This window comes from Nitrosopumilus cobalaminigenes (genome assembly GCF_013407145.1).
GTDB lineage: Archaea > Thermoproteota > Nitrososphaeria > Nitrososphaerales > Nitrosopumilaceae > Nitrosopumilus > Nitrosopumilus cobalaminigenes.
On the sequence record NZ_CP026993.1, the window covers coordinates 1,128,144 to 1,242,166 of the forward strand.

Sequence of the window (114,023 nt, forward strand, 5' to 3'; positions counted from 1 at the left end):
ATCTACAGTTATTGAATCAGATAATGAACAACCAGCTTCTAAATCTGGTAGAAGTACTTTTTTCTCAGGACTGATAATTGCGGCAGTTTCTGCCATAAAATTTACACCACAAAAGAGAATTGTTTTTTGTGGAACCGTTGCTGCTTGTCTAGATAATCCTAATGAATCACCAGTAAAATCAGCTATATCTTGTACATCTGGAATCTGATAATTGTGTGCTAAAATTACCACGTCTTTTTCTTTTTTGAGTTTCAAAATCTCTTCTTTGAGTTCCGAGGATTGTTGTACGAGCATAAACTATAGAAAATTGATATGGTGGGGATTTAAAGAATGGGAAATAGTCTATAATTCTCTGAAAAGTTAGCAAATGTGGCAATTATTGCCATATTACGTGCCAATCTGAATATCATTTGAGCAGTATTTTTTCAAGGTCTCAATTGCAGATAAAATTGCCAATCTACTTGTTTTGGGATTATTTTCATCAGGATAATTTTCAATAGTATATGTCATCTTTCCAAATTTTCCTTCAGCTTCAATATGATGCGTATTTTTGTCAGTGTTTGGATCTGCAACTATTTTGACATGAGTTTTTTCACTTCCAATTCCAGTTAAAGAAAGTAATGCTGCTACATTGATGTTTGCAGGGAATAAAGAAACAGCTTCTTTTGCAATTCCTTCAAAGATCACAGTTGATGAATTAATTTCATCTAAGTTGATTTCAGAGTTTTCAAAAAACTTGGCGCCTTTTAATGAACGAGGGTGTTTTGTAGTAGTTATAGAAATGGATTCTAATTCACCCTTGACTGATTTAATTCCATCAAGACCTGCAATTGCACCGGAGGGGAGATAGATTGTTTTTTTAAAATCCTTACAAGCATCAGATAAAATGTCATAAATTGATTCATCTAACAATGCTCCAACACTCATTATCATCAGATCTTTTTTGTTTTGCAAAACACTTAATCCTGCATCCCTTACAGCATCTTGAGATGCAGCTTCTACAACAATATCAATAGGATTAGAGGATAGTAAGTGGGAATTTTCAACAATTTCAGGTTTGTGTGTTAATTTTTCAACTAATAATTTGGATTTTTCTTTTGAATCATCAAACACGTGTGTGAGGGTTGCAGGAACTTTTCCAGAATCAATTGCAAGTGCAATTTGAGTTCCCATAGCACCACATCCTAACAAACCTATTCTTTTCAACTAGACATTCTAGAAGTTATCACTTAATTAATTCTAGGCAAAGAGTTTCCAAATGAGAATTTATGAGTAAAGTAAACCAAGCCTAGAATTGTAATACCTAAAATCAAAACAGAGTAGGCTCCAAATTCAGGAATTACTCTAGTTCCAATGATTTCAATATTTTTTGTATCTTCAGAAATAACAAAACCTACGACATAGTCATTAGGAAACTTCATCAGATCATATCTTGTATCAACTCCATCAACCAACACTTTGAATTTCTCACCATCAGCATACAGAACATCTTCAGGAGTTCTCACCCAAAAATCAGTTTTTTCAGGAACATCTTCCATTACAATTTCAATAGATTTTCTTTCCTCATTGATATTCATCGAAGACAAAATTGGATATTGTTCATCAGAGCCCATAGAGTCCAAACTACCACGATATCCATAATAGATATCATATGATTTCTCATCAAATGTGAAAGTGACTTTTTTAGATTCTATTTGAGAAATATCAAGATATTGTGCATATGCTTCAGAGTTAAAGATGTGTTCAGCAAAAACAAAACTAGATGTTGGAATTATTAAAAGTAAAAATATTGCAAGTGAGATTTTGATCATCAATAACATAGTTAATTTCTCAAATATAACCAAGTATCAGATTCTCAAGATTGGTTATCCAGAGATATCAGAATTTTTACGATTAATTCATCCTCAATACTTTTAAGAAAAAAATTCAAAGAATATCAATGAGACGAGATCAAAAAAACATTATTTTCATGGTATTATTTTCAATTTTAGTTTTAGCTACAACATCACCAGCAAGTGCAGAAACAGAATCACCAAAAAAGCAGATGGCCCGAGGAATTTCTGCCGAAAATATAATTTGTAAGGCAGAATTAGAACTAGTAATCAGAACGAACGGGGCTCCTGCTTGCGTAAAACCAGAAACTGCCGAAAAGATGCAAAAAATAGGCATATTATTTACTCCAATAAAATTTACAGATTTGAGTGACGTAACAAGATCTTTTCAAGCTAGTGAAAAAGAAATTGTAACAGTTCCTGCATCATCAATGTCTGTTGTGAATTTTTACATAACTGATCATGACTTGAATATTGCACACAGTGGTGTAGAAGTTATTCCTACGGAAGGATTGTTTGAATTTACAATTAATGGAATTTTGATTGAAGGTCCAAAAAACATGATTGAGACCGGACCTAATACAGGGCAATTTTACATTAAACTAGAATTGCCTGAAACAATAAATGGAAATCCACTAAGTCAAGATGACATTGTCTTGATAAAATATCTGGATGAATCAGATTACTCTGGAGAAGAAAGAATACTTGTGAAATCAGTTCCACTTACCAAAACATTTGCAAAAGTGCAAACAGTTGGTGGAGGTTCAAGAATCGGTCATGATTTTACAGTTAGAATTTACGAACCTGATGCAAACAGAGATTCTAAAAATGAAGACAAGATTCCATTGAGAGAATTAGAATACAGAGGGGATGGCGGGATTAGAATCACTTTAGATAATCCAAGTTTTGATGCAAATTCAGGATACCTTGTAGAAACAGGACCAAATTCAAATATTTTTGAAGTTATAATTAAAATTCCACGTCAATTAGACGGAAAAACAATCCATATTGGTGATGAGTATGAAATCAGATACATTGACAAATCAACACCATCAAACACAAATGAAAAAATTATTCTCAAAGGCAGAATAGGATAAGGGATTACATGGATCAGTTTTGTCAAAGTTTAACATAACCTAAAGATTTTATTCGAACCTACAAAGTATTGTTGTGCTCAATACAGTCTACAAAGATGCCATAATTAACAGAGATAAGATGCTCTCCATTCTAAAAGGGCCTAAATTTGACCAAATTCTGCAAAAAGCACGGGATAACTGGATAGAATTTATGCCTACAAAAGAAGAAGTAGTTACAGCAGGAATCGATAGTAGTTTTAACAATACAAAATTTCAAGGAATTGAATTATGGGCTACAACTGCAGTCTCAGTCAAATCCAACGGGGAAATTTTAGTTGATCTTCATAAATCAGGATTAGGTTCGGCAGATGACATATCAAGTGTTGCCAGTAAAATGGAGATTGAAGCATGTGAAAAAACAGTAGATGAAGTAGACATGGTTTTGATGGATGGTTCACTACATTCTCAATTAATGACTAGACAGGCAAATTTAGGATCAACAATTGTTAGAATAATGAAAAAAAAAGATAACGTAGTTTTCATTGCCAAGACATCAAACACAAAAAAACAATTTGAAAAATTAGGATCCCTTGCAGGAGATATTTTCTATTATAATCATGTAACAAACAATCCAGGATTTAGTAAAATTTTTGTAGAAAAAAAATATGGTTCAGATAAAATTATCTCATCTACATTTGTAAGATTAAGTGATTCTACTCCAATTATAAAATTAGAATTTTTAGGAGATCATCATGATGAATCGGAAATTAAATCAATCATGAATAAATTATACAAAACCAGTGTTGGCGGATATCCGTATGCCTTAAAGCTAGCACATAATAACTGTAAAATATCTGATAAAGAACTTGCAAAGATGGTAAGTTTGTTAGGTTTGAGTAATGAAATAGGTTCACGGGAGGTTCTAGGATGAGTTTAGGGTTTGTAATTGGAGAATCAAAACCGACATTTGTTACAGCAATTACTTCAAGAGCATTATCTGTAGGAGAATATATCAAAATCAGTTCAGATGAAGGAGAAATTCTAGGATTAGTAGAAAGGTCTGCAGTGTCAAGTGCAGCATTTACAGATGTAAAGAATTTTGACGAAGCATCTGAAAGTACAGAAATTGCAGAATTAAACAAAAGAGATAAAACATTTACTGCACATATTGGAATTTTGGGATTCTTAGAAAACCTAAGAAGAGGACAATCAATAATACCTGCAATACCACCTATTCCAGGCACGGAAATCACTTTACCCACCAAGCAAGATCTAGAGGAAATTTTTAGTCCTAAAAAAGAAGGATGGGTTAGCATCGGAAATCTATTACGAAATAAATCAATTGATGCCAAAGTGAATTTAGATAAAATAGTTTCCAGACATTTAGGAATTTTAGCGATGACAGGAATGGGGAAAAGTAATCTAGTATCGTTAGTTACAAAACAAATTTCAAAACTAAAAGGCACTGTGATAATTTTTGATTACCATAATGATTACACTAGTCTAAACATTCCACGAATTAATGTAATCGATGCAAAAATAAATCCAAGATTGTTAGATTCTGAACAACTCTCAGATGTATTAGAAATTAGAGAAAGTGCAACTGTTCAACAAAGAGTATTGAGAATGGCATTTACAGAAAATGTAAAAAAATCAAGTGAATTTTGGAAGAAATTAGAAAGTGAAGTGGATTTTATTATTAATTCAGATGACAATAAACTAAAGGAAATTAGATCATCAGCATATAGAGTTCAAGACATAGTAGAAGATGCTCAAAGAAGATTTGAGGATATTCTAGATCCAGACATGGGAGATCCAATTAGCTTTATCAAAGAAGGATGTGCCAATGTACTAAACATTTCAGAGTTGTCTGAAAAACAAGCAAACGTGGCTTTGGCATTCTATTTACAACAGTTACTCAAAGATAGAAAAGATGCAAGTATTGCACAACATGGAAAAACAAAGAGGGAGAGAAATTTCAAATTTAATTCGCCAGTATTTGTCATTATTGAAGAAGCTCATGTCTTTATTCCAAAAGATCACGACACCAGTGCAAAGTATTGGGCTGCAAAAATTGCCAGAGAAGGAAGAAAGTTCGGGTTGGGTCTAGGAATTGTTTCACAAAGACCACGCAGTGTAGACCTGAACGTATTAAGTCAAATGGGCTCATTTGCAATTATGAAAATTATTCAAGAAGATGATCAAAGGCAAATTGCCTCAGCTACAGAGTCAACTAGTCGTGAATTAATCTCTCAATTGACATCTCTAAACGTTGGAGATGCCGTACTTGTAGGGCAATGGAGCAATCTACCATCACTGGTTCACGTTGAAGAAGTCAAAGAAAAGATAATGGGAGCAGATCAAAGTGCAATTAATGCCTGGGCCAAGGCAGATAAAATGAAAGGAATTGCAGTGGAATCAACACAAGGATTGGTACAGAAAGATTTGTTATTAGACTAATGTTATTTTCACATATTTCAGACACGCATTTGGGATTAGTACAATATGGTTCAGAGGAACGTGAACAAGATGTCTATGATGTTTTCAATCAGGCAATAGATACATCAATTGCAGATAAAGTAGATTTTGTTATTTTTGCAGGGGATATTTTTCATGTGCCAAACCCTAATGGTACTGCAATAATTCAAATGGCAAATGGATTAAAACGACTAAAACAAAATAATATTGATTCATTTTTTATTTTAGGAGAACACGACATTAGTAGGATTAGAACGACACCAATCCCATATGTTTATCATAATTTAGAATTTTCAAAATATATTGGTCAAGGAAAACCAATTGAATACAAAGGAATACTTCTTGCAGGATTTGACAAAATAAGAAAAACAGAAATTCCACAATATGAAGAAAAATTTGCAGAAATAGATAAAGTTGCAGAAAAATTTTCAGGACATAAAATTTTAGTATTACATCAAGGAATAACTGAATTCAATAAATTTGCAGGAGAAATACAATCAACAGATCTTCCAAAAAATTTCACTTACTATGCAATGGGACATCTTCATGATACAGAAGTTAAACAATTTAATCATCTAAATGGACCAATTGCATATCCAGGTTCTATTGAACTAACAACTAGTGAAGGAATTAAAGAAACAAAAAAAGGATTCTTCGAAGTAGATATTTCAGATAAAGAAGCAAAACCAAAATGGATAGAGCTTGGTACAAGACCTCAATTTTCATTTAAGACAAAATATGAAGAATTATCAAAAACAATAGATGAGATTTCTGAAAAAATTACTGGATTGGCAAAAAAACCAATGGTAGAGATTAACATCCAGGGCGAAAATGTTGAAACAGATCAAATTCAGGCACAGATTGCTAGACTTAATTCACTGGTGTTAAGGTGCTTTTGGAGAATTAGTACAAAAAAAATCTCAGATTCATCAGTATTCTTAGACAGACCAAACATCATAGATGATGAGATGTTTAGGTTGTCAATAGATGCATTAGGTTCAGAACAAGCTGCCAGTTTTGCAATCAAAGAATTGCTCCCAGTATTAGCATCAGGGGAAATCAAAGAAGCTTCTGAAATAATAATTGAAAATTTTGAGAAATTTAAAAAGGAGAAAAAACAATGATCACATCAATTGAATTAGGGGATTTTTTAGCACATTCAGATACTAAACTAAATTTTGACAATGGGGTTACAGTTTTTGTAGGACATAATGGTGCTGGAAAATCAAGCATTATTGATGCAATCACATTTGCATTATTTGGGCATCATACAAGAAAGTCAAACAAGGGCCTTATCAAACGTGGAGCAAACCAAGGATATGCAAAAGTAAATTTTTCAGTAAATGAAAAAAAATACGAGGCAGTAAGAAAAATTGATAGTAAAGGAACTCTTTCAGCAAAATTCTCAGAAGTAACAGGAAACGAAATAGTGGAAATAGCTGCAGGAGAAAGAAAGCAATTTGGGGAATCAATGACTCAAGAAGTTGAAAAGAAAATAGGTCTTGATTTTGAAAAATTAAAAGTTGCATCAATTGTCCAACAAGGAGAATTAAATGCAATAATCAATGCAAAACCAAAAGAATTCAAAGAATTGCTCAATGCAATAATAGGAATTGATAAGCTGGATGTTGCTTCTGAATCAATGAAAATTGTGAATAAAGAATTTCGTGAAAACATTAGAGAGAAAATTGGATATGATGATACACACATTGAAATCCTATCAAGAGATTTAGAAAAATATCAGAAAGAGATTAACGAATCCACACCTCAAAAAAACCAGTTACAAACAAAACAAGAAAAATTACAAAAGGAAGTTGAAGAGTTAAGGAAAAAAGTTGAAACAGAGGCTCCAAAAATTGATAAAATTAATCAATTAGAATTAAGGAAAAAAGAACTCATAGAATATGCAAAAGAAGCAATTCGTGAAATTCAACGTGAAATCAATGAAAATGAGCGAAAAATACGTGATTGTGAAGGATGTTTTGAGCCTGCGAGTCTAAAAGAAGATTTTGAATCTAAAATTCAAAAAGTAGAGCAGGCAGTAGATGAAACACTAAACACAATACAGGAGATGAAAAGTAAGACAGCATCTCTAAATGAGAAACAATTACTTGCATCAAAACTCCAACTAAAAGATAACAAATGTCCCGTTTGTGATTCAAGTGTAGAAAAACTAAATCCGTTATTCCAAGAAGAACATCTAAATCAAGAGTTAAGATCATTACATGAACAAATCGCATCAAAAGAAAAAGAGCATCAGATGTATAATCAAAAAAGAAAAGAGTTTTCTGAAAAGTTACAATCTTCAAGAGATGCAGAAGCCACACTTAGAGCATATTCTATTAATTCAAAAGAAGAATTAGTTAAAATTCAAGAAGATGTTGAAATAAAAAAACAAAATATACAAAAAATTCCAGGAATTAGTAATACAAATCTTGTTGAAATATCACAGATAGATTCTCATGCAAAAATGGTTTTTGAAAATATTTCAAAATTAGAAGCAGAAACTAAAGGATTTGATGAACAAGAATTTTTGAATCTAAAAAAATCTGTTAATGAAAAGCAGATGGAACTTTCAGGTATTGATCAACAGATAGGAGCTATTTTAGAAAAAATATCCAAAGGTAGTGAACAAATCAAAATAATTGAAAATGCAATTTCAGAATTGCGGGTTGTTAAAGAATACGTAACAAATCTTGATGAGATTCAAAATAATATTTTTAGCAGAGATGGTCCTGTTGCTACAAGCTTGAGATCATGGGCACTCAATGCAATTTCTGCTAAAGCATCAGAGTATCTTTCACTATTAAATACAAAAATTCAGAGAATTCAATTGACAGAAAAAGCCAGAGATATTTCTATAATTTGTAATTCAAAAACAGAGGAATTGGATTTGGAATCACTTAGTGGAGGTGAAAAAGTTAGTGTAGCATTAGCCTTAAGATTAGGCATGGCAAGTCTTCTAGGAGCATCAAATCTCAATTTGATGATACTTGATGAACCTACAACACATCTTGATGCTGAGAGAAAAAAATCCCTCGTAGGAGTTTTATCTCAATTATCAAACATTTCAAATTCAGATACACCAATGCAATTTCTAATTATTACTCATGATGCAGAAATTTTTGAGGATTCTACAGTAGAGCAAATTTACAAATTTGAATCATCAGAGCAAGGAAGTAAAGTTACTACACTCTAGTTAACATTAACAATACCAGTCATCCAAGGATGAACCATACAGAAATAATCATAAGTTCCTGCTTCATCAAAAGTAAATTCGTAAACATCTCCAGCCATAAATAAACTAGAATCAAATACACCAGTTGTTCCCGCAGTTACACTTCCACTTGTAACAGTATGAGCTGCGGAATCATCATTACTCCAAGAAACAGTTGCACCTATTGCAACGTTAATTTCATATGGTAAATAACATTCATTGGTATCTTCACATCCTGGAACTGCAGATCCTGGGGGTAGTGAAACAATAGCAGTCATTGGAGATGATTCTGGTGTTGGTTCAGGTTCTGGTGTTGGTTCAGGTTCTGGTGTTGGTTCAGGTTCTGGTGTTGGTTCAGGTTCTGGTGTTGGTTCAGGTTCTGGTGTTGGTTCAGGTTCTGGTGTTGGTTCAGGTTCTGGAATAATACATTCACCTTCATAATCTAATTTAGCATTGGCAGCATCTAACTGACACATATTTCCATAAGTTTCTCCATCAACACCACACATAGGATCCCATTGCATTGTACATGCAACCATGTTTTCTTCACTTTCAACTATTCTAGGTTCAATAATCGCATTAGGTTCCATAGATATAAAACCAATAGAAATTGCTGCTAGAATTCCAACTGCTGCTATAACACCATAAGAAAAATTCATCTCATCCACCTGTTAACTTTGCAAACTTCTCGTTCTTACTTAACTTTTCCATAAATTCAATATTAGATAATGCAACTACAGCAGATTCCACAACTGGTTTTTCAGAATCGTTTAATGCTTTTTGAAGGGATTCTTTAGCTTCTTTTGAACCAACTACACCTAAAGCGATAGCAGCTTCATGACGGACAAACATACTAGGATCATTTAGTGTTGCATCAGTTAATGGAGGAATTGCACTTGAATAGGACATTTGTCCTAATGCAAATGCTGCTTCATGTCGAACTAATTCATTGTCATCATTTTTCAAAACTTTAGCAATATGAGGAACCTTATCTTCTCCTCCAAAATCAACCAAGATACATGCAACTCTGGTTCTTACCACATAATCAGGATGATCTAAAAGAGAAACAAAGTATTCAGTATCTTTTTGTTCATATTTTGATTCCATCTCAGCAAAAAGTGCCATTCTATCTTCAGTAATTACCTGCATTTTGTTTTAGAACTTTCTGAGTCATATATTAGGTTACTTGAGAAAAATCAAAAATCAGAGTAGTTATGTATTTAATGGAAAAAATTAGTTAATCAACTATGAGTGCAAAAATAGGCGAAAAAGCACCAAATTTTGGAGTATCAGAATGGGTACAAGGTGCTCCAACAAATTTTGATCAGGAAAAAGATCACATTGTATTGTTAGAAGTTTTTCAAGTAAATTGCCCAGGATGTTTCATGCATGCAATCCCTGAAGCAATTAACATCTATAGCAAATACAAAGATGAAGGTGTATGTGTTTTAGGTCTAGCAACAGCTTTTGAAGATTTTGATAAAAATACATTAGATAATTTGAAAATGCTTGCAGAAACAGGAGAGGTCATTGGTGAAACAAAAGATGCGCTTTCATCATATGGTCAATTACAAGAAGGAAACAAACTATCTTTTAAAATTCCGTTTCCATTAGGAATGGATAATTTAACAAAAACATCCGGAGAAATCAGTCAAGAGAAAATTATGGAGTTTATCTATCCACAAATTCCAGAATTTGATTCACAGCCAGAAGAATACAAAAATCAGATCATTGAACGAGTAAAAAGTTACATGAAATCAAAAGAGTATTCTGCGGAAACATTTGAGAAATTTGCTCTACAGGGAACACCTTCCACGATATTAGTAGATAGAAAAGGAATACTCAGAGATGTTTCATTTGGTCAAACAGGTCACGTTGATGCCATGATCCAAAAATTATTAAATGAAAATTAGTTTATTTAGCCAAAACTAGTACTACTGACAATACCACAACTATTACAAATCCAGTTACAAGAGCAATTTTTGCATTATCCATATTGCTTCCAATAATTCAAAAAATCAACAGTTCTATTATGTTCTTCTTCTCTTAATTGTAAAAATAATTATCCCGATAATACCACCAACAATCAAAACTATGATGAGTATCAACACATAGATCATACTATAATCATAATCAAGGGAAGGAGAAACATCAGGCTTAGGAAGTTCAGTGGAGATTTCAGTCAAGCCTGAAAGATACGTAGTCCCAACAATTTCTAATTTATTTTCACCAGAACCTGTAAAATTCAAGGTTACAAAAGAAATTTTATCATTAGAGTTTATCTCTGGAAAATATTCTTTATCATTGAGATAAAATGTAAGGTTTCCACCTAGAAGATTTTGAGGTATTATAATTTCACTCAAATTATTTTCCAATCCACTACTAATGAAGAGAGTTAGTTGTTTCTCATCTTTATCAAATTTGAAATCAGATATAGCAAAATTAGAAACAGTCTTTATTTCAAAAGAATGGCCACCAGTTTGTATATCCAATCTATTTACCAATCCAGTTGCATCTGAAAGTAGACCACCATAAGCAGGAGTGATAACAAATAGTAACGCTATAGAGAATAGAAATATAATTTTCAATTTATGCAGTTCGAGGAATTCTTTTTGTTAATTCTTTATCCTGAGCAATTCTAGGATGGTCTGGATCTGCCAAAATGACTTCAAACCAATAATGTTTTCCGTCCTTGTAGACAAAATAAGAACCTAAAACTTTCATGTTTGGATATCTTTGTTGAACTCTTCTATCTGCAACAGTTTTCATATCATCATCAGCTTTGATTCTAGTGACACCAAGATGTTTTGGTCTTCTACCACCAGTTGGTCTTTGTTTTCTCATACCACCAGTACCAACTCTCATTCTAACAACAACAATTCCTTGTTTTGCTTTGTAGCCTAATCTTCTTGCCCTTTGTAATCTACTAGGTTTATCAATTCGAGTAACTGCATTTTGTTTACGCCATCCAACTACACGTTCACGGATCTCAGGTGAGTTTTCTTTCCAGAGTCTGATCCATGTTTGGTCTTGATAACTAGGCATATCGAGATTAGAAAAATCCCCTTTAATAACTGTAAATCGAAAAACAAACCTAAGCAACGCTAATCAGTTAAAATTTCCTTGAGTGGGGTTTCACAAGCCACGCACCCAAAGAGTTTGCTCCCGCAGAAAACTCGATAAATCAAGTAGGCCAAAGTTATTAAAAAAGATTCCTCAGTATTGCTTTGAGATTTTTATTGAACGTTAAGAATTTGAAGGAAAGATGAAAGTTTCAATTTTTTCAATTATTTTTGTAATTGGAATTACATTGTTTTTGCCCCAAGTTCAAGCTCAGCCAACAATCTCAATAATTATGGAAAAAACCACATACAGTTATTGTGAAAAATTATTCTATACTATCGAAGTTTCCGAAGTAACAGGAGATCCAGCCATAATTCACATCAGTGATGAATCTGGAAAAGGAAGCAGTGCAATTCCAATAGCAATAACAGAATTACAAAATCCCATTCCATCATTAATTCCATTTGATGCAGAGATTTTTCCACTAGGGAAATATTTCATTGATGTTCAATATTCAGGAGCAGAAGCGAATGCAGAATTTGAATTAATAGACTCAGATTCAATTTGTATTCCTGAATTAATCAAACCAATTATGGCCAACTGGCTTTCAGGAAACATATCAGATGGATTTCTTTTGGATGCATTTCAAAAATATGTAGACAGTAAATTAGTTAACGTTCCATTTGAAATTAATGAAAAAAATGTTTACGATGTAGAAGTGCCTGAATGGGTAAAAAATATCGGATACTGGTGGTTAGAAGGAGTAATTTCAGATGATGATTTATCAAATGCAATGAATAACTTGTTAGAAAGAAACATCATTGGATTTCCAATAACTGTGGATAATGAAATATGAATAAACATTCAATCATCACCATAATTGCAATCATTGTAATCATTACACCGTTTGCATATTCAGGATTGAGCATTTTTGGAATGCAACAACTTGAATACAGATGGAATAATCCAGGGCAATTTACTTTTTTTACAATGTCTAATCACGGAGATGTAGAATTATGTAATCCGATGCCATTTTGGATAAGTTTTGAGAATTTACAAATCATTACATTTTATGACACAAATCAAAGAGGAGTGTTTACGATAAATCCTACAACCATCAACCCACTATCCTCAACAGTACAAGAAGGAACATTTTCATCAGAAGATTTGTCTGCATCTCAGCATATTTTCATGACATTGGATTTTGAGTTTGATGGAGGAGATATCAGACTTGATCCAAACAAGCTCATAGTTGTAGTACAAGCAGATATACCAATTTTAGGAATAATTCCTTATTCTACTACAACACAAATTTCAGGATTCGACTTTGATCAAGAAATGAATTCATTAGATTTGTCTTGTGATTAGTTACTCTTGCTGGCTTTGGAGATTAGAGCGAAAACAATCCCCACAATTCCTGCACCAACAAATGCAACTATTACTCCCATCAACATGTCCTTACCCATTCCTTTGATAGAGGAACTTGATGGTTGAGGAGTCGAATCAAGAACACATGCTCCATCTTTGAGAACAGTTCCAGGTCCACATCTTTCATCTAAAACACATGCTCCATCTTGGAGAATAGTTCCAGGTCCACATTGAGTTAATGGAGTATTATCTACAGGGGTTTCTTCAACTGGTGTTTCCTCTACAGGGGTTTCTTCAACTGGTGTTTCCTCTACAGGGGTTTCTTCAACTGGTGTTTCCTCTACAGGAGTTTCTTCAACTGGTGTTTCCTCTACAGATTGTCCAAATACAGATCCGATAATTTCAATTTCCTCAGTACCTACAGGTAACTCAATACTCAAAGTTCTATTTTGATCAGAGGTATCAATTTCTGAGAAATTTGGTTCATCACCATCTGCTAAAATAATAAAGTCATCATCTAATCCTTCAAAGGTTGAATCAAAAAAAGAACGTTCCAATGTTATATCTAATGTACCATTAGATTCAGTCACATCTACTGTCAAAATTAAGGAAATGAAATCAGTATCAGCTTCAATTCCTAAAACAGTCATTCCAGTGACATCATATTCAACATCATATGAAGTTCCATCAACATCAACAGACATGGTTTCTGCATATACTAGTGCAGTTGAAATCATGGTAAACAAGATTAATCCAAGTGAGATTTTCAATAAGGAATTCACACTAGGTAGTGGAGAATGTCTTTCTGAGTATAATTCCTTTACAGCTAAATTATTCATTTGTATATTTTGACCTCCGAATTGACGTTAAAAATGAAGAGACGATAATAAATCACGTAAAAGTCAAGCTTTTTTACTTATTTTTAAAGTTCAGGCAGAAATTGTACTAAATTACGCCACGCAATATCTGGATAATCTTTTCAGCAATCACATTTGCTGCTAGAGATTGAGCCTCTTTAGTTTGTGCACCTATATGAGGTGTTAAAATCACATTGTCTAGTTCTGCAAGTTTAGTTCCGATTGCAGGTTCTTTTTCAAATACATCCAAAGCAGCGCCACCTAAAGTACCATTTTTGAGTGCATTGTACAATGCATCCTCGTCAACAACTCCACCTCTAGATGTATTGATAATTTTTGCAGTCTTTTTCATTGTAGACATTTTTTCCGCATCTAAAAGATGATATGTAGAATCCAAAAGGGGTACGTGTATGGAGATATAATCAGAACTTTGTAACAAAGTATTCAGATCAGCTTTCATCAAACCAACTTCTTTTGCAAACTCTTCATCAATTGGTATTACATCATATCCAATAATGTTCATGTTTAATGCACGAGCAAGTCGTCCTAATCTTTTTCCGATATTACCTAAACCAATAATTCCTAAATATTTCCCACGAAGTTCAGTACCCTTTAGTTCTTTTTTGAGCCATTGTTCATTTCTAATTGCTCTATCACCTCTTGCAGTTTGTCTTGCAAGGGACAACATCAATCCAAGAACCAATTCAGCTACAGCATTCATTGCTCCTTCAACGGCATTAATTACACGGATATCTTTTGCTTTAGCAGCATCTTGATCAACATTATCCAATCCAACTCCAACACGAGCGATGATTTTACAATTATCAGCTTTCTCAATCATTTCTTTTGTAATAGTAGTTCTACTTCGAACAATTACGATGTTAAAATTGGAAATCTTTTCAATAATTTGCTCTTTAGTAATTTCAGGTTCATATGAAACCTTTAAGCCATTATCAACTAAAATTTTATTCAAAATAGGATCGACTTCATCACAAATTAGTACAGAATCTTCAAATCCCATATCTGAAGAAAATGACATGCGGAATATAATTCAATAAGAAAATAAAAAGAAAAAAAGATGTTAAAAGATCAAGAAGTAAGGATTTCTGCTACTACAGGAATTACTTCCCATAATGCGACATAATCGCCACTTGCTTGCATTTCAGAAGCTACTTCATCAGTCATTAAACCGTGAATGTTTAGTGCAGGATGGGCAATACTGTTCATTCCCATTGGTGGGACAGCATCACTTGGATTGCCTAAAGCATATGCATAAGATGCTACTGGTGCTGGGATAACTCCTTTCTCAACTAGAACTGGGTTCAAGCCGAATGGGTCACCTGCTACAAAGACTGTAGCTGCGCCAGTGTAAATTGCTGCATAATCATGGTTTACTGCTGCATATGCACCTGGTTCATCAAAGACCAAGTCAACAATCATGTTTTGTGAACCTCCGAGTAACCATGTTTCAGTTGCTGCGGATTGTACTCTGTTACCTTGGGTAACTCTGTCCAAAATTTCTCCAACAATGTGGAAATATAGTGGTTCATTACCGTGGTTTTCAACAAAGAGTCTCACGTGTTGATCATTTTCAACAAACAAGAGTTGTGATTGGTATTGCTTGTGTTCAAGTCCGTTCCAAGGTTGTGCAACAAAGATGTTCTTGTTTACATCGCCATTGACGAGTAAGTTATGAGCCATGTTTGGTACATAACCAAATTGCATTCCGTTAACAACTGATGCGGTATTATGATGTTTGAACATTGCTCCTGCATCATAGTTACCTTCAGGTGTTAGGTACATTTGGTTGTATTGGAGTTGGAACTCTAATGCATCTGCATCGTAGAATTGTCTATCTAATGAAACTTCGCTACCACTAACTGAGGTTTTCTCTACCATTAGTTTCTTGTATCCATTGATTGGATCAACGATTGCAATTCCGTACATGCCGGAAAGTACGTGTTGGTCCATACCAATTAGTTTGACACCAGAACAGTGGTATTTGAAAACACCAGCAGATTCAGCAATGTAGCAGTATTGACTTGTTTCACCCGGATTAACGGATTCAAAGTTTCCTGCTGACATTTGTGATGCATGCATGTCGTTACCGTGTCCAGTAACTTCATCATCTGGAATTGTTAGAGTCATTTTTACAACGTCACCTTGTGTAACTCTTAATGTTGGTCCTGGGACCTGTCCATCAAAAGTCATGGCGTTGAAAGTTTTACCACCCATAATTGGGAGTTCAACACTATAACCTTCCAAATTAAACTCAACGACAGTGCGTCCAGTTTGTTCCAGTGCACCACAATCAGTTTCTGCGAATGCTTGAGGCATTACAAGCTGTAAACCGCCCATTTGATGGATTTGTTCAATTACATCGACATCCATTTTGTTGATATCAAGTGATTGTCCAGCAATCTGGGTTTGTGTGTATGTGCTTCCGAATAAGGTTGCTCCCATTACAGCTACTGCTGCAATTGTGAAGAGCATACTAACACGCTTATTCATAAAGCAACGACCTTACAATTCCTATATAATAATTCCCATTATTGGCACGTGATTTTTGGCTCATTTCTGAAAAAGAATGAATAATGGGGAAATTTCAGTAAAGTCATCATGAAATTCAGATTAGATCAAGATTCACTTGGAAAAGTTAAGATCCCAGCCGACGCATACTATGGGGCATTTACTGGTAGAGCTATCAAACAGTATCACGTAACTGGAAACAAAAGCCATGAGAATTTGATAAAGTCATTTGTGATGATAAAACGCTCTGCTGCAGTTGCAAATATGAAGACTAAAGCAATTGACACAAAGCGAGGAAAAGCAATAGTTTCAGCATGTGATAAAATTCTGTCAGGAAAACATGTTGACCAATTTGTAGTAGATATGATAAATTCCGGAGCAGGAACTGCATTCAACATGAATTCCAATGAAGTCATTTCAAATGTTGCATTAGAAGTACTTCATAAAAAGAAAGGACAGTACGAATTCTTACATCCAAACGACCACGTTAACATGTCACAATCAAGTAATGACACATATCCGACTGCAATGCATGTTGCAATTTTGATGAATCTTAAAGAAACAATCCCTGCAATTGATATTTTAATAAAATCACTTTCCAAAAAAGCAAAACAATTTTCATCATTTAAGAAAATCGGAAGAACTCATCTAATGGATGCATTACCAGTAACATTAGGTAGTGAATTTGAAGCATATGTTACATCAATTACTAAAGCAAAAAAAGAAATCATAGATGCTCAAAAAGAATTACAAAATGTTGCACTGGGTGGAACCGCGGTAGGTTCTGGTGCAAACACACCAAAAGGTTATAGAAAAATTGCCATAACAGAACTTGGAAAAATTTCAAAGTTATCATTGAAACCAGAAAAAGATATGCAACATAGTTTACAAAGTAAATTTGCAGTTGCAAATCTATCTAGTGCCTTACGAAACTTGGCATTGGAAATTGGAAAAATTGCTAATGACATCAGATTAATGGCATCAGGTCCAATTGCAGGATTAGCAGAATTAGGAATTCCTGCAGTACATGCAGGCTCTTCAATTATGCCTGGAAAAGTAAACCCATCTTTAGCTGAATGTATGAACATGATTTGTTTCAACATCATTGGAAATGATACATCTGTTTCTTATGCAGCACAAGGCGGGCAGTTTGAGCTAAATGTAATGCTTCCAGGAATGCTAAAGTGTATGTTAGAATCAACAGACATGCTGAAAAACTTCTTACCAATATTTTCTGCAAATCTAATTGATGGGCTAACAGCTAACAAAGACAAATTACGTGCAGACATTGAAAATAGTCCAGTAATTGTGACATTGTTAACTCCAAAAATTGGATATCTAAAATCTGCAGAACTTTTCAAAGAATCTCTAAAGACAGGAAAGACTATCAGAGAACTTGTAGTTTCAAAGAAACTAATGAGTAACAAAGAGATCGATTCTCTGTTCGGATAAGTCATGGCAAAGATTTTCGTAGAAGCTTACGGATGCTCTGCGAGCTTTGCAGATTCAGAAATGATTTCGGGATTAATTCTAAACGGAGGCCATACTTTGGCTGAAAATTCTTCAGAATCAGATCTAAATATTGTAGTAACGTGTTCTGTCAAAGATTCTACTGCAAACAAAATGATGTATAGGATAAATTCTCTGAAAACAAAACCCCTAATCGTAGCAGGTTGTCTTCCAAAAGCAGAAAAAGAAAATGTGGAAAAATTCTCTGAAAATGCTAGTCTGTTAGGACCAAATTCATTAGGAAAGACACTCCAAGTGATTAATTCCACATTAGGAGGACAAAAACAAATTGCATTAGAAGATTCAGACTTGTCAAAAGTTGGATTGCCCAAAGTCAGATTAAATCCAACTGTAGGAATCGTAGAAATTGCAAGTGGTTGTATGAGTGAATGTACCTTTTGTCAGACTAAACTATCCAAAGGAGATCTATCTAGTTACAGATTAGGAGACATTGTAAGACAAGTTCAAACTGAAATCAAAGAAGGGTGTAAGGAAGTATGGTTAACATCTACGGATAATGGATGTTATGGATTTGACATTGGAACTGACTTACCAACGTTAGTAAACACAGTTTCAGAAATTCCAGAGGACTTTATGATAAGAGTTGGCATGATGAACCCAATGTACATGCCAAGAATTAAGGAAAAACTAATCGATTCTTTTGATAATGACAAAGTGTTCAAATTTTTACATATTCCAGTTCAGAGTGGAAGTGATAAAGTTCTAAACGATATGAAACGTGGACACACCTCTGGAACATATAGAGAAATTGCCAACAAGGTCAAAGAAAGATTTAGAGACTTTACAATATCTACAGATATCATCGTAGGTTTCCCCACAGAAACTGAAGAAGAGTTTCAAAAAACAATCACATTACTTGAGGAAACAAAACCAGATACGGTGAATCTATCAAAGTATAGTGCAAGACCTGGAACAGATGCTGCAGAGTGGGAACAAATTGATGCTGCAGAAGTAAAACGAAGAAGTAAGATAATTTTTGAACAGATCAGTAAATTATCTATTGAAAGCAACCAAAAATGGATCGGTTGGAAAGGTAAAGTCCTTTTTGATGAAATGACAGATGAGGGAATAAAGGGCAGAAACTTTGCCTACAAGCCTATAGCTGTTGAAGATGATGTAAAATTGGGACAATCACATATTGTTGAAATCACAGATGCTACTGTAAAAAGACTGATTGGTAAGATCGCAAGCTAATTTTTTTCGATCTAAAATTTGATTAAAAAAACGTAAGAAGGTTTTTTATGTAAATCAGGAAATAGGATTAGAAATGAGTTTTCAAGTCAAAGAACCAATTTTAGTCATAGGTCTAGGAGGTGTAGGCTCAAAATTGGCAATAGAGGCAAAAAAGTCCCTAAACTCAGATTGCCTAGTAATTAGTAATGACAAAAATGATTTCTCATCAGATAATCCATCGGTACATGTAACAACTGATTCAGTAGTTAATCCATCTGTGCAATTAATCAGAGGTTCAACTTACAATGTTGCAGAAGAAGTAAAATCAAAGGTTTCAGGCTATTCAACAGTTATCTTAATGAGTAATTTAGCAGGTAAAGCAGGCTCAGCCATGGCACCTGTAATATCAGAAATATGCAAAGAAGCAGATACAGGATTACTTTCCTTTGCCATTATGCCCTTCAAGTATGAAAAAGATAGAATTTTCAATTCAGGTGTATCTCTCAAAAGAGTAAGAAAAAATTCTGAATGTACAGTAGTTCTCGATAACGATTCATTATTAGAAAGTAATCCAGATTTGAGTCCTAAAGCATGCTATGACATTGCAAATTCTGCAATGATGCATGTTGTAGAATCACTAGGCACATCAGATATTACATCTGAGACAAATATTCTATCTACAAGTAAAGATGGTCAAGACATTGAAGATTCTCTAAGAGATTCTCTAAAGATGCTATATGGCAATGCACCACCAAATTCAGTTAAACGTTCAATGTTGTATGTTGTTGGAGGAAGTAATATTCCAGTAGGAGTAATTAATTCAATCACAAATCTTTCAGCAGGAATTGTTAATGAGAGTAATTCACAAATTGATATGACTTCAAATGCTGAAGATTCCAAAGTTGTAATGCTATCATCAATTCAAGGAATGACAAAATTTGATAATTATGATCCTTTAGGAATGATTCCACAAGAAGATACACTTGACTGGTCAACACCTGATTGCAGTATTGATTGTGAATTAGATTTGTATCAATTAGAATAAATCGATTTTTTAAAATTATAATTTTTTGAAAAGAATTAATCTTTCTTTGGTGCTTCTTTAGCTGGTTCTTCTTTCTTTGGTGCTTCTTTAGCTGGTTCTTCTTTCTTTGGTGCTTCTTTAGCTGGTTCTTCTTTCTTTGGTGCTTCTTTAGATGGTTCTTCTTTCTTTGGTGCTTCTTTAGATGGTTCTTCTTTCTTTGGTGCTTCTTTAGATGGTTCTTCTTTCTTTGGTGCTTCTTTAGCTGGTTCTTCTACCTTATCAGAAACTTTTTTGGTTTCTTTTTCAGGAGTTACTTTAGCTTCAGCATCTTCATCATATCTTGTTACAAGAACATAACCTTCATCAGTTTTACTCATTCTAACTCTAACTTTTCTTGGAGGATTTCTGACGCCTCTAGCCCAAATTTCATGAGCTAATTCTTCTTCAATTTTGATAGTCTCAACTTTCATGTGATGTTGAGCAAATTCTCTAATCATGTTAATTGCTCTGACGGCTCTGTGTTGAGATTGTGAAATCTTTACTTTACCCAGATTAATTGTATAAACTCGTTCTAATTCTTGAGACATCTATCCTACCTCCACATCAGTTGATCTCCAAGCCCTACGCTTTGGATTAGTTCTAACACTTCTCTTAGTTCTGAGAATAATCCATGCAGGTACTGCTGATGTCTGTTTAGTCTTTTTGAGTAGACGGATTTTCCTTGGAGAGGACTTACGTGCAGCCATAGATTTTCAGGCGCGCGGAGCTCTTTTTAAATGAATCTCAGGATTTGAGGCAATCTCGAATCTGTTTTAATATTCTAGCAGATGCACCCCACACAATTTGGTTTTCATATTCAAAAGTATACATTTCTTGGATTAGATTATGGGATGGATCAGGATCCTTTGCCTGAGTTTTTAAAAATGATTCTAAAGGAATACGGAATATTTTTTCCACTTCAGCATTTGCAGATAGTGTTGGAATTTCTTTTACTACAGAAACAAATGGTAAAATCATAAAACCAGAATTCAGAGTTATAACAGGTTCTAGTTGACCAATCACTTGTGATGGAGCAATTGTCAATCCTATCTCCTCACTAGTTTCACGTAATGCTGTTTCCAATAGATTAGAATCATTAGAATCTAATTTTCCACCAGGGAATGAAATTTCACCAGCATGGAATGTCATGTGTTTAGGTTTTTCAGTCATTATGACAATTGGCTCATCACCATAAATCACTACAAGTATGGATGCCAGACGATATTTTCCATTTGACTTGATTGAAGGATTTAGAGAGCTAGAAAGGTGAGATTTTAATTCATCTAAGTGCATCGTGGTTCTTTCCTACTATTCCATATGGGTTTTGGTATTCAAAGGTTTTAACCGAGGAGAAAAGAAAATGAATTATGACCATAAGGTATGAAGCAAATCCACCTAAAATTTTACCAGAGATTGATCCAAATGAATCAATTCAAAAATTTGTAGAAAAGATAAAAATTATTTCAAAAAAATGTGATGCAATTCATCTAACAGAAAATGTATTAGGATTTCAAAGAGTTTCACCTATTGAGGCAGGGAAAATTATTAAAAAAGAAATTCCAAATTTACCAATTACCGTTAGTCTTAGAGTTAGAGACAAAACCGAAAAAGAGATTTCAGAGTTTGTAGATAATTGTATTTCCACAGGATTTTCAGGGATTTTGATATTAATGGGAGACCCTTCTCAAACAGGAAAAGAAGATTCAGGTCAAATTCCTAGTGCAGTAGCAAAGAGACTAAAAAAACAAGGAATTGATGCAAAAATTGATTTGTATTTGTCGATTTCAAACAAGCCAAATTTTTCAAAAATTGGAAAAAAAGTTGATGCAAAACCTAAAGGATTCATGACTCAAGTAATTCAAAATATTTCTCAAGTTCAAGATTTGTATGAAAATCTCAAGGAATTTTCAATTATCCCTATTCTTTTGTACCCATCACCAAAAAATGAAAAATCTGCAAAATTTTTGAATTTAGATTTAGTAACATATAGTCAAGGATTTGAAGAACTGTTAAAGAAAACACATGAAATTACAGGAGATGTTTTACTTACATCTCCTAGTGATTTTAACGGATTAAATGAATTTCTAGAAAAATCAAATAATTAAAGTACAAAATATTTTGCATCAGGGTGATGAACAACTATTGCTGCAGTAGATTGTTCAGGAATAATTTGACCAGATTCAGTTAAAGTCATACCAGATTTTTCTGGTTTTAATAATTTCCAGACCAGATGGTGCTGACTTACATCAGGACAACTTGGAAATCCCCAACTGTATCTCAAACCACCTTTTTCCAGATTCAATTCAGATTTTATTTTTTGATTTACCCATTCAGCTAATGCTTCAGCTACTTCAACTGCCAATCCATGAAGATAGTATGCATCAGTATACTTGTCTTCCTGGTTCCATTGCTCAATAATTTCAGCCACTTTATTGCCTACAGTGACAGATTGAAATGCAACAATATCATTATCTCCAAAATAGTCTGTCAAACACAAATGTTCGGGTTTAGTAGAACGTGGAAATTCTAATTCAACGTCATCGCCATCAGGATTTTCTACAAGTAATTTTCTATCTTTATTATGACATTTGAAATAACCATAAACGACTTCAGGTTCAAATAATTTATCACGAATAATTCGTATTTTCCACTCAGATAGTAATTGTTCATGTTCTTCTTCAGATTCAGAACCTGCCTTTCCTCTTAATCCCCAAGATAATTTGAATAGAGATTTTTTATCAATCATTGTCCAAACTTCGGCCATATTGATTTGATCGAATTTTAAGCGAATAGGTTCCCCAATACATTCAGGAGTGGGGGCAGTTACAGGTATTGTTTCACTTTTTGGAAGAGTGTCAGGATCAATTGATGTAGTTGATTTTTCTTTCCAGTTTTCTAATTTTTCTTTCCAATCAGCTAAAAGTTTTGGTTTTTCATCTGAAATTAAAACATCCATGGTTTTTAGACCTTCAAACATAGTATTACAATAAAATACTCCTGGCTCGTAAATTCCATCTTCCTTTGCAATTCTGTTAATGTAATTACTGTTAATCGCAGCACCCCCACAAAGAATAGGAATGTGCATATTGTTTTTTCTTGCATGTTCTACAAAGAACTTCATTTGTTTTGAAGTAGAGACCAATAATGCAGACAGACCTATTGCGTCAGGTTTTGTTTCATCGATTTTTTCAAGGAATTTTTGTAGTGGAACTTGTTTTCCTAAATCATGTACAGTGTAACCATTGTTTTGGAAAATTGTTTTTACTAAATTCTTACCAATATCATGTACATCTCCATAAACAGTACCTAAAACAAGAATACCCTTGCTTGTTCCTTCTTCTTTGACTAAATATTTCTCTAGTTCACCGACTGCTGCCTTCATACATTCAGCAGATTTTAGAACAAATGGAAGAATTAATTCACCTGCACCAAATTTGTCACCTACTTCTTTCATTGCAGGAAGTAAATCCTCATTCAGAGTTTTAATTGCAGCATCATGAGTCACTTCCTTTGATTCATCAAGGGACAAAATTCCTTCAGTCTCTTTGACAATGTCCAATTTTCCAAGTTTTTCCGCAATTGCAGAAACAACATCATTTTGAATTCCATCTTTGAGTCTATTTACAATTCTAAAATTTGCACGTTTTCCTGCAGGCCATGAAGGATCTACATCGACTTTCTTTGAAGCAGTACCACTCTGAGGTCCTGCATTCTCAAAATATGTAATCAAATCAGATAAAGCATTAGAATGAGTGTTAAAGATTAGATCTTCTGCAAGTTTTTTCTCTTTCTCATCTATTTCCCCATATGGAATAATCTCTTTTGCATTTACAATTGCTGAATCAAGACCAGTTTTTACAGCATGGTACAAAAATACAGAATTTAGAATTTTTCTAGCATAAGGAGCCAAGCCAAAGCTAATGTTACTTAATCCCAAAGTTGTAAAAGAGTTAGGAAATTTTTCTTTGACTAGTTTTATTCCTTCAAGAGTATTTTTCCCTGCATCAAGGAATTCATCCTCCCCGGTTGCCAAAGTAAACGTAAGAACATCAAAAATGAATTGTTCAATTTTTAATCCATATTTTTTTCCTGTTTCATATAGTAATTCAGCAGTATCAACTTTTTGTTGAGGAGTTTTTGCCATACCCTCAGGACCTATACATAATGCAATAGAAGGCAAGCCATACTTTGCCATGATAGGTGCCAATTTTTCAAATCTACTTCCGTCACCTTCAAGATTAATTGAATTGATTATAGGCCTTCCAGGGATTTGAGTCACAGATGATTCAATAACTTCAGGATCTGTAGAGTCAATTACTAGAGGAGCATCAATTTCTAAGCTTAATCTTTTTACTAAATTTAGCATAAACTCTTTTTCATCAGCACGTTCTGTAGTTGCAACACAAACATCAAGGCAATGGGCACCATCTTCAACTTGGATTCTTCCCAAATCAACTAGTCCTTCATAATCATCAGCAAGAACCAGTTTCTTTGCTTTACGAGAACCCTGAGTATTGATTCTCTCACCAATGATTAGAGGTGCAGGAATTTGTTTTAGATCAACTGCTTTTAACGCGGAACTAACTCGGGGGACTGTCAATGTAGAGAAGTCACATCTGTTTTTCTAAATACTTAACCCTCGATAGAGTTGGCTTTTTCGTCAATTACTTTCCTTAAGGCTTTGATATGTTCAGGATTTGTCCCACAACAACCGCCAATAATTCGAACTTTTTTGTATTCATTAAGAAAATCACCTAATGCTTCACCCATTTTCTCTGGAGTCATCTTGTATACGGCTTGACCTCCATCATTTTCAGGCATACCAGCATTTGGAACTACCAACACATTATGCTCATTTTGCTCATCTAACCATCTTACACTAGGAGTCATCTCGATGGGGCCAGTAGAGCAGTTCAATCCGAACACATCAATTCCCATATCAGATACAGTTGTGTATGCAGCTTGGATATTTGTTCCAAGTAGCATCTTACCATATTGATCTAAAGTAGTATTTGCAATAATTGGGACTTTTTTCCCAGTTTTTGCAATTGCATTATGACATGCTTCAATTACTAATTTAACTTCCAAGATATCTTGACTGGTTTCAATTAGTAATGCATCAACACCTCCAAGGATTAATCCTTCAGCTTGTAGCTCAAATGCTTCTCTAATTTCATCGAGAGGTTTTTGCCCCAAATCAGGATCATTAGAACTTGGAAGATATCCTGTTGGACCCATGGAGCCAATTACATATCGTGGTTTGTCGGTATACTCAGCACATACTTCAGATGCAAGTGTAGCAATTTTTTTGTTAAACTCAACTGTTTGATCACCAAATCCATATTCATCAAGTTTAATTTTATTTGAACCAAAAGAATTGGTCTCTATACAATCAGCACCAGCATCTAAATAATTTCTATGGATTTGTTTTATCCATTCAGGATGTGTTTCAACTAATCCATCATTAAAACCATCTTGATTATTTGGAAAATCTTCAGGTTTTGGATCATGTCTTTGAATTTCAGTTCCCATTGCACCATCAAATAATAGAATTCTATTTTGCATGGCATCAAGAAATGGTTCTTTTTCTACCAATTTAATTTCAAAATGTTCTAGGACAGTTTAACTCTTTTCAGAAAAAACCACAAAGATAGGTAGTATTGATACGTATGTTGAAATTAGGTGCAAGAGAATTTTATGTACATTTATGCAAAAGTCTCAAGTCAATAATCTAGTTCGTAGTGCCACATTTTTTCAACATGCTGGAATTTCCATAATCTTTGTTTTTATGCCTATTATTGCAAAAGGAGTAACAGAATCTATTTTTGAAATTGGACTTTTAGTGGCATCATTTAGTTTTGCTCAGATTTTATCTGAAATCTATTTTGGAAGGCACTCAGATAAGAAAGGAACTAGGCTCAAATTCATTAGAATTGGCTTCATCGGGTGCGCTATAGCATTTGGATTGCATTATTTTGCAGATGATCTTGGCATGTTTTTCTTGGTAAGAATTGCAGCAGGTGTTGCAAGTGGAATAATGATTCCAGCAATGATTGCATATACCTATGAGGCAAATATTGATAAGAAAAGAGCAGCGACAGTAATCTCTTTTCATGCTTTAGGATGGCTTGCAGGAATTGCAGCAGCAGGAATTGCAAATGATTTGAAATTAATTTTCATATTAAGTGCAGCATCATTTCTTATCGGATTACTTTTTACAATAAGACTTCCCAATCCCGAACAAGTAAAAGAAATAACCCCAGGAACAACTAAAAAAGTTATTTTAAAAAATAAATTCCTATTTTTATCGCTATTACTAAGACATATTGGTGCAGCAGCAGTGTGGGTCATTCTTCCCATAATGATTGTTGAAAAGTTAGGGGGAGAACTTTATCATATTTCAATAGTATATGTGGCAAACACATTGACTGCATTTATTTTTATGAATGTGATGGCAAGTAAAATTCATCTATCAAATGTCACCAAGTTTAAAATTGGAATTGGGTGCACAACATTTGTTTTTGTTGGACTGTCTGTAGTTACAGAGTGGTGGATGGCAATGCCATTTATGGCATTAGTAGGTGCAACATGGGCATTTTTGTTTATTGGTGGAAACTTTCACCTGATGGAAAATAATCCACGTTCAACATCAACAGGAATTTTTAGTTCAACATTGTCTATTGCAACAGTAATCGGACCAGTTGTGGCAGGAGCCATTGCATTTGCATTTGATTATGTTGCTGTAATGTATTTTGCAATTGCAATTATCATATGTGCATTTGTAGTGTCACTAAAAATAAAAAATGGATGAAAATTAAACAGTAGGCAATGTTATGGTAAAGGTTGTAGGGTTATTTTTAACTGAAATAGTTCCACGATGTTGCTCGATAATGGATTTACAACTTGCAAGTCCCAATCCAGTTCCTTCTTGTTTTGTAGTGTATAGAGGCTCAAAAATTTTATTTAATTTGTCCTCGGGGATTCCAGGACCTGAATCTTCAATTTTGATAAGAGTATTTACGCCTATAATTTCAGATGAAATCTTAATTTTTCCTTTCTTGCCAAGGGATTGAATTGCATTATAAAATAAATTGATAAAGACCACTTTCAGCGCCTCATAGTCACAATGAATTTTTGTATTACTTACAGTAGATTCAATTTCTATTCCATCGTGTTCAGGCAGATCATGTATAGATGAATCCAAGATTTCTTTTAGAGAGTTAGTTTTTAGAATCAATGGTTGTCCTTTAATGTAATCTAAAACATTGTTTACCTGATGTGAAATTCGATATATTTGATTATCAAGTTTTTTTAGTTTTTCAAGTTCATCAGAAGACAAATTTTTATTTTTTGTTTTAAGAAGATCCAAAGTTGTTTTAATTACAGTCAAAGGATTTCTAATATCATGTGCCATACGTGAAGAAAGATTTCCTATACTTGCAAATTTTTCTTGTTCTATTGTTTTGTTAGATGAACGAATTGTGAATATTGAGAAAATAATAATTCCAGATACGATTATGGAGATGAAAATGACCGTGTTAATTATTGTGATTAATTGAGTTTCAGCTATTGTGTCATTAATTGAATCCATGTTATAGTAGAGTTCAATCACACCTAATGGAGTTGTAGAATCCAATGTAATAGGAATGTATATTTCCATCATTTGACCATAACCCATTTCTGAAATATTTTCTGGATCAACAGGATTTTTTATTTCAGATGTAATTTCACCTGCAATTGAATGTTGAAATCTTAAATTATCATTAAAATTCTTTCCAACAATCAATTGATCATCTGAACAAATGATTGTACCATCACTACTCCAAACTTTAATTCGTAACATTTCATCTGTTTTTATTTGTTGGAAAAAATTATCAAAAATTTGTTGTTTGTTATCTAAATCATTCAAATCAAAATCAGTGGGTACTAGTTGACGAGATGCAGATTCAGAAATTATCGTAGAATAGAAATTTTCAGTTCTTTGAATTGTGTTATTTTGGATTTCAGTCACAAGAATAGACATGAATGTGAATCCAACTACGAGAGTAATTAAAATCAAAATACTTCCACTTAGAATAATTTTTTGGTGAATTTTCAGAATAAATTACCTTGGAGAAGAGATTGAAAAGTATTTTTTAATTAATTTTAGGAAATTACAGGAATAAATCAAATTTTGAGCGTGGATTTTGGTAAAAATTCAATGCAAAAAGAATTTTCTTGAATGAACGAAGCTACAATCAGATGAGCAAAAACTAGTCTTCTTTAAAACAAAATCATCTTCACAATTTCTACATTTAGGCATATTATTCATACTTGAGTAACTTCATAAGAAATTGTATGTTCAATTTACACAACACAACATGTCAATAATATTCGGAGTTTGAATTATTTTCTGAGATTATCTTAAGCCCCAACGAGACATTACTTTGTTTTCCAATCTCTTGAAAATTACGCCATCAACAACAAGACCTATTGCCATAATCACAATCATAATTCCAATTACTTGTGAAACGTCATTTAGGGAACGGCCTGCATTAAGCAAGAATCCTAATCCTAGGAACGAAAAGAGTATTTCAGCACCAATTACACCCCTCCAAGCAAAAGCCCAACCTTGTTTAAAGCCAGAAATCATGTATGGAAAAGCTGCTGGAATTAATACGGCGGTAATCAACTGACTTCCTTTTGCACCCATATTTCGAGCAGCTTCAATAAAGTGAGGATTGATATTTTTGACTCCGGTGTATGTGTTGATTGTAACTGCAAAGATTGCACCTATCGCCGTAACAAAAATTATTCCCCCATCAGTCAATCCAAACCAAAGTATTGCCAAAGGCACCCAAGCAATAGAAGGAATTGATTGCAAACCTAAAACTAGAGAACCAACAGTTTGATTGATTACTTCAACTCTTGCCATAAATATTCCAAGTACAATTCCTCCACCAATTGCAATGGCCAATCCAATAGATAATCTCCACATACTAGTTGCTATTCCATACAACAAACTACCATCTGCTGCACCATAAGCTAAATCTTCAGCCACTTCATATGGAGAAGGGAAAATATTGTCAGGCCAAATTCCAACCATGGCAATGATTTGCCAAACTACAACAATTCCAATGTAAAATGCAATTCTATAAGGAGTATAATTTTTTGCCAAAATAATCACTCTTTACTTTTCTTTACCTCAGGTCTTAGTTCTGCCAAAATATCTTGTTGAAATTTTAGTAGAGATTCATCTTCAGTGATTCTAGGTCGTGGGAAATCATTATCAACTTCTTTTTTAATTACAGATGGACGATTACTGAAAATTGCTACTTTGGTTCCAAGAACTGCAGCTTCAGATACACTGTGAGTAACAAACAAAATTGTCTTTTTTGTTTTCTCCCAAATTAATTGCATTTCAACTAAAAGTAAATCACGTGTCTGCGCATCAAGTGCAGCAAAAGGTTCATCCATCAGTAACACATCAGGATCCATTACAAGAGCTCTTGCTATAGCTACACGTTGTTTCATTCCAGTAGATAATTGGTAAACATAAGAATCTGCAAATTTGGTTAATTGCATCATATCCAAATATCTATGAGATATTTTGGCTCGTTCTTCTTTTGGGATTCCAGCCATCTTTAATCCAAATTCTACATTATCTTGGACCTTTAGCCATGGAAATAGTGCACCTTCCTGAAATACCATAATTCTTTCAGGACCAGTTTCAGTGACGTTGTGACCATCAAACAAGATTTGCCCTTCATCAGGTTTTTCCAAACCTGCAACTATACGCAAAAAGGTAGATTTTCCACATCCAGAAGGCCCCACTAGGCATACAAAATCTCCTGCTTCAACTTTGAGATTGATGCCGCCAAGAGCTTTGAGTTTGTGAGAATCATGACTGAAATATTTAACAATATTTTTAGCCTCAAGTTTTGTCATGAGTTATTTTCTCCTTCAATGGAATTTGTATCAAAGTAGTAAAAAATACCAGACAAATCATATCCATTTCTTCCAAGATATCCTAGCGTATCTGCCTTTTCTGCAAATGAATGAATAGAATCATGTAAAGGATCACCAGTAATTACAAGATTAGATAATGCAATATCAACAACATCATCAGATAAAGATTGACCTAAATGAGAATTTAAAAAATTATTAAAAAGAATTCTAGTATCCACAGGGTTTTGATTAATCCAAGTTACTGTTTCATAATGAGAACTTAGAAAATTAGAAATTACATCAGGATTTTTTTTCACATAATCTGCATTTGCAATCAAAAGAACGGATGCAAATTCTTGATTTGGCCACAACTCTTCTTCATGAAATAATCGTTTTCCATCCAATTCAGTTACCAAAATAGTAGCCCAAGGTTCTGCAATCCATGCACCATCAATATCGCCCTTAACAAATAATGTGTAAATATCAGGATTCGGAATATTGTAAACTACTACAGAACCACCTTTGTCAGCAGTTTTTAATCCATTTTCAGACAAATAATGACGTAAGGATACATCCTGAGTGTTTCCAATCTGAGGCGCTGCAATTTTTTTTCCTGCAAAATCAGATGCAATATTGATTTCAGATTCAGGATGAACTATGAAACTTGCTCCACCACTTGCAGCTCCTGCAAGAATTTTTACATTGTTATTTTCAGAATTTAAAAATCCATTAATTGCAGGACCTGGTCCAACATATGCCAAGTCAACAGAATTTGCAAATAGTGATTCTATAGCTTGAGGACCACTGTCAAAAACACGAGTCTCAATTTTAGTTGTATTTCCCATACTTGTTTCAAAAAATCCTTTTTCTATTCCTACAATCGGAATAGCATGACCAATATTTGGAAAATATGCAATACGGATTTTATTGTCATGTGACTCTTCCGAAGAATTAAAGAAGAATCCTAAGACAGACAGTAAGATAATTCCTCCAATACCTGCAGAAAGCACCGATCGAGTTTTCATAAAACAGCGTTATATCTGGCGGTTAAATAATCATCGAATTTTAGCTCAAGCTAGTCAGAAATTTATTGAAAATAATTGATTTTGAGCCTATCACAAAAGATAAATTCCAAAATACGACGGAAAAGATGTTTTATGACTCAAAAAGGAATTCTTGCATTTTCTGGAGGACTAGATACGTCAGTTGTTGTAAAGTATCTACAAGACGAACACGACATGGATGTCATTACAGTTACTGTAGATGTTGGACAAGGCGATGATTGGAAAAAAATTGCTGCAAAAGCAAAAAAACTTGGTGTTAAAAAACATTACAATATTGATGCAAGAAAAGAATTTGTCAAAGATTACATTTTTCCATCAATTAAAGCAAATGCTCTTTATCAAAAAAAATATTGTCTTGCAACAGCACTAGCTAGACCATTAATTGCAGAAAAAGTGTTAGAGATTGCAAAAAAAGAAAAAGTTACATCACTAGCACATGGTTGTTCCGGAAAAGGTAATGACCAAGTAAGATTTGATATCACATTACGTTCAGGTTCTGACCTTCCAATCATAGCTCCGATAAGAGATAAAAATTTGGATAGAGATACGGAATTAAAATTTGCAAAAAAACATGGGATTGAAATTGATACTGTAGCAAAAAAATTCAGCATTGATCAAAATTTATGGGGACGTGCAATCGAAGGAGGAGTTTTAGAAGATCCTTACAATGAACCGCCTGATGATGCATTCATTTGGGTTAAAACTAAAAACTTGCCAGACAAACCAGCATATTTGGAAATTAAATTCAATAAAGGAATTCCAGTTGCAGTTGACGGCAAATCAATGGAACCATTAAAGCTAATTGAATACATCAACAAAAAAGCAGGCAATGCAGGTGTAGGAATAGTTGATCATATTGAAGACAGAGTTGTGGGAATCAAGTCTCGAGAAGTTTATGAAACTCCAGCAGCTACTTGTTTAATTGAAGCTCATTCAGATTTAGAAAAGATGGTCCACACCAAACATGAAAACAAGTTCAAATCAATAATTGATGACGAATGGGCATATTTGGTCTATTCAGGACTTTGGCAAGATCCTCTAAAAACAGATCTTGATGGATTTATCGAAGCTGCACAAAAACCAGTCTCTGGAACCGTGAAATTAAAGATGTACAAAGGAAGTCTAAGAGTAGTTGGAAGAAAATCAAATAATTCATTGTACAGTCACGATATTGCAACTTATGGAGTAGAATCAACATTTGATCAAAGACTAGCCAAAGGATTTGTGGAATTGTGGGGAATGCAGTCAACAGAAGCTAATAAATTACAAAAGAAAAGGTCAACAAAAACATGAACTGCCCAGAATGTGATGCAACATTAAACATCCCAGACGATGCCTCAGTAGGAGAAATTGTCTCCTGTCCTGATTGTGGCGCTGACTTTGAAATCTCAAAAAAAGATGGATCAAATGTCGAGCTTAAACAAGCAGAAACCGTAGGCGAAGACTGGGGAGAGTAATGTCAAAAGTTTGTATTGTTTTTGACCGCTTAAGAGCGGAAGAAAAGATGCTTCAAAAGGAAGCAGCTGCACTAGGACATGATGCATTGATGTTAGATGCAAAAATCACTCAAATCAATACAGATAGTAAAAAAGAAGATTTTGATTTGGGGGATGTTGTTTTAGAAAGATGTGTTAGTTATTTTAGAGGACTTCATTTTACTGCAAGTCTAGAATTCATGGATATTCCAGTATTGAATAAATTCGAAGTTGCAAATACTTGTGGGAATAAAATGTTCATGACATTACTTTTGAAAAAAAATAATATTCCAACACCAAAAACATATTTTTCATTTTCAAGTGATAGCGCTGCTGAGAACTTGGAAAAAGTAGGATTTCCATTAGTGATTAAACCAGTTATAGGTAGTTGGGGAAGAGGAGTAATGCCATTAAAAGATAAAGATACTATGGAAGCAGTTTTTGAAATAAGAGACATTACAGATAGCCCACATGACCGTATTTACTATTTACAGGAATTAATCAAAAGACCACCAAGAGACATTAGAGTAATTACAGTAGGGGACGAGCCTATTGCAGCAATGTATAGAAAATCCTCAGGTGGATTTAAAACAAATATCGCTTTAGGGGCAGATCCAGAACTTTGTGAGATCACAAAAGAGATGGAAGATATGGCAGTAAAAGCATCAAAAGCCATGGGTGGTGGAATTTTAGGAATTGATATGATGGAAGATGAAGAAAAAGGCCTAGTAGTCCATGAAGTCAATAATACAGTAGAATTCAAAGGATTAGCAAGAGTTGCACAACGAAATATACCAAAAGAAATGGTAGAATTTGCGCTAAACTACGTAAGAAAATAAATTATACTCCTTTAGGAGGTGTCTTATCATGAAAGTGGGAGTTGTAGGAGCATCAGGATATGTAGGCGGAGAGACACTTCGTCTTCTTGTAAACCATCCAGATGTAGAGATCTCAATGGTCACATCAAGACAACATGTAGGAGAATATCTGCATAGAATTCAGCCAAGTTTGAAGGGATTTACCGATCTTACTTTCTCAGAATTAGACTATGATAAATTAACAGACAAGTGTGATGTAGTTTTTACTGCAGTACCACATGGAACAGCTACTGAAATTGTAAAAGCACTCTACGATAGAGGAGTCAAAGTAATTGATTTGAGTGCAGATTATAGATTACACAATCAAGATGCTTATGACAAATGGTATGGTTGGGAACATCCACATCCAGATTATTTAGAAAAATCAGTTTTTGGTGTTCCAGAATTACACAGAGAAGAAATTAAAAAAGCACAACTAGTTTCTTGCCCAGGATGCATGGCAGTTACATCAATGCTTGCACTAGCACCATTAATCAAAAATGACCTTATTGATACTGATCATATTATTGTTGATTCAAAAATTGGTTCATCAGGTGCAGGTTCTGGTTCAGGAACTGCTCATGCAATGAGAGCAGGTGTAATTAGACCATACAAACCAGCAAAACATAGACACACTGGTGAAATTGAACAAGAGTTAAGTGAAATTGCAGGAAGTAAAATTCGTGTATCAATGAGTCCACATGCAGTAGACGTAGTTCGAGGAATTTTATGTACAAACCATACATTCTTGAAAAAAGATATTGAAGAAAAAGAATTATGGAAAATATATCGTCAAGCATATGGAGAAGAAAGATTTGTCAGACTGATCAGAGATAAAAAAGGATTGTATAAATTCCCAGATCCAAAATTCCTAGTAGGTTCAAACTTTTGTGATATTGGATTTGATTTAGATGAAGATAACAATAGATTGATTGCATTATCAGCATCAGATAATTTGATGAAAGGTGCAGCAGGTTCTGCCATTCAAAACATGAATGTAATGTGTGGTTTTGATGAAATGGATGGACTAAGATATACCCCATTAACTCCGGTTTAGAAATGATCACAATCAAAATTGGTGGAAGTGTAGTAGATGATTTACACCCATCAACAATTTTAGATATTAAAAAAACTGCAGAAACTGAAGGGGTAATTATCGTTCACGGTGGTGGAAAAGAAGTTACCAAAGTATGCGAACAACTTGGAAAAGAACCAAAATTTGTTACATCTCCAAGTGGCATCAAAAGTAGATACACAGACAAAGAAACCGCAGAAATTTTCACCATGGTCATGTCAGGTAGAATTAACAAAACAATTGTTCAAATGCTTCAAAAAAATGGCATTAATGCAATCGGTCTATCAGGGGTAGATGCAAAGGTTATCGAAGCTGACAGAAAAAAGAAATTACTAATTGTTAATGAAAAAGGTAGAAAACAAGCAATTGATGGCGGATATACAGGAAAAATTAGAGAAGTAAATTCTAAATTTATCAAATCACTTTTAGATCAAGGCCTAACACCGGTAATTTCACCCATAGCAATAAGTGAGGAATCAGAATTTCTTAATATTGATGGAGACAGAGCAGCAGCATATGTTGCAGGCAAAGTTGGTTGTGATAAGGTATTATTCATCACAAACGTTGATGGATTATTAATGGATGACAAACTTGTACCAAAACTAACATTGGCAGAAGCAAAAGAAATTAGACCAAAAATAGGACCTGGAATGGAAAAGAAAATTTTGGCATCTACTGAAGCATTAGATATGGGAGTTAAAGTGGCATTAATTGGAAATGGTCAGAGAGAAAATCCTATTTCATCAGCTATTGCACATGATAATTGCACGGTGATTGAACATGAGTGAAGACCAATTTATGGGAAACCTCTATCAGAGATTTCCAGTTACAATTGAAAAAGGTGTAGGGGCACATGTTTGGGATACTGATGGAAAAGAATACATCGACTGTATGGGAGGATACGGAGTAGCTTTAGTAGGTCACAAAAATGAAAGAGTAAACAATGCAATCAAAGAACAGATAGATAAAATCATTACAGTACATAGTTCATTATACAATAAAACAAGAGAAGAATTTTTGACTACATTAATTGGATTAGCACCAAAAGAATTGACACAAGTTCATCTAAACAACAGTGGAGCTGAAGCAATTGAAGCTGCCATGAAATTTGCAAGAAAGTTTACAGGGAAAAAAGGAATGGTTGCAATGAAAGGATCTTATCATGGAAAATCATTTGGAGCATTATCATTAACATTTAATCCAAAATACAGAAAAGCATTTGCTCCACTAGTTGAAAAAGTATCATTTGCATCTTACGGAGATATTGAATCATTACGTTCAGTTATTGATGAGGATACAGCATTTGTGATTTTAGAACCAATACAAGGAGAAAGCGGAATCATTGTTGCACCTGAAGGATTTTTACAGGATGTGAGAAAGCTTTGCGATGAAAAAGGAATTGTGTTAATTTTTGACGAAATACAAGCTGGTTTAGGTAGAACAGGACGATTATGGGCTTGTGATCATTGGAATACTGCTCCAGATATTTTATGTTTAGCAAAAGGGATTGCAGGAGGAGTGCCAATGGGTGCAACTCTTGTAAGACCAGATATTCTAGCTTCAATAAGTAAGGGTGAGCATTCATCAACATTTGGAGGAAATCCAATATCTTGTGCAGCAGGAACTGCAGCCCTTAAGGCAATCACAGAAGATGGATTGATTGAAAATTCTGAGAAAATGGGGAAATTATTTAGAGAAGGATTAGAAAAACTAAAAGAAAATCATCAGATGATTAGAGAAGTTAGAGGAAAAGGCCTCATGATAGGAATAGAGATGAAATTTGAAGTAAAAGATATTCTATTTGGTTTAATCAAAAAAGGAGTTCTAATGCTTTATTCTGGAAGGAATATTCTCAGAATTCTTCCTCCATTAGTAATATCTGAAGATGACGTAACAAAAGTTTTACATGCTCTTGATTTAGTACTTACTGAAGAGGAAGAAAAAAGAAATGTACAAGGATAAAGTAGACGAAAAAATCATTGGTTATCTAAAAGAAGATTCTAGAGAATCATTTGTAGATATAGGTAAAAAACTAAAACTATCAGAATCAGCAGTTAGAAGACGGGTAAAAAATCTAGTTGATAGTGGAACAATCAAAAAATTTACTTTAGAATTAGGTGAAGAGAATACAACTAGTGCAATCGTTCTAGTTTCAGTAGATTCTGCAACAGATACTTCAAAAGTATCACTAAAGTTAGCAAAACTAGATGGTGTAAAAACAGTTTATGAAATTACAGGACAGTATGACATTACAACAATTATGAGTGCCACAAGCATTACAGAAATTAACAATAGTATTGATGCATTAAGAAAGATTCCAGGTGTAGTGGATACCAACACGGTAATAATTTTAAGAAAAATAATCTAAAAACGACTTTCGTTTCAAAATTTAATTTCAAAACTAAATTAGGATCATAATCATAGTTTTTCAACGAAGATAGTACGAATATGTTTATATCATCAATTTATGGTAACGATTTCAGTAATGAAAGATCCGAATCACTATGCAAACTTGTATAACGCATATGACAAAAATCCAAAAAAAATTAGGGTGTTAGATAGTACCTTAAGAGAAGGTGAACAACACCCAGGTGTTTCATTTACAAACAAACAAAGAATCCAAATCGCTTGGATGTTAGATTATTTCGGTGTTGATCAAATTGAGATTTCACCAGTAGTATCAAATGATCATAAAGAAGCAACTAAAACAATTATCAAGCAAGGATTAAATGCAGACATTGTATCTCATGGACGTGCATTAAAACAAGATATTGATACTTCGTTAGATGTTGATGCCAAATGGTGTGCAGCATATTTAGGAATTTCAGATATTCATCTCAAAGATAAATTACGAATTTCAAGAGAAGAAGCACTTGAAAGAGCAGTTGAGACGGTAGAGTATGCAAAATCCCATGGACTAAAAATTAGATTCACTGTAGAAGATGGAAGTAGAGCTGAGCCAGAATTTTTACTTAAAGTATGTAAAGCAATTGAAGAAGCTGGTGTAGACAGAATTAGTTTGCCAGATACCGTAGGAATCCTACGTCCAATTGGAATGTATAATTTTGTTAAAAAAGTAAGAGAAGTGGTAGATGTTCCATTAGATGCACATGTTCACAATGATATCGGGTTTGCAGTTGCTAACGCATTTTCAGCATGTGATGCAGGAGTTGATCAAATTCATACTACAATTGACGGTATCGGTGAAAGGACAGGAATTCCGCCATTAGCAGAAGTTGCAGTAGCATTAACTTACCTATACAAATCTCCAAATGACTTCAGATTAGATATGTTACTAGATTTATCCAGATTGATTGAAGAATACACATCAATTAAACCATATGATTCAAAACCAATTGTTGGGTCTTCAGCTTACAAACACAAAGCAGGAACTCATCTTGCAGCAATTCTTCGAAATCCTGCAGCCTATGAGCCTATTCCACCTAGAACAGTAGGAAACAGAAGAAGAATAGTATTTGGAGAATTAGCTGGTAAAACAGGTGCGGCATATTTGATGTCATTATTAGGATTAGAGAAAGATGATGAAGGTGCAAAAGCTGTTGCAGCAGGACTAAAAGGCCTCAGAATGGGAGATCTAATAGAGATTCCATTAGAAGACAGACTTGAAAAAAAGATAATTAATGATAAATAAAGAGGAGTAATGAAGAGAAAATATGTCAAAATGTGAAGAATGTGATGCAGATATTTCCATACCAAGTGATGCACTTGAAGGAGAAATCGTAACATGTCCGGAATGTGGCGCAAGTTTTGAATTAGCTAAAGGTTCAAACGGTTTCGATCTAAAGCCGGCCCAAACGGTTGGTGAGGATTGGGGACAGTGAATCCTGACGTTACCATTCTTTACGATACCATCCGTTGGGAAGAAAAAGCTCTACTAGAAGCCGGTAAAAAAAAGAACATCAACATCCAGATGGTCGATTGTAAAAAATTGGCAATTGATTTAGAAAAAAAACCTGAAGATTATGGAGTAGTTATTCAAAGATGTGTGAGTTATTATAGAAATCTACATTCAACTGCAGCTCTTGAAGGAATTGGTGTCAAAGTAATCAATTGTCTCAATACAGGAGTTTTTGCTGGAAATAAATTATTTACACATATGTTATTAAAAAAATTTGGAGTTCCTACACCAGATGCAACTGTAGCATTTTCAAAAGATGCAGCTTTGGAAGCATTAGATTCCCAAGGATACCCAAAAGTGATTAAACCAACTGTTGGTAGTTGGGGAAGATTAATTTCCAAATTAAACGATAGAGATGCAGCTGAAGGAATTATTGAGAGTAGAGAAAACATGTATCCAATTTACCAAGTTCATTACTTAGAAGAATTTGTAAAAAGACCACCAAGAGACATTAGAGCAATAATGGTGGGGGACAAAATTGTAGCAGCAATTTATCGTTCTTCTAAACATTGGAAAACCAACATGGCCTTGGGAGGAACTGCAGAACCATGCAAAGTTACACAAGAAATGGAAGAAATGTGTATTAAGGCAAAACATGCTATTGAAGGAGATATCGTAGGTGTAGATTTGATGGAAAGTAATGAGAAAGGACTTGTTGTACATGAGGTAAATAATACAACTGAATACAAAAACACAGTAAGAGTCTGTGATGTAGACATTCCTTCCTTAATGCTAGATTATGCACTGAAGATAAAAAAGTAAGAATTGGACACTCATTTTACAGTTACACCAAGATTTGCAGTGAAGATGTTAGAGAAAGCACTAAGATTGTACACTCCATCCCTCAGTGAAAAACCAATGGCAGAATTTTTAGCTGACAAATGTGATGATTTAGGGTTTGAAGATATTCAGATTGATGAAGTGGGAAACGTCATAGCCAAGAAAGGTTCAGGTTCACCAAAAATTATGCTGTGTGGACACATGGATGTTGTTCCAGGTAAAGTCAAAGTAAGAAAAGAAGGGGATGCATTGTATGGCAGAGGAGCATCAGATGCAAAAGCACCATTAATGGCAATGTTATTTGCTGCAGCATCAATCCAAAATAATAATGGAACAGTAATTTTTGTCGGAGCAGTTGATGAAGAAGGAAATGCAACAGGGATTAAGAATTTAGTTAAAAAGAAAATGGATATAGATTATGCAGTATTTGGGGAACCAAGTGGAATTAAAAAAGTTACAATAGCATACAAAGGAAGATTAGCAATTAATCTCAAAATTAGTGTTCCAGACAGTTCTCATGCTAGTGCACCATGGTTATCAAAGAATGCAATTTTAGAATCAATGATTTTTGCAAGAGAACTAAAAGAAAAATTAGAAGCAAATCAAGAAGACAAAACTAAAGGAATGTTATTGACTGCAACCATGACAGAAGTTAAAGGAGGAACAAGTCATAATGTTACACCAAAAGATTGTGAGACAACTTTTGATATCAGAATACCTGTAGATATGAATTGTAAATCAATTGAACAAAAAATTTCAACTTTGGTTAAAGAAATTTCTCAAGAGAGAGAAGTAGAGGCATTTTATTCAATTCTTGACGAGACTGAACCATTTGAAGCATCACATAATTCACCACTAGTTAGAGCATTTACTCTTGGAATTAGAGAAGTAGAGGAATCAGCACCAACTTTGATCAGAAAAACAGGTACAGGAGACATGAATGTTCTCGGGAATCAATGGGGAATTCCAGTTGTAACATATGGTCCAGGTGATCCTCACGAAGCTCATACAATTGATGAGAAGGTATCAGTAGATGAGTATCTTAGAGGAATAGAAATTCTCAAGAAAACACTACAGCATTTAAAAAGACTTCACGATAGAAAAATGCAATAATGCTCTGGTTTGTAGGTCTAGGAATTTCAGGATTCAAATCAATTCCTAGTGAGGCATTGGATGTTTTATCAAAAGCAGATATTGTATATTTGGAACAATTTACAAGTCCAATTGGAAAATCAGATTTAACAAAAATCAAGAATGCTACAAAAGGAGAATTCATTCTTGCAAAAAGATGGCTTGTTGAAGATGGTAGTGAAATATTAAAAAATGCAAAGAAAAAGAAAGTTGCATTATTAGCATATGGGGATCCATACATTGCTACTACACATATTGAATTAAGAACCAGAGCAATAGAAGAAAAAATAAAGACACATTCCATTCATGCATCTTCATCACTTACCTCAATGATTGGAGAATGTGGTTTGCATTTTTACAAAGTTGGAAGAATTGCAACAATAATGAGTGAAATGAAATCATTAACAACACCATACTATGTAATTTACAAAAACATCATAGAAGGAAATCACACAGTACTTCTTTTAGAATATAATCAAGACAAAGATTTTTTCTTAGATCCAAAAGATGCATTGGATGAGCTTTTGGAGACTGAAAAAGGACAAATTAGAAATGTCATCAGTTCATCCACATATGTAATAGTTGCATCAAGAATAGGATTCAAAGATCAAAGCATTATTTCAGGAAAAATATCAAGCTTAAAGAAAACAGATTTTGGCAAACCACCTCACACAGTAATTATTCCAGGAAGATTACATTTTACAGAATCAGATGCATTGAAAATATTGGGTCAATGTATTGATGAACCATTTGACAATTCAGAAAAAACAAAGAAAATTTCCATCCAAATGATGAAAAAATATGTTCCAATGGTCAGAGAAGCTCTTGAAGAGGTAGAGCCACTATACAAAAACCAGAAAGAATTTCATGGAATTTTAGAAAATGCAGAATTATACGTAAAGGATGCAGAAAAATTTCTAGAAGATGGTCAAGACGAAGTTGCCATCTTGAGTATCGGGTATGCGGATGGTCTTGTTGATGCATTAAGATTAGCAAAAGGCCTTGATCCAAAAATGTAATTTTTAGCGATGAATTAAAGAGAGGGTCAAAAATAGAAAGAACGATGGAACAAAGTGAAAAAACCATATTATCCATAATGTATGTCGCACAAATTCAAGAAAAGAATGCATTTGAGGAAATAAAGAAAAAAACTTTGCTTGAAGAAAATATTATCAAATCAAATATAGAAAATTTGATTAAAAAACAATTTGTAAATGAAGATAATACCCTAACAGAGTCCGGTAGGAATTCATTAATTGTAGTTTTAGCTGGAGGAGTTTTTGACATTATTCATCCAGGTCATATTCATACGTTAAATGCTGCAAAAGAATTAGGAGATGTTCTCGTAGTGGTAGTTGCAACTGATAATACAGCAATGAAAATGAAGAAAAGAAGGCCACTTCACGTACAAGAGCAGAGACAAGAATTAGTAAATTCATTATCAATGGTAGACCTTTGTTTAATTGGTCAAGAAGATGATATTTTCAAAACAGTGAATCATGTCAAACCACAAATTATAGCTCTTGGATATGACCAAGTTCATCAAGAGAAATTCATTACAGAAGGATGTAAAAAAATAGAATTAGATGCAAAGGTTGCAAGATTGCAATCACCCATTCCTGAAAGTTCTAGTTCTAAAATTCAAAAAGAATACGGTGAATCAATTCACGGAATTTAGGAATTTATTGGAATTTTAATTGAAACTTTTGAACCATCTTTTAATTTAGCAGTTTTTCTTAAGCAAGATTTTGAAATTAATTCTATAATTGAATCATCATGATGTGTACGCTCTAGAATAATTAATTCACAGTTTGTAGAATTGTTAAGTTTGGCACTAAAGCACTTTACCCATCCATAGGTACGCTTTCCATCTGAAAAACTCTTAATTTTAGTACCATTCAGAGTTTCAAACTGTTTAATTGCTTCTTGATGAATTTTTTGATCTAATCTGACATTTAGAGTTCCAGGGTATGGAACATAACCGATTTTTGATTGGAATTGTTTTGTGTATCCTTTTAATCCCATGTAATATGCACCCTCACCCATTCCAGAAACCAAGGTACCTTTCAATTCAACATGAGAGGGTGAAGAATCAAGACTTTTTTGTAAAATTGCCGATAATTTTACCATTTCAGAAAATCCTTTTGATGTAATTTTTACTGAGATATTGCGTCCACTAATTATTCTCTCAATGAACTGATTTTGTTCTAATTCAAGAAGATGTTTTGAAGCAGCTTGTTGTGATTTCTTTATGTTTTTTCCAAGGGATGAAGTGGTTATAGAAACATAATTGTATTTTGCTCCTTTGGAAAGTAAATAGGAAAGAGTTAGGAGATGCTGAATCTTTAGTTCAGTCATCTATTCTAAGATACGCCTAAGTCACCGAATGTTTTTAGTGTCATTCCATCAGAATTGGATAATTTTGCAACTCTGTGTCCAATTACACATTCAATACCTGCATTTTTGGCACCTTCTAAAAGTCTCTGAGTAATAATTCCGTCTAGTAGAAGGTATTTGATTCCAGATTGTGATGATAGTTTACTAACAACTTCACTGATTGGAACTTTGAAAATTTCATTTTGATCTCCATCTAATGCTACGGCTTCAAGAGTTTCATTCAGATTTGGAAATACTTTTGCTGCCATCTCTGCTACTGGTTTATCATCTTCACTTTTTAGTTCAGGAGCTGGTTTTCCATTTTTAATCTCATCAGCAATTGGTCTTAGAATTTCATCAATTCTTTGAGGAGTTAACTCTTCAACTTCAACACCACTGTCTGCTTGAATTTCGTAATCTAATGGAACAAGTGATTTTAGTTCTTTGAGAATAAATCCTCCTGCTCTATCACCATCAAGGAAAGCAACTACAGTGTCTTTAGTATTACATAGTTCTTTGATAGATTCATCAATTTTTGCACCTTCAATTGCAAGTACATTGTCATATCCTGCTCTAAGAAGATTGATTACATCAGCTCTTCCTTCAACTAGAATTACCCAATTAGAATCAGATAGACCAGAACTACAAGTTAATTTTGATGGTCCATATGTTGTTAGTTTTCCTGCATCACCTTGGTGAACATCATTTAACATGCTTTCACCTTCACTGACGGTCTTAGTTGCCCATTTTTGTTTGATTTCTTTAGCTCGTTTTACAATATCATCTTTCTTGGCAGCTCGTACATCATCTATGGCTTCTAATTTGAATGCACAATCAAATGGCCCTACTTTGTCGATGCTCTCAATACCTGCAGCAATTAATGCACAAGTATCAATATCAGTACTCATTGGGATTAATGCATCACCATTAGTAGTGTTTGATGTAGATTTGGCATTGACTTCAATACGACCTACTTTAGAAACTCGTTGCAGTTCATTCAGATTCATCTCTGGGCCTAACAGTCCTTCTGTTTGGCCAAAGATTGCTCCGATTATATCTGCTCTTTCAACAAGTCCATCGACTTCATAGGAAAGTTTAACGTGATATTTGACAATTCCTGATTGAGGCATAAACTATTCATCTCCTTTATTATCATAATTTGAGTTTCTACCTGCAATATATGAGGGTATCGCAAAAATTTGTTAAAATTATGAATTTTTTCAAAAATTCTGAGATAGCAAACGCTAGGAGAAACTAAAAATGAAAAATAATGAATTTGTTTATTCTGTGCTAAATGAGTGACCGCATGAACAGGATTTTGTAACATTTGGATTGTTAATTTTAAATCCAGAACCCATTAGGCTTTCAATATAGTCTACGTTTGCACCTTGCAGATGATCAACGCTGTAGCTGTCAACTAGGAGTTTGACTCCATTTTCTTCCAAGACAATGTCATCTTCTTCTGGTGCTTTTTCAAAGCCCATTCCATAAGATAGACCAGAACAACCGCCACCTTGAACATATACTCTAAGGTATTCAGGGGCTTCTGCTTCTTCTTTCATAAATTCTTGGATTTTTTCAGCTGCTTTTGAGGTAACTGTGACCATCTTTTGTGTTTGCTCAGTTGCCATTATGAAGAAAAATGATGATTCAAAATATAAGAAGCTTTTCCCACCTGACACACTAGTAATTTAAGAAATGAGAGAAATCTCAACCTCAAAGCTAGTGATCAGCAATATGTTTGACTAAATCACTTGAAGTTAAAATGCCAACAACCTTATCGTCATCAATAACAGGTAATTTCCTAACATTTCTAGAAGACATCAAATCAGATGCAATCCACAAATCAGAATTTGAGTCAATTGAGATCAGAGGAGATGACATTATTCTTCTGACCGGAGTATCAATAGGATACGAATGTGCAGTGATTTTAATTGCAAAATCTCTATCAGTGACAATGCCAACAGGTAAATTATTTTCTAAAACTACTACAGCTCCCACCCCAGTATCTTCCATCATTTTTGCAGCATTAGTTGCAGTAACAGATGAATCAACAGAGACTATAGAATTACTCATTATTTGCTTAACCCAAGTTTTCTTTTGGATAGAGTCAGGAGAACTCATCAATAGATTTTATGAAAAGTGATATTTCAAAGGGTTAATTGAATTTCAATTATGATAATCATGTTCATTGAAGTCTGAACCCAATGATACAGATAAGATAACTGTAGTATCAGTAGTCTGAAATTTTAATTCTTTTTCAGGTAAGAAACTACGAAATACTTGAGTAAGCAATTGTTCTGTAAAGACAGACCATTTCAATCCCAAATCATGTTGAATTAAAAATATGTGCATGTCACCTTCTACTCTATGATCAGAATTCATTCCAGATGCACGCATATAGTCTTCTAATGTTTCAACACAACGTTTTAGATCATATCCACCTTTGATAAACAAAACAGTATCCTTTATCATAGGAAACATCAATGTGATAATTTCATCAATATCTTTTCCATCTAATTCTCCACCTAATGCTTCAAGTATCCCTTTAGGAACTGGAATCATTCCAATTTTACTTGAAAAACGATCCCATTGGACATATTTTTCTAAAATCTGTCTCACCAAAACATTTTGGGAAATACCTTTCTGAGTAGATTCTGTTTCTAATTCTGAGACCAATTTTTCTGGAAGTCTATAGGTAATACTACGAGTAGATTCCTTTTTTGAAGAATGTATTTGTCGTTTTGTAGAAGTAAGGTTATTGTCCATCATTTTACTCTACAAAGACCCTCAAAGATTAACTTCCGCGTGAAGTATTTGGTACTAGTTCAACAGTAGTTACTTCTAAATCACATTTTAGAGAAATGGATTTTACTCTACTCTTGTATAGAAAATATTTTTTTCCATCTTGATTTATTGAACCAGAGATAGCAAGTAATTTTGCATCATATAGGGTTTGTAAACGTCGATATACAGTACTAATAGGAATTTTCTTTTCACCAGAAATTTCCATTGCAGACTTTGGTTTTTCCAGAGTATTATGGAGGATTAATTTACAATACTTGTCAGCAAGGATTTCCAAAATTACTTGCTTTCTTTCATCATCCATTATTTTTTGAGATTGAACTAATTCTTGCATGAAAAAATAGGTTCAAAATTAGTTATAACAGATTTGACCGCAGTGCAAGACAATGTGTACTCATGTGATAAATCATCCAAAAGGCATTTTTGACTATGAAACACAGATCAATGAAAATATCAATAATTACAATGGTGTTTTCAATTCTATTAGTTTCAGTTACAGCTAATCAAGCAGCTGCAGAATCAGTTCCAGAATGGGTTAAAAATAATGCATTATGGTATGGCCAGGGAGATATTTCTGAAACAGAATTTCTCAATGCAATTAAATTTTTGATCGAAAATGGAGTAATTGTGATTGAGTCTGCTGAAGAAGTTGTATCAGAAGCAATGGAAGCACAAATAATCATTCCTAATGGAAATTTTGATGTATCAGGTAGTGGGGTTTACTTGCCATTGAATCTCGAAATTACCACAAACACCAAAGTAACATGGGTAAATGATGATTCTGTTCCACATAACATCCAAAGCCAAGATGAGCTTGGAAATGTGATTGATTTGTTCAATAGTCCTCCATTAAACACCGGAGACAGATTTGAGTTTACATTTGAAGAAGCAGGTGTATACAATTACTATTGTTCATTCCATCCTTGGAGAGTGGGAGTAGTTTCAGTAAAGTAGAGTTTTAGAAACTCTAACTTTTTTTAATAAATAAAATAAGAAAGAAATTAGAAATAGCTATTTCTTTGATTTGTTTACAAATGCTGTCATGCGTTCTTCCCGGTCTGGATGAGTAAAGCAATTTCTCCAAGCAAGTAATTCTAGTGCAAGACCAGTATCAAGATCTGCATTTCTTCCTTTGTTGATTGCAACTTTAGACATCTGAACGCCCATGGTTGAGTTTCCAGCAATTTGTTGTGCCATTTTCAAAGCTTCTTCTTCTAATGATGCAAGAGGAACTACATGGTTTACTAAACCAATTTCTTTTGCTTCTTCTGCTTTGACCATCTTACCTGTGTAAACAAGTTCTTTTGCTTTTGCTATTCCCACAATTCTCATTAATCTTTGAGTGCCACCCCATCCTGGAGGGACACCAATTGTTACTTCTGGTTGACCTAGTCTAGCAGTATCTGCTGCTATTCTAATATCACAAGACATTGCAAGTTCACAACCTCCACCTAAAGCAAAGCCGTTTACTGCTGCAATAGTTGGTTGTTTTACCAATTCAACAGTTGCAGTAACAAGTTGACCTGTCTTGGCATATTCCACTGATTCATCTGCAGAGATTTTAGACATATATTCAATATCTGCACCAGCAGAAAATGCCTTTTCTCCTTCACCAGTCAAAATAATTACTTTGACATTGTCATTTTGGCTTAGTTCTTCAAAAGTTTTGATTAGTTCTTTTGCAACATCAGTATTCATAGCATTGAGTTTGTCAGGTCTGTTAATTTTGACAGTACAAATGCCATCAGAAGTAGATGTGGTAACTAGTGACATAATAATTTGCCAAGAGATATGGGAATTAAATGTTCTCTATTTTCCACGTACTTTGCCCCATTGAGCTAAAGCAGAAGCGGCTGCCACCCAAGTTCTAAGGTCTTGGTAAACTGGAACATTGTGTTTCTCAATTAATTTAATCATTTTTTCAGTATATGGACCTCCATTTCCACCGGCAAGAATTGGTTTCTTCTTTTTCTTTGAAAGATCAGCTAGATAACCAACGATTGTTTCTTCAAGAGGATCATCCTGGAAAACAAACCAAGGCATTGCAATATCAATATTATTTTCATCCAAGAATTGTTGGATGACAAATCTATAGTCATCTGCAGTAGCACCACCACCAACATCTGCAGGATTACCATTATGAATTGGAACAGTTGGTGGGAAATGATCCTTAATCTTTTTCATAATTTTTGGAGATAATTTTCCAATTGTAAGACCTAATCGTTCTAATTGATCAATACCACCAATCATCGGTCCAGCACCATTACTGGTCATAGCAACTTTGTTACCCTTTGCAGGAGGTTGCCAGGCTAGTGCCTTTAACACTCCAACTAATTCTTGATAACTGTCAACTGAAATTATTCCTGCTTGTTTGAATGCACCCATAATCATTGCATTTGAACCTCCAAGTGAGCCTGTGTGTGATGCAGCTTGTTTTGCACCTGCAGCAGTTCTACCACTCTTCCAAATTACAATAGGTTTCTTTTTCTCTTTCATTACTCGTTTAGCAGTATTGATGAATTTTCTACCATCACCAAATCCTTCAACGTATAATCCAATAACTTTGGTTTGAGGATCATTTGCAGCATACCATATCATATCTGCCTCATCAACATCAGAACGATTACCAAAACTAATCATCTTAGACAAACCAAACAAATCAGCACTTTCTAACATACTAATTCCCATTGTTCCACTTTGTGAAAAGAATGCAACATTTCCTAATTTAGAACGTACCATTCTTTCTTGTCCTTGGAATGCACAATCAAGACGATTTGCTGCATTAAACATTCCAATACAATTAGGACCAACTACACGAATTTTGTGTTTTATTGATAACTCTTTTACTTCAGCTTCCATTGCGGCTCTATCACCACCAAGTTCTTTTCCTCCACCTGAAACAATTACAACATTATGGATTCCTTTCTTTGCACATGTCTTCATAATCGGTCCACATAAAGACAAGTCAATACAAACAACAACAAGATCAACCTTTGCAGGTATATCTTCTAATGAAGGATAACATTTGATTCCAAGAATTGATTTTTGTTTAGGATTAATTGGATATACTTTACCTTTGTAATCTTGTTTTCCTAGTGCATCTAATACAGAATTACCAATTTTGCCAGGGGTCGCAGATGCTCCAACTAATGCAACAGACTTTGGAGTGAAGAAAGACTCCATTGATGTAATGTTTGGTTTTGCTTTTGAGATTGAATTTTTAGTTAATTTGTTATTTAGAATAATTTTTGCATCAACAACATAGTGGGATTTTGGATAAACGATTACTGGATTAAAGTCAATGCTGTTAATGTAATCAGCATTTTCTACACCCAATTTTCCAATTTGAACTAACATTTTTGCCATCATATTAAGATCAATTGGTGCACTTCCTCTGAAACCTTTGAAAAGTTTGGAACCCTTGAGTTCGTTAATCATTGATTTTGCATCAGATGTTGAAATTGGTAACATTCTAAATGCAACATCTTTGAAAACTTCAGTCATTACACCACCTAATCCAGCCATAATCATTGGACCAAATTGTGGATCATTTTGAATACCTACAATAATTTCAACGCCTTTTGGAACCATTTTTTCCAAAAGAATTCCTTTAACTTCAACACCTTTCTTTTTTGATAAACGACCATACATGTCATTGAATGTTTTTTTAACATCATTGACATTATCAATTCCAACTTTCACTCCACCAACATCAGTCTTGTGTAAAATTTGTGGAGATACAACTTTCATTACAAGAGGAAATCCAATTTTCTTTGCTTGTTTTGCAGCTTCTTCGGCAGAAGTAGCAAGTGCATAAGGTGGAACCTTCACTCCATAAGTTTTGAGAATAGATTTTGATAATTCTTCAGTAATGACTTTGTGATCTGTTTGAATAGTTTCTTCAAAAATTTTCTTAACAGTGGCCATCTTTCGATCGATAAAATTAGAATTAACTATATTAAACTTTGGTCAAAGTTGAAATGTTAATTTGAAATTATTGTAAAAATTCTTCATATTTGATTTTACAGTTGAAATATTTTCAACAATATCTGAACGGATTTTTTGTGGATCGATATATGGAATTTCTCGGAGTTTATCTTCAGTATTATCAAGCCAGAGGTTGATCATCTCTTCATTTACCTCAAGATGAAATTGTAGACCAACTGCACTCTTGAATTGAAATGCCTGATTGGAGTAATGTTCAGACGAGGCTAATTGGATAGCCCCAGAGGGTAAATCAAAGGTATCACCATGCCAATGAAATACAGTAAATGGATTTTTGAAGTTAGTAAAAAGTGGAGAATTTCCAGTGGTTTTCAAATCATCATAAAATCCAATTTCTTTTCGTGGTCCACGATAAACTTTGGCACCAAAGGTTTTGGCAATTAACTGCGAACCTAAACAAATACCAAGTACAGGAGTATTATTCTCAACAGATTTTTTGATTAAATCTTGTTCTGCTTGGAGATAAGGTAAATCATCATTTGCACTTTCGGGTGCACCTAAAATTACAACTAGAGAAAAATCTTTGTCGGGAAGTTTGTCATGTTTTGCATTTACAGATGTAATATCAAATCCATCTTTTTGTAACAATTCACCCAAATATCCTGAACCTTCAATTCTTGTGTTTTGTACAAGTAATACTCTAGACATTTTTCTAAACGTCTTTCCCTGTAACTACCCACTCAAGACTTCGGAGAACACCTTGATAGTATTTCATGGCATCCATAGATTCAGTTTTAATCAACCTCTCTTCAATTTCTTTTCTATATTCTGCAATTTCTATTTCAGTTTTCATTAAACATGGTGAAAAGAAAGTACTGAATTAACTTATTGGTAAAATTCAGATTGTATTTTAATATGATTGAATGGATTCAGTATTATGTTAGTTACTGAACAAGAGATTTTAGAATTAAAAAAATTTGTTTTTGAATTAAATTCTATAGAAAAAAGTGCGGTCATAGTAGAAGGGAAACGAGATTCTAATGCTTTAAGAAAATTAGGTTTTTCAGGCAAAGTTTTAGAATATCATAGATTTGGAGGGATGAATAATTTTGCAGATTCTGTTGCAAAATACGATAGACTGATTATTCTTTTTGATAGAGACAAAAAGGGTAGAACCTTAACTGGAAAAACAATTCAATTGTTACAAAGAAGAACTAGAGTGGATCTTTCTTTCAAAAGAAAACTACGAATTATCACAAAAGGGAAAATTATGTTTATAGAACAACTAGTGAGTTACGAATCTTTTCTAGCCTAAGATTATGGCCAGATGCCTTTTTGGTTAAAGGCCTCAAGAACTCTTTCTACTGCCAAAACCATGGTTGCTTTTCTCATGTCAATTTTGTGCTTTTTAGATAAAGCGTAAGCATCTTTGAAGCCCTTTGTGATATTTTTCTCCATCTTATTTGCAACCTCATCAAATGACCAATAGTATCCAGTGTTATTTTGAACCCATTCCAAGTATGAAATACATACACCACCAGAGTTTGCCAAGATATCAGGAATTACTAAAATTTTCTTTTTGAGGATAATTGGATCTGCTTCAGGTAAAGTTGGACCATTAGCAGCTTCTGCAATAATCTTACATTGAAGTTTATTTGCAATTTTTGCATTGATTTGATTTTCTAATGCACCTGGAACTAGAACATCACATTTCGTTGTAAGTAGTTCTTCAGTTGAGATTTTTTTGCTTCCAGGAAATCCTACTACAGAGCCTTTCTTTTCTTTGTGTTCAAGGATTTTGCTGACCTTTGCACCTTTTGGAATTGAAATAGAGCCTTTAGAATCACTAACTGCAATAACCTTTGCGCCCATTTTTTCAAGATATTCTCCTGCAAACGTTGATGCATTACCAAATCCTTGTAAGACGACTTTGGCACCTTTAAGATTTAGTTTAATTGCTTTTGCAGCTTCTCTTACTGTATATGCTGCTCCTAATCCAGTTGCAACATTTCTTGCAAGTGAGCCTCCCATAGAAATGGGCTTGCCAGTAATTACACCTGGAGAATATTTGTTGCCGTTTAGTTTGCTAAATGTATCCATAATTTGTGTCATCTCTCTACCTGTTGTGTAAACATCTGGTGCTGGGATATCTTTTTCAGGTCCAATAATTTCAGAAATTTTGTATGCAAATTGTCTTGTTAGTCTCTCCATTTCACCATCACTGAGTTTCTCAGTTTTTGGATTAACATAGATTGCACCTTTACCTCCGCCAAGAGGAATATCTACAATTGCACATTTCCAAGTCATCCATGAAGAAAGTGCCATGACTTCGCGTTCCATATATTCAACACCACCTTCTGGGTTAAAGTAACGAATACCTCCTTTGTATGGACCTCTGTCATTGTTATGTTGACTTCTAAAACCTGTGAAAACTCTAATTTTTCCATTATCCATTTTTACTGGAATTTTTACTCTCATCATTTTATTTGGCATTGCCAAATATTCACGTAATTCTTTGTCTTTGATTCCTAAAATATCACATGCATCATTAACTTGTTTTGTTGCATTTGCAAATGGATCGTGTTTGACCAAGATGATTTTGAAAACGGTGTATATTATATTAAGTTTAGTTCAAAATTTCAGATCGCAAATCCTGAATTGTCACAGATAGACTTTGGTATGATTCATCTTTCTATCAAGTTTGTCAATTGCTTCATCAAGTGCACCAATATTCATCTCAAGGAAATTTGAAAGATGGAAGATTGCACCGTATTTCTCTCCAATTTTTGAAACCATGTTATTTTTCTCGAGGACTTTCATGTGATGTTGAACTGCCTTGTAGTCAAGATCAAGTTCTTTTGCCAACTGATGAGTATTGTATGGTTGATCCAGAAGATGAATGATTATTCGTAATCGTGTAAATCCACCCCTAGTACTAGTAAACAAATACAACAAAAGCTTTCTAGTCTGCTTGTCAGTCTTTCTTTGATCTGGATTTTGTTTAGACTTTATGATTTCTTTGAATTCTAGGAGTTGGTTAGGCATATTTCTTGAATTGGTTTTGTCATTTTTACTTAAAACCCTATTTCCAGATCTTTTCCATATTCAGGCAAGACAATTACCCTTAAATTGACTGAGGATGAACTCGTGATATTATGATGGCATCAAGAGGTTACGATATGACCCCTACCATGTATTCTCCAGACGGTAGAATTTACCAAGTCGAATATGCCATTGAGACAGTGAAAAGAGGAACTTTAGCAATAGGTATTGCAACCAAACAAGGAGTAATCATGGCAGTTGAAGAAAAGCCTCGTACTTTACAAACTAGTAATATTACACAGAAAATTTTTCAAGTAGATTACCACATTGGTGTAGCAGCAGCAGGATACATTCCAGATGCACGTGTTCAAGTAGATGGTGCAAGATTTTTCTCACAAGGAAATAGAATGACATATGATGAATCTGTTGAAGTTGCAACAGTTGCTAAACATCTAGCAGACCAAGCCCATCAATTTACACAATATGGTGGAGTACGACCAAATGGTGTCTCTATGATAATTGCAGGAATTGATCAAAAAGGTGAATCAATCTATGTCACTGATCCAAGTGGAACATATGTTCAATTTGCAGCAATTGCAATTGGAGCAGGTTCTGATGACGTAAATGCATTTTTGGAAAAACATTACAAAGATGATTTGAGTTTAGACGATGCAGCATCATTAGCTATTGCAGCAATTAATCTAAAAGCAGAAGCAAAAGATGGAGTCAATAATATCAAAATGGCCAAAGTTACATCTGAAGCAAAAATCTTTGAAAAAGTTTCAGAATCTGATTTACAAAATTATTCTCAAAACGCATCAAAGTTTGCTGCACAGTAAACTCTTTGATTTGAAAACTATTCAAACAAGTATACAGAGACGATAGATTATGGGTTTAGGAAGTTATTGGGGAGAAGTAATGGAAGTACTTCGAGAAATTATTCCAATTTACGATAAAGTCAATTCAATTATTTCATTAGGCAAAGATAAGGAACATCGAATTCGCGGAATTTCAAAAAGAGTGCTCCCAGGAAACAAAATTCTTGATGCAGGCTCTGGTTTTGGAAACATGTCAAAGACTGCAATGAAATTAACTGATGGAAAAATCTCAATCACACTCTATGATCCACTTGTTCCAATGTTAAAAAATACAGGGACTTTTTTTGAAGAAACTCCAGATATGGCAAATGGTGTTTTTGAGCACATACCATTCAAAGATGAAGAGTTTGATGCAGTATTATGCGGATATTCCCTACGAGATGCAATTAATCTAAGAATAGCAATTTCTGAAATACACAGAGTGCTAAAAAAAGATGGAAGATTTGTAATCGTAGATTTAGGGAAACCTGATGAAGCATTTTTCAGAGCAGGAGTTTCGTTTTATTTGAGATGTATTCTACCCATTTTGGCATTTGCTGCAGGAGGCAGATTGGGATTAAAATTTGGAACATTATATGGAACTTACAAAAGATGGCCACAAAACAAAAAACTAGAAGGATTAATTCTAGAAAAATTTTCCAGAGTAGAGTTTGAGAAAGATCTTATGGGCGGAGCAATAATGGTTGCCGCATACAAATGAATAGAGTTCTCATACTAGTCAACATCACTGGTTTAATCATAGGTATTTCATATGGATTACACGGTCCAATCTTACCAGTATTTGCAAAAAACATCATTGGTGCATCATATTCTGAATTGGGATTAATCGGATTAACAAATTTCATCCCTTACATGTTCATCCCTCTTTTTGTAGGAATTTTACTTGACAGAATTAACAATGGCTATTTGTTATCATTAGGTGCTGCGATAAATTCTGCATCAGTCTATCTATTATCCATTGCACAATCCGTTCCAGAAATAATGGGTTTTAGAATAATGACGGGCGTTGCACATGCATTTTTCTGGCCCCCATGTGAAGCAATTATTTCAAATGAAAGTTCAGAGAAAAACAGAGTAAAACACATTTCATGGTTTACAATGTTTTTTGTAATTGGGTTCATGGTAGGACCATTGCTGGGAACAGCATTACTAGAAGGCCTTGATGTTACATACAGAATATTATTCCAAATTGCAGCATTTATTCTGGCAGCTGCCATAATTACTTCACTTTTAGCCTCAAGAAAGAGTGTCAAAAAGCATCATGAACGATTTTCATTTTCATCAATAAAGGAAATGAAAAGATTTCCTGAAGTTATCATATTATTGATTTTTTGTACATCTTCGTTTGGAATAATCCTCACAATTTATCCAGCATTTCTAAACGATAATGGAATGTCTGCTACAGACATTTTGTTATTGTTCTTTGTTTTTGGAATATCTAGAGTTGTATCTCTTGCATTAGCAGGAAAGTTTGCAAGAAAAACAAGTCAGACGTTGATTGCAGGAACTATTGCAGTATCAGCAGGATTGGCAATATCTGTTGTTGCAGATTCAATCATTACTTTTGGAATTGCCTTAGTTCTGATGGGGTTTGGATTTAGTATATTTTTCCCACTAACATTGGAGATTATTTTAAGTAAAACTCGAAAAGGAATTTCAGGTAAAATTATTGGCGCATATGAAACAGTTTTCGGTATGGGATGGGCAATAGGACCAACAATAGGAGGTCCAATTACTCAGTCATTTGGAAACGAAACACCATACATAGTATTTTGTATAATAGGAATTGGAGTTGCGCTATTTGCAATTAGTGCTAGAAAGAAACTAGAACCGCAGAGATTTTCCAATTAGATGTCCATTGTTCCACGTTTTTTGGTGCAGATATCAAGTGCATCAACTATTTCAGTTACAAAGACCTTACCATCACCTTTCGTTCCAGTACAAGCAACATGTGCAATTGCATCAATAACCTCATCTAGTTTAGGATCATCTACAACACAAATGATCATATCTCTACTGAAATATTGTCCAACTAACGGAGGATCTTGTGATCCTTGTCCTTGAACTTGATGAGTAGTTACGCCGCCAACGCCAATCTTTTTGATTGCAGCAATTACTGCATCTTTTGCTCCAGATTGAACGATTGCTTCAATTTTTTTCATAAATTTTCTCTATTTTGAATTTCTTTAAATCAATACGTGCATTCTCATATGTGATATTCAATGATGAAATTGATAATTCACGCATAAATCAAGACATTAGGTTTAATTTTAAACTAAAAAATACCAAGACATGTTTGGGGATTTGCTAAATATTGGTGGCAGTGAATGGATGATAATTATTTTTGTAGCACTAGTATTGATTTTAGGAACTGGAAAACTTCCAGGAGCTGCAAAGAAAATGGGAAAAGCAGTCAACGAATACAATAAAGCTAAAAATGAAATTCAAGAACAGATGAAAGAAGTTACTGAAGAAGTGCCAAAAATTTCAGGGCCTGTTGAAACAGAACGAGAAAAATTAGAAATGATTGCAAAATCAGCAGGAGTCAAAATTGAAGGGAAAACAGATGACGAATTAAGAGAAAGTATTGCTTCAAAAATGGGTCAAAAAAGAACAGACGTAACTGAAAAAAACGAATAAATTATTTTGATTTTTTTATTCGATAAGTATCAGTGTCAAGTCGTTTTTTAGCAAATTTGTAATAATCTGGAACAATCTCAAATCCCAAGTATTTTCTTTTAAGCGATTTACTAACTACAGCAACTTGGCCAGAACCAAGAAATGGATCAAATACAGTATCATTTTTTTCACTTGAATATTCTAATAATTTTTTAATAATTTCAGAAGGAAGTTTAGTAGGAGTTTTTTCATCCCCCGTCCAATATTCTCTTTTGATATCCCATACATCTTCCTTGTCTTTGTAATGAAGACTTCGACCATCTTCATTTTTATCATCTTTTTTGAACCTAGAGAAGGGGAAAAATTTTCTTTTCTTATCGTCCTTACAAACGTAAAGACAATGATAATGAGAAGTGACAAATTTTCTTTTAGTTACTACTCCAAATTGATATTTCCAAATCACATGATTTACAGTAGTAAATCCAATATCATCTAATGCACGTAAAATATCTTTTAGGTTATTCCATCCTGAAAAAATATACATGCTTCCAGAGTCTTTTAAAATTCTGTAAACTTCACTCATCCAAGCAAATGTAAAATCATAATAATCTTCAGGTTTTATCTCATTATAGCCAGATAATACTCTTGATGATGTTCTGTTATAATTTGCCTTTTTTGCCTTAAAATTTATGGCAAATGGAGGATCAGTTATGACAAGATCAATTTTGTTTTTAGGAATTAATTTCATTCCTTCAATACAGTTTTGATTGTAAATTTTGTTAATTTCTATTTTTTTCATTTTTAAATTCAAGACTCTGTTCTATCTTAATAATGTCATGGGTCAAAACACCTATCAAACAATAAATCATCAATAGTTTCTAAGATAACAGATCTTGAAGTTTTCATGTCCTAAATGCAAGTCAAAAATTGAAATTCAAAAAACATTCAACAAAAAAATGCATGTTTCTTGTGAAAAATGTGGAATTGAGGATCTATTAGAATTCTCAAAGAATGTTGATGAGGTATTTTTAGAATTTTTATCCAGATTTGATAAAGGTCTAGTTACAGAAAGGGGGTTATCTGAAGGTCTCAAAGATGAGGGAATAGTCAGGGGAGAAAACGAAATCAAAGAGATGATTGGAAATAACAAGCCAGATAAAATCACAGAAGAGATACTATATTCAAAAAAAGATTACGTTTCTCAATACAAGGTTTTGAGCAATCCCGAGCCTAAAATGGGCTGTAAAGTAGAAGATTTGGGACTAGATGAATCAATCACAGCACATCTCAAAGAATTAAAAATTGAACAATTTTACAAATTTCAAGAAGAGGCAATTGGAGAAATTACCTTTGGAGAAAATGTAGTAATTGAGGCACCAACTGCCTCAGGAAAAACTGAAGCATTTTTAATTCCAGTAATTCAAAGAATAAAAAAAGATGCAAATGACGGAAATGTTTTTGCTATTTTTGTTTATCCTACCAAAGCATTATCTAGAGATCAGTATCCAAAAATCCAAAAATTCGCAGAAAAGATTGGTGTTAAAGTAAAGGTCTTTGATGGAGATACAAAATTAGATGAGAGAAGGGAAATTATAGATAATCCACCTCAAATTCTAATTACAAACTTTGATGTTTTACATTATCACATGTGGCACCAAACAAAATTTTCATCATTACTATCATCAACTAGGATTCTTGTAACAGATGAGGCCCACGTATATTCAGGAATTTTTGGAACTAATGTTCATTACATTATCAAGAGATTAAAGAGAATTTGTACTAACAAATTGCAATTTGTTGCAGCATCAGCTACACTTGATGATGCAAAAGAATTCTGCCAAAAATTGTTTGGGGAAGAGATGCAAAAAATTCGAGGTTCAGGTAAAAAAGGACAAACAGATTTTGCAATGTTATTTCCATCACTTCGAACACAAAGAGCCCTAATGGTGGAATTGACAAAAAAACTAACTCAAAAAAATCATAAAACAATGGTGTTTAATAATTCTCATCTAAATTCAGAATTACTAGCAATTCAGGCAAAAAAACAAAAGGTGAATATCAAAGTTCACAGAGCAGGATTGATGGCAAATTATCGAGCATCAGTTGAGAGACAATTCAAGGAAGATAGTCTACAGGCCATTTCATGTACTCCCACGCTTGAATTAGGCATAGATGTGGGTAATGTTGATTGTGTCATATCATCTACAATACCAGTCAATAGATTAATTCAAAGAATAGGAAGGGCTGCTCGAAAAGGTCAGCGAGGATACGCATTTTTAGCTTTAGGAAATGATCCCATTTCGCAGTATTACAAAAATCACCCTGATGATTATTTTGAAGACATTGAAAAAACATACATCGATCCAAAAAATCCGTTTGTAGAAGAATTTCAAGTTTTAGCAATGGCATGTGATAGACCAATTTCAAAACATGAATTAAAGGAACATCAAGAAATTATTGAACATCATATTAGTAATGAAAATCTAAAAGAATTCAATAATAGAATCATTCCAAATTTTGATAAAATCAATTCCATGCTAAGTGAATATAGCATCAGAGGAATTGGTAATTCAGTTGATATTTTTTTGGATGGAAAAAAAGCAGGAGACAGAGTATTGCCAATTGCACTAGAAGAACTGCATAAAGATGCAATCTATTTTCTAGCAGGTATTCGTTACAAGGTAAAGGAATTTGATTATCCAAAAAATAATTATGCAAAATTGGAAAGAATTCCAAGAGATTATCCATATTATACAAAATCATTAACAGAAGAATGGCCAACAATAGAAACAGTTTACGAAAGGCGAAAAGCAAATGGCATTGAAATTGCATTTTGTAAATTGCATATTGAAAAAAAGGTGTATGGTTATGTCAATATTGAATTAGGACAAGAAATAACACAAGGAGAAAAAGTTGAGCTGGATACACCATTAGAGTATGATTTTGTCACAAAAGGGATTGTATTTCATGCACCACGACCACTGAAAATAATTGATGAATCTGAAGATGAAGAATATGCAGAAGCAAGTGGATACCATGCAACAGAGCATGTTGTGATTGAAGGGAGTAATATGATCACAGGAGGAGTTTCTCAGGATTTAGGAGGCATATCACTAGGCACATCAGGCTTGATTTTCATCTATGATGGGGCCATAGGTGGAAGTGGTGCAAGTAAAGCCCTCTATGACAGATTTGAAAAAGCACTTGAAAGGAGCATGTTCATAGTAAAAGAATGCCCGTGCAAAAATGAATCTGGGTGTCCCAGATGTACTTTCTCATATAGATGTGGAAACAACAATGAATATCTCCACAAACATTCAGCATTGGAGATTCTTGAGAGAATCAATGATGGGGAGGAGACTGAGCTAATTGATCCTACTGAAGGTGATAGACCACTAGTATAACTAATCAAAATGGGATAAATATAACAAGAATTTAGAATCATCATGGAAAAAATAGCTCTTGTTACAGGTAGTTCATCAGGAATAGGGTTGGAGACTGCCTTGTCATTAGCACGAGATGGATATCATACATTTGCCAGTATGCGAAATCTTGGAAAAGCAGGAGAATTAGAACATGCTGTAAAAAAAGAGAATCTTCCAATTGAAATTATAGAATTGAATGTGGATAAAGAAGAATCAATCATTTCTGCAATCAAAAAAGTTGTTACAAAAAATGGAAGACTAGATGTACTAGTAAATAATGCAGGATATGGTCAATTTGGATGTACAGAGGATGTATCAGTTGAAGAGTTTAGAAAACAATTTGAGACAAATTTTTTCAGTGTGGTAAGAATTATTCAAGAAGTAGCACCGATAATGAGAAAACAAAATTCTGGAAATATTATCAATATTAGTTCAGTTGCAGGACGAATCGGATTTCCGGGTTCTCCAGCTTACATTAGTTCAAAGTTTGCATTGGAAGGATTAGGAGAATGTCTAAGATATGAGCTTGGCCAATTTGGAATTAAAACAACATTGATAGAACCAGGAGTTATCAAAACAGATTTTTTTAATTCAATGAAAGTTTCTGAATCAAAATCAGACCCCAAATACAAAGCATTAACTGAAAATATTTTGGCAGGTCTAAAAATGATGGTTGAAATGGGAACCGCACCATCTCAAGTTGCAGAGGTAGTAATGAAGGCAATTCATGATGACGAAATGCAGCCTCGATATGTTGTAGGTACAGATGCTGCCATGTTCATGGAGGCTAAAAAGATGAAAACGGACCTAGAATTTGAGAAATACATGAGTAAAGAGCTATTTTCAAGCTGACATCGTACTTGTACGCTAAATTGATATACAGATAAAGTAGAATTTTATCAAAGTCCACAATTTTATGGTGAAATGATATGAAATGGAAAACTCTACAACACAATGGAATCTTGTTCCCACCTGCATATGAGGCTCAGGGAATTAAAATAAAGATCAAAGGAGAAACAGTAAATCTCAATCTCAATCAGGAAGAAATGGTGTATCAATGGGCAAAAAAGAAAGATACCCCATATGCTCAAGACAAAGTTTTTCAGAAAAATTTTACTGCGGATTTAGCTAAAGAACTAAAAATTAAAAAATTATCTTATGATGATATTGATTTTTCAAATGCTTACAAAATAGTTGACAAGGAAAAAGATCTCAAAGAGATGATGAGTAAAGAAGAAAAGAAATCTCTTGCTACTAAAAGAAAAGAACTACGAGAAAAGCTGAAAGCAAAATACGGAATTGCAATCATGGATGGAAAGGAAGTTGAAGTTGGAAACTATATGGCAGAACCCCCAGGAATATTCATTGGAAGAGGAGAACACCCACTCAGAGGAAAATGGAAACCTCCAGTTACTGCAAAAGATGTCACATTAAACCTTGGAAAAAATGCAAAAGTACCAGATGGGAAATGGGGAAAAATAATTCATGATCAAGATTCGATGTGGCTTGCAAGTTGGATGGATTTTCTTACTCAGAAAAGAAAATATGTGTGGCTTTCAGACAGTTCTGACCTAAAACAAGGTAGAGATAAAGAAAAGTATGAAAAAGCTGTAAAGCTTGAAAAAGAAATTGAAAAAATCAGAAAAGCAATGGTCAAAGATATGAAGGATTCAAAAAAGAGTAATGTTGCTACTGCATGTTATTTGATTTACAAAACAGCAATGAGGGTAGGGGACGAAAAGGATGAAGATGAAGCTGATACTGTAGGTGCTACAACCCTAAGAAAAGAACATATCAAGATTACTGCAGATGCAATAGAGTTTGACTTTTTAGGAAAAGATAGTGTAAGATGGCAAGAAACTCTAAAGATAGTTGGAGACGATAAACAATTTCAAGAAAATCTTAAAAAATTAATTGAAAAGAAAAAACCAAAAGATGAAATTTTCCACAACATCACATCAAGAGATGTGAACAAATATTTTTCAGGAATTGTAAAAGGATTAACTGCCAAGGTGTTCAGAACATTCCAAGCAACAACAGTCGTCAAAGACTATCTTGTAAAACACGATAATATGAAGGGAAAATCTGCAACTGAAAAACTATACCATGCAAAATTGGCAAATCTCGAAGCTGCAATTATGTGTAATCACAAAAGAACCATTCCCAAAACATTTGAACAATCACTACAAAAGAAGAGAGAGACTCTCAAAAAGGTAGAAAAAGAGAAGGCATGGAAAAAAACCCAAGAGACTCTCAAAAAGGTAGAAGATAAAGAACCAAAGACAGACATCCAAAAGAAAGCCAAAGTAAAAAGGATCAAGACATTAAATGAACAAATTAAAAAACAAAAAGTCAAACAAAAAGAAAGAGTTGAAAAACTAGAATTACAGATTGATTTATCTGAAAAAACTAAAGACTACAACATTGGAACATCATTAAGAAATTATATCGATCCACGTGTTTTCAAGGCCTGGACTGACGAAGTGGGTGCAGAATGGGAAAAATTGTACACATCAGCACTACAAAAGAAATTCCTCTGGGTCAAAAATGAAAACACATCTTGGAAGGATATAAAAAATTAGGACACTCTAAAGTTAGGTCCCCAAGAAGATCTTTGTTTTGAATCATAATCGTTGGTTGATTCAGTCCCAGAACTTTGTGGAATACTAAACATTTCAGAATAGTGTGCGTTAACTGGAGCATATCCTAGACACTCAAAGTGGAATTCATTGGTTAATGCAAACCCTTTGTAAAAACTCTCTTCAAGATCATGCTCGGTTTTTAACACATAGTCAACAATACGGCATTTTGTATAATCGAAACTTCGTACAGTATGCTCACCATTTATCATAGTGATATTAACATCAAACAAATCCCTTAGTGAATTGACACCAGTAATTTTTGATTGGCTTTGTTTAGCCTTATCTACTGCATTATACAACAAAGGAGTCACACCGGGAACTCCTACGAGATCAAATGTTGGATTTGCCCTTGAAATCAAATTACCTTGATTGAATTCAGGGAAATCAATCACTTCTGTTTGACCATCAAAATCAAAAGTAGCAATGACATGTGGACCAGTTCCCATATTGTAAGAATGTAGTACAGGAGTTTTTGAAGATTCTTTGCTATGTGATAATTTATCAAAATTAGGATTAATTGGTGTTAAACCAGAGCAATCAACATCAAGTATTTCAGCAGTTGCAAACCCTCGCTTTCCAGTATAACCTTCTTCTTTATCTCTCAGAGTAAGTACGTCATATCCACTTACAATACAGTCATTAAAATCAAGAGCACGTAATGTTTCATCAGGATTTACAATTTCTACATAGACGTTAAAATCTTCATTATAGCTAGATTGCATTCCAGAGAGTTTTTGAGATTTTGATATTGCATTGTCTATCAACGGATGAGGCAACACGGCTGTGATAATCTGAAAGCCTGCACCGGCATTATCGGTTTCATCAAATCCTGAAGTTAATGTAAATATTACAGATTCTATTTTTTCTGCCCCATGATCAAAGTCAAAAGTTAGAAAAGTGCGAACATCTTCAGCAAGAGGAAAAGGTAATGGACCATAATCAGTCAATTCCATTTCCATATGGATTGGAATAGAAGAATTATTTTCTAAATTAATATGAACACCACTACATCTAAACTCTATAGAGTTAACAACAGCAAATCCAGTATTGGATGCTAAATAAGACTCATAATCATCTGTGAGAGTGGATACGCTATTTGATGATATTTCACAATTATTGTATTCAAATGATTTTAGAATAGTTTCATTTTGAACGACATTAACATCTACATCAAAATATCTATGTTCATAATCAAAAACACCAGTTCCAGATAAAACAGCTATTCTATAGAGATATGCGTCATCTAGTGCCTTGTGTAGATGGGGACTATTTCCAATTACTCCTTCAACTTCAAAACTAGTTCCAACGTTAGCCACAATATCAGAAGTTGTTGAAAATACAGGGAAATTCACAGTTTCAATACCATTTCTAAATTCAAAAGTAACTTCATTATGTATTCCTGCTACAAAATCATATTCTTCTGTAAAACCTTTGATTGCATCATGAGCACCATATGCAGGGGTCAACATGCCTTGAGAAGCAAAAATTACTGTAAACATTACAATGAATGTAAAGATAGAAAATTGTTGAAAACTTTGTTTCATGTACTTGCAATCAGAAAAAGAGGGATAAGCAGTGAGTATGCACTGCAATGCAATGAAGCAATCATGCTCAATAAGATGCCAAATTATCTAAAAAAAGGCAAAATGTACTTTAGAATCATTTAATTTCCCAAATTTTTGACATTATATCATGCCGGGGTAGCTCAGCCTGGTTAGAGTGCCAGTTAATTTGGTAAACTCTAACGGTTCTCCAACTAAGGCAATACTCATAATCTGGAGGTCGCGAGTTCGAAACTCGCCCCCGGCACACATTATTCTACAACATAAAGTGCAGGATCCCACATTACAGGTTCAAAACTATGCCAAACTATGCCATTTTTGAAAAAGATATAGTGTGAAACCCAATCATTAGAACTATGCAGAACTAGGCAATTTTTTACAATATCACACAGTTTGATTCCACAGCGGAGTTACAATTTGAAGAGGGTTTGTAATGTTAAATTTTTTCTTTACAGTCTTTTTTATGTTTTCTCAAATCCTCAGTAGAATGAAATTCAGAACCACATGCTCTACATGTCTCCTTTTTCTTATTATGTGCAATTTCTTTATGTTTTTTTAGTCTTTCAGGATACTTGAATCTTGATCCACATTTATCACATTTTAAATTCCTGCCAAAATCTGTTGATGACATACTTTGCTTGATATCTCATAGTACTAAAATCAATTTTTTAACAAATGTTAATATCTGAAATGCAGTTACGGTCTTATCAAAATTAATCAATAATAGTTGAATTTGTAGAGATTTGTATTTCTGAGGGGTTATCTAAATACTAGGTGGTTTCACTTTATCCCAACAAACAACACAAAGATACCCATAACAAATAATCTGACCTTTGCTCAAATCATCCCCACATGTTTTACATGTAATTTGACAAGTCATTCTAGAATTTTATGACATATTACGCATTCTCGTTTGCCATTCAAATTATCCATCACAATTGATGGGAAATGAACGCAGTTTTTTTGTTTTAGTATTTGAAATGTCAATTTTACCTATAGATGTATTTTCAAATCCATAATTAAATAAGACAAGAATTGTGTCCATTCTGAATGAAAACAACTAGACTTGTGATCAAAATAGAAAATACTATATTTTTATTCTAGGAAAAAAACAGTAATTCATGCAAGTTGAAACAATTCAAACTGAAGAACTATCAGAATTAGATTCATTAGTTAATGAAATTGTAAAACAAAGACGAATCATAGATGTGAAACTAACAACCACAGTAGTTCAAGAAAGGATCATTTACACAGCTCTTGTAATTCTTGATGATTGATTATTTATTCATCTATTCCTGAAAGACCTGAAACAGCCCCAAACTGAAAACCATGGCTGCTAAAGATTTGGGACATGTCTCTAGGTCTTATTGGTATTTGGGCTTTGAATTCATCTACCAATATTTTTCACTAAATATCTCAATATCAAATCATATTTCAGATGTAAAAAAATTGTTCTCAGCCAATACAAAGTCAACTAGATGACTTGGTAGTGAATTTAATCAAATGAGGTATTTGTTAAATTTCCCTATTCAAAATAATATTTGCAAATATTGAAGATTCGTAAACCATTATTTTCATCAGATAAAGAAATAATCAAAACATGTTCTATATGTGGTAATAAATTCAAAGATCAAGATAGTGATTTTTGTTCATCAAAATGTGCTTCACAACATCAAGGGATTTAAAAAGTTAGAATGAAAAATCAAAAATGCCTTTGTTGTGGAAGACAGTCAATGACAGATATGGGATTTTATTGTTCTTATCAATGTGAATTTATTGCATCAATCACTAGAAAGAAATTTTATAATAAAAAAGAACTACAGTAAAATTGTGATTGAAGGTTTTTCTTTCCGTATGGGTTTTACCAACTAGGTTTTGCCTACAAACCTTGTGACGGCAAATCAGAATTAAAATTCATTAATTTAAACTTGATGAACAATTTACATTCAAAATAACAAGTTGACTTTATTCTAAATGAAATCAAAATGATATATCTTTAATATCAAAATCAACAATACCTATCTCGTGCGACATTGACATAGCATGTCAGAGAGATGCCTTCGTATCCAGACAGCATAGTCATTTGACGCACTAATAATTTCATTAATCTAGTTGATATCATTGAGATTGAAGTCAACTTCTCCATCATTTATTATTAAAAATAATCTTAGCATGTTGGATAAAAAATGAAATATAATTGTCGAGAATGCAAATTCAAATGGGAAGGAAATTCTGACACATTTTATACAGTGTTAGAACATGAAAAAATTCACGTGACAGAATAAAACCACATTAAGGAAATACGATGTCATCTAAAATACCAACACAAGCAAATTGCTCACATGAAGCCAAAGTAATGATGCCTGGTCACAAGAGTCGATACGAGTGTACCACGTGTCATAAATTTTTAGAAATATCCACATAGATTCAGAAAAATGAACCTAGACCTAGCAATAATGCAAGAAAAACAGTTATTCAACAATCACATTTTTAGATAATTTTTCCAGTTACAGCATCCACTCGGGCAACTACAACCTTGTTTTTCTCATCATAACATTTTGTCTCATAAATTGGAACAAAAATCTCCTGAAATTTAGTCACAACGTATTCCTCATGATTGATTATCAAATCATGTTTTAGACTTTCTTTTAATTTATGAAATAGTTTTGAAAAAAGCTCATTGTTAGTCATCTTGATTTTTCGAGTATGGCTTTTGTTTACATCAAGTACATTTTGGACGAAATTTTCTACTGCATCAGAATCAGTACTATAATCAAAAGTAGTTTCCAATCCATTATGATCAAAATACATAGAATCAGTCATACTTTTGACTGCATTTTCAGTTACATTGAGTTCCAAATCTTGTTTAGTAATTCCAACACCTTGTTTCATTTTTTTACCAAATTTCTTCCACACGCCTGATTCATTTAAGACAGGAAATTTTTTAGTTCCAATTGCAACTTCGACAACATCAGGGTCAACCTTAATCATGTATGAAGCATTCCTATCAAAATCAATTTCATAGTGACCTAAAATGAAAACATATTGTTCCAAATACAATTGTGGAGTTTCAACTGTTATCTCATCTGATTTTGGACGTCTTAATGCAGAACCAAAAAACGATGTTTTCTTTTTATCTAAAATTTCAATAATGTCTTGAGGTAATAGTTTAGTCCTAAGCACAATAGTTTCTTTTGTTGGAATATTACTAGGTTTTAGATTTCTTTCATCTGTCAATTTTATTTCAAATCCTTTCTGTCCATTCAAATTCTATCTAAGATCTTTTTCTTTTTCTCATTGAATTCTTTCTCAGTAATGATTCCTAATTCTTTGAGTTTAGCTAATTTTTCTAGAATTTCAAGACTTGAAGCACCATATTGTGTACCAAGTTTGATCCTACCCACAATTAATTCAAAAAAGTAAAAAAAAGCATTGGAAATTTTTTTATAAAATTTAGGGCTTTTCTTTATGAACATACTTTTTTGCTCTAAACCTTTTTCTCTAATTTTTAATGAATTGATTTTTAATGATTTTAGATATTCTTGGGATTTTAGAAAATCCGTAGTATTGTTAGTGATTTGGTTTATTTTTTCTAGGGATTCTTTACCTATCTGCTTTCCTTGTTCAACAGTTTGAGCATAATTCTTTGTAACATCTTCTATAATGTGCTCTTGTTTTTTCTTGAGGTTTTTTCCAAAATTCTGCGATTTTTCTTTTTTATTGACCATGCATTCTACCATATGCCTGAATTATTAATCCGAATACAAGTTGATTCCATTATGAATCAAGTCAATTATCCCCTATCTTAATAGTTTGAAAGTGATATACTATCCAAGTGAATTCGTGATAAGACAGCTGTACACTCCCTTCGGTACAGGTCTGCCTTCACGTAAATTCACTATAAAAGAATGAAAATTAAATTGAAACTTGAAAATAAACATAAGCAAATGCCTCAATTACTGTACAATAGAGTGGAGAAGTGTTGATGACTCTAAATCTTAATTATTTGGGAACAGTGGTATAGATATTATGTATAAAACGATACTTGTACCTCATGCAGGAACTGCTGCTGGAGATGAGGCATTAAAGCATGCAATACACATAGCAAAAATGAGTTCATCAAAAATTATTATTCTTAATGTGATCAAGCCTTGGTCAAACCCATTATTTGAAGAAATTGGCGATGATGATGCCACAACTCATGTACAAATAGAATCAATTATGACAAATATGCAAGATCATGTTAGGAAGTTTTTAGCCAAACGAGTAGCGCAGTGTAGAGAAAGCGGTATAGAATGTGACGGTATTTTCAGAACAGGTAATCCAGCCAATTCCATAGTCAAATATGCAAATGACGAAAAAATAAATCTCATAGTTATGGCCAAAATGAAAAAATCTGAAGAGTATAAATCATTTTTTAAAATTGGAGGGACTGCAAAAAAAGTCCAAGACAAATCAGACTGTTCAATTTTGCTAGTTGAAACATAACGTGTACTGAAAATTTTCTTTTTACACTTTAACTAGACTTTGTCTCAAAAAAATAAAACTTGTATTTTTGAAGGTGTGGCTAGTTTTATGATAAAATATGTGATTAGTTTGTTAGGACTTGCTCTAAAATTGTAATTTGAATATTTGCGACATTGTTAGCATGAATTTGTGTTACATATGTTCTGCATACATTTGAAGGAATGTCCTTGTCGGAGCCTACTTGAATAGATTCAATTTTAGATTTTACCAATACTTTGGCTTTGTCAATTTTCTGGTCTCCTGCACATATGTTAAATTTCACATCAAACTTGTCTTTTCCAATATTTGTAGTTGATAAAATTTTCACAGTAGGTTCAAAAGATAGTTTAGGAGCCTCGTTTTTGGCTTTTTGATTAAACTCTAAGAACTTTTCATTTAATTTTTCTAATCTGTCATCCCCTTGATATTTCCAAACAGGATCTTGGTAAAGTTTCACACAAATATTGATGAAATTGACATGATCATATTTAGCGACGAATTGAGGTTTTCCGATATTCTTGTAGGATTGATACAATATTGAACATTGATTAATTCTAGGTTTTGTAACAGTTACATCTGTTGATGTGATTGTAGGATCAAGAAGAGCATTTTTTTCCTGCTCATCTAGAAATATTATTTTATTATTTATCAAATATTTGAGGGATTCAAGATATTCTTGTTCCGTAATTATTCCCTGACCATACCAAAGTGCAGTATTTTTTACCCAATCTGGAATAAGGGATTCTGCATAAGTAAATGATACTCCAAAGAACAAAATCAAAACAAATGGAATTAGTAAAAATACTTTATTCAATAATTATTGAAATACAAACTTCAATAAATCATTTGACTTTTAATAAAAAAGAAAAAAATAGAAAATTATCCATGAATTATGAACAATAGTCTATAATATTCTGCTCTTGCATCTTTGAGTTCCTTTCGTAATTCAACGATTTCACTAGATAGTTTAACCAGTTTTGAAGTGTTTTCTGGACTATCAGGTGATTTTACAAGTTTTTGTAGTGCAGTGTTTCTTTCACTAAGCAATACCTTGATGTCACCTAATCGCTTTTCAGCGGTGTTTGCCATTTTGGTCACTGTATCTTTTGTGAAGAGTTTTCCTTTGATGGTGTCAGGGCTTGCTGCTTTGATTTGAGTAGCAGAAACTTGACATGCATTTGGACTCAAGTCTATTGCAAGTTTTACAGATCTTACTTCGCTGTCAGAGCTAACTACAACTTCTGGAGAGCGAATTGGTTTATCACCAGCACATGCTTCAAAGACATAGGTATAGGCGATAGTTCTACTCTCTGATTGGAATATTGGTGCTTGGCCTGCAACGTTTGCAATTTTTACTTTTTTGACTGTCGGATTTAGTTGGGCATCTACTGCAGGTAAATTAAAACCTGAAATTAGCAAAATCGAAGCCAATGCAATAGCAGCAAACATGATTGTTTGGTTATTCATTAATGTCAATCTAAAGAATCATGCATATCAATAAAGTAGACATTTGCCACCAGTGACAATTTATCGAATATCAAAATCAAGTTAAACAACAGTTTGATACAAAGTAAAATAATCAGAGCAAAAGACAAAAAATATTTCAACACACATAGTTACACTAGAGAATATTAAAAAAGAAAAGAAAAGACTAGTTTCTAAGTACAAATAATAGATTATAGTATTCGTTTCTTGAATCTTTAAGGTCTTTTCTTAATTCAGTCAATTTTTCACTAAGATCATTGATCTTTGCAATATTTTCTCTCTTTGTAGGATCATTACCTTCTATAGATGAAATTATTTTTTCAAGTTCGGTATTTGTATTAGAGATTTCAGATTTTATTTTAATCAGCCTCTTTTCAGCCTCATTAATCATTGAGTTGATCTTTGATTTGTCAACTTTCTTTAGTTGAATTGTATCTTTATCAAATGCTTTGATTGTAGATGAAGTAATTTTGCATGTATTAGAATATAGTGCCTTGTTCAGTTTGACTGTTTTTACTTGACTGTCAGAGGTGATTATAACTTCAGGGGATCTCATAATGATGTCCTTTGCACATACTTGGAAAACTACACTATGAGTTCCTAGTGAAGACGAAGTAATCAATTTGATCTCGGTATTTTTGCTTGTTTGAGCACTAGCTGAAGATAATCCAAATCCAGATATTAGTAGAATTGATGCCATAGCTATTGCAGCAAACATGATTGTCTTATTATTCATTATTATCAATCCAAGGAATCATGCATATCAATAAAACAGATATTTGTCACCAGTGACAAAATCTATCTACCATAAAATATCAGAATCAAGTTAAACAACAGTTTGATACAAAGTAAAATAATCAGAGCAAAAGACATCATGGATATCGATTCATTATGTGTTGAGTCTCAGTTATCAAACAAAGAAGTTGCAAGAAAAATGATAGAGTTGAACAAAAGTGCAGTCATAGTCATTAAAAAAGACACACCTGTTGGAATTATAACATACAAAGATTTAGTCATGAACAATGTTGTTTCAGAAAATTCAGTAAATAGACCTATTTTAGAAACTATGTCATCCCCACTAATTCATTGTGGTCCAGAACAATCAATTTGGGAAGTAATGGATTTAATGTATAGTAGAAACCTTAAAAAAATTGCAATAATTGATGAGTATGATAAATTATTAGGAATAGTAAATTCAACAGATATAGTAAAAGTATTCTCAAATTTAAAAAACTAATTATGAGAAAAAATTTAAAAAAATCCAACTAATTTTTGATTATATTCACTATCAATTCTTTTGGATGATATGATATACTGATACTTCTAACTTTGCTTTTATACAAAAAGTATTTTTTTCCACTATCTGTAACAGTTCCAGAAATTTTTAGCAATTTTGAATCATGGAATAATTGGATTTTTCTATATACTGTGCGCAATGGTACTTGAGTTTCATCACTAATTTCCAAAATAGATTTTGCTGTATCTATTATACTATCTAATATCATCCTAGATGAATTATCAGATATTATGTTCAAGAATGTTTGTCTTATTTCTTCATCATCAATACCCGGACTAAAAGACGTTATTGCGGATTCATCATTTCCAGTGTATTTTTCATTTTTCACTTTATTTTCCATAAATGTATAATGTGGATTATGCTATTAAGACATGAAATCTACAACTAATTTCAATCTTAAGTTATCTAGTTGTGTTAATCTACGGTTAAAGTCAACTGGATGTCAAAGAATATTATGTTAATTTGAGTTTATTGTCCTGTTGCTACAGAATAACTTACAGTGAAAGGCGTATCTTTCATAGTGTGAAGGGCAACTGCATTTCCAGTAAACTGCCAAGTGCCCATTGCAGATTCTTTATCTACAAAAGTTAATGCATAGAAGGTTTTGCCATCAGGAGACCAGATTGCTTGTCCATGTGCACTCTGTCCTGGTTGCAATGGACCATGTAGTGCTACAAGTTGAACATCTTCAGATGCTGAAAATCCCAAAGTTCCAAAATATGCATAAGGTCTTGGGGGTAAAATAATTGCTAGTTGATGATTCTCATGTCCTTGTCCAGGATCTTGTACAGATGTAATAGTTTCACTTTTTACAGTGTCAGTTAGAGTTCTTTCTCTATATGCAACAGAATATGAAACAGAAAATGGTTCTTCGTTCATTGAATGTACTGCTAAAGCATTACCTGCAAATTGCCAAGTTCCTGCCTGAGCATCTCGTGGAACAAATGTTAAAGCATATTTTGTTTTGCCATCAGGGGACCAGATTGCTTGTCCCTTATCTTCACCTTGTTTTAATGGTCCATGTAATGCTACAAGTTGGACATTCTCAGATGCAACGTATGTAAACATTCCACGATATACTTTTTCAGAAGGAGGCAAAATGATAGCTAGTTGATGACTCTCATGTCCTTGTCCAGGATCTTGTACAGATGTAATAGTTCCAGTCTTTATTGTTCTTGGAGGTAAGGATAATTCATCATATCTTGCTTTTTCAGATGATGCTTTATCATCTAATTTCTTTTTTTCAGATTCTTTCTTTTCTGTTTTGACTTGTTCCTTTTTTTCTATCTTTTTTGCTTCTTTCTTTTCTGGTTGTTCTACTTCAGAACATAATTTATCACCACATACAATTCCTTTGGTATCAGAACCATATTGTGATGATGGCACCCCTTGTCCCTTTAATGCATCAGCTGATTGAATTAAATCAAATGAACCAGATATTGCTCCAAGTAATAACAAAGATGCAGAGAAAAATATAGTAAAATTATATTTGTTAATCATACAAGGTCTGATAAATTTTATCATACTTAAAGAAATTGATGATGAGATAGACTGAGTCATGATTTATTATTTAATTTTTACAATTCCTTGATTAATCAAATATTCAATTCCCTGAACATATTCTACATCAGATATTTTACCTTCAGCCCACCATCCAGCATTAGTTTTTACCCATTTAGGAATACTAAATTTTGGAGCATCTGGTGATTTTGGAATTACAGATACGGCACTTGATTCTTTTCCAGTTCCTTCAGAATTAACAGCAGATACTTTGAAATTATAAGATGCATCATTTACCAATCCAGTAATTATCGCATTAGGAACTGTATCATATTTTTGAATAGTTGTAAATGAATTAGAGCCAGTCTTAGATTGAATGATTTTGTATCCAGTGATAGGGAATCCATTATCAAAAGGAGCACTCCATTCAAGTTTAATTTGGTTATTTCCAGTAGTTGCTCTCAAATCACCAATCTGTGCAGGTATTTTTCCAACAGCAGATAATTGTGACATTGGAGTTACATATACTATGTTTGATTCAGGTCCAACTCCTTGGGCATTAACTCCCAATACTCTAAATCCATAAGGAATACCATTAGTTAATCCATCAATAGTTATCCTTGTATCCTTTCCAACAATTGAATGAGATATAAAAGATGTAGAACCAGTTTGGAATTCTCTTACTCTATATCCAGTAATATCTTCTAACGAAGTAGATGATACAGACCAAGTTAATGTAACTTGGCCGTTACCAGGAGATGCTTTGAGATTAGTTATAGCTATTGGGACTTTATTAGTAGGAGTTACAGAAATTGCTGAAGAATCTTTTCCAACCCCAATTGAATTTACAGCAGAGACTTTGAATTGATAAGAGACATTATTTTTTAAACCAAGAATAGTAGTTTTTGTCACATCTCCAATGTTAGGATAAGTTGTAGATACAGTAGAGTCTTTTTCATTTACTGTAACTCTATAGCTTGTGATTGCAGCTCCATTATCAGAAGGTTCAATCCAAGATAAAAATACCTGCCCATTACTTGGGATACCAACTACTCCGCGTACTTGGTTTGGAACTGTAGCAATAGAAGATTTTGATGGAGTTGCAGAATCAACATTGGAATCAGGACTCTGTCCTAATGCATTGACGGCGTTAATTTTAAAAGCATAAGATGCATCATTTGTCAACCCAGTAATTTGACCAGAAGTAGCTTTTGCTTCAAGGGTTTTTTTCTTAAAATCATCTGTTCCAATTTGCCAATATGTTATTTTATAACTTGTAATCGGAGAACCATTTTCATTAGGTTTTGTCCAAGTCATAGTTACTTTAGAGTCTCCTCTAGTTGCAATGAAATCAGTTATAGCGTTTGGAACGTCAGTTAAAGGAGCAGTGCTTAATGGTTTTGCAGATGCAATATTCGAATCATTACTAGAACCAATAGAGTTTATCGCAATCACCTTAAAACTATATGAAACATTATTTTTCAGACCCGTTGCTACAGCGGTGGTAGTAGTACTTAGATTAGGAAAGGTTGTAAAAACATCAGAGCCAGTTTCCCATCTAATGATCTTATAGGAAATTATTGGCGAACCATTATTATCAGGGGCACTCCAAGAAAGATGAATTTCCCCATTACCAGGAATTGCAATAAGATCAGTAATAGTTTCAGGGACAGAGGGTGTTTGGGCAAATGCAAAATTATCATGTGAAACAATTAGTGAAAATGAAAATATAGTTAGGGAAATTGCAAGGAAATAAAATTTGTTAATAGTCATATTTTTTTAATCCGTACATATGGTTTAACAATTGTGAAGGAATCGTATTAGTTGCAAACATCTAAGAATTTTATTTATTAAAATAACATATTAAAACACAGATAGTTTTTGTCATTTGTGGCATCAGCAAACCTAAATTCCAAATATTTCAGAACTGCAACAAATGTAGTTATTATAAGAAAAATAAAAAAATTATTTTGTAAGTACTAATGAGTAGCTTACAGTGAATGGTTCAGAATTGAACGTATGAAGTGCCAAAGCATTTCCTGAGAATTGTGTAGAGCCAGCTGCTTTTGTTGGAACCAAAGATAAGGCATAATATGTCTCACCGTCTGGAGTCCAATTTGTTAATCCTGTTACCTCACCTTTAGTGAGAGGTCCTATCAAAGTAACAATCTGTACTGGTTCAGATGCATCAAATGTAAGATGTCCTGAATATGCTTGTTCTCTAGGAGGTAGCAATAGAGCTAATTGATGTTCCTCATGTCCAATTCCTGGATCTTGCTGAGAAGTTATAGTTTTTCTAAATACCTTTTCACCATCAGTAATGTGCTCAGTATATGTTACAGAGTAACTTACAGTGAATGGTTCAGAATTGGTTGTATGAATTGCAATAGCATTTCCTGAGAATTGCCATACGCCTGTAGAAGTTTCTTTATCTACAAATGTTAATCCAAACTTTGTTTTTCCATCAGTACTCCAAATTTTTTGTCCTTTAACATTACTGTCTTTTAATGGTCCATGTAATGCTACAAGTTGGACATTCTCAGATGCAGTATATGTGAGATATCCACGATATACTTTTTCAGAAGGAGGCAAAACTATAGCTAGTTGATGATTCTCATGTCCTTGACCTGGATCTTGAACAGATGTTAAGACACCAGTTACGGTCTTTGGTACTTTGAGAGATGCAACTGCTTTAGCAGAAGTCATTGTTTCAGATTTTGCATCTTTTTTTGGTACTTCTTTTGCTTTTTCTGCAGATTCGGTCTTCTTTTCAGATTTTACCTGTTCTTTTTTCTTTTCCTCAACAGGTTTTTTTTCTGTTGCAGGTTCAGAACATAATCTATCACCACAGACTTTGTTTGAATTAATTGAGCTAGCTGAAGTTCCCTTACTCTTTAAAGCGTCAGCAGACTGAACTACTCCAATTGGTCCTGCAATAGTTCCTGTTAAAAGAACAGCAACTGCAAAAATTGCAATAAAAGTTGTTTTTGTCATTAACGTTTAGCATGAATGTAATGATATATCTTTTTCTTAAAATTTGGAATCATTTTGGAAGGTATTAAAGGCTAAAATGAGATAATAAGGTCTTGTCCTGTAACAACAGAATAACTTTCAATAAATGGAACATATGGAAGCAATTTTTGATATAATTTATTTATGATAAAATGAAATTAGATTATGCAAGCATATGTTCTTGTCACATGTAATAGTGGAAGTGAATCATCCATAATATCAGAATTTAAAGAATTACCAGAAGTAATTGAGATCAATGGAATTTGGGGCAAATATGACATATTTTTGAAAGTTTCCGACCCAGATCCCAGTAAAATGGATCAAGTGGTGCAAAGATTACGAAATCATCCAGATATCACAGATAGTTATACCATGCATGTTCTTTATGGACAAGGTGGAACCATCGATGATGATGAATAAATATGGCAAAAATTACAAAAGAAATAATGTCAGATACAACAGTTGAAGATATAAAAAAATTAGATGTTGCTTGTAAGGAATTATCAAATGAAAATAAAATCAGACATGTTGGCGTGATAAATAATCTTGGCAGATTAATTGCTGGAGGATTCAAAGTTGGGATATCGCCACTGTTAGATAGTGACAAAGTTGCAATGACTTACATGCAAATGCAATTAGATTTTAAGATGAGACAAGAGCTTGATGAAGTTTTAGGGCCAATTGATTACATAGCATCAAGAAGAACTAAACAATTAATCATCAGTGTTCCAATTAAAGATAATTTAGTATTAATTTCTGCAGAACCTGATGCAGACGATAAACAAATAATAAAAAAAGCTGAGGAACTATTTGACGATATCATAATATCTACAATTTAATTTAAAAATATACTTTAGATTTTTATTTAAAACATCTATTTACTTTTCAAATCTTTGTTTGAATTAGAACTTCCATCATCCAATCTCTTTTCGATTTCATCTGTTTCTTTTTCTATTTTCTTTTCGATTTCATCTGTTTCTTTTTCTATTTTCTTTTCGATTTCATTGTGTTTTTTTTCTATTTTTGTAACATGAACATTTATTTTTTCATCAATTTGTTTTTCAATTTGTTCTTCTAATTTTTCTTCTGCAACAGGCAAAATTTTTCTTTTGATGAGAAATAAGATACGCAAGATGGCTTCAACAAATATAGCATACACAACAAATCCTATGATTTTCCCTATAAATGGAATAAAATCATCTAATCTGTCTAGTAATTGTTCAGTGGTAAAGAAAATATTGCTTGTAAGAAATATACCTAAAAGAGCAAATGGAATTAATTTGGCAAAATCTTTAGCTAGATCTTCTTTGTAATATGCAGATATCCTTACAGTGACTACAAGAGATATGACAACTAGAAAAACAATATCTCGTGGAAGATCTGGTGCCATAAAGAACAAGAATGTAGAATAAACTACAAACCAGACTAAGACTACTAATGGGAAAATGAATACATATTTGATAATATATCCAAAAATGGATGTAATTTTTTTCCCATCAGTCTGATATTTTGTTAATGGCAAAGGGATCATTTCACGTCTAGCAAGAAATCTGTAAAAATTCCAAATGAAAATTCCATATACCACCATTCCAATTGAATAAAAAATTAAATCGGTGATAGATAATTCAATTCCTAAATTATTACCAATCGTATCAAAATCAATAAATGAATTAATTGGACTCTCACCAGAAGTTAAATTTCCAAAGAATTCAAATTGATTTTCAAGGGTACTTTGTGCAAAGACAGAATTTACAGAAATTGTCAATATAACAATTAAAAAAAGAAATAATTTCATCATTCTCTAATTATCAATTATTGTTGAATTTATCTATAAACCTCTAAGAGAATTTTGTGTAGTTCTACTTTTACAGAGTTTAGTTCTTTACGTAATTCTATAGATTTGTCAGTGCCCTCAGAAATTGCTAATTGTCTTTCTTCTTTACTAATTGAACTTGAAGTAGAAGCTGAGTTGAGTTGTGCCTGTACAACCATCATCTCATCTTTTATAGATTCAATTCTCTTTTCTAATTCAATAATAGTTTCAGAGGATTGGGTTTGTCCTACAAGTTTGATAGCAATAGAATTTGGAGATAGGGCATTAATTTTTCCAGTTGAAACTTGGCATGTATTGTGAGCTATTTTTTCAGCCATTTTAACAACTTTTGTGGCAATATCAGAAGACAACTCTACTACAGGAATTCTCAATGTGGTATTATCGGTACAAATTTCAAAAACTACATTATATGCCATAGAATTTTCAAGTCTATCATCAGGCTGAATAAGGGCTACATTGACTGAAATGATTTCAGACAAAACACCATCAACATCGATTCCAGTGATAGATTTTCCTTTAACTACAGGCGGAATATTATTCGTAGCAGAATTAAGATTCAAAAACAACAGATATTTTTGTAATTCAGAGCGTGTATTTTTTAATTCATGTCTAATGTCAGATATTTTGTTGTGAATTGCAGAGACTTTTTTTGCTCTATCATTAGCAGGAGTTTCTTCATTAATTGCAGATAGTTTTTCTCTTTGAATAACAATATCAGACTTTAGACTAGAGATTTTATTTTCTAATTCAGTAATTGATTCAGAAATTCCCCCATGGTTTAACAATTTTGCAGAAATACTATTTGAATCAGAGGCTCTAACTTTAGTTGCAGTAGTATAGCATGAAGTCAATTCTACATCTCTAAGTTTTACTGATTTAGTTTCACTATCTGAAGTAATAATCACTTCAGGAGAACGAATTTTTTCATCTATGGCACATATTTTAAAAACATAGTTATGAGTATCGATTTTTGGGAATGTTTCAACAGAACCAGGATTTTTGTATTGTTTTGTAGTTGCCATATGAGTTAGTGTGCCAATAGGTTTTGATTGCAATTCTTTAGATTCAGTAGTATCCGCATCAAGTGGTAATGCGAATCCACGTTTAACTAGTAAATCAACTACATTAGGTGAAACACATGCAGCATCACCATTTGAAGTTCGAATAATTTTAACAAACTTTTCCTTACAGATAACTTCTTCAGGGGCAAAATTCAAGTCCATTTGATCCTTTGGAGCAATCACATCTGCAAATGCAAAGTTAGATGCAGTTACAGATGATGCAAGTAATGTAACCATCAAAAACATTATGGAATAATATTTCATCAAAGCCATTATTTCATATCAACCTCATTAAATTTGGTATGATTAACTAAATCACTGAGCCTTAAGTAATAGAGAATTTAATTGAACCCTTTTTTCCAAGATATCAGTACGTAATTCACTAATATCTAAAGTAAGTTTTAGGACTTGTGGTTCTGTCTCAGAAGTTAGTTTTTTAGATACAAAATCACCTAACATGCTTCTTTTATTTGCTAAAGACTCTTCCATTTCTTTTAACTGAGTTTCCAATGATTGGATTTGTGAAGATATTCCAGAATTACCTGAAATGGATGTTGCAATAGAGTCAGAATCTAATGCATTAATTCTCGTAATACCAACTTGGCAAGACTCTGGAATTATTCTATCAATTAATTTTACATCTACTGAATCAGAATCAGAAGTTACTGTAATAATTGGCAATCTTACACTTTGTGTTCCAGCACAAGCTTCAAAAACGACATTAAATCTCTTGAGATCTGGATTATTAGAACCAGTTGGAGATACACTATCAGTAACAGAGACTAGGTCAGAAGTCATTCCATCTAAAGGCTTTCCAGTAAGAGATTTTGGTAAATCAATTTTTGATGCTTTAACATTTGGAGGCACGTATAATACCATCTTATATCTTTGAAGTTGATTCTGTAGTTCTTTCAATTCTTTTTTCATAGATACGATTTCGCTAGTATTTTCAGGAATTATTGTTTTATCGTTTTTGTTTGGTAGTTTTTGTTTTGCTTCACTAATTTTACTTTTTAAATCTGCAATTTGAGTTTCAAGGGATGAGATTTTTTCTGTTACACCGCCTTTGTTAAGGAGTTTGGCAGAAATTGAATTAGGATCTGCAGCTTTGATTATTACAGAACTAGTATAACAAGATCCGGCTTTTAGAGGACTTCCCAATTTCACACTTTTTGTATCACTATCAGAAGTAACATAAATCTCAGGGGCTTTAACTAATTTGGTAGTTCCACAAGCTTCAAAGATATAGGAATATCCACCAATGCTGGCTTTTGCTCCTGTGCTGGCTTGACCTTGTTGTTTCAAAGTTGCAATTTTTGTAATAGTTCCAGCAGATTCACCTTTCTTCAGTTTCTTATTTTTGATTTCCTCTAATTTTTTCTCAGAAAGTTGTTTTGCCCATCCATTTTCTGCAAGTTTTTCAGCAGTAGAAGGTTTTACGCATGAGACTTTGTTTGAAGAGTTTTTAGTAATTTTTACAAAGCCTTCTGCACAAATTACTTGTTCTGCTGTAAAATCTAATTTCATTTGTTGTCTAGGACTAATAACATCAGCAAATGATTGAGTAGGTAATGTTCCTGAAATTAATACTACGCCTAAAATTATTGCAAAAATGGAAGTTTTATTCATATAGCATCTACCGTTTTTTCATCATTAAAAAACATTATCAGTGTACGATTTAATTCAGAATAAAATCAATTTGACTCTTTTTGATCAAGTCCAATATTTTTTAGAAATTTATTGGATTCCATAAGAGCATGTTTTTTGATTTTTGTTCTATCTTCTTTTTTAATTGATTTTGAGGCTAAATGAAGCATCTCATCCATAAGGTGAATACCACCCTGAGCACCTTTTTTGAGTCCTAATTGGTACAATAGTGGCAATTTAGACATATCTGCAGTCACATTCATTTTGATTTCAGGCAAAGTGATTTTTTTATCAGGAGTCTCAATTTCGGTAAATTTGTCAACAACTTTGGAAAGTAATGATGCAAGATTTTCACTTAGATTTCTCTCAAGCTTTGTATTTTTTTCTTTTCTGGCATTCATTACAATTCTTTTAATTTTTAGAATAGCTTGATTAGCATCTACAGAGTCAAAATCAGTTGAAGAAAGATCCAAGTTAAAATCATGCATGAATGCTTCTACAATAAATGAAATTGCTTCTTTTCTACATGATGCCTTTGTTGTTCCAAATGGGCAATTATCACAATTTGTTGTGAAATATCTAGTTCCTCTTTGACCAAAACTAGAAAGAACTATTTTATCTTGTTCACGTAGCTTTCCAATAGTTCTGGAAACAAGACCTTCATCAATTAATAATGCTTGAGAAATTTCCTGATTAGAATAAGAACCCTCATCAATTAATTCTAAAATTTCTTCTTCTAATTCCCCAGGGGAACGTCTAGATGGTTCATCAATAGCATCAGCTAAATAATGGGGTACAACCTTATCATCTCTTTCATGATTAATTACAAATATTTTTCCATCATAATTTGCATTAAGTCCAGAGAGAGTTTCAGTTTTTAATATTTTTATAAGAATTTTTTCAAGATTTTTAATTTTGAAATCTTGTAAAAGATCAGTTAATTTGTTAGTAGTAATTTTTAGATTATTTTTAGCAAAAATATGATACAATGCCCATCTGATTTTTCTTTCATCACTTCTTTCAATTAATCTTAATAATCCACAAAAACTGTCAATTCTTTTCCATTTAATATCAGAAATTTCATCTTTGGAATTTTTGATGTACAGAACTGTATCCAATTCTTTTAAAAAAAGTTCAAACTGTTCAATCAATTCAGATTTTTTAATTTTTGAAACTTGTTTAATTTTTAAGCTTTTAGGGAGAAGAACAAACAGTTGTTCTTTTGATAATACTGTTTCATCTCGAAAAGACTTTGTTTCATATCTCATAAATTCAAAAAATTCCAGAGTTCTATTTTTGAGCGAAATAGGTGAAAATATTCTCAAACCAATCAGACTAGTAGGAGATAAGCCCATAGTAGAATTAATCCAGTTGACTATATATGCCTGCTAAGGCAACCAAATGACTAATTACACCATTAAAATAACTAGTTTATTTTAATTCAAATCTAATCAAAAATATTCTATTTTAATAACAAAATTCTATTTTATTTGTTCATGAACACAACTCAAATGCTCATCAGAGCAGAGAATAGGCAACCTGAGCCACAAAGTATCCTGGTTGAAAGCATACCAGTAAGAGAAAGGGAAAAACTTCCAAACAGAAGAAACAAATCAATTCAAGAGTATTCTTGGGAAGATTTCAGAGGATTGTCTCTCGGATTTGGTGAGGATTGGGATTGAGAAAATTTCTTCTTGAAAATTTTTTCAAAAGGAAAAGAGCAGAATTACAATTTGAGCAAGAGTTACTGGACACATTCAAATGATCAATACACCATCAAAGTTATTTGAATCTGATTCATACTCAGATGTATCCAATAAGGAGTCACTATCGATTAAAAGAAAAAAATGTTTGGTGAAACAGAGGAATAATAAAATCTAATTCAACAATTATAATTTTTTTATTCTATAACTTTGATTAGTTCTTTTAGTTTTCTTCTTGATTTAGGAGGTTTTTTCTTGTCAGGGTAACCAATACAGAGAATAGATGAGGGTTTAAGGTCTGTTCCTAAAATAGTTTTTACTTTTTCTTCATCAAACATTCCAATCCAAATTGTGCTTAGTCCAACACCAGATGCTGCAAGTAGTGAAAATGTAGCTGCAATAGTTGCATCTTGTAATGAAAATTTCTCCAAAATTTCTGGAGGAAACTTTAGTTTTACTCTAGAAGGATCTGTACAAAAAACTAAAACTATCGGGGCATTAACATACGGTTGTTTATTTGCAGCTTCTACCAGTGCTTGTTTTGTATCCTTATTTTTTATTAAAAATACTTGAAATCCTTGAAAATTTCCAGCAGTGGGAGCTACATCTGCTGCAGATAATATTTTATCAACTTTCCAATCTTCAACTTTAGTTTTTTCAAATTTTCGTGTTGAACGTCTAGTTGCAAAAACACGAAATAAGTCAGTGGGTGAAAGGTCTTGGCGAATTTTTTCAGGCTCAGAAGATAAGATTGCTTGAATAAGAGAAACTTTTGGCGATTTACCAGGCACATCTTTTAATGATTTTTCGTCATCACGAATCCATACAGAAGGATAGAATTCTTTGGTACCCACATACACGTATTGAGGTTCATGAGGAATCTTGGCAAAATCTAAGACTTTTTCTTGAAGATCATTTGTCTTAGCTTCAAGAAGGCGATGATTTGTTAATGTAAACTGAGTGACATCAGAATTTACTCGAATTATACTGGATTGATCTTCTAGTTCAACATCACCAGTACTATTTTTTGCAAAAATATCAACAAGGTTTTCAAGTTCCTTCTTGTTTAGAATAACTACATCAGTATCATCTTCATCAACACCTTGCCAAACTAATCTACATCCATCTTTTGATGTATAGGATGGTTCTATCGTTTGAAATTTCACATTATCAATTTCATAGAAGGTTATAAAAAATTTTTATGATTTGAAATATTTTATTTCCCAACATAGGCATAAACAGGATATACCTTTCCAGTTGTTGCAGATTTATAATTCCACTGGGTTTCATCTAAATCTAAATGAATAAAATATTCTTGAATTGAAGGATGAATTTTTTTATAAATATCATTTCCTATCGTAATTTGATCAGGATTAGACAAATTTTGTATTTTAGCTGCCATGCTAACAGAGGCTCCTAAAATATCCACATGAGCATCTTGTAAATCATCACCGTATCGCACAATAGTATTTTCTCCATAATCTATTCCAATTTTTACTTTTAATTCAGGCAAAATATTATTTTTCAAAATAGGATTAATTCCAACTTTAAGAACTTTCAGCATAGATTCAGCACATGTAACTGCTCTGCTTGCAACAGAGACAGACAATTCTTCAGCAACAAAATAACCTATTACCGCATCACCTACAAATTTTAACACAAATCCATCATGACGTTTAATCACATAAGCCATCTCCTGAGCAAAAGTAGTAAAGATAGTTGCTAGTTTTTCCTTGGGTAAATTTAGAATCATAGATGTTGAGCCTACAAGATCAATGAATATTACTGCCATAGGCAAGCTTTGCAATACTCTTTTTCTCAAAAATTGTTCAGAATCTTCTGTTACAGTAGAGTATGCAGAATCACCATTAAGAGATTTTGAAACTCGAACTTGAATTTCTTCAATTAATGTATCAGAGTCAATAATTTTCTCAGTTCCTCGCCCCATCATCATATCTACAATACTTGGAGTTTTAGGAGATAGGAGATTTGTTACACCTTGTTTTGCAATGTCTTTTACAGAATCGTTATCCAAATTTTCCCCACAAATTTAATTTGGTATTAGAACCTGATAAATATTCTACTTGAAAAATCAATTAAAAAGATAGTTGTATGAGTAATCATAGTAACACCAGTTTTAATTTAAAATTAAGTTATTTCTTTTCTATAGGTTCTTCAGTTTTTATTCTCTTGTCAAAGAATAAACATGCTGTAAGATCTCCCCCCACGTTAACCATTGTTCTAGTCATGTCTAAAATTCGATCTACTCCCAATAACAAAACAATTCCTATTACAGGTACTCCAGATGCTAAGAGAATAGAAGAGAGAATTACAATACCTGCTCCAGGAGCTGAAGGGGCACCAACTGATGCCATAAGAGCAGTGACAGCAATTAAAATGATTGTTGTCGGGGCCAGTTCTATATTGAATAATTGAGCAAGGAAGAATACTGCTACTATTTGATAAAGTGCAGTACCATTCATGTTAATAGTGGCACCAAGAGGGATTACAAATTGTGAAACTGCTGGTTTAATTTTCATCTTTTCTTCTGCTGTTTTTAAAGAAACTGGCATTACTGCTGCAGAACTAGAAGTTGAAAATGCAAGTAACAGAGGATCCTTCATCATTTTTAATGTAGAGATTAGAGGTTTGTTTGTAAATATTTTGATAATTATTATGTAAACTAACATCATTATGAAAAGACCAATTACAACTGTGCCCATGTATGTGCCAAGTCCTACTAATGCATCAAGTCCTACTTTAGAAACAATATCTGCCATTAATCCAAACGCCGCAAAAGGTGCCAATCTCATTGCCCAAGATACAACCTTCATGGTTAATTCCTGAACAGATTCCAATATCTCCACTATCGGTTCAGATTTTTTCTTTGGTAGTGATATCATGGCAACTGCGATAAACAATGCAAAAATGATTATACTCAACATCTCTCCAGACATGAAAGAAGTTAGAGGATTACTTGGAATTATGCCAATTATGTGTTCAGGAATATCTAGGAAATTAAATTCTACATTTTCCACTAAAGGTACAGTTGTATCAATTTCTAAACTCTCTAACATAGATTCACTGTCAACAAAACTTCCAGGTTCAATAGTAGAAGCTACAAAGACACCAATACACAATGCAATAATTGTAGTTACAACAAAAAATGCCGCAACAGAAATTCCCATAGTACGAAGCTGCTCTACAGTACCTGCAGACAACAAACCTCTAATTATTGATGCAAAAATTAATGGAACTATAATCATCTGGATGATTTTGAGAAAAAGATGGGCAGGTATAGACAACCAAGTAGTAATAATTCCACTAGTATCTTTGTCTACAATTCCAATTTCAGGTCCTAGAAAAACTCCCAAAATCAATCCTAAAAATAATGCAAATAGAACTTGAGCCCATAATTTTTTTTTAACTAGATAAGTTACTTGAGGAGTAGGAAATTTGAATGATTTTATCACCATTGTTATTATTACATCATTTTTGTCTTCTTTATTACAAAATCATGTAATAATCAATAATGAATATCATGTGTGATTTTTTAAGAGGTAATCACATTATTTGAAAAAGTTATGTTCATAATTGAATCAGATTTTATAAAAACCACATATGAAAAATGACGAAACCGTTTATTTACAAATTTACAGGCATGATACGTATTGTATAAGACCATACTTGTGCCTCATGGAGGTACACCAGCAGGAGATGAATCACTTCGTCATGCAATCCATTTAGCAAAAAGTTCTACTGCAAAAATTATTTTGCTTCATGTTATAGAAGATATTCCAATCCCTCCAAGTTTTGCATTATCACAATCTGAACGAGAGAAGCTAGTTGATGATATTGGAAATGCAAATAAAACAATGAGAGAATCTTTTGAAAAAAATCTTATTGAAAAATTAGCAGAGTACAAAAATTCAGGCATAGTAATTGAGCATAATGTTGTATCTGGAGATGCAGCTGAAGAAATTCTTAAAACAATTCAAGAAAAAAATATAGATCTTGTAGTCATGGCAAAACGTAGAAAACTCAAAGGGTTAAAAAAATTACTTAGTCTAGGAAGCGTCTCTAGAAAAATTGTAGAGCATGCCACTTGTCCAGTATATCTTATTGACATAGAAAATATCTAATTTAAAAACGAACATATGAAAAATGTATTTGAGTCAATGTTGGATTTTATTACATCCCTATCAGGATGATCAGATCCCTTCATTATTTTTTAGATTTGAAATATTTTGCTTTAGATGTTGTTCCATCAGGAAAAGTATGTCCTGCTGAAAGCACAATACCTGTTGGGATATCTGCTCCATCCAATACAACAGTATCTTTCTCAAGCACAACATCATCGCCTATTTTAACAACATTTCCAATTACTGCTCCTCCTTCAACAACTACTTTATCGCCAAAAATACAATCATCTTCAATTTTGACTTTTTTTTCAATTACACAATGTTCTCCCATTTTGACATTATTACCCACCATACACTTCTTTTCAATTACAGTATTGTTGCTTAAAATACAATTATTGCCAACAGTAGATTTTTTTTCAATTACACAACCATCTCCCAATGTTACTTTATTGCCAATTATGGATTTTTTTCCAATGAAAACTTTTTTTCCAAAAATACAATCATCGCTCACTTGGACTTCTTTTTCTATCTCAATTGAATCATCCATTTTGACATTATTGCCAATGACTGCAGTAGAATGTATGTTAGCCATTACATAATTATCCATATTGAATTATTTAACTCTAAAATATTCATTGTCTGAAAAAATTTATCATCATCTAAGGATTCTGAATAAAAATAGAATGGGAAACATTTGTTTTGTCAGGATGGATGGTATTTTGCTTTAGATGTGATTCCATCTGGGAATGTCTTTCCTGCAGGTAAAACGGTTCCAGTTTCTATGATTGCATTATCTAATACAGTTGTGTCTTTTTCTAATATGATATCATCACCCATTTTGACATTATTGCCAATGACTGCATGACCCTCTACCACAACTTTGTTACCAAATTTACAATCGTTGCCTACATTGACTTTTCGTTCAATTACACAACCATCATCCATGGTAACACCATTACCAATAACTGCATGTTTTTCAATTACAACTTTGTTTCCCAATACACAGTTATCTCCTATTTTGGCACCACCTTCAATTACAGTACTTTCTTGCATTTTAACGCCATTTCCTATAATTGCACTTGGATCTACATTTGTCATACAACAATTTCATTATTGAAGTATATGAAATAATTTGTAATTGTTCTAAATCTGAATTAAATCAACTACAATTTAGATAAGAGATTTGAATCAACATTGTAAATTTTTAACAAGATTTCTAATTTAGCATTCAAAGTTTTGAAAAGAAAAGGTCAAGTGAATTTGCAAATTGCTTGTTTAGTTTTTGAAGATGATTAGGATCAACGGTAAGTGTATTTTCATCAAACCATGGAGATGACAAATACAAAGATCTATTCATCTCAACTTGAATCCAAGGAAGAGGCTTATTTCCATATGTTTTCGTGATATGGCCACCATGAAATGGGTCATTTAGGGATATGTCATCTCTGTCAATAAAATAGGATTTGGATATAGAATCAGCTAATAGTTCAATCATTTCTTGAGAAGATGTTTGTCCATCATTATTTGAGATACAAAACAATGGTCTTTTTGATTGTGTTTTGTCAGGAGAAAAATAAGGTGCAGTTGCTGCCATGGAATGACAATCTAAACATAATTGTAAATCTAATTCATCTAGACTTTTTTGGATTGCCTGGTGATATGGGTTATAGTACAATTCAATAAGCATTGTTTTTAGTGAATCATCTGGTTCTTTTCCATTTGTGTAAATGGGTTTATCATAACACGTCTTACTCTTAATTAATCCGTCAGGATTATTTGGAGGCATATCATCTATAGAACGATTAAGATCCACAAAGGCTCTTGCTATATTGGTTTTAATCACACGTTGAACTTTATCTCCTAAATCATAAAGTTCAATTACAAAAGGATCAGAATCATCAAACAAATCTTTGTTTGTGATTGACAAATGTCCTTCAAGTTCAGAAGGTTTTCTTGTTCCTCCATGAGGTATTGATAACAATATTGGAAGTTTAGTCAATCTAATCCTTCTGCAGTTCCGTCACGACGAACTTCTGCAACTCCTTGAAATCCTTCACCTGTTTGACATTTCATGACAGCATGAATTGCCCCTAAAAAGAAAGAATATCTTTCCCGAAGATCTATTTTGTATCCCATTTTTTTAAGATGCTTAATAATTTCAACACCAGAAACGTCATCTTCTAAACTAATTGTGCCATCAACACCACAATGAAGCCTTGGCTTAGTCATGGCAAGGTCTATTGAATTATCTCTATCAACAATTCTTGAAATAAACTGGCTCAATACTGAAAATATACGTGCACTACCAGGAGTCCCCATAACAATCCATGGTTCATGATTATAAAATAAAATTGATGGACATACAGATGTCCAAGGGATAGCATTTGGGCGTAAATAGTAAGGATGATTTGCATTTTTCAACTCAAATGCAGACATGTAATTGTTGTACAAAAATCCCAATCCATCAGCTGCGGCTTTTGAACCATAAACTAGTTCAATTGATTGAGTGATACCTACAGCATTTCCTTCATCATCCATTACTGAAAGATGTGTAGTGTCTTCAGTATCAAGTGATTCTCGTAATGGAAGTTCAGGATCAACAGAGTCTCGGATAGATTTTGAAAGAGATTTAGCAAAACTTCTACTGAGATGTGTTTTATCATTAACTTGATGGTATGTCCTTGGATTAAATCGACGTTGTTCTCTATACAATAATGCTTTACGAAAGGATTCAGCTACAAAGTGAAATGATTTTGGGGAACTAGCATTCAGAAATTTTTTTGTGAGATTGTTAAGCATCATTAATACCAATAACATCGTAGGACCAGCTGCAGGTGGAGGTACAGTCTCCACACGAATTCCACGATATCTTTTACTAATCACTTTTCTTTCAATTGGGAGTGGAATGAATGAGAGATCTTCTTGTCTTAGATACCCATCATTTAGTCTCATATCTTTATCAATTAATTTTGCAATCAATCCATGGTAAAATGAGCGATAGCCATATGTTGCCAATTCTTTCAAAGTATGAGCTAAGTCATCCTGAACGAAGTTATCTCCTACATCGTAAGGAACTACACCATCTTTAAGAAAATATTTTGCTCCAGATTTTGATGGAACTTTAAAGAAATTTTTAAGATGTTTTTCTTGTAATTCATGTTGTAATTTTGTAATTTTATATCCTCTCCTTGCAATACGAATAGAAGGTTTTACAATAGTTGACCAATCTAACCTACCATATCTTTCATTCAGATATCCCAAAGTTGCCACAGTACTTGGAACTGTGGTTGCCTTGTATCCTATCAGTCCATGCGATTTTCTTGCAAAATTTGAAATATGTGCAAATGAAGGAGCCCTACTAGAACCATCCACAGCCACTGTTTTTCCATCCACATGAACAATTGCCATAGATTGACCACCTATTCCTGAAGCTTGTGGTTCACACACACCCAAGGCTAAAGCAGTTGCACAAGCAGCATCTACAGCATTACCGCCTTTTTTGAGCATTTCAACTCCAGCTTTTGTAGCATTAGGAAACGCAGATGAAACCATTCCTTTTTTTGAAACAGAACATTTTTTGTTTGAAGTTGGTTTAAATGAATTCTCTATTTTTTCAATGTCCATTTTCTGATACCTCCCTTATTCGTGGGATATATCCTTTCCACAATGAGGACATGTATTGTTAGTTTTTGCTTTCTTTTTTCTAAGTTCTTCAGTAAATGCAGATGCCATAATTCCTGTAGGAATTGCATATACTGCAATTCCAATTACTGCAACTCCTGCAGCAATTAATTTCCCAGGGATCGTAATAGGATAAACATCACCATAACCTATTGTAGTAAGAGTAACTATACCCCACCACATAGATGCAGGGATGCTAGAAAAAACTTCAGGTTGTGCTTCATGTTCTGCATGATACATCAAACTAGATGCAAAAATCAATACAATAAATAAAATAAAAAATGCAACTGCCAAATCGCCTGCTTTTGATTTGAAGACTTGTCCCAATGTTTGCATTGGATCAGAATATCTTGCAAGTTTGAAGAGTCTAAACAATCTCAATAGTCGAATTATTCTGATAAAGCGAGTATCTGTAACTACAAATGGTAAGAAGAAGGGAAGTATTGCAGCTAAATCAACTAACATCATTGGAGTGAATATGAATCGGAGTATTCCAAACTTTGAATTGTTATATTTTGGGTTTAGTTTACAAACTATAATTCTTCCAATGTATTCACCTGTAAAAATAATAATAGAAAACACTTCAAATGGCGTAAAGAGATAACCGTATTCATCTAAAACAGACTCTTCTGTTTCTATAATTACTACAATAACATTTACAGTAATCAAGCCGATAATGAAAAATTGAAAAGCTTTTGTAATTTTATCATTAGTTGTACCTTCAAGGATTTCATATGTTCTTTGCATTACCTTGTTGGTCATAATTTACCCTCAATTTGTTGAAAAATTTCAAAAAAATCCATGTTTTTTACAGCAAACAGATTATAGCCATCTCTTTTTCTTAAACCAAGCAACCATCGCTCCAGATATAATCGCCATTACAATTAACATAGCAAAATAACTGCCCTCCCATTCCAGTTCTGGCACATATGAAAAATTGGTTCCATAGAGACCAGCTATGAACGTAATAGGAATGAAAATTGCTGCAACTATAGTCAAAGTTTTCATGACCTCATTCATTCTATTACTCACACTGGATAGGTAAGTGTCAAGCATACCTCCAATCACATCTCGTAATCCTTCAATAGAATCAGTTACCTGAATAGTATGATTGTATACATCACGAAGATACGTCCTAGTATTATCAGATATCAGTACTGTAGATTCCCTCTCCAACGAATTGATAATTTCTCGTCCAGGCCAAATTGCTTTTCTTAATGCAATCATTCTACGTTTTAGTGTTTGAATTGTTTGCATTGTTTCAGGTGTAGGATTTTGCATCAATACTTCTTCTAAATCCTCAGTAAGATCACCAATTTTCTCTAACACCAAGAAATAACTATCAATGATTGCATCAATAAGTGAATAAGCAAGATAATCACTTTTTAGTTTTCTAATACTACCAGCATTATCTCTTAATCGTTTTCTAATCTCATCAAAAAAGTCATCCTCAATTTCTTGGAAAGTCAAAAGATGGTTTTCTGCCAACACAATAGAAATTTGTTCTAAATCTAATTTTCCTGTTTGAGAATCATAGTGAGGCATTTTCAACATTATCAATATATGATCATCAAATATTTCAACAGAAGGTCTTAGCTCGGTATTCATAATGTTTGATTGATGAAGTGAATGAATGCCAAAATTATCTCCAAAAGTTTTGATTACGTTTGGATCATGAACTCCAATTATATTTACCCATGAAACATTAGGTTTGTTTTTAGATTCTAAACATTCTTCAAATGAAGCATTGGTAATTTCATTAATTTTTTCAGAATCATATTCAATTAAATTTACAGTTACATTATCTACTTTTTGTTCTCCAACATGGATTAAAGCACCAGGGCGTTGACCAATTGTATCAGATATTGTAGTTTTCTGAGTTTTAGTTTTGTTTCTAATACCCATAATACCAGCAATATTTTGTAATCCTAAATCATCTGTTATTTCTTTAACTTTTGATGTCTTGCTTGCTACACCCACAATAATGAATCCAGCTATAATTGAGAAAATTATACTTACAATTAGCGGTGTGAAATCGCCAATAATTGCAGCTTGGTAAATTGCACTTACATCAGTTTTAGAACCAGTTTGAACAATCAAACCAATAATTGTATCAAGTAAGAAAAATAGAAAAGAGATAGAAGCGCCAATAATTATTGCAGTTACCGCCGTGATTTTTGGAGGAATTTCAATATTTTTTTCACCTTTGTATGGAGAGAGGTATTTTTTGTAGCGGATTATTAACAATGCCATCACGGTAATGATGATTGTGGATAGTATCCACCAAACTACAAGCCAAGGACCCTGTTGAGATTCAATTTGTTCAACTCCAGATATTAAATCTTGAATGTTTCCTGTCAAAGGTAAAGAAAGTAATGATGTAGCAATTCCAATAACAATTTGATACAAAAAAGCAAAAGTGAATCCATAGACGAGTCTATTGATAACTATTCCAACGGTGTCTCTCAATTTAGTTACTCCTCATCTAAAATTCGCTGAATTTTAATAGATGTAGGCTTGTTTTTTTCTACTTGCTCGATTTTTATTGATAGAGAGCTAATTTTCACAACATCGCCAACTTTGGGGATATCATGGAGTTTTTCATGCAACAGGCCATTTAATGTGGAATAGTCATCAGAATACTGAATATTGGATTGGAATATTTTGTTAATCTCATCTATCTCAATATCCCCATCAGTCATTATTGTATTCTCATCAATTTTTTTAAATAATTCAATATCAGGATCTGTCTCATCATGAATTTCACCTACTATCTCTTCAATAAGATCTTCCATAGTTACGATTCCTTCTACACCATTAAATTCATCTACAACTATTGCCATGTGTGTATTTTTAAATTGCATTTCTTTGAGAAGAGTGCTCATTTTTTTCTCCTGTGAGACATAGATGGGCTCACGTACAAAATCTTTAATTTTCTTCTTGGATAATTCACTATCTTTTAGATGCTTTAGTAAATCTCTTACATGTAAAATTCCAATTATATCATCATAATTTTTTCCATAAATTGGAATTCTTGAATGTCCACTTTGATGAATTGTATCTGCAGCATCAAATAATTCCACATCACCTTGTAAGCTAAACATCTTAGTTCGTGGAGTCATCACAGATCTTATTATGTTGTCATCAAATTCTAATGCACTGTGAAGCATATCTCGTTCAGATTTTTCTAATGCTTCATCTCTGTGACCTTGATCAATAATTCCTTTGATTTCCTCACCAGTTAATGCTGGTGGACGATAACCACTGCCAGTAAGTTTTATGATACCTCTAGTAATTCTTTCTAATACCCAAACTACTGGATAAAGTACATAGCTGAAAGTTAACAGTATGCCACTACATCTTAGCGCAACTTTTGTAGCATTTGCATTACAATATGTTTTAGGAGTAACTTCACCAAAAATAATAATCAAAAATGTCATTATTCCTACTGCAATTCCTAATCCACTATCACCAAATAGTTTTATTGCAACAACTGTAGCCAATGCAGAGGATCCAATATTTACTAAATTATTTCCAAGATTTACACTTGACATCATCCAACCAGGATTGGAATGTAATTTTTGAAGTGTCTTGGCACCTTTAACTTTCTCCTTTACTAATCGCTCTATTGTTGCTTGGCTAGTACCTACAAGTGCAACTTCTAAACCACTAAAAAATCCTGAAAGACCGATTAATGCAGCAAGTGCGGCTAGTTCGTATTCTAAACTCATTTCTGAGCACACCTAAAGATAACAGATGCCAGTAATGCAGATCGTTCTATGATGCTATCATGAAGAATGTATTCTTTAGATGTACGATAATGATTCCCTAGTGGTCCAAATCCATCCAATGCAGGAAGTCTAATTGGAACATTACTTATGTCAGAAGATAGCAATTGAGAATGTTTTTTAATTTTGATTTCATGTTTTTTAGCTAAATCTTCTACTAATTTGTAGAATTTGGTATCAGATGGTTCCTCCAATACAGGACGCCTAGTTTGAATTTTGTTTACTGCGACATCTAACTTTTTAGAATTACTTTCTCGTTTTTTCATAACAGTTTTAATTTTTGAATCTAGTAATGCTCCGAGCTTTTCTGTTTTGTAACTGCAAGTTAGTGAAATTGTGGCATAATTTGGAGTATGACCATGAGAACCTTGAGCTACAACAGCCGTGGTACTCAATCTATAGTTTTTTTCATCTCTTGAGATTTTATCAAGTGCAGCTAATTTTTTTGCTAACACAGGTATTATACCATGAATATTGGAATTTGATTCATCACCTGTAGAAGTAAATCTAACTTCATAATCACTTCTGCCATAACATGTTGTAATAATTCCGCCATCTACACTGCCAGATTTTAATCCAAGAATGTATTTTGAATTTTTGGAAATTTCTTCAATCAAGGTGCTACTGTGTCGTCCACCCAAGCTATCATCAGTTGTAAGTAACACAGCACATTTTATTTTTTTGAGTTTTTTTGAAAATCTTAATGCGTGTAATGCACCCAACATTACTACTAATCCACCTTTACTTTCAGCAGTACCTGAACCTAGAATTTTATCACCAGTTTCAGAATAAGGTATCAAGTCATTTGGACCATAATGGGTATCAAGGTGAGAAATGAATAGAACATCATTATGAGAATCTGAATGGTTTTTAAAATAACGAAAGTCTCCAACGTCAGATTGTTTGTAAACTTGTTCACTGAAGCCAAGATGAGCAAATCGTTTAGACAATTTAGAGCCTAATTGATTAACATTTTCAAGATTGTATACGTGTGTATTTAGATTCACATAATCTTTCAAAGTTTCTTTTAGACTCTGTAAATGGCTTCTCAAATAGGTTCTAGCAACAACACGTAATGGTTGCGTCAAATCAACTTCATCTGTTTGAGGTTGATTAGTAGAGCCAAAGTATCGAATTACTGCAACATCTAAAATTTTATTGACTAGAGATTCATACGTATAGCCGGCAGTTTTTCCAGCATGAAAAAAGGAACCACCTGTTCCAAGACTAGCCATTGAATTTAATTCAAGAATGTAAAGATTCTCATCTTTATCCATTCGAAAATCTACTCTAGTGTAATCATTTAATCCTAAAGCTGAAAATGCATCTATGCACATTTGTTTCATCTCAGCTTCTTTTTCTTTGGATAATTTTGCAGGACATGTTTTTTCGACTCCACCTTTTTTCTTTTTATCAGTAATAGTTTGTATTTGATCAGGATGATCCAGATTAATTTCGACTATTGGAAGAACTTCTATGTTAGGTTTATTTCCCAACAACCCTACAGCAAATTCTCGTCCAGAAATGAATTGTTCTACTAAAATATCTTGTTGAAATTTTTCAATTTGAACTTTAACTGCAGCCCTTAGATCATCCCAATTATCTACAACTTCCATTCCCATGGATGTAGATTCCAGTTTAGGCTTTACAATTACAGGGAATATCAAATCATCATGTTTATCTTCAGGAGTTCTAAATACCCAAAAACCAGGAGTAGGAATTTTATTTTTCTGCAAAACAATTTTTGTCATCACTTTATCTTGAACAATTGCGTGACCGGCGGGACCTGAACCAATGTATGGAATTCCAAGCATCTCCATCATTGCAGGAATGTGTGTGTATCTATTCTGACCTTGAATACCATATGCCATGTTAAAGACCATTCCAGGATTTTCACCAGCAACTACTTTTGGCATGAATTCTTTTAATTCATCAGCAAGATGAATATCTCCTTCAACTACTTTGACAGAATGCCCACCTTTTTCTAATGCTCTAGCAACTCTTTCAACAGCTTTTGCACTGTAATGTTCTTTTGTGGTCATTCCAAAAACATTGATTACATCATTTGGATCTATCTTATTTTCATTATAGATTAAAGCAACTTTCATAATATTTTCCTATATTTTTTCTAGGGTTTATACTATTACATCAAGACTGGGCAGATTTTTTCTGATTCCAAGCCTGTTCATTAATCTCATGGCATTTGCAGTCAGAAGCTTTACCCTTGCAATTTTTTTGGTGTAGTGTGTAATCACATTTGTTGCAGTCAGGATCTCTCCAACTTGCTTGATTTCCACAGTTTGGACATCTCATAACATTACTTGTCGATTTATTATTTAAAGAGTAATGATTTTGTGAATAATCAGAAATTCAATAACTAGTTGACTTTATTTTCATTCAAGTCAATAATTAAGAAAGTTTAGAAAATTTTCCAGTTACAAAATCATGTATGTTTAATTTTTTAAAGAGTTACTCTATAGTAGTCTAGTTTTTCAGGATCTAATTGCTGAACAAATTCAATTTTGTCTTCACGATTAATTCTATTTTGAATAACTTCACGTAATTGCAATCCTGTCAAATAGACATATTTTTTCTCTTTTGCAAATTTTCTAAACACTTTTCTCATTTTAGAGCCACCACCATGACCCCAATAACCTGCCTTGATTGCCAAAGGTTCTAAAAATACAGAGTTATTTTTGCCAATGTTTTCGTCTTTGATATCTTTGGGGAGAGAATATTCTTCAAGTGGCGCACCTTTAGCAAACCCGATAATTTCTCCTGTATCTGAACCTACTCTCAAAGTCACAAGAATTGTTTTTGGGTTGTTTAGTGATTCAAAAAATGTTGTTTTTTTGAACTGTAAAGGATCTGGCAATTCATCAAATATATCAAAAAGAATTTCTCCAAATTGACGATCATCTGTTATGTTTTCGATATTTGCTACAAGCTCAATTTGCTCGTAAGATATTGCTGCCTTTACTTCAAGTTCTTTTTGACGTAATTTGTAAAACATCATAACATTTTCCATGAATTTTTTTCTCATACTTTTTGGTATGGAACGCATGACTTTGTCTGCCATTTCATGTTCGTCATTTAGTAATGTTTCAAAAAAGAGAACACTACGTCTAATCAAATATTCAGGATCCCATCCTAAAGAATGAGAATTTTTCTTTGCAAGTTCAATGGCGTCAAGAAAATCTCCTAAAGCATAAGCTCCCATTCTGTCTGCGACAGACATGAACCATCCTAAATACAAATAATGTTTCTGCTTTTCTTCATCATCAGAATATTTTGATTGGGAGAAATGATTTCGAAGCAAGGGTTCTAATTCACGTCGTTTTAATTTCCACGGATAAGTGGTTCTCAATATCAGTAAAGCAACTAAATGAGGATCAATTTCTGCTTTCTTGAATAACATTTGAAGTTTATTATCAGATACTACAAATTCAGATGCTTCAATTTCACGAGGTTTATCTTGTTCTTTGTCAGGATCATAATCGTGAAATAATGCAGCTACAAACAAATGTTTGAAATCCTCAGATGAGATAAGTTCTTTGAATTCTGAGCCTCTTGCTGCAAGTAATGTGTTGTTTGTAACTACCAGTTCATGACTCAAATTATGGTATCCGTAATAATTTCTATTCAGATTTAATTCTCCAAATTTTTCTAAACAATAATCTAAAAGTTCAACATAATGAGAATCTTCAAGTTTTTCTTTTCGTAGTAACTCTAGGATAATATCTCGTAATTCTGCAATGTTTGGGATTTTAGTACTAGACAATGTTCTACTGTAATTATTTTCCTATATAGCATATGCTGGATATATTTTCCTGATTTGCACTTATAACGAAATGAGATTAAAACCCAGAATACAATCAAATAATTTGTTTTTAAGTGGTTTAATATTATCAAAAGAGTACGAAATAGAGCATTATGACCTACATCAAAAGCATGTGTCCTTACTGTGATAACTCAAAACAAATTACTGCCACTAGGACATCATGGCAAATTCATCTTGCAGGTCACCGAGAAGAAATCATCAAACATCTTACAGACATCTCAGAATCTTGTGAATTATGTGCCTATGCAGAAATGTCTGCAAACAAAAAACATGCTGCATCTCATTATAGATGGTCACATCAAAAACATGAGATAATTGAATGGGCATTAAGCAAACTTGACAGAGAAATTATTGTATAATTTAAGATTCAAATTTATTTTTACTTTAGATTACCAACATAGAATATTTTTTAGAAATGTAGTTTTTGAATTTATTTTGCATGTGACTTCTTTGATCTCTCTATATGATTGCAAGGCTAATTTGTCAATCTTTACTTAAAAATAGTTAATCTACACAGTATTTAGAATTCAATTTTTTTCTATGCCTCATGGCAACAAAAAAACGTGCTGTAAGACGAACTGCTAAAAAAACTACTGCAAAAGCCAAGAAAACTGTAAGAAGATCAAAACCAGCTAGTAAGGCAAAGCGTAGAGCAACTCTAGTAGCAAACAAAAGAAAAAGAGAACTACTAAAGGCAAACACCAAGATCAAAAGTTTGAAGAAAGCACTAAGAACCGCTGAAAAAGCTGCCAATAAGAAAAAATCAGTTTATCAGCAAGCCGTAAAACGAGCATCTCAAACTCAGTAGATCGAGTTTGGTTCTATTTTTTATTTGATTTGTTAAATTGTGACAATGTCTTGGCGTATGATTCCATCACAGTATGCATAAAATTATCGTATGATTTTATTGCAGAATTTCTCATTTTAAAATAATCTTCCATGAACCTTGCATTCATGTCTATGAATTCTAGAAAGTTGTTTGTATATACCTCTGAGTTTTCTTTGATTTGTTTTAGAATTACAGGATCAATGTTGAGCTTGTCAAAAAATTCTTTTTCTGATATATAGCATGTTCCAAATAGATCATCCCACATGTGCAAATACTGCGTATATAGATTTGAATAGTTTTGAAATATTGCAGGTGTCTGTGACTCTAATTTTTTTATTATTCTCGAGGTATCTATTTTTAATACATCACAAACTGAAATGTCATTATCTTTTTGATTTATGTCATTTGACTTGGAATTGTCACTCATGATACCATTGCCTCTTCATATCATTTAAGATCTTGCCGTTTTGATATCTACAAATCTAGAATGGGTGATTCAGTTATGGCTTGAATCTTCTCTACTATTCAGCAGTTTCCCATGCCATAGACCTCATTACTTGTACCATTCCAGTATTTCTTTGTCAAACTCATAATTTCTATGTGCTTGTCTTGGTCTTTTCATCTTAGTCAATATACCATATGCAGCATATTCTGCAAAATGATATAGTGGAAATATCCATTCAATCATGACGTATCTAGTGTTGATTTCCTTATCAACTAGTTCTAAATTGACTCTGTTCTTTTTTCAAATAACTAGCTGATTTGATTTAGAATCAACTCAACTTGAATTTCCATCGATAGATTTGTGAAACAGCCACTTGGCACATAGACTATCCAAAAAAGAGGACTCTATGAATAATATTCCTTAAACCCTTTATCAGTAGGATATAATTCTGTTTTAGGACCAAACAATCCTTGTTTCTGAACTACTTTTAGTAATCCATTTTTTTCTAAATCTTCTAAGATTGAATCAAGATCTTGACTATCCAATCCAGTATTCTTTTGAATTTTTTCAAAGGAATGTGATCCTCGATTTAATGCTCCTAAAACAAGTTCATTTTTAGATTGAGGTTTTGAAGTATCCATTCTAGATTCAAATGATTCTGCTTGTTGTTCGGGAATAGAGTCTGAAGAAGCAGATTCAAATTGTTTTTGTTGTTGTGGAATGAAACTTTTCCCTATTCCTTTTTTTGCTAAAAGGCGAGGAATAATTCTTGCTAGTGGAATTGCTAAGAAAATTACGATGTATATCCAAGAAAAATTAGGATCTGCCATTAGTTATCTCATGCATGAATAGCATAAATTTGTTAAGAGTAAACTTAGTACGGACTAACCCTCAGTAGATTGGTATAATAGTAGAAGATAGGTACTAGAAATAGTGTCGAAGTATCAATCTCCTAAAGTTAATGTAAACATGGGCCCAATGAAGGCAGTTCTAATTGCAATTCTTCTTTTAATTATTATCGGTGTTGTGGCATCAGCTTCTGTAAAAATAGTTGATGCAGGTCATAGAGGAGTGCTACTACATTGGAATGCAGTTGATCTTACTAAACCACCACTTGAAGAAGGAATACATTTTGTAATTCCTTTCCAAGATGAAGTAATTAACATCGAGGTTCGTACTCTCAAATATGCAAGTGAAGCTAGAAGTGCATCAAGAGATTTGCAAACAGTAGAAACTACAGTTACAGTCAACTATCATCCAGATAAAGAACAAGTCCACAATTTATACAAAAATCTAGGACTTGATTATGAAAATAGAGTAATTCAGCCAGCTATAGAAGAAACTGTAAAACAAGTCACTGCAAATTATAATGCTGAAGAATTAATTACAAAAAGACCCCTAGTGAAACAAGATATAGAATTTTCAATTAGAGAGAGATTAAATCAATTTAATGTTGTAACAGAAGTAATTTCAATTACAGATTTTGAATTCTCGGCATTATTTGCATCTGCAATTGAATCTAAAGTAGAGGCAGAACAAAATGCACTTAGAGCAGAAAATGACTTGAAAAGGATTGAAGTTGAAGCTAGACAAGCAGAAGCAAACGCCATAGGTTTAGCAAACGCAAACATTGCAGAAGCCAGAGGTGAGGCTGAAGCAATTGCCATAATCAACAAAGCATTAGCAGAGAATCCAAATTATCTTGATTGGTTAAAGACTCAAGCATGGGATGGAAAACTTCCTCTAGTCGTAGGCGAGGGGGGAACACCATTTATACAAATTCCAGTAAAGCCTTAGTCAGATGGCAGCAATTATCATAATACCAATTCTTATAGTTACAATTGTCGGATTATCTTCTTATCTAATTCACAAATTTGTGCTACGAGACATACTTGCAAAAAGATCTGTTAATCAGACACTTCAAAAATACAACATCAAAAAAACACCTTCAGAAATAATCAAAGAATATTATGATTTCAAAGGGGAGAGATTAACTCATAAAGAAATTCAAAGTCTTGAAAAAAATTATAGACAAAATGAACCTGAACAATTCCTTGCAATGTATGATTCAATTAGAGATAATACAAAAAATAAAGAAAGAAACGACTAGATTCTCAATACTGCAAAATCTCATCTATTTCTTAAAGGAGAAAATACATGTCATAGTATAGAATTGAAGTCAAATGACAAAATTTTGGTAATTTCAGCCATGATAGCAGGCATGATAGGATTAGCTGCCATGGTAGGATTTGTAGGGCAGGGAAATGTAAGACATGTTGAAATTTTTTGGGCAGAAACAGTAGAACAAACAATAGTTTTTGAAGACATTGACGGAGAAACTCAAGTCAGAGGAATTAAAGGAGTGAAAGGAGACACAAATCCAACTTTATTATCACGTACATCATTTGCGTATATTCTAACTGTAATTAATAATGGAACAACATTTCATAGACTTTACATTGATGGATTTAACGTTCAAACCGAATTATTAGAACCAGGTCAACAAGATACTATAACCATCTATCCAGATAAAGAAGGTGAATTCACATACTATGACAAGAAACAAAATCTAATCCCATTGGGGAAAATCAAAATTGTTTCGGTAGTGCCAAGTGATGGTTTTCAAGGAATTTGGAAAGATCTGATTTAGAATAAACTGTTTGTTGAAGTAAAACAAGACAATTTCTTAAATAGATTCCAAAGCAAGTCCTGAAAAAGGTATGTAGGGTTATGGATACGGATTCAAAAAAAGAGCTAAAAGATACAGAGCAAGAAATCATGATAGAGTTAAAACTCAAAACTAATGAATTTCTCAAGAAATTAAAAGAACAATCAAAAAATACCAAAGTAGAAATGTGATTTTATGAGTGGCATTTCTATTTTTTACAAATTATCAAGTCTACATCATAGTTCAATTTGGCACGTGGATTGAGTTTCAATTCCCATGTAATATGAGAAGGAGATTTAGTTTTAGATGCAATTTTAAATCCAAATTTTTCAAGATTTGTACGTAAAGATTTTTCATTAAGGGGATTTTTGACAGAGTTAATACCTCGATCAAAATCATATGGGTCAGTTATAATGAAATGTCCAGTATCAATCTGTTTTGAAATATAATTTAATAATTTCAAAGGTTCCACCAATTCTAAAACATTCAAAGCTAAAACAAGATCAAATTTAGATTTACCAAACACGGGCGATAAAAAATCAGCAACAACATAATCAAGATTATTTTTGTATAATTTTTTTGCAATTCTTAATGCTGTAAAGGATCTATCAATTCCAAATACCATATCATGCGATTGAGCTAAAAATGAAGTCATGATTCCAATTGAACAGCCATATTCTAAAACAAGATTTGATTTTTTAACAAAATCAATGCTTTTTTTCATATGAGAGTAAAATTTTGAAGATTTACTGTTTTGATAGATTTTAGACCATCGTTCTTCTAGATCAGTTCTATCATCGTCAATTTTTTTAACATTTGATAAGGATATTTTACAAAATTGCTTTAGTGTGGAATTTTCAATTAATCCATAAATTTGTCCACCCAATTTTTTTCGTAAAGAAAGGTATTTTGAAAAATTATCCCACATGATGGGAATTTTTTCAATTATTGGATATTTTGAATTACATTTTTTGCATTCCAGCATCCCCTCTAAGATTTCTCTTTCAGACTTGAATACAATTAATTCTAATTTTGAGCAACATCTAACACACCTTAAAAATTCAAGACTGGATTCTAACATTTTCAGATATCATAACAGTAATTTTTGAATTAATAATTTATTGGATAAGAAAAACAAGTTAATCTTAAATGGAGTATTCCTAGATTTTATGCAAATTGGGAGAATTTCAAGAGTTTGCAGAGGCACTATTTGGGCAATTATCAGTAGAATTAGATGAAGAAAAAGAAATTATCGAATTAGCTGTAAAAGCTAATGACGACATTGCAAACAAAGTACAATTCAAAGAGTTAGATGAAATTGCAAATTCAGTATTGCCGGATTTTAAAAATAAAGTTGAAGAGTTTCTTGGAGTCAAAGTCCCAGAAGATATTGTATTAAAATTCCCAGAATTAAGTGAGTTAAAAAAAATTAAAGGCAACAAAGTGTTTGCAGATAGTGAATCAAAAGAATTTGTTACTGAATTATTTAATGCAGTTGCAAAAGAAGATCTTACAAAAATTGCACAGTTAATGCAACAAGATACTGCAAAATATTTAGTGTATTCAACATATGCAATTCAATACATTTCTAAAATTACAACAACGTATGGCGATTATCTTGATTCAGTTATTTATTTAAACAAATTCATTTTATCGAGATATCCGCAAATTATTTTGCATAAACAAGGAGAACCCTATGAATCAAGATTTGAAAATGTAAATTCAGGATATCTTGGTGCAGTAAAAATGACTGTTCTAGAAGAATTGATTCATTCTGCACAAAAGAATCTCCAACAAGTAAACAAAAATGCTGCAACAGAAGTAAACAAAATAAATGAAGAATTGGCAAAAATAATCTTATCTCTAGATACTGAAACAGTAAACAAATTATCAGAATATTGTCAATTACAAGCAGTTCCAGATGATTTTCCATTTGCAAAAAAAGCAAATTTATTTTTCTTTTTGAACCCAGATCATTTCCTAATTGAGCAAATCGGTCCTGACGTCATGACATTTACTCATGTAGAGATAGACCCAAAAATAGGAGAATCAATTCCAGAGCTTTTAGAAATTTACAAGAAATGGCTTGTTCCTATTCAACAGCACCATGCAGCATTTACTGCAATGGAAGGAATGGCAGCATTTGCAATTGAAAATATCTTGAAAGATGATCAAGATTTCCAAAATTATCTTTCTACGTTTATGGGAACTGATTTTTCAGCATATCAAGTCAGGAAGAGTATGGGCAAAGACTTTACAAAAATAGTATATGAAAAACTTGGCAAAGACACCTTCAAAAAAATGATAGAAATTCCTCCAAATACTAGAGAACTTAAAGATCCTCAATTATATCTCAAAAAACTGAGTTTGTAATAATTGGAAGAAAAATTTGATCCGCTAGTTGCAGAATGGCTTTCATTTGTAAATAATCCAAATTTTAACTTGGTAGAGAAATGTCTAAAATTTGCACAGATTTTAGAATATCCAGATCTTGATGTAGATGAATATGTTAAAAAAATTAATCGAATAGGGAAATCTCTTAAAGAATCAATCAGCGATGTCAAAAATCCAACATATTTGATTTCAATGTTAAATGAACATCTTTTTGAAAATTTAGGTTTTAGTGGGGATGATGATGATTACTATAATCCAAAAAATAATTTCCTAAATGAAGTGATTGACAAAAAAACAGGACTCCCCATCACCATTTCAATTCTTTATGCAGAGATTGCAAAATTTGTAGGATTAGATCTAAAGATTGTTGGGTTCCCTAGCCATATCTTGGTAAAATATAATGAAGAAATGATTTTAGATCCATTTTATGATGGACGTTTACTTGATGTTGATGACTTGCAAGATATTCTGGATGCAAATTATGGAGGCCAATTGGAATTTCAACCAGAATTTCTAGACGAAGTAAAATCAGAGCAAATTCTAATTCGTCTGACGCGGAATTTAAAAAATTCATATGTACAATCATTTGTTTATGACAAAGCACTACGCTGTGTAAACATGGTTCTAGCAATTGAACCAGAATCTCCTGAAGACATAAGAGATAAAGGAATCATAGAAGAGAGATTACAAAATTCTGAAACTGCTTTAAAATATTTGAATAAATATTTAGAAATTAATCCAAATGCAGAAGATGTGGATTTTATTTTAGAATTGATTAGAAGTATAAAGACAAAAAATTAATCAATGATAGAATCTACATCTGTTCCTTTCTTGATCATAGATATTTCATGACGAGCAATTTTGTTTCTTAATGCTTGTTTTAGAATATCGACTTCACTTCTGAGCAATGCAATTTCATCTTCAAGTTTTGCAACTCTCTCATAGATGGTTTCAGCTTCTGAACTCATAATTATCTATCAGCAAAAATTTGTCTTAAAAAGTTATGGGTAAAAATCTTGATGGGCAGGTTAGCTTTTTGAACTATAATTCAAATTCTTGTCTGCATTTCTCACATTTTGCTCGCTCTTCACCAGGTGAGCCAAGAATGAAAATTTTACCAATTGTCTTACAAACAGGACACATTCCAGTAGTGGCATTTTTTGGACCAGTACGAATAATTTTTTGTGTTTTTCTTCGTCCCATGAAAAAACTTCTTGAATCGGTCTATTAAGTTTTAATGGCGCGGGGAGGGGGATTTGAACCCCCGTGTCCTTGCGGACATAGGATTAGCAATCCTACGCCCTACCAGGCTAGGCGACCCCCGCATAAAGAGCCCTAGAAGTTATCTGTAAATAAATTCACTCGTCGGCAAATTGACTGTAATTATTCACAATTTCATCAATTGGTAGTCTTTTTCCACCAACAATTTTGAGATCAACCTGAACTTTTTTGTTAGAAATTGTAAGAATATTGTAAGTATTTTCAAAAAATCCTCTCACCCGTTCAGAGGTAGCTGTTCCAGCATTCACAACAGTGAGAGATCTAAAATTCCAAGCCCATGGTCTATGCTTATGTCCACATAGTACTACATCAACTTTAGAATCCAAAACTGTTCGAAGTACATCACCTGCATCAACAACGGTTAGTTGATCAGAACCAGTGTCAGGAATGGCAATCAAATGATGATGCATTGCAACAATCTTTACCTTGTCTTTGTATTTTTTCATAGTTCTCTCCAACCACAAGTTTTGCCGATATCCAACTTCTCCTTCATTTCTATCAGGTCTAGCAGTTCCAACTGTAACTAGTACAACATCATCACCTAACTCATTTACAGTTTCAAATGGAAAAAATTTTTTGAATAACAGATAACCTGTGTTTCTATAATCATGATTTCCACTAATAGTGATAATTTTTTTTGTGTTGAATTTTGCTAAAAGGGATTTACATTTTTCATATTCTTTCATCAACCCTTCATTTGTCAAGTCACCAGTAACTATAATGACATCTGGATTTAGTTCATTTATTTCATCAACTAAAATATCAAATTTTTCTTGTAAAAATTGAGAACCAACATGTAGATCAGAGATTTGAACAATCTGCATTAAATATTATTTATTAAATTAGGTATTTAATCATCGCCATATGAAATATCTAGAAAATATTTCTCAATGACAAGGTAGAATTAAATAATAAACACCTCAAAAATCTGCAGTTTTGAGTAAAAAAGCCGCTGTAATGAAAGGGGATGGTATTGGACCTGAAGTTGTAGATTCAATGCTTAGAGTTCTAAAGGAATGTAACTTTCAATCAGAGCTAATTCTATGCGAAGCAGGCTCAGAACAATGGGATAAAAATGGCAGAAAAGATGCATCATACATTCCTGATTCAACCATGAAAACATTGGAAGAAGCAGACTGTTGTTTTAAAGGTCCAACTACGACAATTCCAGTTCCAGGTGCACCTAGAAGCGTTGCAGTTACACTACGTCAAAAATTTGATCTTTATGCAAATATTAGACCAACTAAAACTTATGATAGATTAACTCCTAATAGAAAACTGGATTGTGTTTGTTTCAGAGAAGCTACTGAAGGATTGTACACAGGAGTTGAAGCAAAAATTACAGATGATGCAGCAATTGCAATTAGAAAGATTACAAGACAAGGAAGTAGAAGATTAGTTAATTCTGCAGTGGATTGGGCAAATAGATTCAATATGAAAAAAATGGTTGCAATTACAAAAAGAAATATTCTAAAACAAACAGATGGGATTTTTTGGGATGAAACACAAAAAGCAGTAGAAGGAACAGGAATTGAATTATCTGAAATTTACATAGACAACATGGCACAACAAATGGTGATAGCAACTGAACAATTTGATGGTGCAGTATTAGTCAGTACCAATTTATTTATGGATATTATTTCAGAATTGGCATCAGCCCTTGTAGGATCAATTGGATTAATTTATTCTGCAAATATCGGAGATAATTATGCAATGTTTGAAGCAGCACATGGAAGTGCCCCACAATTTGCAGGACAAAATAAAGTAAATCCAACTGCTACTGTTTTATCAGGTGCATGGATGGCAGATTATATGGGTGAAAGAGAAGTAAGAGATGCTATTTTTGCTGCAACTGAACAAGTAATCAATGAAGGAAAAGCAGTAACATGGGATATCGGTGGTGATGCATCCACTACTCAAATGACTGATGCAATTATCACATATGCCAAAGAAAAACTAAGAAAGTAATCACCAAGTAGTTTCTACAAGAATTAATTCTTCAAAAAATAATTTCTTTTTTGCCATAATTCGTGTTTTCAAGCCTAATTTTTGAGCATAATCTATTAGTTTTTGGTAATTAGATAACGATGATGTCACAAATACAAATTTTCCATTTTCAGCCATATTGCAAACTACAGAGTCAAATATTTTTTTAGGAATTTCAAATCCTTCTGCACCACCGTCTGTTGCAACATCTATGATTTTGTCAGTAGCAAGATATGGTAAATTACATACAATAAAATTAAATTTTATTTTTAACGCTTCTGATCCACTGCAACAAACCAAATTTTCTGTTTTGTATGTTTGGTTTTTTAATACATCAAAATTAATATCGGTTCCAACTACAAAAGAAAAATTTTCAGCAAGTAATTTTGTCAAATATCCAGAACCACTCCCAACATCTAACGCATAATTTCCTTTTTCATTTTCAATATTCTCTACAATGAAAAAGGTATCCTCAGAAGGAGGATATTCATCATTTTTCAAGGATTTTGTTTGCAAGATTAATTATTTCATCTCCAGAAAGATCGTCTACTCGTTTATCTATTACACTTTCGATATTGAATTGTTTTAAAATATTTTTCACAGTTTTCCTTCTATATGAAAATATTTTATTTATTGTTTGAATAAGATCTTTTGACATTTTATTTTTTTTCACTATTTTAAGAATTACAGAATCAATTTTTGGAGGAGGTGAAAAATTATTTTTTCCTACTTTGGATAAAAGTGTGATTTTAAACGCATGATTTGCAATTATACTAATAGCTTTTCTGTTCTTTGAAGACTTTGCCAAGAGTTTTTCTGCAAATTCTTTTTGAACCATTATTACACCATGTGAAAAAGATGTTTTTGCCAACCATTCTATTGCATCTTTACTTCTAGAATATGGAAGATTTGAGACAAAAATAGTGAAAACGTCTTTTTTTTTAAAACCATCACCAGATTTTAGTACAAGATTCTCAAGGGTAGAAAATTTAGATTTCGCATTTTTAACTAATGTTTCATCTACATCAACAGAAATTACTTTTTTAGCATTTTCACATAAAAGCGGAGTTAAAATTCCCTGTCCAGTCCCAACCTCAAAGACAATATCATTTTTTGTAATTTGTGCTTCAACAACTATTGATTTGGCTATAGAATTAGAGTTTAGAAAGTGTTGTCCGAATCGTTTTCGCTTTATCATCTCTTTACAAAGAGATTCATTCTACTTTCACCAGTTATTTCATCCATAATACGCTCTGAAATATGCTTAATTGGTTCCTTGAACCCTACACGTTCTTGTAAATCCTGATAACTTGCAAACTTTTCTTTTTCTCTTTCTTCAAGCATTGTTTTCATGTATGTTTTTCCAATACCAGGAATTAATTCAAGAGCATGAATTCGAGGGGTTAATGGTTGTGCATTGTTCAAATATGTAACAAATTTTTCTTCATTATTTGTGACAATGTTTTCTACAACACTCTCTAGTTCACTTTGAGCAACGGAAGATATTTTATCATAATCCATTTTTCCTAATACCGACAAAACTTTTGTGCGTCCTTCTTTTCCTATGTAGATTTTCTCACCAATCTCAAATGTAGAATTTGGAATTCCAAGAATCTCTAAGATAGTTAACCTATCTTCTCCAATAGCAGTAATGATAATTCCATCACGTCCTCTTACTGTAGAAGATTTTCCTCTAGGATTGAAATCTAAAACATATGCATGCTCTTCATATCTTCTAGGTGGGGATTGTGCCCGAGACAAAATTGAATAGTCCTAAAAACTTACGAATGCTCCTTAATTATTTTGAGCATTTTTTCTAGGGTTTCAGCAAGAATTAGTTTTTTCCAACCAAATGTGAAGGAACGTAATTCAGCTAAACTTGTAGGTCTAATGTTAACTATTTCAACAGCTTCATCTTCAGTTAATTCACATTCTTTGATGAGTTGTTTTTTCATTTCTTTTGCATCTTTGGATTCAGTTGTTACAAATTTTGAAACATAATCATATGTCCAACGTTGAATTTGATCCATTTCTTCAACATCGACTTTACCTAAAATTTCTTTAACTTCTGAAAGAGAAATTGCTTGTTTCTTTTTTACTTCTTCCATGTTATACACCGAATGGTTTTATGTGATCCAATCTAGTGATTAAGGTTTTTGATTTTTCACCTAGTTTTACATCTAAAGTAATAGCACGTCTACCGACTTTTGTAATCGTACCTACTTTACCATGATATCGTCTATGTGGTAATCCTTTATGCTGTCTTGAATCAATAATGACAAGTGCCTGTTGACCTTCTTGGTATTCACGTAACAAAAATGAGACTCCTCTAGGGGCCTTTTTCTTCATTACTGATCTTGATTTATGTTTAAATCCATGGGAACGACCAGAAGATTTCTTAGTTGCCATGAGTGTAAAACCTCCGAAAGCCCTATTTTAAGACTTAGAACAAGATACAGTGAAAATTAGCCTATAAGATCGGTTCTAAGCTGACCACAAGCAGCTGAAATTTCCGCACCTTTTTCAATTCTGATTGTGCAATTTACTCCTGCCTTTGATAATATTCGCTCAAATTCAAGCACATTTTCTTCTGATGGACGTTGAAAATCTCCAGCAGTTGGATTGATTGGGATTAGATTGACATGGGAACCGTTACCTTTCAAAAGATCTGCTAATTCTTTTGCAATTTCAGGAGAATCATTAATTCCAGCCATTAATGCATACTCAAAGGTTACACGACGTCCAGTTTTTTTGAAATAATTCCTACCCATTTCAATTATTTCTTCTACTGAATTAGGAGTTGCTGTTGGAACCAAATCTTTTCTTAATTTGTTGTTTGGAGCATGAAGTGAAATTGCAAGACCAATTTGCAGATTTTCTTCTGCTAGTTTTTCTATTCCAGATTTAATTCCAATGGTGGAAATTGTAATGTGTCTTTGGCCTAAACCAAATCCTCTATCATGTGTTAAAATTCTCACAGCTCTAATCATTTCATCATAGTTTGCCATAGGTTCTCCCATACCCATAAAAACCAAATTTGTTACATGTTCTCCTCGCTGTTGTAAGATTTCTGCAAAATGAATTACTTGTGATACAATATGTTCCGCCTTTAGATTGGTTTCAAAACCCATTTGACCAGTTGCACAAAATACACATCCCATTGCACATCCAATTTGAGTTGAAACACAGATAGTTGACCGTGGGTGACCACCTATCTTTGTTGGATCATATTGCATCAAAACAGTTTCAACAGAATTATCATTTGTTAAATTGAGTAATAATTTTGTTGTATCTCCATCTTCACTTACGACACGATGAGTTTCTTTTGCAGAGCCAATTGTATATCCTGCAGCAGTTAGTTCTTCTCGTAGTTTTTTTGGAAGCTGTGGAATGTCATTAAGATCTTTTGGAAATTTGTAATATAGTGGAAGTAAAATTTGATCTGCTCTATATCTAGGATAACCCATATCAATTACAAGTTGTTCCATTTCCTCTGGAAGTAATCGATAAAGATCTGTCATGATGTATTTACAGAATCAAAACAGTATATTTTATGATTTCACATTAATGAAATCATAAAGGATGAAAAAGTAGGAAAAAGAGTAGGTTACTCTTCTACTGGATCGAAATCATCAGATTCGATTTCTACCTTGGCCTTTACCTCAGGTGTCTCTACTGTAGCCTCTACCTCAGGTGTCTCTACTGTAGCCTCTACCTCAGGTGTCTCTACTGTAGCCTCTACCTCAGGTGTCTCTACTGTAGCCTCTACCTCAGGTGTCTCTACTGTAGCCTCTACCTCAGGTGTCTCTACTGTAGCCTCTACCTCAGCCTCCTTGGCTTTTTTGGTAGTTGTTTTTTTAGTAGTTGCTTTTTTAGTAGTCTTTTTTGTCTTTTTCTCAACTTCCTCAGGGTCTATGATACCTGCTTCACCTAGAGCAAAGATTACTTCCTCTTCAGGATGATGAGGACTATCTACCATTCTAGCAATTCGTTTCTTACCAGATTTCTTAAAGTAAATTCTGTATGTACTTGTATGTGCAACTACATTTCCACCAATTGGACGAGTTGGATCTCCAAAAAAGACATCAGGTGATGCCATGACTTGGTTTGTTGCAATTGCAGCACAGTTGTATGTTTCTGCAATTCTTGACAACAAATGAACAAAATGATTTAGTTTTTGTTGTCTTACAGATAATGTTCCTCTTCCAAGGTATTCAGCACGGAATAATCCAACTGCAGAATCTGCAACAATTAGTTTAACATTGTTTTCTTCAATTACAGGTCCAGCTTCTTCAAGAATTAGTACTTGATGTGCACTGTTATATGCACGAGCCACTATGATATTATCTAAAACTTTTTCAGGATCCATATCATGTGCTTGAGCAATGGAAACAATTCTTTCAGGTCTAAAAGTATTTTCTGTATCAATGTACAAAACAGAGCCTTCAAGACCACCTTCTTCTTTACTTTTTTGAACCATCACAGACATGGTATGTGCAAACTGTGTTTTACCACAACCAAACTCTCCATAAACTTCTGTCAAAGCTTGAGTTTCTATACCACCATCAAATAGGGTGTCAAGACAATTTGTACCAGTTGTAATTTTACCAATACTTTGTCTATACTTGTAAATTTCACTTGCACTGACAAAGTCTTTAGCAATTAATCCGCCTTCAACTAAATGTTGTCTGGCTTTATTGACAATTTTCTCAGCAGTATCCTTTTCCATTCCAGTAATATCTGCAATTTCAACAGGACCTCTAACGATGAGATCCATGACGTTGTGGACACCTGCATCGGATAATTTTCTTGTAGTTACAGGACCTACGCCCTCTAAACTATCTAATCTTAAATCTTCTACCATACCGTATAGTACGGTACCAGTACTTTATAAGAGTATTGTTTTAGAAAATGATCGTAAGATAATTAAATTTAGTAAAAGTTGACTAGCGTCTCTTTCTTCTTTGTCCAGGCTTATTTTGACCAGGGAATCTACCTAGAACAAATCGTTTCTTGAAGTTACTTTTGTTACCAACACTAGAACTAGTGCCTACAATTTTTCTACCTTCAACTTTTGGTGTTTGACCTCTTACTTTGCCTGCTTTAGTAAGTGAACCGTGTGTTGCCATGTTTTAAAATATGAATTAGTGAATTTATGTATTTGGATGACTACCAGTACTTTGCCTTTACAGTCTCAATGACTTTTTCATGTTCCTTACTCTTTCTACGAGCATATTTCTCCATAGCACCAAGAGGAACACCACCAAGAGATCTTGCAATTGCATTAAAGAAGTATCTCTGAGGACCCTTAGAGCCAGTTTTAGTCATGAATTTTTGAATACCATATTTGAAATTATGTTGCCATGTCTTGTAAAGAACTCCAAGTTGTGCAGGAGTCATCTCATTTCCAATGTGGAAGAAATCAGATTTTTCTAGCAATCCAATTGGAACAAATGTTAACGCAGTAGCAGTAAACATGGAATCAGGTTGCTCACGTTCTAGTTCACTAAGTAATTGAATGGTTTCCCAAGAATCTTCAGGAGTTTCATCATTATCAAGGCCCATAATTAGTGTAAATGCAGGAATCCAATAATCTTGGTTCAAAGTTTTAACACCTTCTTTTACAACCCAGTGCCATTCAGATGGATCATATGGTGCAAGTTTTCTATCAGCATATTTACCGATTAATCTAAGACTTCCTGTTTCAAATCCTGCCTGAATACCAATCATATTGTCAGGACCTGCTTTCATAATTTTTGAAAGATTTGGAATTAATTTTTCATCTGCTATTGCACCTGCTAATGTACCATGCGTTGGATTTGTGTGTTCAACGCCAGTAGACATGATTGCAGTAAATAATTCTTCCAAGGCTTCTCTATTTGGTTCCATTCCTTTTGCAGTTCTTGGATCCATACCATAAACGAAAATATCATCACTGTGAATCCATGCAGACTTGGAGCCACCTTTCTTTATGTTAACTTCAATTTCTTTTTTGACTTTTTCTGGAGAATAGTATCTTAATGATCTTAATGTAACATCACAAAATTTACAACCTCTACCACATCCACGCATTACCTCAACCATACCATGCATACTTGGTTCAACAATATCAGGAATCTCTTCCAACTCTGGTCTATCCCAGAAATTAACAAATCTTCCATGTAGTTTCTTACCATTTCTTTCAAATTCTTTAATGTTAACTTTGAAATCACTTCTCTTTCTGAAAGGATCCATGTTTTCGAAATCACCATTAATCAAATAGTTAAAGAATCGACCTGCATGCCCATCAATTTCAGGAGCAATACCACCAAGCTCTCCTTCTAAAATTGCATAAATTCCAAATTCTTCAATTTTTTCAGGATCATAATTGTATTGCCAAGTACCAGATGCACCAGAAATTACTTTTGCCTTGCTACCAGTTCTTGCTTTTGCAGCTTTAATTCTACGATGTAATTCAGCATTGTAAAATTCATCATAAGATGTTTGTTTTCTACCATAAGTAAATGTCATAGTAACTGGACCCATACCAAGTGGATCCATTTCATAAGTTCCAATAACCTCAGTTTCAGGACCAATGAATTTTTCAATAAAATTTGGATGAGCAACTACAACATCTTTTCTACTAAAACCATCACGAAGTAAACCAGCTTCTAATTTTCTTAATCCATAAGGAGCATATTTTGCAACACCATCAATATCAGGGGACCAATTACAAATGAAATCAAATAGAACTTTTGGTGTTACTTGATTTTTCAGAATTTTATACCAAAAACTGCTTTTATCTCTATTAGGGTCAAGTGCTGGAGCACATCCGAAAAATGTTGCAAGTGATAATCCCCTATATGGTGACATTAAAGTTCTATCAGCAGTTAATACGATTTTTGGAGTACCCATACCCTTCAAGGAAATAATTTTCTGATTTATTTTAAACCTTGCTAGTCAAATCTAATATTTTTCTAAAATTCCAGCCTTGTTTCTATGTAAATGACCAAATTCTTTATTCGTAGACAAATGGTCTCCATCAAAAACAGTTCCATCTCTACAAGCAAGATCCTCACCAACACAACAACTACCACAAATTCCAACACCACATTTCATCATTCTCTCAAGACTGGCTTGAACGAAAATATTTCTAGAATGTGCAGACTGGACAGTTTTGTACATCATAATTTCAGGACCACAAACATAAACTGCATCAAACTTAGTTTCATTAAC

The 114,023-nt window shown here is 33.2% G+C and carries 129 protein-coding genes and 2 tRNA genes (2 of these 131 cut by a window edge); 52 read left to right on the forward strand and 79 right to left on the reverse strand.

The annotated features are described in order from the left end of the window. From nadA to C5F47_RS07010, 3 genes are all read right to left on the reverse strand, one after another. Positions 1–294: the beginning of a quinolinate synthase NadA gene (gene nadA, locus C5F47_RS07000; protein ID WP_179360382.1), read on the reverse strand. It extends 663 nt beyond the left edge of the window; only the first 294 of its 957 coding nucleotides appear in the window; it begins with the start codon at positions 292–294; the stop codon falls past the left edge of the window. Between the two features lie 93 nt (positions 295–387). Beyond that, positions 388–1,206 (reverse strand): aspartate dehydrogenase, encoded by an 819-nt coding sequence (locus C5F47_RS07005; protein ID WP_179360383.1) that lies wholly within the window; start codon positions 1,204–1,206, stop codon positions 388–390. Between the two features lie 23 nt (positions 1,207–1,229). Next, positions 1,230–1,811: a PEFG-CTERM sorting domain-containing protein gene (locus C5F47_RS07010; RefSeq protein WP_343045158.1), complete on the reverse strand. Its 582-nt coding sequence runs from the start codon at positions 1,809–1,811 to the stop codon at positions 1,230–1,232. A 128-nt stretch (positions 1,812–1,939) separates the two neighbouring features. Here C5F47_RS07010 and C5F47_RS07015 point away from each other — a divergent pair, with 128 nt between their 5' ends. The 5 genes from C5F47_RS07015 (at position 1,940) to C5F47_RS07035 (ending at position 8,585) form a co-directional block, all read left to right on the forward strand. Next, positions 1,940–2,929 carry a hypothetical protein gene (locus C5F47_RS07015; protein WP_179360384.1) on the forward strand — a complete coding sequence of 330 codons (990 nt, stop codon included), beginning with the start codon at positions 1,940–1,942 and terminating at the stop codon, positions 2,927–2,929. Positions 2,930–3,047: 118 nt separating this feature from the next. Continuing rightward, a complete protein-coding gene (locus tag C5F47_RS07020) occupies positions 3,048–3,839 on the forward strand; it encodes a DNA double-strand break repair nuclease NurA (RefSeq protein WP_218841252.1) in 792 nt (263 codons plus the stop codon). Then, on the forward strand, positions 3,836–5,368 hold the full coding sequence (locus tag C5F47_RS07025) for an ATP-binding protein (RefSeq protein WP_179360386.1): 1,533 nt from the start codon (positions 3,836–3,838) through the stop codon (positions 5,366–5,368). The genes C5F47_RS07020 and C5F47_RS07025 overlap by 4 nt, the downstream gene beginning before the upstream one ends. Continuing rightward, entirely contained in the window at positions 5,368–6,510 is a 1,143-nt protein-coding gene (locus C5F47_RS07030; RefSeq protein WP_179360387.1) for a DNA repair exonuclease, read from the forward strand. Before C5F47_RS07025 ends, C5F47_RS07030 begins: the two co-directional genes overlap by 1 nt. Beyond that, the gene (locus C5F47_RS07035) at positions 6,507–8,585 is read left to right on the forward strand and encodes an AAA family ATPase (RefSeq protein WP_179360388.1); all 2,079 of its coding nucleotides are present in this window, start codon (positions 6,507–6,509) and stop codon (positions 8,583–8,585) included. Before C5F47_RS07030 ends, C5F47_RS07035 begins: the two co-directional genes overlap by 4 nt. On the opposite strand, the gene C5F47_RS07040 is transcribed toward C5F47_RS07035, so the two are convergent. Next, complete coding sequence (locus C5F47_RS07040; RefSeq protein ID WP_246271067.1) at positions 8,582–9,262, reverse strand: plastocyanin/azurin family copper-binding protein; 681 nt, start codon at positions 9,260–9,262, stop codon at positions 8,582–8,584. The genes C5F47_RS07035 and C5F47_RS07040 overlap by 4 nt on opposite strands. 1 nt (position 9,263) lies before the next feature. After that, a complete protein-coding gene (locus C5F47_RS07045) occupies positions 9,264–9,752 on the reverse strand; it encodes a HEAT repeat domain-containing protein (RefSeq protein ID WP_179360389.1) in 489 nt (162 codons plus the stop codon). Positions 9,753–9,850: 98 nt separating this feature from the next. Between C5F47_RS07045 and C5F47_RS07050 the strand changes: the two genes are divergently transcribed. Further along, positions 9,851–10,516, forward strand: coding sequence for a TlpA family protein disulfide reductase (locus C5F47_RS07050; RefSeq protein ID WP_179360390.1), 666 nt, complete (start codon positions 9,851–9,853; stop codon positions 10,514–10,516). 117 nt (positions 10,517–10,633) lie between these two features. Here the strand turns inward: C5F47_RS07050 and C5F47_RS07055 are convergent, their stop codons facing one another. After that, positions 10,634–11,191 (reverse strand): hypothetical protein, encoded by a 558-nt coding sequence (locus C5F47_RS07055; RefSeq protein WP_179360391.1) that lies wholly within the window; start codon positions 11,189–11,191, stop codon positions 10,634–10,636. 1 nt (position 11,192) lies between these two features. Continuing rightward, positions 11,193–11,648, reverse strand: a complete 456-nt coding sequence (locus tag C5F47_RS07060) for a 50S ribosomal protein L15e (protein WP_179360392.1) — start codon at positions 11,646–11,648, stop codon at positions 11,193–11,195. A 220-nt stretch (positions 11,649–11,868) separates the two neighbouring features. Here C5F47_RS07060 and C5F47_RS07065 point away from each other — a divergent pair, with 220 nt between their 5' ends. Then, complete coding sequence (locus C5F47_RS07065) at positions 11,869–12,522, forward strand: hypothetical protein (protein ID WP_179360393.1); 654 nt, start codon at positions 11,869–11,871, stop codon at positions 12,520–12,522. Then, positions 12,519–13,034 carry a thr operon leader peptide gene (locus C5F47_RS07070; RefSeq protein ID WP_179360394.1) on the forward strand — a complete coding sequence of 172 codons (516 nt, stop codon included), beginning with the start codon at positions 12,519–12,521 and terminating at the stop codon, positions 13,032–13,034. The genes C5F47_RS07065 and C5F47_RS07070 overlap by 4 nt, the downstream gene beginning before the upstream one ends. Here the strand turns inward: C5F47_RS07070 and C5F47_RS07075 are convergent. The 3 genes from C5F47_RS07075 to C5F47_RS07085 all read right to left on the reverse strand — a co-directional run bounded on the left by C5F47_RS07075 (position 13,031) and on the right by C5F47_RS07085 (position 16,384). Beyond that, positions 13,031–13,873 (reverse strand): hypothetical protein, encoded by an 843-nt coding sequence (locus C5F47_RS07075; RefSeq protein ID WP_179360395.1) that lies wholly within the window; start codon positions 13,871–13,873, stop codon positions 13,031–13,033. The two genes, C5F47_RS07070 and C5F47_RS07075, sit on opposite strands and share 4 nt — an antisense overlap. A 106-nt stretch (positions 13,874–13,979) precedes the next feature. Then, entirely contained in the window at positions 13,980–14,930 is a 951-nt protein-coding gene (locus C5F47_RS07080; RefSeq protein ID WP_246271068.1) for a D-2-hydroxyacid dehydrogenase, read from the reverse strand. Positions 14,931–14,980: 50 nt separating this feature from the next. Further along, on the reverse strand, positions 14,981–16,384 hold the full coding sequence (locus C5F47_RS07085; protein WP_179361818.1) for a multicopper oxidase domain-containing protein: 1,404 nt from the start codon (positions 16,382–16,384) through the stop codon (positions 14,981–14,983). Positions 16,385–16,510: 126 nt separating this feature from the next. Here C5F47_RS07085 and C5F47_RS07090 point away from each other — a divergent pair, with 126 nt between their 5' ends. From C5F47_RS07090 to C5F47_RS07100, 3 genes are all read left to right on the forward strand, one after another. Further along, on the forward strand, positions 16,511–17,872 hold the full coding sequence (locus tag C5F47_RS07090) for an aspartate ammonia-lyase (RefSeq protein WP_179360396.1): 1,362 nt from the start codon (positions 16,511–16,513) through the stop codon (positions 17,870–17,872). Between the two features lie 3 nt (positions 17,873–17,875). After that, on the forward strand, positions 17,876–19,144 hold the full coding sequence (locus C5F47_RS07095) for a tRNA (N(6)-L-threonylcarbamoyladenosine(37)-C(2))-methylthiotransferase (protein ID WP_179360397.1): 1,269 nt from the start codon (positions 17,876–17,878) through the stop codon (positions 19,142–19,144). Between the two features lie 73 nt (positions 19,145–19,217). Further along, positions 19,218–20,168 carry an FtsZ/tubulin family protein gene (locus C5F47_RS07100; protein ID WP_179360398.1) on the forward strand — a complete coding sequence of 317 codons (951 nt, stop codon included), beginning with the start codon at positions 19,218–19,220 and terminating at the stop codon, positions 20,166–20,168. Positions 20,169–20,203: 35 nt separating this feature from the next. Here C5F47_RS07100 and C5F47_RS07105 read toward each other — a convergent pair whose 3' ends face one another. Genes C5F47_RS07105 through C5F47_RS07115 form a run of 3 tightly spaced genes read right to left on the reverse strand, consistent with a single transcriptional unit; the run spans position 20,204 to position 21,479 of the window. Next, the gene (locus C5F47_RS07105) at positions 20,204–20,734 is read right to left on the reverse strand and encodes a 50S ribosomal protein L31e (protein ID WP_179360399.1); all 531 of its coding nucleotides are present in this window, start codon (positions 20,732–20,734) and stop codon (positions 20,204–20,206) included. Beyond that, entirely contained in the window at positions 20,735–20,893 is a 159-nt protein-coding gene (locus tag C5F47_RS07110; protein ID WP_179360400.1) for a 60S ribosomal protein L39, read from the reverse strand. Between the two features lie 37 nt (positions 20,894–20,930). Continuing rightward, entirely contained in the window at positions 20,931–21,479 is a 549-nt protein-coding gene (locus C5F47_RS07115; protein WP_179360401.1) for an NUDIX hydrolase, read from the reverse strand. A gap of 74 nt (positions 21,480–21,553) precedes the next feature. Here C5F47_RS07115 and C5F47_RS07120 point away from each other — a divergent pair, with 74 nt between their 5' ends. Continuing rightward, positions 21,554–22,291 (forward strand): 5,10-methenyltetrahydrofolate synthetase, encoded by a 738-nt coding sequence (locus tag C5F47_RS07120; protein ID WP_179360402.1) that lies wholly within the window; start codon positions 21,554–21,556, stop codon positions 22,289–22,291. Here the strand turns inward: C5F47_RS07120 and C5F47_RS07125 are convergent. Together C5F47_RS07125 and C5F47_RS07130 are read right to left on the reverse strand one after the other, a co-directional pair. Then, positions 22,288–24,786 (reverse strand): methionine synthase, encoded by a 2,499-nt coding sequence (locus tag C5F47_RS07125; RefSeq protein ID WP_179360403.1) that lies wholly within the window; start codon positions 24,784–24,786, stop codon positions 22,288–22,290. The genes C5F47_RS07120 and C5F47_RS07125 overlap by 4 nt on opposite strands. Positions 24,787–24,818: 32 nt before the next feature. Beyond that, positions 24,819–25,781: a homocysteine S-methyltransferase family protein gene (locus C5F47_RS07130; RefSeq protein WP_179360404.1), complete on the reverse strand. Its 963-nt coding sequence runs from the start codon at positions 25,779–25,781 to the stop codon at positions 24,819–24,821. A gap of 112 nt (positions 25,782–25,893) precedes the next feature. Between C5F47_RS07130 and C5F47_RS07135 the strand changes: the two genes are divergently transcribed. Then, a complete protein-coding gene (locus tag C5F47_RS07135) occupies positions 25,894–26,997 on the forward strand; it encodes an MFS transporter (protein ID WP_179360405.1) in 1,104 nt (367 codons plus the stop codon). 3 nt (positions 26,998–27,000) lie between these two features. Here the strand turns inward: C5F47_RS07135 and C5F47_RS07140 are convergent, their stop codons facing one another. The 4 genes from C5F47_RS07140 to C5F47_RS07155 all read right to left on the reverse strand — a co-directional run bounded on the left by C5F47_RS07140 (position 27,001) and on the right by C5F47_RS07155 (position 31,138). Continuing rightward, positions 27,001–28,209, reverse strand: a complete 1,209-nt coding sequence (locus C5F47_RS07140; RefSeq protein WP_179360406.1) for a sensor histidine kinase — start codon at positions 28,207–28,209, stop codon at positions 27,001–27,003. A 375-nt stretch (positions 28,210–28,584) separates the two neighbouring features. After that, positions 28,585–29,343 (reverse strand): ABC transporter permease, encoded by a 759-nt coding sequence (locus C5F47_RS07145; RefSeq protein WP_179360407.1) that lies wholly within the window; start codon positions 29,341–29,343, stop codon positions 28,585–28,587. A 5-nt stretch (positions 29,344–29,348) separates the two neighbouring features. Then, entirely contained in the window at positions 29,349–30,113 is a 765-nt protein-coding gene (locus C5F47_RS07150) for an ABC transporter ATP-binding protein (RefSeq protein WP_179360408.1), read from the reverse strand. After that, complete coding sequence (locus tag C5F47_RS07155; protein WP_179360409.1) at positions 30,110–31,138, reverse strand: ABC transporter substrate-binding protein; 1,029 nt, start codon at positions 31,136–31,138, stop codon at positions 30,110–30,112. The genes C5F47_RS07150 and C5F47_RS07155 overlap by 4 nt, the downstream gene beginning before the upstream one ends. Before the next feature lie 132 nt (positions 31,139–31,270). Between C5F47_RS07155 and C5F47_RS07160 the strand changes: the two genes are divergently transcribed. From C5F47_RS07160 to C5F47_RS07220, 13 genes are all read left to right on the forward strand, one after another. Beyond that, on the forward strand, positions 31,271–32,470 hold the full coding sequence (locus tag C5F47_RS07160; RefSeq protein WP_179360410.1) for an argininosuccinate synthase: 1,200 nt from the start codon (positions 31,271–31,273) through the stop codon (positions 32,468–32,470). Then, entirely contained in the window at positions 32,467–32,634 is a 168-nt protein-coding gene (gene lysW/argW, locus C5F47_RS07165) for an alpha-aminoadipate/glutamate carrier protein LysW (RefSeq protein WP_014965593.1), read from the forward strand. Before C5F47_RS07160 ends, lysW/argW (C5F47_RS07165) begins: the two co-directional genes overlap by 4 nt. Next, a complete protein-coding gene (lysX, locus tag C5F47_RS07170; protein ID WP_179360411.1) occupies positions 32,634–33,491 on the forward strand; it encodes a lysine biosynthesis protein LysX in 858 nt (285 codons plus the stop codon). Before lysW/argW (C5F47_RS07165) ends, lysX (C5F47_RS07170) begins: the two co-directional genes overlap by 1 nt. Before the next feature lie 28 nt (positions 33,492–33,519). Further along, positions 33,520–34,566, forward strand: coding sequence for an N-acetyl-gamma-glutamyl-phosphate reductase (gene argC / locus C5F47_RS07175; protein ID WP_179360412.1), 1,047 nt, complete (start codon positions 33,520–33,522; stop codon positions 34,564–34,566). A gap of 2 nt (positions 34,567–34,568) precedes the next feature. After that, the gene (locus tag C5F47_RS07180) at positions 34,569–35,372 is read left to right on the forward strand and encodes a [LysW]-aminoadipate/[LysW]-glutamate kinase (RefSeq protein ID WP_179360413.1); all 804 of its coding nucleotides are present in this window, start codon (positions 34,569–34,571) and stop codon (positions 35,370–35,372) included. Further along, the gene (locus C5F47_RS07185; RefSeq protein ID WP_179360414.1) at positions 35,365–36,546 is read left to right on the forward strand and encodes an aspartate aminotransferase family protein; all 1,182 of its coding nucleotides are present in this window, start codon (positions 35,365–35,367) and stop codon (positions 36,544–36,546) included. The genes C5F47_RS07180 and C5F47_RS07185 overlap by 8 nt, the downstream gene beginning before the upstream one ends. Further along, positions 36,533–36,952: an HTH-type transcriptional regulator LysM gene (lysM, locus tag C5F47_RS07190; RefSeq protein ID WP_179360415.1), complete on the forward strand. Its 420-nt coding sequence runs from the start codon at positions 36,533–36,535 to the stop codon at positions 36,950–36,952. The genes C5F47_RS07185 and lysM overlap by 14 nt, the downstream gene beginning before the upstream one ends. A gap of 117 nt (positions 36,953–37,069) precedes the next feature. Continuing rightward, positions 37,070–38,236 carry a LeuA family protein gene (locus C5F47_RS07195; RefSeq protein WP_179360416.1) on the forward strand — a complete coding sequence of 389 codons (1,167 nt, stop codon included), beginning with the start codon at positions 37,070–37,072 and terminating at the stop codon, positions 38,234–38,236. Between the two features lie 22 nt (positions 38,237–38,258). After that, positions 38,259–38,426 (forward strand): alpha-aminoadipate/glutamate carrier protein LysW, encoded by a 168-nt coding sequence (gene lysW/argW / locus C5F47_RS07200; protein WP_179360417.1) that lies wholly within the window; start codon positions 38,259–38,261, stop codon positions 38,424–38,426. Beyond that, positions 38,423–39,265, forward strand: a complete 843-nt coding sequence (gene lysX / locus C5F47_RS07205; RefSeq protein ID WP_179360418.1) for a lysine biosynthesis protein LysX — start codon at positions 38,423–38,425, stop codon at positions 39,263–39,265. The genes lysW/argW (C5F47_RS07200) and lysX (C5F47_RS07205) overlap by 4 nt, the downstream gene beginning before the upstream one ends. 3 nt (positions 39,266–39,268) lie before the next feature. Beyond that, on the forward strand, positions 39,269–40,396 hold the full coding sequence (locus C5F47_RS07210; protein WP_179360419.1) for a M20/M25/M40 family metallo-hydrolase: 1,128 nt from the start codon (positions 39,269–39,271) through the stop codon (positions 40,394–40,396). After that, on the forward strand, positions 40,396–41,433 hold the full coding sequence (dph5, locus tag C5F47_RS07215; RefSeq protein WP_179360420.1) for a diphthine synthase: 1,038 nt from the start codon (positions 40,396–40,398) through the stop codon (positions 41,431–41,433). The genes C5F47_RS07210 and dph5 overlap by 1 nt, the downstream gene beginning before the upstream one ends. Positions 41,434–41,477: 44 nt before the next feature. Further along, on the forward strand, positions 41,478–42,092 hold the full coding sequence (locus tag C5F47_RS07220) for an FAD synthase family protein (protein WP_179360421.1): 615 nt from the start codon (positions 41,478–41,480) through the stop codon (positions 42,090–42,092). Here the strand turns inward: C5F47_RS07220 and C5F47_RS07225 are convergent. The 6 genes from C5F47_RS07225 to C5F47_RS07250 form a co-directional block, all read right to left on the reverse strand. Then, on the reverse strand, positions 42,089–42,772 hold the full coding sequence (locus tag C5F47_RS07225; protein ID WP_179360422.1) for a DUF120 domain-containing protein: 684 nt from the start codon (positions 42,770–42,772) through the stop codon (positions 42,089–42,091). The genes C5F47_RS07220 and C5F47_RS07225 overlap by 4 nt on opposite strands. A gap of 5 nt (positions 42,773–42,777) precedes the next feature. Then, positions 42,778–43,920 carry a DNA primase DnaG gene (gene dnaG, locus C5F47_RS07230; protein WP_179360423.1) on the reverse strand — a complete coding sequence of 381 codons (1,143 nt, stop codon included), beginning with the start codon at positions 43,918–43,920 and terminating at the stop codon, positions 42,778–42,780. Positions 43,921–44,070: 150 nt separating this feature from the next. Continuing rightward, a complete protein-coding gene (gene erpA, locus C5F47_RS07235; protein ID WP_179360424.1) occupies positions 44,071–44,421 on the reverse strand; it encodes an iron-sulfur cluster insertion protein ErpA in 351 nt (116 codons plus the stop codon). Positions 44,422–44,512: 91 nt separating this feature from the next. After that, on the reverse strand, positions 44,513–44,914 hold the full coding sequence (locus C5F47_RS07240; protein WP_179360425.1) for a CBS domain-containing protein: 402 nt from the start codon (positions 44,912–44,914) through the stop codon (positions 44,513–44,515). 45 nt (positions 44,915–44,959) lie between these two features. Further along, positions 44,960–45,562: a hypothetical protein gene (locus C5F47_RS07245; protein WP_179360426.1), complete on the reverse strand. Its 603-nt coding sequence runs from the start codon at positions 45,560–45,562 to the stop codon at positions 44,960–44,962. 25 nt (positions 45,563–45,587) lie between these two features. Further along, entirely contained in the window at positions 45,588–45,929 is a 342-nt protein-coding gene (locus tag C5F47_RS07250; RefSeq protein WP_179360427.1) for a helix-turn-helix transcriptional regulator, read from the reverse strand. 95 nt (positions 45,930–46,024) lie between these two features. On the opposite strand from C5F47_RS07250, the gene C5F47_RS07255 reads away from it, so the two are divergent. Then, positions 46,025–46,549, forward strand: a complete 525-nt coding sequence (locus C5F47_RS07255; protein WP_179360428.1) for a cupredoxin domain-containing protein — start codon at positions 46,025–46,027, stop codon at positions 46,547–46,549. Between the two features lie 57 nt (positions 46,550–46,606). Here the strand turns inward: C5F47_RS07255 and C5F47_RS07260 are convergent, their stop codons facing one another. The 4 genes from C5F47_RS07260 to C5F47_RS07275 are packed head-to-tail and all read right to left on the reverse strand — an operon-like array spanning position 46,607 to position 50,393. Then, positions 46,607–47,368 (reverse strand): enoyl-CoA hydratase/isomerase family protein, encoded by a 762-nt coding sequence (locus C5F47_RS07260; RefSeq protein WP_179360429.1) that lies wholly within the window; start codon positions 47,366–47,368, stop codon positions 46,607–46,609. A gap of 36 nt (positions 47,369–47,404) precedes the next feature. Beyond that, positions 47,405–49,522, reverse strand: a complete 2,118-nt coding sequence (locus C5F47_RS07265) for a 3-hydroxypropionate--CoA ligase (protein WP_179360430.1) — start codon at positions 49,520–49,522, stop codon at positions 47,405–47,407. 42 nt (positions 49,523–49,564) lie between these two features. Beyond that, positions 49,565–50,248 (reverse strand): type 1 glutamine amidotransferase, encoded by a 684-nt coding sequence (locus tag C5F47_RS07270; RefSeq protein ID WP_179360431.1) that lies wholly within the window; start codon positions 50,246–50,248, stop codon positions 49,565–49,567. Positions 50,249–50,252: 4 nt separating this feature from the next. After that, entirely contained in the window at positions 50,253–50,393 is a 141-nt protein-coding gene (locus C5F47_RS07275; protein ID WP_179360432.1) for a hypothetical protein, read from the reverse strand. 84 nt (positions 50,394–50,477) lie between these two features. Between C5F47_RS07275 and C5F47_RS07280 the strand changes: the two genes are divergently transcribed. After that, the gene (locus C5F47_RS07280; protein WP_179360433.1) at positions 50,478–50,855 is read left to right on the forward strand and encodes a toprim domain-containing protein; all 378 of its coding nucleotides are present in this window, start codon (positions 50,478–50,480) and stop codon (positions 50,853–50,855) included. Positions 50,856–50,857: 2 nt separating this feature from the next. On the opposite strand, the gene C5F47_RS07285 is transcribed toward C5F47_RS07280, so the two are convergent. Next, positions 50,858–52,132: a Glu/Leu/Phe/Val family dehydrogenase gene (locus tag C5F47_RS07285; RefSeq protein WP_179360434.1), complete on the reverse strand. Its 1,275-nt coding sequence runs from the start codon at positions 52,130–52,132 to the stop codon at positions 50,858–50,860. A gap of 69 nt (positions 52,133–52,201) precedes the next feature. Then, the gene (locus C5F47_RS07290; RefSeq protein WP_179360435.1) at positions 52,202–52,585 is read right to left on the reverse strand and encodes an ArsR/SmtB family transcription factor; all 384 of its coding nucleotides are present in this window, start codon (positions 52,583–52,585) and stop codon (positions 52,202–52,204) included. Positions 52,586–52,695: 110 nt separating this feature from the next. On the opposite strand from C5F47_RS07290, the gene C5F47_RS07295 reads away from it, so the two are divergent. From C5F47_RS07295 to C5F47_RS07305, 3 genes are read left to right on the forward strand one after another with little or no spacing between them, the layout of a single operon-like run. Next, positions 52,696–53,421: an archaeal proteasome endopeptidase complex subunit alpha gene (locus tag C5F47_RS07295; protein ID WP_179360436.1), complete on the forward strand. Its 726-nt coding sequence runs from the start codon at positions 52,696–52,698 to the stop codon at positions 53,419–53,421. Positions 53,422–53,470: 49 nt separating this feature from the next. Continuing rightward, positions 53,471–54,160: a class I SAM-dependent methyltransferase gene (locus tag C5F47_RS07300; RefSeq protein ID WP_179360437.1), complete on the forward strand. Its 690-nt coding sequence runs from the start codon at positions 53,471–53,473 to the stop codon at positions 54,158–54,160. Next, on the forward strand, positions 54,157–55,311 hold the full coding sequence (locus tag C5F47_RS07305; RefSeq protein WP_179360438.1) for an MFS transporter: 1,155 nt from the start codon (positions 54,157–54,159) through the stop codon (positions 55,309–55,311). The genes C5F47_RS07300 and C5F47_RS07305 overlap by 4 nt, the downstream gene beginning before the upstream one ends. Here the strand turns inward: C5F47_RS07305 and C5F47_RS07310 are convergent. Continuing rightward, positions 55,308–55,622, reverse strand: coding sequence for a P-II family nitrogen regulator (locus C5F47_RS07310; RefSeq protein ID WP_179360439.1), 315 nt, complete (start codon positions 55,620–55,622; stop codon positions 55,308–55,310). The two genes, C5F47_RS07305 and C5F47_RS07310, sit on opposite strands and share 4 nt — an antisense overlap. 130 nt (positions 55,623–55,752) lie before the next feature. On the opposite strand from C5F47_RS07310, the gene C5F47_RS07315 reads away from it, so the two are divergent. Further along, the gene (locus C5F47_RS07315; RefSeq protein WP_179360440.1) at positions 55,753–56,100 is read left to right on the forward strand and encodes a Sec-independent protein translocase subunit TatA/TatB; all 348 of its coding nucleotides are present in this window, start codon (positions 55,753–55,755) and stop codon (positions 56,098–56,100) included. Between the two features lies 1 nt (position 56,101). Here C5F47_RS07315 and C5F47_RS07320 read toward each other — a convergent pair whose 3' ends face one another. Further along, positions 56,102–56,878, reverse strand: coding sequence for a DNA-methyltransferase (locus tag C5F47_RS07320; protein ID WP_179360441.1), 777 nt, complete (start codon positions 56,876–56,878; stop codon positions 56,102–56,104). 94 nt (positions 56,879–56,972) lie between these two features. On the opposite strand from C5F47_RS07320, the gene C5F47_RS07325 reads away from it, so the two are divergent. The 3 genes from C5F47_RS07325 (at position 56,973) to C5F47_RS07335 (ending at position 62,086) form a co-directional block, all read left to right on the forward strand. Next, positions 56,973–59,483 carry a DEAD/DEAH box helicase gene (locus C5F47_RS07325; RefSeq protein ID WP_179360442.1) on the forward strand — a complete coding sequence of 837 codons (2,511 nt, stop codon included), beginning with the start codon at positions 56,973–56,975 and terminating at the stop codon, positions 59,481–59,483. A gap of 42 nt (positions 59,484–59,525) precedes the next feature. Then, positions 59,526–60,356, forward strand: coding sequence for an SDR family oxidoreductase (locus C5F47_RS07330; protein WP_179360443.1), 831 nt, complete (start codon positions 59,526–59,528; stop codon positions 60,354–60,356). A gap of 77 nt (positions 60,357–60,433) precedes the next feature. Continuing rightward, positions 60,434–62,086 (forward strand): DNA topoisomerase I, encoded by a 1,653-nt coding sequence (locus tag C5F47_RS07335; protein ID WP_179360444.1) that lies wholly within the window; start codon positions 60,434–60,436, stop codon positions 62,084–62,086. Here the strand turns inward: C5F47_RS07335 and C5F47_RS07340 are convergent. Continuing rightward, positions 62,083–63,690, reverse strand: coding sequence for a hypothetical protein (locus tag C5F47_RS07340; protein ID WP_179360445.1), 1,608 nt, complete (start codon positions 63,688–63,690; stop codon positions 62,083–62,085). The two genes, C5F47_RS07335 and C5F47_RS07340, sit on opposite strands and share 4 nt — an antisense overlap. Before the next feature lie 150 nt (positions 63,691–63,840). Here C5F47_RS07340 and C5F47_RS07345 point away from each other — a divergent pair. Further along, positions 63,841–63,955, forward strand: a tRNA-Met gene (locus C5F47_RS07345). Between the two features lie 189 nt (positions 63,956–64,144). On the opposite strand, the gene C5F47_RS07350 is transcribed toward C5F47_RS07345, so the two are convergent. Beyond that, positions 64,145–64,339, reverse strand: a complete 195-nt coding sequence (locus tag C5F47_RS07350) for a hypothetical protein (RefSeq protein ID WP_179360446.1) — start codon at positions 64,337–64,339, stop codon at positions 64,145–64,147. A 490-nt stretch (positions 64,340–64,829) separates the two neighbouring features. On the opposite strand from C5F47_RS07350, the gene C5F47_RS07355 reads away from it, so the two are divergent. Further along, a complete protein-coding gene (locus C5F47_RS07355; protein ID WP_179360447.1) occupies positions 64,830–64,985 on the forward strand; it encodes a hypothetical protein in 156 nt (51 codons plus the stop codon). A gap of 1,213 nt (positions 64,986–66,198) precedes the next feature. Here the strand turns inward: C5F47_RS07355 and C5F47_RS07360 are convergent. Next, on the reverse strand, positions 66,199–66,975 hold the full coding sequence (locus C5F47_RS07360; RefSeq protein ID WP_246271070.1) for a hypothetical protein: 777 nt from the start codon (positions 66,973–66,975) through the stop codon (positions 66,199–66,201). Continuing rightward, positions 66,972–67,436 carry an SHOCT domain-containing protein gene (locus C5F47_RS07365; RefSeq protein WP_179360448.1) on the reverse strand — a complete coding sequence of 155 codons (465 nt, stop codon included), beginning with the start codon at positions 67,434–67,436 and terminating at the stop codon, positions 66,972–66,974. Before C5F47_RS07365 ends, C5F47_RS07360 begins: the two co-directional genes overlap by 4 nt. A gap of 301 nt (positions 67,437–67,737) precedes the next feature. Between C5F47_RS07365 and C5F47_RS07370 the strand changes: the two genes are divergently transcribed. After that, a complete protein-coding gene (locus tag C5F47_RS07370; RefSeq protein WP_179360449.1) occupies positions 67,738–68,196 on the forward strand; it encodes a universal stress protein in 459 nt (152 codons plus the stop codon). A gap of 103 nt (positions 68,197–68,299) precedes the next feature. Here the strand turns inward: C5F47_RS07370 and C5F47_RS07375 are convergent, their stop codons facing one another. The 3 genes from C5F47_RS07375 to C5F47_RS07385 all read right to left on the reverse strand — a co-directional run bounded on the left by C5F47_RS07375 (position 68,300) and on the right by C5F47_RS07385 (position 70,435). Then, entirely contained in the window at positions 68,300–69,028 is a 729-nt protein-coding gene (locus tag C5F47_RS07375; protein WP_246271071.1) for a plastocyanin, read from the reverse strand. A 65-nt stretch (positions 69,029–69,093) separates the two neighbouring features. Next, on the reverse strand, positions 69,094–69,681 hold the full coding sequence (locus C5F47_RS07380) for a hypothetical protein (RefSeq protein ID WP_179360450.1): 588 nt from the start codon (positions 69,679–69,681) through the stop codon (positions 69,094–69,096). 184 nt (positions 69,682–69,865) lie between these two features. Next, complete coding sequence (locus C5F47_RS07385; RefSeq protein WP_179360451.1) at positions 69,866–70,435, reverse strand: BAR domain-containing protein; 570 nt, start codon at positions 70,433–70,435, stop codon at positions 69,866–69,868. Positions 70,436–70,537: 102 nt separating this feature from the next. Between C5F47_RS07385 and C5F47_RS07390 the strand changes: the two genes are divergently transcribed. Beyond that, positions 70,538–70,936 (forward strand): CBS domain-containing protein, encoded by a 399-nt coding sequence (locus C5F47_RS07390; protein ID WP_179360452.1) that lies wholly within the window; start codon positions 70,538–70,540, stop codon positions 70,934–70,936. 28 nt (positions 70,937–70,964) lie between these two features. On the opposite strand, the gene C5F47_RS07395 is transcribed toward C5F47_RS07390, so the two are convergent. The 4 genes from C5F47_RS07395 to C5F47_RS07410 form a co-directional block, all read right to left on the reverse strand. Next, a complete protein-coding gene (locus C5F47_RS07395; protein WP_246271073.1) occupies positions 70,965–71,336 on the reverse strand; it encodes an ArsR family transcriptional regulator in 372 nt (123 codons plus the stop codon). Positions 71,337–71,464: 128 nt separating this feature from the next. Then, the gene (locus C5F47_RS07400) at positions 71,465–72,496 is read right to left on the reverse strand and encodes a hypothetical protein (protein ID WP_179360453.1); all 1,032 of its coding nucleotides are present in this window, start codon (positions 72,494–72,496) and stop codon (positions 71,465–71,467) included. A gap of 66 nt (positions 72,497–72,562) precedes the next feature. Further along, positions 72,563–74,269 carry a fibronectin type III domain-containing protein gene (locus C5F47_RS07405; protein WP_179360454.1) on the reverse strand — a complete coding sequence of 569 codons (1,707 nt, stop codon included), beginning with the start codon at positions 74,267–74,269 and terminating at the stop codon, positions 72,563–72,565. A gap of 192 nt (positions 74,270–74,461) precedes the next feature. After that, on the reverse strand, positions 74,462–75,490 hold the full coding sequence (locus C5F47_RS07410; RefSeq protein ID WP_179360455.1) for a hypothetical protein: 1,029 nt from the start codon (positions 75,488–75,490) through the stop codon (positions 74,462–74,464). Between the two features lie 183 nt (positions 75,491–75,673). Between C5F47_RS07410 and C5F47_RS07415 the strand changes: the two genes are divergently transcribed. Together C5F47_RS07415 and C5F47_RS07420 are read left to right on the forward strand one after the other, a co-directional pair. Beyond that, positions 75,674–75,928 carry an Lrp/AsnC ligand binding domain-containing protein gene (locus tag C5F47_RS07415; RefSeq protein ID WP_179360456.1) on the forward strand — a complete coding sequence of 85 codons (255 nt, stop codon included), beginning with the start codon at positions 75,674–75,676 and terminating at the stop codon, positions 75,926–75,928. Positions 75,929–75,930: 2 nt separating this feature from the next. Beyond that, positions 75,931–76,347 carry a DUF6659 family protein gene (locus C5F47_RS07420; protein WP_246271075.1) on the forward strand — a complete coding sequence of 139 codons (417 nt, stop codon included), beginning with the start codon at positions 75,931–75,933 and terminating at the stop codon, positions 76,345–76,347. A 35-nt stretch (positions 76,348–76,382) separates the two neighbouring features. On the opposite strand, the gene C5F47_RS07425 is transcribed toward C5F47_RS07420, so the two are convergent. From C5F47_RS07425 to C5F47_RS07440, 4 genes are all read right to left on the reverse strand, one after another. Further along, positions 76,383–77,273: a hypothetical protein gene (locus C5F47_RS07425; protein WP_179360457.1), complete on the reverse strand. Its 891-nt coding sequence runs from the start codon at positions 77,271–77,273 to the stop codon at positions 76,383–76,385. A gap of 59 nt (positions 77,274–77,332) precedes the next feature. Further along, complete coding sequence (locus C5F47_RS07430) at positions 77,333–78,676, reverse strand: hypothetical protein (RefSeq protein ID WP_246271076.1); 1,344 nt, start codon at positions 78,674–78,676, stop codon at positions 77,333–77,335. 42 nt (positions 78,677–78,718) lie between these two features. Beyond that, a complete protein-coding gene (locus C5F47_RS07435; protein WP_179360458.1) occupies positions 78,719–80,032 on the reverse strand; it encodes a hypothetical protein in 1,314 nt (437 codons plus the stop codon). A 65-nt stretch (positions 80,033–80,097) separates the two neighbouring features. Beyond that, entirely contained in the window at positions 80,098–81,405 is a 1,308-nt protein-coding gene (locus tag C5F47_RS07440) for a hypothetical protein (protein WP_179360459.1), read from the reverse strand. 141 nt (positions 81,406–81,546) lie between these two features. Here C5F47_RS07440 and C5F47_RS07445 point away from each other — a divergent pair, with 141 nt between their 5' ends. Continuing rightward, on the forward strand, positions 81,547–81,732 hold the full coding sequence (locus C5F47_RS07445; protein ID WP_179360460.1) for a hypothetical protein: 186 nt from the start codon (positions 81,547–81,549) through the stop codon (positions 81,730–81,732). 218 nt (positions 81,733–81,950) lie between these two features. Here C5F47_RS07445 and C5F47_RS07450 read toward each other — a convergent pair whose 3' ends face one another. The 3 genes from C5F47_RS07450 to C5F47_RS07460 form a co-directional block, all read right to left on the reverse strand. After that, entirely contained in the window at positions 81,951–82,919 is a 969-nt protein-coding gene (locus C5F47_RS07450; protein ID WP_179360461.1) for a nitroreductase family protein, read from the reverse strand. 50 nt (positions 82,920–82,969) lie between these two features. Then, entirely contained in the window at positions 82,970–83,788 is an 819-nt protein-coding gene (locus C5F47_RS07455; RefSeq protein WP_179360462.1) for an adenylate/guanylate cyclase domain-containing protein, read from the reverse strand. 118 nt (positions 83,789–83,906) lie between these two features. Then, positions 83,907–85,229, reverse strand: a complete 1,323-nt coding sequence (locus tag C5F47_RS07460; RefSeq protein ID WP_179360463.1) for a dicarboxylate/amino acid:cation symporter — start codon at positions 85,227–85,229, stop codon at positions 83,907–83,909. 195 nt (positions 85,230–85,424) lie between these two features. Between C5F47_RS07460 and C5F47_RS07465 the strand changes: the two genes are divergently transcribed. Then, entirely contained in the window at positions 85,425–85,895 is a 471-nt protein-coding gene (locus C5F47_RS07465) for a universal stress protein (protein WP_179360464.1), read from the forward strand. A gap of 82 nt (positions 85,896–85,977) precedes the next feature. On the opposite strand, the gene C5F47_RS07470 is transcribed toward C5F47_RS07465, so the two are convergent. From C5F47_RS07470 to C5F47_RS07515, 10 genes are all read right to left on the reverse strand, one after another. Then, positions 85,978–86,487 (reverse strand): DapH/DapD/GlmU-related protein, encoded by a 510-nt coding sequence (locus C5F47_RS07470; RefSeq protein ID WP_179360465.1) that lies wholly within the window; start codon positions 86,485–86,487, stop codon positions 85,978–85,980. A gap of 110 nt (positions 86,488–86,597) precedes the next feature. Next, on the reverse strand, positions 86,598–86,993 hold the full coding sequence (locus C5F47_RS07475) for a hypothetical protein (protein ID WP_179360466.1): 396 nt from the start codon (positions 86,991–86,993) through the stop codon (positions 86,598–86,600). A 130-nt stretch (positions 86,994–87,123) separates the two neighbouring features. Continuing rightward, the gene (locus tag C5F47_RS07480; protein ID WP_179360467.1) at positions 87,124–87,894 is read right to left on the reverse strand and encodes an N-formylglutamate amidohydrolase; all 771 of its coding nucleotides are present in this window, start codon (positions 87,892–87,894) and stop codon (positions 87,124–87,126) included. Next, positions 87,891–89,519: a gamma-glutamyltransferase family protein gene (locus C5F47_RS07485; RefSeq protein WP_179360468.1), complete on the reverse strand. Its 1,629-nt coding sequence runs from the start codon at positions 89,517–89,519 to the stop codon at positions 87,891–87,893. The genes C5F47_RS07480 and C5F47_RS07485 overlap by 4 nt, the downstream gene beginning before the upstream one ends. Positions 89,520–89,534: 15 nt before the next feature. Further along, a complete protein-coding gene (locus tag C5F47_RS07490) occupies positions 89,535–90,338 on the reverse strand; it encodes an ion transporter (protein WP_179360469.1) in 804 nt (267 codons plus the stop codon). A gap of 60 nt (positions 90,339–90,398) precedes the next feature. Then, complete coding sequence (corA, locus tag C5F47_RS07495; protein ID WP_179360470.1) at positions 90,399–92,045, reverse strand: magnesium/cobalt transporter CorA; 1,647 nt, start codon at positions 92,043–92,045, stop codon at positions 90,399–90,401. Positions 92,046–92,050: 5 nt separating this feature from the next. Beyond that, entirely contained in the window at positions 92,051–93,307 is a 1,257-nt protein-coding gene (locus tag C5F47_RS07500) for a hemolysin family protein (RefSeq protein ID WP_179360471.1), read from the reverse strand. After that, complete coding sequence (locus C5F47_RS07505; protein ID WP_179360472.1) at positions 93,304–95,472, reverse strand: M20/M25/M40 family metallo-hydrolase; 2,169 nt, start codon at positions 95,470–95,472, stop codon at positions 93,304–93,306. Before C5F47_RS07505 ends, C5F47_RS07500 begins: the two co-directional genes overlap by 4 nt. A 27-nt stretch (positions 95,473–95,499) precedes the next feature. Continuing rightward, positions 95,500–95,661 (reverse strand): hypothetical protein, encoded by a 162-nt coding sequence (locus C5F47_RS07510; RefSeq protein WP_179360473.1) that lies wholly within the window; start codon positions 95,659–95,661, stop codon positions 95,500–95,502. A gap of 164 nt (positions 95,662–95,825) precedes the next feature. Further along, the gene (locus C5F47_RS07515; protein ID WP_179360474.1) at positions 95,826–97,145 is read right to left on the reverse strand and encodes a GNAT family N-acetyltransferase; all 1,320 of its coding nucleotides are present in this window, start codon (positions 97,143–97,145) and stop codon (positions 95,826–95,828) included. Positions 97,146–97,297: 152 nt separating this feature from the next. On the opposite strand from C5F47_RS07515, the gene C5F47_RS07520 reads away from it, so the two are divergent. Together C5F47_RS07520 and C5F47_RS07525 are read left to right on the forward strand one after the other, a co-directional pair. Beyond that, positions 97,298–97,564 carry a hypothetical protein gene (locus C5F47_RS07520; protein WP_179360475.1) on the forward strand — a complete coding sequence of 89 codons (267 nt, stop codon included), beginning with the start codon at positions 97,298–97,300 and terminating at the stop codon, positions 97,562–97,564. A 188-nt stretch (positions 97,565–97,752) separates the two neighbouring features. Then, on the forward strand, positions 97,753–98,013 hold the full coding sequence (locus C5F47_RS07525) for a hypothetical protein (protein ID WP_179359958.1): 261 nt from the start codon (positions 97,753–97,755) through the stop codon (positions 98,011–98,013). 13 nt (positions 98,014–98,026) lie between these two features. On the opposite strand, the gene C5F47_RS07530 is transcribed toward C5F47_RS07525, so the two are convergent. The 3 genes from C5F47_RS07530 to C5F47_RS07535 form a co-directional block, all read right to left on the reverse strand. Further along, positions 98,027–98,461, reverse strand: a complete 435-nt coding sequence (locus C5F47_RS07530) for a hypothetical protein (RefSeq protein WP_179360476.1) — start codon at positions 98,459–98,461, stop codon at positions 98,027–98,029. Between the two features lie 126 nt (positions 98,462–98,587). Beyond that, entirely contained in the window at positions 98,588–98,722 is a 135-nt protein-coding gene (locus C5F47_RS09820; protein WP_281361074.1) for a hypothetical protein, read from the reverse strand. Positions 98,723–98,883: 161 nt separating this feature from the next. Then, entirely contained in the window at positions 98,884–99,309 is a 426-nt protein-coding gene (locus C5F47_RS07535; protein ID WP_179360477.1) for a hypothetical protein, read from the reverse strand. Between the two features lie 103 nt (positions 99,310–99,412). Between C5F47_RS07535 and C5F47_RS07540 the strand changes: the two genes are divergently transcribed. The 4 genes from C5F47_RS07540 (at position 99,413) to C5F47_RS09825 (ending at position 101,338) form a co-directional block, all read left to right on the forward strand. After that, positions 99,413–100,276, forward strand: coding sequence for a prohibitin family protein (locus C5F47_RS07540; protein WP_179360478.1), 864 nt, complete (start codon positions 99,413–99,415; stop codon positions 100,274–100,276). Between the two features lie 4 nt (positions 100,277–100,280). Then, on the forward strand, positions 100,281–100,589 hold the full coding sequence (locus tag C5F47_RS07545) for a hypothetical protein (RefSeq protein WP_179360479.1): 309 nt from the start codon (positions 100,281–100,283) through the stop codon (positions 100,587–100,589). Positions 100,590–100,652: 63 nt separating this feature from the next. After that, entirely contained in the window at positions 100,653–101,129 is a 477-nt protein-coding gene (locus tag C5F47_RS07550) for a cupredoxin domain-containing protein (RefSeq protein WP_179360480.1), read from the forward strand. An 80-nt stretch (positions 101,130–101,209) separates the two neighbouring features. After that, entirely contained in the window at positions 101,210–101,338 is a 129-nt protein-coding gene (locus C5F47_RS09825) for a hypothetical protein (protein WP_281361075.1), read from the forward strand. A gap of 17 nt (positions 101,339–101,355) precedes the next feature. On the opposite strand, the gene C5F47_RS07555 is transcribed toward C5F47_RS09825, so the two are convergent. Next, the gene (locus C5F47_RS07555) at positions 101,356–102,228 is read right to left on the reverse strand and encodes a methyltransferase domain-containing protein (protein WP_179360481.1); all 873 of its coding nucleotides are present in this window, start codon (positions 102,226–102,228) and stop codon (positions 101,356–101,358) included. Positions 102,229–102,323: 95 nt separating this feature from the next. On the opposite strand from C5F47_RS07555, the gene C5F47_RS07560 reads away from it, so the two are divergent. Both C5F47_RS07560 and C5F47_RS07565 read left to right on the forward strand, forming a co-directional pair. Further along, positions 102,324–103,520, forward strand: coding sequence for a hypothetical protein (locus C5F47_RS07560; RefSeq protein ID WP_179360482.1), 1,197 nt, complete (start codon positions 102,324–102,326; stop codon positions 103,518–103,520). 3 nt (positions 103,521–103,523) lie between these two features. Continuing rightward, on the forward strand, positions 103,524–104,342 hold the full coding sequence (locus C5F47_RS07565; RefSeq protein WP_179360483.1) for a SirB1 family protein: 819 nt from the start codon (positions 103,524–103,526) through the stop codon (positions 104,340–104,342). Here C5F47_RS07565 and C5F47_RS07570 read toward each other — a convergent pair. From C5F47_RS07570 to C5F47_RS07585, 4 genes are all read right to left on the reverse strand, one after another. Next, the gene (locus tag C5F47_RS07570; RefSeq protein ID WP_179360484.1) at positions 104,339–104,509 is read right to left on the reverse strand and encodes a hypothetical protein; all 171 of its coding nucleotides are present in this window, start codon (positions 104,507–104,509) and stop codon (positions 104,339–104,341) included. The two genes, C5F47_RS07565 and C5F47_RS07570, sit on opposite strands and share 4 nt — an antisense overlap. 73 nt (positions 104,510–104,582) lie before the next feature. Beyond that, complete coding sequence (locus C5F47_RS07575) at positions 104,583–104,744, reverse strand: hypothetical protein (protein ID WP_014963771.1); 162 nt, start codon at positions 104,742–104,744, stop codon at positions 104,583–104,585. Between the two features lie 35 nt (positions 104,745–104,779). Next, a tRNA-Ser gene (locus C5F47_RS07580) sits at positions 104,780–104,866 on the reverse strand. Positions 104,867–104,899: 33 nt separating this feature from the next. Further along, complete coding sequence (locus tag C5F47_RS07585) at positions 104,900–105,646, reverse strand: metallophosphoesterase family protein (RefSeq protein WP_179360485.1); 747 nt, start codon at positions 105,644–105,646, stop codon at positions 104,900–104,902. Between the two features lie 112 nt (positions 105,647–105,758). Here C5F47_RS07585 and C5F47_RS07590 point away from each other — a divergent pair, with 112 nt between their 5' ends. Continuing rightward, positions 105,759–106,790, forward strand: coding sequence for an isocitrate/isopropylmalate dehydrogenase family protein (locus tag C5F47_RS07590; protein ID WP_179360486.1), 1,032 nt, complete (start codon positions 105,759–105,761; stop codon positions 106,788–106,790). On the opposite strand, the gene C5F47_RS07595 is transcribed toward C5F47_RS07590, so the two are convergent. The 10 genes from C5F47_RS07595 to C5F47_RS07640 all read right to left on the reverse strand — a co-directional run. Beyond that, on the reverse strand, positions 106,791–107,324 hold the full coding sequence (locus tag C5F47_RS07595; protein WP_179360487.1) for a HemK2/MTQ2 family protein methyltransferase: 534 nt from the start codon (positions 107,322–107,324) through the stop codon (positions 106,791–106,793). After that, positions 107,299–108,006, reverse strand: coding sequence for a ribosomal RNA small subunit methyltransferase A (locus tag C5F47_RS07600; RefSeq protein WP_179360488.1), 708 nt, complete (start codon positions 108,004–108,006; stop codon positions 107,299–107,301). The genes C5F47_RS07595 and C5F47_RS07600 overlap by 26 nt, the downstream gene beginning before the upstream one ends. Next, positions 108,003–108,569, reverse strand: coding sequence for a DUF655 domain-containing protein (locus tag C5F47_RS07605; protein WP_179360489.1), 567 nt, complete (start codon positions 108,567–108,569; stop codon positions 108,003–108,005). The genes C5F47_RS07600 and C5F47_RS07605 overlap by 4 nt, the downstream gene beginning before the upstream one ends. A gap of 20 nt (positions 108,570–108,589) precedes the next feature. Further along, positions 108,590–108,916, reverse strand: a complete 327-nt coding sequence (locus C5F47_RS07610) for an RNA polymerase Rpb4 (protein WP_179360490.1) — start codon at positions 108,914–108,916, stop codon at positions 108,590–108,592. 1 nt (position 108,917) lies between these two features. Further along, positions 108,918–109,217: a 50S ribosomal protein L21 gene (locus C5F47_RS07615; RefSeq protein WP_179360491.1), complete on the reverse strand. Its 300-nt coding sequence runs from the start codon at positions 109,215–109,217 to the stop codon at positions 108,918–108,920. Between the two features lie 56 nt (positions 109,218–109,273). Further along, a complete protein-coding gene (rlmN, locus tag C5F47_RS07620; protein ID WP_179360492.1) occupies positions 109,274–110,329 on the reverse strand; it encodes a dual-specificity RNA methyltransferase RlmN in 1,056 nt (351 codons plus the stop codon). Between the two features lie 86 nt (positions 110,330–110,415). Then, positions 110,416–111,672, reverse strand: a complete 1,257-nt coding sequence (radA, locus tag C5F47_RS07625) for a DNA repair and recombination protein RadA (protein WP_179360493.1) — start codon at positions 111,670–111,672, stop codon at positions 110,416–110,418. Positions 111,673–111,754: 82 nt separating this feature from the next. Further along, positions 111,755–111,937 carry a 30S ribosomal protein S30e gene (locus C5F47_RS07630; protein WP_179360494.1) on the reverse strand — a complete coding sequence of 61 codons (183 nt, stop codon included), beginning with the start codon at positions 111,935–111,937 and terminating at the stop codon, positions 111,755–111,757. A gap of 40 nt (positions 111,938–111,977) precedes the next feature. Continuing rightward, positions 111,978–113,702, reverse strand: coding sequence for a B12-binding domain-containing radical SAM protein (locus tag C5F47_RS07635; RefSeq protein WP_179360495.1), 1,725 nt, complete (start codon positions 113,700–113,702; stop codon positions 111,978–111,980). A gap of 51 nt (positions 113,703–113,753) precedes the next feature. Further along, positions 113,754–114,023 carry the end of a dihydroorotate dehydrogenase electron transfer subunit gene (locus C5F47_RS07640; RefSeq protein WP_179360496.1) on the reverse strand. It continues 543 nt past the right edge of the window, so the window shows 270 of its 813 coding nt (coding positions 544–813); its start codon lies beyond the right edge, outside the window; its stop codon occupies positions 113,754–113,756.

What these genes read in the sequence shown, in the direction of transcription:
- C5F47_RS07010 (WP_343045158.1), bottom strand. Translation starts at nt 1,811, where the DNA reads ATGATCAAAATCTCACTTGCAATATTTTTACTTTTAATAATTCCAACA.
- C5F47_RS07015 (WP_179360384.1), top strand. Translation starts at nt 1,940, where the DNA reads ATGAGACGAGATCAAAAAAACATTATTTTCATGGTATTATTTTCAATT.
- C5F47_RS07020 (WP_218841252.1), top strand. Translation starts at nt 3,048, where the DNA reads ATGCTCTCCATTCTAAAAGGGCCTAAATTTGACCAAATTCTGCAAAAA.
- C5F47_RS07025 (WP_179360386.1), top strand. Translation starts at nt 3,836, where the DNA reads ATGAGTTTAGGGTTTGTAATTGGAGAATCAAAACCGACATTTGTTACA.
- C5F47_RS07030 (WP_179360387.1), top strand. Translation starts at nt 5,368, where the DNA reads ATGTTATTTTCACATATTTCAGACACGCATTTGGGATTAGTACAATAT.
- C5F47_RS07035 (WP_179360388.1), top strand. Translation starts at nt 6,507, where the DNA reads ATGATCACATCAATTGAATTAGGGGATTTTTTAGCACATTCAGATACT.
- C5F47_RS07040 (WP_246271067.1), bottom strand. Translation starts at nt 9,262, where the DNA reads ATGAATTTTTCTTATGGTGTTATAGCAGCAGTTGGAATTCTAGCAGCA.
- C5F47_RS07045 (WP_179360389.1), bottom strand. Translation starts at nt 9,752, where the DNA reads ATGCAGGTAATTACTGAAGATAGAATGGCACTTTTTGCTGAGATGGAA.
- C5F47_RS07050 (WP_179360390.1), top strand. Translation starts at nt 9,851, where the DNA reads ATGAGTGCAAAAATAGGCGAAAAAGCACCAAATTTTGGAGTATCAGAA.
- C5F47_RS07060 (WP_179360392.1), bottom strand. Translation starts at nt 11,648, where the DNA reads ATGCCTAGTTATCAAGACCAAACATGGATCAGACTCTGGAAAGAAAAC.
- C5F47_RS07065 (WP_179360393.1), top strand. Translation starts at nt 11,869, where the DNA reads ATGAAAGTTTCAATTTTTTCAATTATTTTTGTAATTGGAATTACATTG.
- C5F47_RS07070 (WP_179360394.1), top strand. Translation starts at nt 12,519, where the DNA reads ATGAATAAACATTCAATCATCACCATAATTGCAATCATTGTAATCATT.
- C5F47_RS07075 (WP_179360395.1), bottom strand. Translation starts at nt 13,873, where the DNA reads ATGAATAATTTAGCTGTAAAGGAATTATACTCAGAAAGACATTCTCCA.
- C5F47_RS07080 (WP_246271068.1), bottom strand. Translation starts at nt 14,930, where the DNA reads ATGTCATTTTCTTCAGATATGGGATTTGAAGATTCTGTACTAATTTGT.
- C5F47_RS07085 (WP_179361818.1), bottom strand. Translation starts at nt 16,384, where the DNA reads ATGCTCTTCACAATTGCAGCAGTAGCTGTAATGGGAGCAACCTTATTC.
- C5F47_RS07090 (WP_179360396.1), top strand. Translation starts at nt 16,511, where the DNA reads ATGAAATTCAGATTAGATCAAGATTCACTTGGAAAAGTTAAGATCCCA.
- C5F47_RS07095 (WP_179360397.1), top strand. Translation starts at nt 17,876, where the DNA reads ATGGCAAAGATTTTCGTAGAAGCTTACGGATGCTCTGCGAGCTTTGCA.
- C5F47_RS07100 (WP_179360398.1), top strand. Translation starts at nt 19,218, where the DNA reads ATGAGTTTTCAAGTCAAAGAACCAATTTTAGTCATAGGTCTAGGAGGT.
- C5F47_RS07105 (WP_179360399.1), bottom strand. Translation starts at nt 20,734, where the DNA reads ATGTCTCAAGAATTAGAACGAGTTTATACAATTAATCTGGGTAAAGTA.
- C5F47_RS07110 (WP_179360400.1), bottom strand. Translation starts at nt 20,893, where the DNA reads ATGGCTGCACGTAAGTCCTCTCCAAGGAAAATCCGTCTACTCAAAAAG.
- C5F47_RS07115 (WP_179360401.1), bottom strand. Translation starts at nt 21,479, where the DNA reads ATGCACTTAGATGAATTAAAATCTCACCTTTCTAGCTCTCTAAATCCT.
- C5F47_RS07120 (WP_179360402.1), top strand. Translation starts at nt 21,554, where the DNA reads ATGACCATAAGGTATGAAGCAAATCCACCTAAAATTTTACCAGAGATT.
- C5F47_RS07135 (WP_179360405.1), top strand. Translation starts at nt 25,894, where the DNA reads ATGCAAAAGTCTCAAGTCAATAATCTAGTTCGTAGTGCCACATTTTTT.
- C5F47_RS07140 (WP_179360406.1), bottom strand. Translation starts at nt 28,209, where the DNA reads ATGTCTATTCTTGTGACTGAAATCCAAAATAACACAATTCAAAGAACT.
- C5F47_RS07150 (WP_179360408.1), bottom strand. Translation starts at nt 30,113, where the DNA reads ATGACAAAACTTGAGGCTAAAAATATTGTTAAATATTTCAGTCATGAT.
- C5F47_RS07155 (WP_179360409.1), bottom strand. Translation starts at nt 31,138, where the DNA reads ATGAAAACTCGATCGGTGCTTTCTGCAGGTATTGGAGGAATTATCTTA.
- C5F47_RS07160 (WP_179360410.1), top strand. Translation starts at nt 31,271, where the DNA reads ATGACTCAAAAAGGAATTCTTGCATTTTCTGGAGGACTAGATACGTCA.
- lysW/argW (WP_014965593.1), top strand. Translation starts at nt 32,467, where the DNA reads ATGAACTGCCCAGAATGTGATGCAACATTAAACATCCCAGACGATGCC.
- lysX (WP_179360411.1), top strand. Translation starts at nt 32,634, where the DNA reads ATGTCAAAAGTTTGTATTGTTTTTGACCGCTTAAGAGCGGAAGAAAAG.
- argC (WP_179360412.1), top strand. Translation starts at nt 33,520, where the DNA reads ATGAAAGTGGGAGTTGTAGGAGCATCAGGATATGTAGGCGGAGAGACA.
- C5F47_RS07180 (WP_179360413.1), top strand. Translation starts at nt 34,569, where the DNA reads ATGATCACAATCAAAATTGGTGGAAGTGTAGTAGATGATTTACACCCA.
- C5F47_RS07185 (WP_179360414.1), top strand. Translation starts at nt 35,365, where the DNA reads ATGAGTGAAGACCAATTTATGGGAAACCTCTATCAGAGATTTCCAGTT.
- lysM (WP_179360415.1), top strand. Translation starts at nt 36,533, where the DNA reads ATGTACAAGGATAAAGTAGACGAAAAAATCATTGGTTATCTAAAAGAA.
- C5F47_RS07195 (WP_179360416.1), top strand. Translation starts at nt 37,070, where the DNA reads ATGAAAGATCCGAATCACTATGCAAACTTGTATAACGCATATGACAAA.
- lysW/argW (WP_179360417.1), top strand. Translation starts at nt 38,259, where the DNA reads ATGTCAAAATGTGAAGAATGTGATGCAGATATTTCCATACCAAGTGAT.
- dph5 (WP_179360420.1), top strand. Translation starts at nt 40,396, where the DNA reads ATGCTCTGGTTTGTAGGTCTAGGAATTTCAGGATTCAAATCAATTCCT.
- C5F47_RS07220 (WP_179360421.1), top strand. Translation starts at nt 41,478, where the DNA reads ATGGAACAAAGTGAAAAAACCATATTATCCATAATGTATGTCGCACAA.
- C5F47_RS07225 (WP_179360422.1), bottom strand. Translation starts at nt 42,772, where the DNA reads ATGACTGAACTAAAGATTCAGCATCTCCTAACTCTTTCCTATTTACTT.
- dnaG (WP_179360423.1), bottom strand. Translation starts at nt 43,920, where the DNA reads ATGCCTCAATCAGGAATTGTCAAATATCACGTTAAACTTTCCTATGAA.
- erpA (WP_179360424.1), bottom strand. Translation starts at nt 44,421, where the DNA reads ATGGCAACTGAGCAAACACAAAAGATGGTCACAGTTACCTCAAAAGCA.
- C5F47_RS07240 (WP_179360425.1), bottom strand. Translation starts at nt 44,914, where the DNA reads ATGAGTTCTCCTGACTCTATCCAAAAGAAAACTTGGGTTAAGCAAATA.
- C5F47_RS07245 (WP_179360426.1), bottom strand. Translation starts at nt 45,562, where the DNA reads ATGATGGACAATAACCTTACTTCTACAAAACGACAAATACATTCTTCA.
- C5F47_RS07250 (WP_179360427.1), bottom strand. Translation starts at nt 45,929, where the DNA reads ATGCAAGAATTAGTTCAATCTCAAAAAATAATGGATGATGAAAGAAAG.
- C5F47_RS07255 (WP_179360428.1), top strand. Translation starts at nt 46,025, where the DNA reads ATGAAACACAGATCAATGAAAATATCAATAATTACAATGGTGTTTTCA.
- C5F47_RS07260 (WP_179360429.1), bottom strand. Translation starts at nt 47,368, where the DNA reads ATGTCACTAGTTACCACATCTACTTCTGATGGCATTTGTACTGTCAAA.
- C5F47_RS07265 (WP_179360430.1), bottom strand. Translation starts at nt 49,522, where the DNA reads ATGGCCACTGTTAAGAAAATTTTTGAAGAAACTATTCAAACAGATCAC.
- C5F47_RS07270 (WP_179360431.1), bottom strand. Translation starts at nt 50,248, where the DNA reads ATGTCTAGAGTATTACTTGTACAAAACACAAGAATTGAAGGTTCAGGA.
- C5F47_RS07275 (WP_179360432.1), bottom strand. Translation starts at nt 50,393, where the DNA reads ATGAAAACTGAAATAGAAATTGCAGAATATAGAAAAGAAATTGAAGAG.
- C5F47_RS07280 (WP_179360433.1), top strand. Translation starts at nt 50,478, where the DNA reads ATGTTAGTTACTGAACAAGAGATTTTAGAATTAAAAAAATTTGTTTTT.
- C5F47_RS07290 (WP_179360435.1), bottom strand. Translation starts at nt 52,585, where the DNA reads ATGCCTAACCAACTCCTAGAATTCAAAGAAATCATAAAGTCTAAACAA.
- C5F47_RS07295 (WP_179360436.1), top strand. Translation starts at nt 52,696, where the DNA reads ATGATGGCATCAAGAGGTTACGATATGACCCCTACCATGTATTCTCCA.
- C5F47_RS07300 (WP_179360437.1), top strand. Translation starts at nt 53,471, where the DNA reads ATGGGTTTAGGAAGTTATTGGGGAGAAGTAATGGAAGTACTTCGAGAA.
- C5F47_RS07305 (WP_179360438.1), top strand. Translation starts at nt 54,157, where the DNA reads ATGAATAGAGTTCTCATACTAGTCAACATCACTGGTTTAATCATAGGT.
- C5F47_RS07310 (WP_179360439.1), bottom strand. Translation starts at nt 55,622, where the DNA reads ATGAAAAAAATTGAAGCAATCGTTCAATCTGGAGCAAAAGATGCAGTA.
- C5F47_RS07315 (WP_179360440.1), top strand. Translation starts at nt 55,753, where the DNA reads ATGTTTGGGGATTTGCTAAATATTGGTGGCAGTGAATGGATGATAATT.
- C5F47_RS07320 (WP_179360441.1), bottom strand. Translation starts at nt 56,878, where the DNA reads ATGAAAAAAATAGAAATTAACAAAATTTACAATCAAAACTGTATTGAA.
- C5F47_RS07330 (WP_179360443.1), top strand. Translation starts at nt 59,526, where the DNA reads ATGGAAAAAATAGCTCTTGTTACAGGTAGTTCATCAGGAATAGGGTTG.
- C5F47_RS07335 (WP_179360444.1), top strand. Translation starts at nt 60,434, where the DNA reads ATGAAATGGAAAACTCTACAACACAATGGAATCTTGTTCCCACCTGCA.
- C5F47_RS07340 (WP_179360445.1), bottom strand. Translation starts at nt 63,690, where the DNA reads ATGAAACAAAGTTTTCAACAATTTTCTATCTTTACATTCATTGTAATG.
- C5F47_RS07350 (WP_179360446.1), bottom strand. Translation starts at nt 64,339, where the DNA reads ATGTCATCAACAGATTTTGGCAGGAATTTAAAATGTGATAAATGTGGA.
- C5F47_RS07355 (WP_179360447.1), top strand. Translation starts at nt 64,830, where the DNA reads ATGCAAGTTGAAACAATTCAAACTGAAGAACTATCAGAATTAGATTCA.
- C5F47_RS07365 (WP_179360448.1), bottom strand. Translation starts at nt 67,436, where the DNA reads ATGGTCAATAAAAAAGAAAAATCGCAGAATTTTGGAAAAAACCTCAAG.
- C5F47_RS07370 (WP_179360449.1), top strand. Translation starts at nt 67,738, where the DNA reads ATGTATAAAACGATACTTGTACCTCATGCAGGAACTGCTGCTGGAGAT.
- C5F47_RS07380 (WP_179360450.1), bottom strand. Translation starts at nt 69,681, where the DNA reads ATGAATAACCAAACAATCATGTTTGCTGCTATTGCATTGGCTTCGATT.
- C5F47_RS07385 (WP_179360451.1), bottom strand. Translation starts at nt 70,435, where the DNA reads ATGAATAATAAGACAATCATGTTTGCTGCAATAGCTATGGCATCAATT.
- C5F47_RS07395 (WP_246271073.1), bottom strand. Translation starts at nt 71,336, where the DNA reads ATGGAAAATAAAGTGAAAAATGAAAAATACACTGGAAATGATGAATCC.
- C5F47_RS07400 (WP_179360453.1), bottom strand. Translation starts at nt 72,496, where the DNA reads ATGATTAACAAATATAATTTTACTATATTTTTCTCTGCATCTTTGTTA.
- C5F47_RS07405 (WP_179360454.1), bottom strand. Translation starts at nt 74,269, where the DNA reads ATGACTATTAACAAATTTTATTTCCTTGCAATTTCCCTAACTATATTT.
- C5F47_RS07410 (WP_179360455.1), bottom strand. Translation starts at nt 75,490, where the DNA reads ATGACAAAAACAACTTTTATTGCAATTTTTGCAGTTGCTGTTCTTTTA.
- C5F47_RS07415 (WP_179360456.1), top strand. Translation starts at nt 75,674, where the DNA reads ATGCAAGCATATGTTCTTGTCACATGTAATAGTGGAAGTGAATCATCC.
- C5F47_RS07420 (WP_246271075.1), top strand. Translation starts at nt 75,931, where the DNA reads ATGGCAAAAATTACAAAAGAAATAATGTCAGATACAACAGTTGAAGAT.
- C5F47_RS07430 (WP_246271076.1), bottom strand. Translation starts at nt 78,676, where the DNA reads ATGGCTTTGATGAAATATTATTCCATAATGTTTTTGATGGTTACATTA.
- C5F47_RS07435 (WP_179360458.1), bottom strand. Translation starts at nt 80,032, where the DNA reads ATGAATAAAACTTCCATTTTTGCAATAATTTTAGGCGTAGTATTAATT.
- C5F47_RS07440 (WP_179360459.1), bottom strand. Translation starts at nt 81,405, where the DNA reads ATGGGCTTATCTCCTACTAGTCTGATTGGTTTGAGAATATTTTCACCT.
- C5F47_RS07445 (WP_179360460.1), top strand. Translation starts at nt 81,547, where the DNA reads ATGAACACAACTCAAATGCTCATCAGAGCAGAGAATAGGCAACCTGAG.
- C5F47_RS07460 (WP_179360463.1), bottom strand. Translation starts at nt 85,229, where the DNA reads ATGGTGATAAAATCATTCAAATTTCCTACTCCTCAAGTAACTTATCTA.
- C5F47_RS07470 (WP_179360465.1), bottom strand. Translation starts at nt 86,487, where the DNA reads ATGGCTAACATACATTCTACTGCAGTCATTGGCAATAATGTCAAAATG.
- C5F47_RS07475 (WP_179360466.1), bottom strand. Translation starts at nt 86,993, where the DNA reads ATGACAAATGTAGATCCAAGTGCAATTATAGGAAATGGCGTTAAAATG.
- C5F47_RS07485 (WP_179360468.1), bottom strand. Translation starts at nt 89,519, where the DNA reads ATGGACATTGAAAAAATAGAGAATTCATTTAAACCAACTTCAAACAAA.
- C5F47_RS07490 (WP_179360469.1), bottom strand. Translation starts at nt 90,338, where the DNA reads ATGACCAACAAGGTAATGCAAAGAACATATGAAATCCTTGAAGGTACA.
- C5F47_RS07500 (WP_179360471.1), bottom strand. Translation starts at nt 93,307, where the DNA reads ATGAGTTTAGAATACGAACTAGCCGCACTTGCTGCATTAATCGGTCTT.
- C5F47_RS07505 (WP_179360472.1), bottom strand. Translation starts at nt 95,472, where the DNA reads ATGAAAGTTGCTTTAATCTATAATGAAAATAAGATAGATCCAAATGAT.
- C5F47_RS07520 (WP_179360475.1), top strand. Translation starts at nt 97,298, where the DNA reads ATGACCTACATCAAAAGCATGTGTCCTTACTGTGATAACTCAAAACAA.
- C5F47_RS07525 (WP_179359958.1), top strand. Translation starts at nt 97,753, where the DNA reads ATGGCAACAAAAAAACGTGCTGTAAGACGAACTGCTAAAAAAACTACT.
- C5F47_RS07530 (WP_179360476.1), bottom strand. Translation starts at nt 98,461, where the DNA reads ATGAGTGACAATTCCAAGTCAAATGACATAAATCAAAAAGATAATGAC.
- C5F47_RS09820 (WP_281361074.1), bottom strand. Translation starts at nt 98,722, where the DNA reads ATGATTGAATGGATATTTCCACTATATCATTTTGCAGAATATGCTGCA.
- C5F47_RS07535 (WP_179360477.1), bottom strand. Translation starts at nt 99,309, where the DNA reads ATGGCAGATCCTAATTTTTCTTGGATATACATCGTAATTTTCTTAGCA.
- C5F47_RS07545 (WP_179360479.1), top strand. Translation starts at nt 100,281, where the DNA reads ATGGCAGCAATTATCATAATACCAATTCTTATAGTTACAATTGTCGGA.
- C5F47_RS09825 (WP_281361075.1), top strand. Translation starts at nt 101,210, where the DNA reads ATGGATACGGATTCAAAAAAAGAGCTAAAAGATACAGAGCAAGAAATC.
- C5F47_RS07555 (WP_179360481.1), bottom strand. Translation starts at nt 102,228, where the DNA reads ATGTTAGAATCCAGTCTTGAATTTTTAAGGTGTGTTAGATGTTGCTCA.
- C5F47_RS07570 (WP_179360484.1), bottom strand. Translation starts at nt 104,509, where the DNA reads ATGAGTTCAGAAGCTGAAACCATCTATGAGAGAGTTGCAAAACTTGAA.
- C5F47_RS07575 (WP_014963771.1), bottom strand. Translation starts at nt 104,744, where the DNA reads ATGGGACGAAGAAAAACACAAAAAATTATTCGTACTGGTCCAAAAAAT.
- C5F47_RS07585 (WP_179360485.1), bottom strand. Translation starts at nt 105,646, where the DNA reads ATGCAGATTGTTCAAATCTCTGATCTACATGTTGGTTCTCAATTTTTA.
- C5F47_RS07600 (WP_179360488.1), bottom strand. Translation starts at nt 108,006, where the DNA reads ATGATAAAGCGAAAACGATTCGGACAACACTTTCTAAACTCTAATTCT.
- C5F47_RS07610 (WP_179360490.1), bottom strand. Translation starts at nt 108,916, where the DNA reads ATGGAAGAAGTAAAAAAGAAACAAGCAATTTCTCTTTCAGAAGTTAAA.
- C5F47_RS07615 (WP_179360491.1), bottom strand. Translation starts at nt 109,217, where the DNA reads ATGGCAACTAAGAAATCTTCTGGTCGTTCCCATGGATTTAAACATAAA.
- rlmN (WP_179360492.1), bottom strand. Translation starts at nt 110,329, where the DNA reads ATGACAGATCTTTATCGATTACTTCCAGAGGAAATGGAACAACTTGTA.
- radA (WP_179360493.1), bottom strand. Translation starts at nt 111,672, where the DNA reads ATGGTAGAAGATTTAAGATTAGATAGTTTAGAGGGCGTAGGTCCTGTA.
- C5F47_RS07630 (WP_179360494.1), bottom strand. Translation starts at nt 111,937, where the DNA reads ATGGCAACACACGGTTCACTTACTAAAGCAGGCAAAGTAAGAGGTCAA.
- C5F47_RS07635 (WP_179360495.1), bottom strand. Translation starts at nt 113,702, where the DNA reads ATGGGTACTCCAAAAATCGTATTAACTGCTGATAGAACTTTAATGTCA.